The sequence below is a fragment of the Streptomyces sp. NPDC047971 genome (assembly GCF_040653355.1).
In the GTDB taxonomy this organism is placed as follows: Bacteria; Actinomycetota; Actinomycetes; order Streptomycetales; family Streptomycetaceae; genus Streptomyces.
Genome location: NZ_JBEZNW010000033.1, coordinates 1 through 85,705, shown reverse-complemented (window position 1 = coordinate 85,705; position 85,705 = coordinate 1). Strand labels below are relative to the sequence as shown.

At 71.6% G+C, this 85,705-nt stretch carries 81 protein-coding genes and 2 pseudogenes; 38 read left to right on the top strand and 45 right to left on the bottom strand.

Annotation, left to right across the window (positions count from 1 at the left end; all coding sequences use genetic code 11):
• Positions 1–249: pseudogene (locus tag AB0D99_RS26885) on the bottom strand (hypothetical protein); the annotation flags it as partial.
• Positions 250–287: 38 nt separating this feature from the next.
• On the opposite strand from AB0D99_RS26885, the gene AB0D99_RS26880 reads away from it, so the two are divergent.
• Entirely contained in the window at positions 288–767 is a 480-nt protein-coding gene (locus AB0D99_RS26880) for a diadenosine tetraphosphate hydrolase (protein WP_362367417.1), read from the top strand.
• Positions 768–779: 12 nt separating this feature from the next.
• Here AB0D99_RS26880 and AB0D99_RS26875 read toward each other — a convergent pair whose 3' ends face one another.
• The 3 genes from AB0D99_RS26875 to AB0D99_RS26865 all read right to left on the bottom strand — a co-directional run bounded on the left by AB0D99_RS26875 (position 780) and on the right by AB0D99_RS26865 (position 6,012).
• Positions 780–1,397: an adhesin gene (locus tag AB0D99_RS26875; RefSeq protein ID WP_362367403.1), complete on the bottom strand. Its 618-nt coding sequence runs from the start codon at positions 1,395–1,397 to the stop codon at positions 780–782.
• Positions 1,398–1,635: 238 nt separating this feature from the next.
• Positions 1,636–3,324 carry an MFS transporter gene (locus AB0D99_RS26870; protein WP_362367414.1) on the bottom strand — a complete coding sequence of 563 codons (1,689 nt, stop codon included), beginning with the start codon at positions 3,322–3,324 and terminating at the stop codon, positions 1,636–1,638.
• Between the two features lie 240 nt (positions 3,325–3,564).
• A complete protein-coding gene (locus AB0D99_RS26865) occupies positions 3,565–6,012 on the bottom strand; it encodes a D-alanyl-D-alanine carboxypeptidase (protein ID WP_362367400.1) in 2,448 nt (815 codons plus the stop codon).
• 162 nt (positions 6,013–6,174) lie between these two features.
• Here AB0D99_RS26865 and AB0D99_RS26860 point away from each other — a divergent pair, with 162 nt between their 5' ends.
• From AB0D99_RS26860 to AB0D99_RS26850, 3 genes are all read left to right on the top strand, one after another.
• Positions 6,175–6,879, top strand: a complete 705-nt coding sequence (locus AB0D99_RS26860; RefSeq protein ID WP_362367396.1) for a GPP34 family phosphoprotein — start codon at positions 6,175–6,177, stop codon at positions 6,877–6,879.
• A gap of 241 nt (positions 6,880–7,120) precedes the next feature.
• Positions 7,121–7,981, top strand: a complete 861-nt coding sequence (locus tag AB0D99_RS26855; RefSeq protein WP_362367391.1) for a helix-turn-helix transcriptional regulator — start codon at positions 7,121–7,123, stop codon at positions 7,979–7,981.
• A 253-nt stretch (positions 7,982–8,234) separates the two neighbouring features.
• Positions 8,235–8,435, top strand: a complete 201-nt coding sequence (locus AB0D99_RS26850) for a DUF397 domain-containing protein (RefSeq protein WP_362367412.1) — start codon at positions 8,235–8,237, stop codon at positions 8,433–8,435.
• Positions 8,436–8,522: 87 nt separating this feature from the next.
• On the opposite strand, the gene AB0D99_RS26845 is transcribed toward AB0D99_RS26850, so the two are convergent.
• Positions 8,523–9,344 carry a hypothetical protein gene (locus AB0D99_RS26845; RefSeq protein ID WP_362367388.1) on the bottom strand — a complete coding sequence of 274 codons (822 nt, stop codon included), beginning with the start codon at positions 9,342–9,344 and terminating at the stop codon, positions 8,523–8,525.
• A gap of 82 nt (positions 9,345–9,426) precedes the next feature.
• Here AB0D99_RS26845 and AB0D99_RS26840 point away from each other — a divergent pair, with 82 nt between their 5' ends.
• Complete coding sequence (locus tag AB0D99_RS26840; RefSeq protein WP_362367385.1) at positions 9,427–10,209, top strand: SDR family oxidoreductase; 783 nt, start codon at positions 9,427–9,429, stop codon at positions 10,207–10,209.
• A 211-nt stretch (positions 10,210–10,420) separates the two neighbouring features.
• Complete coding sequence (locus AB0D99_RS26835) at positions 10,421–11,968, top strand: sodium:solute symporter family protein (protein WP_362367382.1); 1,548 nt, start codon at positions 10,421–10,423, stop codon at positions 11,966–11,968.
• Here AB0D99_RS26835 and AB0D99_RS26830 read toward each other — a convergent pair.
• Positions 11,953–13,071 carry an ADP-ribosylglycohydrolase family protein gene (locus AB0D99_RS26830; RefSeq protein ID WP_362367379.1) on the bottom strand — a complete coding sequence of 373 codons (1,119 nt, stop codon included), beginning with the start codon at positions 13,069–13,071 and terminating at the stop codon, positions 11,953–11,955. The genes AB0D99_RS26835 and AB0D99_RS26830 overlap by 16 nt on opposite strands.
• Before the next feature lie 362 nt (positions 13,072–13,433).
• Here AB0D99_RS26830 and AB0D99_RS26825 point away from each other — a divergent pair, with 362 nt between their 5' ends.
• Positions 13,434–13,679: a hypothetical protein gene (locus tag AB0D99_RS26825; protein WP_362367376.1), complete on the top strand. Its 246-nt coding sequence runs from the start codon at positions 13,434–13,436 to the stop codon at positions 13,677–13,679.
• Positions 13,680–13,688: 9 nt separating this feature from the next.
• Here the strand turns inward: AB0D99_RS26825 and AB0D99_RS26820 are convergent, their stop codons facing one another.
• Complete coding sequence (locus AB0D99_RS26820) at positions 13,689–16,280, bottom strand: bifunctional FO biosynthesis protein CofGH (protein ID WP_362367373.1); 2,592 nt, start codon at positions 16,278–16,280, stop codon at positions 13,689–13,691.
• A gap of 201 nt (positions 16,281–16,481) precedes the next feature.
• Between AB0D99_RS26820 and AB0D99_RS26815 the strand changes: the two genes are divergently transcribed.
• Entirely contained in the window at positions 16,482–16,985 is a 504-nt protein-coding gene (locus AB0D99_RS26815) for a hypothetical protein (RefSeq protein WP_362367370.1), read from the top strand.
• Positions 16,986–17,067: 82 nt separating this feature from the next.
• Positions 17,068–17,691 (top strand): hypothetical protein, encoded by a 624-nt coding sequence (locus AB0D99_RS26810; protein ID WP_362367367.1) that lies wholly within the window; start codon positions 17,068–17,070, stop codon positions 17,689–17,691.
• Positions 17,692–17,839: 148 nt separating this feature from the next.
• Here AB0D99_RS26810 and AB0D99_RS26805 read toward each other — a convergent pair whose 3' ends face one another.
• A complete protein-coding gene (locus tag AB0D99_RS26805; RefSeq protein WP_362367364.1) occupies positions 17,840–18,673 on the bottom strand; it encodes an LLM class F420-dependent oxidoreductase in 834 nt (277 codons plus the stop codon).
• A gap of 101 nt (positions 18,674–18,774) precedes the next feature.
• Between AB0D99_RS26805 and AB0D99_RS26800 the strand changes: the two genes are divergently transcribed.
• Positions 18,775–20,247 carry a CehA/McbA family metallohydrolase gene (locus AB0D99_RS26800; protein ID WP_362367361.1) on the top strand — a complete coding sequence of 491 codons (1,473 nt, stop codon included), beginning with the start codon at positions 18,775–18,777 and terminating at the stop codon, positions 20,245–20,247.
• On the opposite strand, the gene AB0D99_RS26795 is transcribed toward AB0D99_RS26800, so the two are convergent.
• Positions 20,248–20,781, bottom strand: a complete 534-nt coding sequence (locus tag AB0D99_RS26795; RefSeq protein WP_362367358.1) for a GNAT family N-acetyltransferase — start codon at positions 20,779–20,781, stop codon at positions 20,248–20,250.
• Between the two features lie 79 nt (positions 20,782–20,860).
• Here AB0D99_RS26795 and AB0D99_RS26790 point away from each other — a divergent pair, with 79 nt between their 5' ends.
• The 4 genes from AB0D99_RS26790 (at position 20,861) to AB0D99_RS26775 (ending at position 22,925) form a co-directional block, all read left to right on the top strand.
• Positions 20,861–21,280: a nuclear transport factor 2 family protein gene (locus tag AB0D99_RS26790; protein ID WP_362367355.1), complete on the top strand. Its 420-nt coding sequence runs from the start codon at positions 20,861–20,863 to the stop codon at positions 21,278–21,280.
• Positions 21,281–21,293: 13 nt separating this feature from the next.
• A complete protein-coding gene (locus AB0D99_RS26785; RefSeq protein WP_362367352.1) occupies positions 21,294–22,049 on the top strand; it encodes a GNAT family N-acetyltransferase in 756 nt (251 codons plus the stop codon).
• A gap of 115 nt (positions 22,050–22,164) precedes the next feature.
• Positions 22,165–22,632, top strand: a complete 468-nt coding sequence (locus AB0D99_RS26780) for a carboxymuconolactone decarboxylase family protein (protein WP_362367349.1) — start codon at positions 22,165–22,167, stop codon at positions 22,630–22,632.
• A 74-nt stretch (positions 22,633–22,706) separates the two neighbouring features.
• Positions 22,707–22,925 carry a hypothetical protein gene (locus AB0D99_RS26775; RefSeq protein ID WP_362367346.1) on the top strand — a complete coding sequence of 73 codons (219 nt, stop codon included), beginning with the start codon at positions 22,707–22,709 and terminating at the stop codon, positions 22,923–22,925.
• Between the two features lie 86 nt (positions 22,926–23,011).
• Here AB0D99_RS26775 and AB0D99_RS26770 read toward each other — a convergent pair whose 3' ends face one another.
• The 7 genes from AB0D99_RS26770 to AB0D99_RS26740 all read right to left on the bottom strand — a co-directional run bounded on the left by AB0D99_RS26770 (position 23,012) and on the right by AB0D99_RS26740 (position 32,495).
• Complete coding sequence (locus AB0D99_RS26770) at positions 23,012–24,583, bottom strand: APC family permease (RefSeq protein ID WP_362367343.1); 1,572 nt, start codon at positions 24,581–24,583, stop codon at positions 23,012–23,014.
• Positions 24,584–24,831: 248 nt separating this feature from the next.
• Positions 24,832–26,283 carry an aldehyde dehydrogenase family protein gene (locus AB0D99_RS26765; protein WP_362367341.1) on the bottom strand — a complete coding sequence of 484 codons (1,452 nt, stop codon included), beginning with the start codon at positions 26,281–26,283 and terminating at the stop codon, positions 24,832–24,834.
• Positions 26,280–28,019 (bottom strand): D-aminoacylase, encoded by a 1,740-nt coding sequence (locus AB0D99_RS26760; protein WP_362367338.1) that lies wholly within the window; start codon positions 28,017–28,019, stop codon positions 26,280–26,282. The genes AB0D99_RS26765 and AB0D99_RS26760 overlap by 4 nt, the downstream gene beginning before the upstream one ends.
• A gap of 136 nt (positions 28,020–28,155) precedes the next feature.
• Positions 28,156–29,280 (bottom strand): LLM class flavin-dependent oxidoreductase, encoded by a 1,125-nt coding sequence (locus AB0D99_RS26755; RefSeq protein ID WP_362367335.1) that lies wholly within the window; start codon positions 29,278–29,280, stop codon positions 28,156–28,158.
• A gap of 106 nt (positions 29,281–29,386) precedes the next feature.
• Positions 29,387–30,148, bottom strand: a complete 762-nt coding sequence (locus tag AB0D99_RS26750; protein ID WP_362367332.1) for a glucose 1-dehydrogenase — start codon at positions 30,146–30,148, stop codon at positions 29,387–29,389.
• Positions 30,149–30,161: 13 nt separating this feature from the next.
• Positions 30,162–31,082 carry an LLM class F420-dependent oxidoreductase gene (locus AB0D99_RS26745; RefSeq protein ID WP_362367329.1) on the bottom strand — a complete coding sequence of 307 codons (921 nt, stop codon included), beginning with the start codon at positions 31,080–31,082 and terminating at the stop codon, positions 30,162–30,164.
• Between the two features lie 195 nt (positions 31,083–31,277).
• A complete protein-coding gene (locus AB0D99_RS26740; RefSeq protein ID WP_362367326.1) occupies positions 31,278–32,495 on the bottom strand; it encodes an amidohydrolase family protein in 1,218 nt (405 codons plus the stop codon).
• A gap of 198 nt (positions 32,496–32,693) precedes the next feature.
• Here AB0D99_RS26740 and AB0D99_RS26735 point away from each other — a divergent pair, with 198 nt between their 5' ends.
• Positions 32,694–35,654, top strand: coding sequence for a BTAD domain-containing putative transcriptional regulator (locus AB0D99_RS26735; protein WP_362367323.1), 2,961 nt, complete (start codon positions 32,694–32,696; stop codon positions 35,652–35,654).
• A 202-nt stretch (positions 35,655–35,856) separates the two neighbouring features.
• Positions 35,857–36,057 carry a hypothetical protein gene (locus AB0D99_RS26730; RefSeq protein WP_362367320.1) on the top strand — a complete coding sequence of 67 codons (201 nt, stop codon included), beginning with the start codon at positions 35,857–35,859 and terminating at the stop codon, positions 36,055–36,057.
• Between the two features lie 200 nt (positions 36,058–36,257).
• Here the strand turns inward: AB0D99_RS26730 and AB0D99_RS26725 are convergent, their stop codons facing one another.
• Both AB0D99_RS26725 and AB0D99_RS26720 read right to left on the bottom strand, forming a co-directional pair.
• Positions 36,258–37,784, bottom strand: a complete 1,527-nt coding sequence (locus AB0D99_RS26725; RefSeq protein ID WP_362367317.1) for a HAMP domain-containing sensor histidine kinase — start codon at positions 37,782–37,784, stop codon at positions 36,258–36,260.
• Positions 37,777–38,460, bottom strand: a complete 684-nt coding sequence (locus AB0D99_RS26720; RefSeq protein WP_362367314.1) for a response regulator transcription factor — start codon at positions 38,458–38,460, stop codon at positions 37,777–37,779. The genes AB0D99_RS26725 and AB0D99_RS26720 overlap by 8 nt, the downstream gene beginning before the upstream one ends.
• Here AB0D99_RS26720 and AB0D99_RS26715 point away from each other — a divergent pair.
• Positions 38,368–39,828 (top strand): annotated as a pseudogene (locus AB0D99_RS26715) (DUF2079 domain-containing protein); the annotation flags it as partial. The gene AB0D99_RS26720 and the pseudogene AB0D99_RS26715 sit on opposite strands and share 93 nt — an antisense overlap.
• Before the next feature lie 148 nt (positions 39,829–39,976).
• On the opposite strand, the gene AB0D99_RS26710 reads toward AB0D99_RS26715, so the two are convergent.
• Positions 39,977–41,527 (bottom strand): FadD3 family acyl-CoA ligase, encoded by a 1,551-nt coding sequence (locus AB0D99_RS26710; RefSeq protein WP_362367311.1) that lies wholly within the window; start codon positions 41,525–41,527, stop codon positions 39,977–39,979.
• 92 nt (positions 41,528–41,619) lie between these two features.
• On the opposite strand from AB0D99_RS26710, the gene AB0D99_RS26705 reads away from it, so the two are divergent.
• The 3 genes from AB0D99_RS26705 to AB0D99_RS26695 are packed head-to-tail and all read left to right on the top strand — an operon-like array spanning position 41,620 to position 43,969.
• Positions 41,620–42,762: a lipid-transfer protein gene (locus tag AB0D99_RS26705; protein WP_362367308.1), complete on the top strand. Its 1,143-nt coding sequence runs from the start codon at positions 41,620–41,622 to the stop codon at positions 42,760–42,762.
• A gap of 14 nt (positions 42,763–42,776) precedes the next feature.
• A complete protein-coding gene (locus tag AB0D99_RS26700) occupies positions 42,777–43,202 on the top strand; it encodes an OB-fold domain-containing protein (RefSeq protein WP_362367305.1) in 426 nt (141 codons plus the stop codon).
• Positions 43,199–43,969 carry an enoyl-CoA hydratase/isomerase family protein gene (locus AB0D99_RS26695; RefSeq protein WP_362367302.1) on the top strand — a complete coding sequence of 257 codons (771 nt, stop codon included), beginning with the start codon at positions 43,199–43,201 and terminating at the stop codon, positions 43,967–43,969. Before AB0D99_RS26700 ends, AB0D99_RS26695 begins: the two co-directional genes overlap by 4 nt.
• Positions 43,970–43,982: 13 nt before the next feature.
• On the opposite strand, the gene AB0D99_RS26690 is transcribed toward AB0D99_RS26695, so the two are convergent.
• Positions 43,983–44,504 (bottom strand): hypothetical protein, encoded by a 522-nt coding sequence (locus tag AB0D99_RS26690; protein ID WP_362367299.1) that lies wholly within the window; start codon positions 44,502–44,504, stop codon positions 43,983–43,985.
• A gap of 73 nt (positions 44,505–44,577) precedes the next feature.
• Positions 44,578–45,132, bottom strand: a complete 555-nt coding sequence (locus tag AB0D99_RS26685; protein ID WP_362367296.1) for a hypothetical protein — start codon at positions 45,130–45,132, stop codon at positions 44,578–44,580.
• Positions 45,133–45,238: 106 nt separating this feature from the next.
• Here AB0D99_RS26685 and AB0D99_RS26680 point away from each other — a divergent pair, with 106 nt between their 5' ends.
• Positions 45,239–45,847 carry a hypothetical protein gene (locus AB0D99_RS26680; RefSeq protein ID WP_362367293.1) on the top strand — a complete coding sequence of 203 codons (609 nt, stop codon included), beginning with the start codon at positions 45,239–45,241 and terminating at the stop codon, positions 45,845–45,847.
• Between the two features lie 35 nt (positions 45,848–45,882).
• Here AB0D99_RS26680 and AB0D99_RS26675 read toward each other — a convergent pair whose 3' ends face one another.
• Positions 45,883–48,264, bottom strand: coding sequence for a PQQ-binding-like beta-propeller repeat protein (locus tag AB0D99_RS26675; RefSeq protein ID WP_362367290.1), 2,382 nt, complete (start codon positions 48,262–48,264; stop codon positions 45,883–45,885).
• 103 nt (positions 48,265–48,367) lie between these two features.
• Positions 48,368–49,270, bottom strand: a complete 903-nt coding sequence (locus AB0D99_RS26670; RefSeq protein WP_362367287.1) for a VOC family protein — start codon at positions 49,268–49,270, stop codon at positions 48,368–48,370.
• 250 nt (positions 49,271–49,520) lie between these two features.
• Here AB0D99_RS26670 and AB0D99_RS26665 point away from each other — a divergent pair, with 250 nt between their 5' ends.
• On the top strand, positions 49,521–50,168 hold the full coding sequence (locus tag AB0D99_RS26665; RefSeq protein ID WP_362367284.1) for a TetR family transcriptional regulator: 648 nt from the start codon (positions 49,521–49,523) through the stop codon (positions 50,166–50,168).
• A 132-nt stretch (positions 50,169–50,300) separates the two neighbouring features.
• On the opposite strand, the gene AB0D99_RS26660 is transcribed toward AB0D99_RS26665, so the two are convergent.
• From AB0D99_RS26660 to AB0D99_RS26650, 3 genes are all read right to left on the bottom strand, one after another.
• Positions 50,301–50,783, bottom strand: coding sequence for a nitroreductase family deazaflavin-dependent oxidoreductase (locus AB0D99_RS26660; RefSeq protein WP_362367281.1), 483 nt, complete (start codon positions 50,781–50,783; stop codon positions 50,301–50,303).
• Positions 50,784–50,803: 20 nt separating this feature from the next.
• Positions 50,804–51,973 carry an acyl-CoA dehydrogenase family protein gene (locus tag AB0D99_RS26655; RefSeq protein ID WP_362367278.1) on the bottom strand — a complete coding sequence of 390 codons (1,170 nt, stop codon included), beginning with the start codon at positions 51,971–51,973 and terminating at the stop codon, positions 50,804–50,806.
• Positions 51,974–52,041: 68 nt separating this feature from the next.
• Positions 52,042–52,413 carry a DUF1801 domain-containing protein gene (locus AB0D99_RS26650; protein WP_362367275.1) on the bottom strand — a complete coding sequence of 124 codons (372 nt, stop codon included), beginning with the start codon at positions 52,411–52,413 and terminating at the stop codon, positions 52,042–52,044.
• Between the two features lie 53 nt (positions 52,414–52,466).
• Here AB0D99_RS26650 and AB0D99_RS26645 point away from each other — a divergent pair, with 53 nt between their 5' ends.
• From AB0D99_RS26645 to AB0D99_RS26630, 4 genes are all read left to right on the top strand, one after another.
• Positions 52,467–53,636 (top strand): acetyl-CoA acetyltransferase, encoded by a 1,170-nt coding sequence (locus AB0D99_RS26645; RefSeq protein ID WP_362367272.1) that lies wholly within the window; start codon positions 52,467–52,469, stop codon positions 53,634–53,636.
• Between the two features lie 172 nt (positions 53,637–53,808).
• Complete coding sequence (locus AB0D99_RS26640; RefSeq protein WP_362367269.1) at positions 53,809–55,092, top strand: FAD-dependent monooxygenase; 1,284 nt, start codon at positions 53,809–53,811, stop codon at positions 55,090–55,092.
• A 39-nt stretch (positions 55,093–55,131) separates the two neighbouring features.
• A complete protein-coding gene (locus AB0D99_RS26635) occupies positions 55,132–55,794 on the top strand; it encodes a pyridoxal 5'-phosphate synthase (RefSeq protein ID WP_362367266.1) in 663 nt (220 codons plus the stop codon).
• Between the two features lie 42 nt (positions 55,795–55,836).
• Complete coding sequence (locus tag AB0D99_RS26630) at positions 55,837–56,085, top strand: SCO4226 family nickel-binding protein (protein WP_362367263.1); 249 nt, start codon at positions 55,837–55,839, stop codon at positions 56,083–56,085.
• A 101-nt stretch (positions 56,086–56,186) separates the two neighbouring features.
• Here the strand turns inward: AB0D99_RS26630 and AB0D99_RS26625 are convergent, their stop codons facing one another.
• A complete protein-coding gene (locus AB0D99_RS26625) occupies positions 56,187–56,942 on the bottom strand; it encodes an ALF repeat-containing protein (protein ID WP_362367260.1) in 756 nt (251 codons plus the stop codon).
• A gap of 860 nt (positions 56,943–57,802) precedes the next feature.
• Positions 57,803–58,462 carry a TetR/AcrR family transcriptional regulator gene (locus AB0D99_RS26620; protein WP_362367257.1) on the bottom strand — a complete coding sequence of 220 codons (660 nt, stop codon included), beginning with the start codon at positions 58,460–58,462 and terminating at the stop codon, positions 57,803–57,805.
• Between the two features lie 266 nt (positions 58,463–58,728).
• On the opposite strand from AB0D99_RS26620, the gene AB0D99_RS26615 reads away from it, so the two are divergent.
• Positions 58,729–60,942, top strand: a complete 2,214-nt coding sequence (locus AB0D99_RS26615) for an exo-alpha-sialidase (RefSeq protein WP_362367254.1) — start codon at positions 58,729–58,731, stop codon at positions 60,940–60,942.
• An 82-nt stretch (positions 60,943–61,024) separates the two neighbouring features.
• On the opposite strand, the gene AB0D99_RS26610 is transcribed toward AB0D99_RS26615, so the two are convergent.
• The 5 genes from AB0D99_RS26610 to AB0D99_RS26590 all read right to left on the bottom strand — a co-directional run bounded on the left by AB0D99_RS26610 (position 61,025) and on the right by AB0D99_RS26590 (position 65,276).
• Positions 61,025–62,350: a dicarboxylate/amino acid:cation symporter gene (locus tag AB0D99_RS26610; RefSeq protein ID WP_362367251.1), complete on the bottom strand. Its 1,326-nt coding sequence runs from the start codon at positions 62,348–62,350 to the stop codon at positions 61,025–61,027.
• A 376-nt stretch (positions 62,351–62,726) separates the two neighbouring features.
• Positions 62,727–63,017 carry a DUF4229 domain-containing protein gene (locus AB0D99_RS26605; RefSeq protein ID WP_362367248.1) on the bottom strand — a complete coding sequence of 97 codons (291 nt, stop codon included), beginning with the start codon at positions 63,015–63,017 and terminating at the stop codon, positions 62,727–62,729.
• A gap of 61 nt (positions 63,018–63,078) precedes the next feature.
• Positions 63,079–63,603 (bottom strand): GNAT family N-acetyltransferase, encoded by a 525-nt coding sequence (locus AB0D99_RS26600; protein WP_362367245.1) that lies wholly within the window; start codon positions 63,601–63,603, stop codon positions 63,079–63,081.
• A 5-nt stretch (positions 63,604–63,608) separates the two neighbouring features.
• The gene (mqnE, locus tag AB0D99_RS26595) at positions 63,609–64,772 is read right to left on the bottom strand and encodes an aminofutalosine synthase MqnE (protein WP_362367242.1); all 1,164 of its coding nucleotides are present in this window, start codon (positions 64,770–64,772) and stop codon (positions 63,609–63,611) included.
• Between the two features lie 48 nt (positions 64,773–64,820).
• Positions 64,821–65,276: an Lrp/AsnC family transcriptional regulator gene (locus tag AB0D99_RS26590; RefSeq protein ID WP_318104107.1), complete on the bottom strand. Its 456-nt coding sequence runs from the start codon at positions 65,274–65,276 to the stop codon at positions 64,821–64,823.
• A 113-nt stretch (positions 65,277–65,389) separates the two neighbouring features.
• Here AB0D99_RS26590 and AB0D99_RS26585 point away from each other — a divergent pair, with 113 nt between their 5' ends.
• The gene (locus AB0D99_RS26585) at positions 65,390–65,527 is read left to right on the top strand and encodes a hypothetical protein (RefSeq protein WP_362367238.1); all 138 of its coding nucleotides are present in this window, start codon (positions 65,390–65,392) and stop codon (positions 65,525–65,527) included.
• Here the strand turns inward: AB0D99_RS26585 and AB0D99_RS26580 are convergent.
• A complete protein-coding gene (locus tag AB0D99_RS26580) occupies positions 65,524–66,201 on the bottom strand; it encodes a UbiX family flavin prenyltransferase (RefSeq protein WP_362367236.1) in 678 nt (225 codons plus the stop codon). The genes AB0D99_RS26585 and AB0D99_RS26580 overlap by 4 nt on opposite strands.
• A 95-nt stretch (positions 66,202–66,296) precedes the next feature.
• Here AB0D99_RS26580 and AB0D99_RS26575 point away from each other — a divergent pair, with 95 nt between their 5' ends.
• Positions 66,297–66,899, top strand: a complete 603-nt coding sequence (locus AB0D99_RS26575; RefSeq protein WP_362367233.1) for a rhomboid family intramembrane serine protease — start codon at positions 66,297–66,299, stop codon at positions 66,897–66,899.
• Positions 66,900–67,029: 130 nt separating this feature from the next.
• Here the strand turns inward: AB0D99_RS26575 and mqnP are convergent, their stop codons facing one another.
• Entirely contained in the window at positions 67,030–67,932 is a 903-nt protein-coding gene (gene mqnP / locus AB0D99_RS26570; RefSeq protein WP_362367230.1) for a menaquinone biosynthesis prenyltransferase MqnP, read from the bottom strand.
• Positions 67,929–69,380, bottom strand: a complete 1,452-nt coding sequence (locus AB0D99_RS26565; RefSeq protein WP_362367227.1) for a menaquinone biosynthesis decarboxylase — start codon at positions 69,378–69,380, stop codon at positions 67,929–67,931. Before AB0D99_RS26565 ends, mqnP begins: the two co-directional genes overlap by 4 nt.
• An 89-nt stretch (positions 69,381–69,469) precedes the next feature.
• On the opposite strand from AB0D99_RS26565, the gene AB0D99_RS26560 reads away from it, so the two are divergent.
• Complete coding sequence (locus tag AB0D99_RS26560; RefSeq protein ID WP_362367224.1) at positions 69,470–69,865, top strand: PLD nuclease N-terminal domain-containing protein; 396 nt, start codon at positions 69,470–69,472, stop codon at positions 69,863–69,865.
• Positions 69,866–69,930: 65 nt separating this feature from the next.
• A complete protein-coding gene (locus AB0D99_RS26555) occupies positions 69,931–70,566 on the top strand; it encodes an NAD(P)H-dependent oxidoreductase (protein ID WP_362367221.1) in 636 nt (211 codons plus the stop codon).
• A gap of 18 nt (positions 70,567–70,584) precedes the next feature.
• Here the strand turns inward: AB0D99_RS26555 and AB0D99_RS26550 are convergent, their stop codons facing one another.
• Both AB0D99_RS26550 and AB0D99_RS26545 read right to left on the bottom strand, forming a co-directional pair.
• Positions 70,585–70,917 (bottom strand): hypothetical protein, encoded by a 333-nt coding sequence (locus AB0D99_RS26550; RefSeq protein ID WP_362367218.1) that lies wholly within the window; start codon positions 70,915–70,917, stop codon positions 70,585–70,587.
• Complete coding sequence (locus tag AB0D99_RS26545) at positions 70,914–71,165, bottom strand: hypothetical protein (protein WP_362367215.1); 252 nt, start codon at positions 71,163–71,165, stop codon at positions 70,914–70,916. Before AB0D99_RS26545 ends, AB0D99_RS26550 begins: the two co-directional genes overlap by 4 nt.
• A gap of 149 nt (positions 71,166–71,314) precedes the next feature.
• On the opposite strand from AB0D99_RS26545, the gene AB0D99_RS26540 reads away from it, so the two are divergent.
• The 5 genes from AB0D99_RS26540 to AB0D99_RS26520 all read left to right on the top strand — a co-directional run bounded on the left by AB0D99_RS26540 (position 71,315) and on the right by AB0D99_RS26520 (position 76,678).
• On the top strand, positions 71,315–71,599 hold the full coding sequence (locus AB0D99_RS26540; RefSeq protein WP_362367212.1) for a winged helix-turn-helix domain-containing protein: 285 nt from the start codon (positions 71,315–71,317) through the stop codon (positions 71,597–71,599).
• Between the two features lie 31 nt (positions 71,600–71,630).
• Positions 71,631–72,083 carry a nucleoside deaminase gene (locus AB0D99_RS26535; RefSeq protein WP_362367209.1) on the top strand — a complete coding sequence of 151 codons (453 nt, stop codon included), beginning with the start codon at positions 71,631–71,633 and terminating at the stop codon, positions 72,081–72,083.
• Positions 72,076–72,984 (top strand): 2-oxoglutarate and iron-dependent oxygenase domain-containing protein, encoded by a 909-nt coding sequence (locus tag AB0D99_RS26530; protein WP_362367206.1) that lies wholly within the window; start codon positions 72,076–72,078, stop codon positions 72,982–72,984. Before AB0D99_RS26535 ends, AB0D99_RS26530 begins: the two co-directional genes overlap by 8 nt.
• Positions 72,985–73,073: 89 nt before the next feature.
• Positions 73,074–75,134, top strand: a complete 2,061-nt coding sequence (locus AB0D99_RS26525) for a hypothetical protein (RefSeq protein ID WP_362367203.1) — start codon at positions 73,074–73,076, stop codon at positions 75,132–75,134.
• A gap of 5 nt (positions 75,135–75,139) precedes the next feature.
• A complete protein-coding gene (locus AB0D99_RS26520) occupies positions 75,140–76,678 on the top strand; it encodes a hypothetical protein (protein WP_362367200.1) in 1,539 nt (512 codons plus the stop codon).
• Between the two features lie 64 nt (positions 76,679–76,742).
• Here AB0D99_RS26520 and AB0D99_RS26515 read toward each other — a convergent pair whose 3' ends face one another.
• Complete coding sequence (locus AB0D99_RS26515; protein ID WP_362367197.1) at positions 76,743–77,321, bottom strand: RICIN domain-containing protein; 579 nt, start codon at positions 77,319–77,321, stop codon at positions 76,743–76,745.
• A gap of 122 nt (positions 77,322–77,443) precedes the next feature.
• Here AB0D99_RS26515 and AB0D99_RS26510 point away from each other — a divergent pair, with 122 nt between their 5' ends.
• Complete coding sequence (locus AB0D99_RS26510; protein WP_362367194.1) at positions 77,444–78,553, top strand: ATP-binding protein; 1,110 nt, start codon at positions 77,444–77,446, stop codon at positions 78,551–78,553.
• Positions 78,550–79,266, top strand: coding sequence for a response regulator transcription factor (locus AB0D99_RS26505; protein WP_362367191.1), 717 nt, complete (start codon positions 78,550–78,552; stop codon positions 79,264–79,266). Before AB0D99_RS26510 ends, AB0D99_RS26505 begins: the two co-directional genes overlap by 4 nt.
• 12 nt (positions 79,267–79,278) lie before the next feature.
• On the opposite strand, the gene AB0D99_RS26500 is transcribed toward AB0D99_RS26505, so the two are convergent.
• The 6 genes from AB0D99_RS26500 to AB0D99_RS26475 all read right to left on the bottom strand — a co-directional run bounded on the left by AB0D99_RS26500 (position 79,279) and on the right by AB0D99_RS26475 (position 85,368).
• Positions 79,279–79,806 (bottom strand): SRPBCC domain-containing protein, encoded by a 528-nt coding sequence (locus tag AB0D99_RS26500; RefSeq protein ID WP_362367188.1) that lies wholly within the window; start codon positions 79,804–79,806, stop codon positions 79,279–79,281.
• A 37-nt stretch (positions 79,807–79,843) separates the two neighbouring features.
• Complete coding sequence (gene ccsB, locus AB0D99_RS26495) at positions 79,844–80,929, bottom strand: c-type cytochrome biogenesis protein CcsB (protein WP_362367409.1); 1,086 nt, start codon at positions 80,927–80,929, stop codon at positions 79,844–79,846.
• 11 nt (positions 80,930–80,940) lie between these two features.
• Positions 80,941–82,611 carry a cytochrome c biogenesis protein ResB gene (locus tag AB0D99_RS26490; RefSeq protein ID WP_362367185.1) on the bottom strand — a complete coding sequence of 557 codons (1,671 nt, stop codon included), beginning with the start codon at positions 82,609–82,611 and terminating at the stop codon, positions 80,941–80,943.
• An 8-nt stretch (positions 82,612–82,619) separates the two neighbouring features.
• Entirely contained in the window at positions 82,620–83,327 is a 708-nt protein-coding gene (locus AB0D99_RS26485; RefSeq protein ID WP_362367406.1) for a cytochrome c biogenesis protein CcdA, read from the bottom strand.
• Positions 83,328–83,398: 71 nt separating this feature from the next.
• Positions 83,399–84,004, bottom strand: a complete 606-nt coding sequence (locus AB0D99_RS26480; RefSeq protein WP_362367182.1) for a TlpA disulfide reductase family protein — start codon at positions 84,002–84,004, stop codon at positions 83,399–83,401.
• A gap of 113 nt (positions 84,005–84,117) precedes the next feature.
• On the bottom strand, positions 84,118–85,368 hold the full coding sequence (locus tag AB0D99_RS26475) for a hypothetical protein (RefSeq protein ID WP_362367179.1): 1,251 nt from the start codon (positions 85,366–85,368) through the stop codon (positions 84,118–84,120).
• Positions 85,369–85,705: the final 337 nt, after the last annotated feature.

Here is an 85,705-nt window from a genome sequence, read left to right as displayed (position 1 = left end):
GTCGTGGCCGGGATAGAGCGAGACCGAGAGCCACTCCTCCGCCGGGACATGGGCGAGGATCAGCTCACCGGAGCCCAGGAGCTCGACGGCGAAGAGCCCGAAGCCCTCCTCGTCCCACTCCTCCTCCCAGCGCTCGATGTCCTCGGCGGTCTCGTCGGCGTAGTGCCGCAGGAAGAGCTCCTCCAGCGTGGGCGGGGTGCTCGTCAGGGAACGCACCCCCGACTCGGCGGCGGACGGCGGCGCCGACACCGCGCGGGCCGTAGGCTCGGTGGCGGGAGGGATTCATGGTGAACGAGGACTGGCGGGCGGATCGGATCGGCAGTGCGGTGCGCGGGGAGAACCCGGCCGTCATGCGGCGTCTCGACGCCGGCTTCGCCGTGATCGGCGATGTGCAGTTCCTGCCCGGGTACTCGGTGCTGCTGGTGGACGAACCCGGTGTGCAGCGGCTGTCCGAGTTGCCGCGCCGCAAACGGCTGGACTTCCTGTCGGACATGGATCTGCTCGGAGAGGCGGTCGAGCGGGCCTGTCGGAAGAGGGACGACGGCTTCCGGCGGGTCAACCTGGAGATCCTGGGGAACACCGACGCCTTTCTGCACGCGCACGTCTGGCCGCGGTACGCGTGGGAGCCGGACGACGTGGTGCGGATGCCGGTGTGGCTCCACCCCCGCGACCGGTGGAGCGACGAGCGGTTCGCGCTCGGGCCCGCGCACGACGCGCTGCGCGCGGCGATCGGCGCGGAGCTGGACCTGCTGCGCGCGGCGGGCTGACCGCCGCTCCCGCTACGCCTCCCGGCACGTCAGGCGCATCTGGCCCGCCGCGTGGTGGGCGCCCTCGCGGGCGGAGCCGCCCCAGTCCTGGCCCCGGTCGAGGAGTCGGACCGTGAACGTGGGGGTGCGCAGGGGATGGCTGCCCGTGGGGACCAGGTCACCGCGGTGGTCGACCTGGTCGACGGTGAAGGTGGCGTACGGGGTGCCGTGCGCGAGGAGCTGGTACACCGACGGGTCCCCGGCCACGTCCTGCGGGCGCGGGGGGCTCGGGACATGGACCGCGAGGTCGCACGTGCGGTAGGCGGGACCCACGTCCCACGTCCATGTCGCCGAGTTGTCGTGGTCCTTCGTCGCGCTGCCGGACATCGGGAGCGCCGAGAAGCGGCCGTCGCAGCCCCCGCCCTTGAAGCCGCCCGCCAGGACCGTGTACCAGCCCTCGAAGCCGTCCGCGTACCGGCCCGACTCCGTGTAGCCGCCGCCGTCGCATCCCGGGCCCGCCCACTCCTCGTAGTGCGGGGGGACCGGATGCGTGGGAGGGGTGGAGGACGGGGGCGGCGCCGAGGTCGTCGGCGCCTGCGTGCCGGGGACCGGTGCGCCGGGGAACTCGGTCGGGCCGTTCCTCGTGGGCACCGTCCGTATCGGAGCGTCCCCCTCTGCCGCTGCCGGAGGCGGGTCCTCCGCCCCGGCCAGCGACACGACGACCGCCAGGCAGCCCGTCGCCGCGACGGCCGCGAGCGCCACCGCGCGGCCGGGCCCGCGCCGCCTGATCCCGGGGGACACGCACTGCCGGCAGCCCATCCCCGGCAAAGGGCCCCTGCCGACACCGCCGCACTTTTCGCATGCCATAGCGGCACACCTTAAGGCCGACTCAGCGGAGTTCCTCCGGGCATGCGGTGCCCCGTGGGAAGAACTTGTACGGCGCCGCCAGCCGGTACACGCCCGCCTTCGGCGCCACCAGCTCCGTCCACTCGTCGCCCTCGATGTCCGCCTCCGTCTTCAGCAGGCAGCCGGATGCGTTCAGGAAGACCTTCGGCAGCTCCGTCGTCGACGCCTCGCGCGCCGCCTTCGACGTCTCCGTCTCCTCCGGCGGCTCGATCTTGCCGCCGTTCTCGTCGAGGAGCGCCAGCCACGGCGAGTACGGCACGCGGATCAGCACCCGCCCCGGGCTGTCGACCTCGATGACGACCTCGTTCGCGCCCGCCTTCCGCACCTTGGCGGGAGGCTCCGCCAGCGGGGTCGGGTCGTCGACCTCGTACAGCCGCCAGTTCGCGTCGGACCAGACCTGCTTCAGATACGGCAGCCCGTCGCCGACCAGCTCCGCCTCCCGCTCCGCGCCCGAGTCCGGCGCGCCGGTCGGCAGGACCACGTAGTGCACGGCCCAGCGGTCGAGCCAGTCCTGGTAGTTCGTGGCGTTCAGGGTGTCGTCGTAGAAGAGCGGGTTGCGCTCCATGTCCGCCTGCCGGTTCCAGCCCCGCGCGAGGTTGATGTACGGGGTGAGGGCGGAGGACTCGCGGTGGCTGGAGGCCGGTACGACCTCCACCCGCGCCTTCTCCGCCCCGCGCACCTGCAACTGGTTGATCAGCGGCGCCACCTCGCGCGCCCAGGACGCGTCAGGGGCGGTACGGATGACGTCGTCGACGCCCTTGAAGCCGATCCAGACGTTCAGGCCGACGAAGGCCAGGACGACGGCGTACCAGCGGCGCGAGCGCGGCACGGTGTACGGCAGGGCCGCGAGGAGGACCACGCCGGCGAAGAGCATCACCAGGCGGGAGACGTTCGATCCGATCTGGGAGTCGATCATCCAGGTGAGGAGCGTGCCCGCCGCGTAGACCGCCGCGCCCGTGCGCACGGTGCGCCACTCGCGCGGTACGAGGAGGAGGACGAGGACTCCGAAGAGGAACGGCAGCGAGGTCGAGGCCAGCGACATCGGCTGCGTACCGGAGAAGGGGAACAGCCAGGAGGACAGCGCGACGACCAGCACCGGCGCGAGGCCGAGGGCGTACGCGCCGGGGCGCCGCTTGTTCAGGAAGAGCGCCGCCGCCGCGACTCCGAGGAAGAGTCCGGCGACCGGGCTGCACGCGGTGGCGAGTCCGGCGAGCGGGGCGGCGACCGCCGCCTTCGCCCAGCGCCGGTGACGCCAGCGGTGGGGCCAGCAGAACACGGCGGCGACCGCGCCGAGCGCGAACATCATGCCGAGCCCGAAGGTCACCCGGCCCGACAGCGCGTTGCACAGGAAGGCGAAGACCCCGGCCAGCGAGCACGCCAGCGGATTGCGGACCGCCCGGACCCGCACCAGGATCAGCGCCGTCAGGCCGGCCGAGACCGTTCCGGCGATCATCATCGTCGTACGGACGCCGAGCACGGACATCACGTACGGGGAGATCACGCTGTACGAGACCGGGTGCATCCCGCCGTACCAGGCGAGGTTGTACGCGGAGTCCGGGTGGCGGCCCACGAACTCGGCCCACGCGTCCTGGGCCGCGAGGTCGCCGCCGCTGTTCGCGAACAGGAAGAACCAGAGGACGTGGGCGAGCGCGGCCACGCCCGTCGCGATCATGACGGGGTAGCGCCGCTTGCGCCGCGCGGGCCGGGGACGGGGGGCCGACTCGACGGGCGGGCGGGGCGCCGGGAGGTCTATTCGGGGACGTGAGGTGACCCGCGGGTGCGTGTCCTCGTCCGCGCGTGTCGGCTCGGCGGTGGTCACTCGCGGCCCTCTCCCGTGCTGACTCTCGCGCATGTCTCGATATCCGGAACGCTAACAGCTGGGCACCCCGGCGGACCGGGGTGCCCGGCGGAGTCAGCCCAGACGGGTCAGCTTCTTGTCGAAGCCCGGTTCCACCAGGTCCCGCTGGAGGGAGACGGGAGCGCTGACCTTGCCGGCGCCGGTGCCGATGGACACCTGGCCGACGACGTCGCCCGCCTTGCCGGCGTGCGGGACGGCCTTGCCTCCGTCGGTGAGCTCCAGGTTCACCTTCAGGCCCGGCCAGCCGACGGCCTTGAGCTCCTTGTCGGCGACGACGGGGGTGCTGCCCCCGAGGCCGTCGTCGATGTAGCCGACGACCTGGCCCTTGCGGACCACGGAGGCGGAGGTGACGTTCTTCTGCGCGGCCTGGATCAGCTTGAGGCTGTAGTCGATCGACAGCTGGAGCTTCTCGTGCAGCACGGCCGCGTCCTTCGCGCCCATGACGACGCCGAGGATGCGGCGCTCCTTGCCGTCGACGACCGTCTTCGCGGACCAGAGCAGGTTGCCGCCGGCCGGCGTGGACGATCCGGTCTTGATCCCGGAGACACCGGGCTCCAGCAGGATGTTGTTGTTGTTCTCGATCCGGCCGGGGATGCCGTCGACGGTCAGGTTCGGCATGTCCACGATCTCGCGGAACACGTCGTACTGCATGACCGCCTTCGCCAGCTTCAGCTGGTCCTGCGGGGTGGAGACGCTGGTCGCCTTCAGACCCGACGGGTCGGTGTACGTCGACTGCGTCATCCCGAGGTCCTTGGCGGCGGCGTTCATCTTCTCGACGAACGCGGCCTCCGAACCGGCGTCCCAGCGGGCGAGCCGCCGGGCCACGTTGTTCGCGGACGGGATCATGAGGAGCTGGAGCAGCTCCTTCTCCGTGTACGTCTGCCCCTCCTTGACCGCCGCCGTCGACTCGAACTCCGCGCCGGCCTCGTCCGCGGCCTGCTTGTCGATCTCGATCTCGGGGCCGGTCTCGTTCCCCTTGATGGGGTGGTCGCGGAGGATCACGTACGCCGTCATCGTCTTCGCCACGCTCGCGAGCGGGGCGGGCTTCTGGGCCCCGTACGTGCCGAGCGAGCCGACGCCCTCGACCTCGGCCGCGCCCTGTCCCTCGGTGGGCCACGGCATGTTCAGTTCGCCGCCCTCGAAGGTGAAGGTGGGCGCGGCGGAGAGCTTCATCGTCGGGTTGGGGAGCGGTCGGACGAACTGTACGACTGCAAAGATGATCAGAAGAAGAACGACCAGCGGGGTCCAGATCCGCACGCGCCGCATGGTGTTGCGCAGGGGGGTCGGCGGCGGAGGCGGGGTGTTCGTGAGCTCGGCGAGCAGATCGAGCGGGGGCAGCGGCGGCATCGGCTGCTGCCGGGTGCGCTCGGCCTCGGCGAGCGACGCCGGGGGCGGGGACGCGGGCGTCCTCGCCTCGGGGGCCTTGGGCTCGGGGGCCTTGGGCGTGCCGAGGTCAGGGCGGAGCGGCACGAACGTGCTCGGGCGCTCGGCAGCGGGCTTGGGGGCCTCGGCCGGCTTGGGAGCCTCGGCCGGCTTGGGGGCGGCCTCGGCGGGCTTGGGGAGCGGCGGGAGCTTCAGCGCGGTCGTCGGCTGGTCCACGACGGGCGGCCGTACGGCCCTGAACATCATGGTGGACTGATCGGTGGGCTTGTCGGCCGCGGACGCGGCCTCGGGCTCGTCAGCGGCCTCGGCGACGCCTTCCGGCTCGTCGTCCCGCTCGGGCCGGTCGGTCGACTCGGGCTCGTCGTCCGCCGGGGCTCCCCGCTCGGCGCCGGGCTCATCGACGGACGCGGAGGCGTCATCGGAGACGGACTCGTCGGCAGGCTGATCGGCGGGCTCATCGGCGGCCTCGGAGACGGCCTCGGAGACGGCCTCGGCGGGCTTGCGCGCGGCGAACCAGGAATCCCGGGCCTTCTCGGCGGCGTCGGTGGTGGTGTCCGCGTCGGCGTCGTCCCGCGCGGCCTCCGCGGCCGGCTCGTCCGCCTCGTCCGCCTCGTCCGCCGTCCCGGCCTCGGCGGTCGCGTCGCCCCCCGCCTCGTCACCGGTGTCGTCGCCATCGGCGTCGTCATCGCCATCGGCGTCGCCGTCAGCGGCCTCGTCAGCGGCCTCGGCGCCGTCCTGGTCCTCCCCGTCGCCGGAGGCGACCCACGCCGCCACGGCCGCCCGCAGACGGTCGCCCTCCTCGGGCTCCTCGGACGGCGGGTCCTGACGCTCGGCCTGCTCGGGCACGCGGCCCTCGGCCACGGCATCCTCGGACGGCGCGTCGTCCTCGGGGGTACGCGGGACCAACGCCTTGAAGACGGCGGTCGGCTGGTCGACCTGGACCGGCGACCCGGTCGCGGCGCCCGTCGAACCCGTGGACGCCGTCGACGAGGACGCGGCATCGCGGAGCACGGACAGCCGCGGATCCCTGCCGCCACCCGCAGGAGCCTCCTGCGAAGACTCCTGCTGCTCCGCCTTGTCGGGGGACTCGCCCGCCACCGTGCCTCCTCCATGCGTCATGCGTACGTCCGAACCGTGTACCAGTGTCCTGTGTGAACCCGTTGGCCCCGGTGCTAGACGAGAACGACATACCTACTGGTTCCCGTACGAAGCACCCAGGCACTCTCGACAGATGAATGTGAGAGGGGTCACCCTGTGACTCATCCACGCGGGGAGGCATGGATGGGCAGGAGCCGCAGAACAATTCCGGAGGAGCTTCTGCTGCTCGCTCTGGACCCGGCCACGGGTACCACAGCGCAGCCGCAGTCGCTCGACCTCGGCCTCGCCGGAGCACAGCTAGTGGAGCTGGCTCTGGCAGGACGGATAGCCCCTGACGGGGATCGTATCGCCGTGGTGATGCCACGGCCGACCGGAGATCCGACTCTGGACTCCGCACTGGAACTGCTGCGCAGGCGCGGCAGTCCGGTTCGGGCGGTCCACTGGATCGGCGGGCCCCGACTGGGGCTGCGCCAGATCTACCTCGCTCACCTGGAGCGCTGCGGCATGGTCCATGCCGTGGAGGGCCAGATGTGCGGGGTGTTGCCGACGACTCGCTACCAGGCGACGGACACGGCGATCAGCCGGGACATCAGAGCCCGGCTGGACAGTGCGATCCGCACCGGCGTACCGCCGGACCCGCGGACCGCGGCGCTCGCCGCGCTGGCCCATGCGGTCGGTCTCGGCAAGCACCTGTACCCGGGGAACGAAGGACGGTCGTCGCGGTCCCGGCTGCGCGATCTGATCCGGCACGACCCCATGGGCGGCCTCGTGGCGCATGCCGTGATGGACGTCCAGAACGGTGTGGCCGCACAGCCGCGCCGCGGTACCCCGGGCGGCGTTCCACAGCAGCCGCGCCGAGGCAGCATGGCGCGCGCGGCCGTGCACTGAGGTCCACGTCCACGAGCGCGACCGGATCCGCGAGTTCCACCGGATCCGACCGATCGACCGGATCCGTCCGGGAGCCGCACAGACGTGTGCGGGGCGGCCGTCACGGCCGCCCCGCACACGTGCGTTTCCGCGTTCCGCCTGCGTTGTCGTCATTTCCCAGCGCACACCACACCTTTGGTGGCAGTCTGCCAAGCAGTAGATACTCACAGCTACGCAGCCGACAGCCGGAGGTGCAGTTTCCGTGGCGTCCAACGTCAACCCCACCGTCAGGCGACGCCGATTGGGTCAGGAGCTGCGCCGGCTCCGGGAAGCGAAGAACATGACGGCCGAGCAGGTCGCCGAGCGTCTCCTCGTCTCCCAGTCGAAGATCAGCCGCCTCGAGAACGGCCGTCGCTCCATCAGCCAGCGCGATGTCCGTGACCTCTGCGGGGTGTACGAGGTCGAGGACGAGCGGGTCGTCGAGTCGCTGATGCAGATGGCCAAGGACTCCCGCCAGCAGGGCTGGTGGCACGCGTTCGGCGACATCCCGTACAGCGTCTACATCGGCCTGGAGACGGACGCCGAGAGCCTGCGGGTGTACGAGCCGCAGATCATCCCCGGCCTGCTGCAGACCCATGGCTACGCGGAGGCCGTGATCAGCGGCGCGCTGCCGGAGTCGAACCCGACCGACATCGACAAGCGGGTCACCGTCCGCACCCGGCGCCAGGACCGGATCAAGGACGAGGAGCGGCCGCTGCGGCTGTGGGCGGTCATCGACGAGGGCGCGCTGCGCCGGGTCGTCGGCAACAAGCAGCTGATGATCCAGCAGTTGGAGCATCTCGTCGAGCAGTCGCAGCTGCCGCACGTGACCGTCCAGGTGCTGCCGTTCGACATGGGCGCGCATCCGGGCATCAGCGGGCATTACGCGATCCTGGAATTCCCGGACACTTCCGACTCCAGCGTCGTCTACATCGAGGGTGTGACGAGCGACCTCTATCTGGAGAAGGCGCAGGATGTCGCGAAGTACAGCGTGATGTACGAACACCTGCGGGCGCAGGCCCTGAATGTGGAACAGACCCGGGAGTTCATTTCGGACATCGCGAAGTCGTACGCCGCCGGCTGAGAGGCACCGATTGGGAGGGGAAAGAGGCGGCCCTTCCGAATTCTCCGATTCGGGCCTGAAAGCAGCCATTCGGCCGGGCCCCGAACGGAGGGGCACGCACGGTACACCCCGTACTCGCTCCCACGGAAGCGCAGTTGGAATATGCCATCCGGTCGGGTGAACGCCGCCCCCACGCGGCGGACCCGACGAGTAGCGTCGATCACGCCAGCATGAGTTGGCGCGACACGCTACTTGCAGAACCGGAGTGAAGAACATGGCGATTATTCAGGGCGCTACGGACACCTGGACCAAGTCCTCGTATTCCGGCGGTAACGGGGCCTGTGTCGAAGTCAAGTCCCCCGTCGTGGCCGCGATCTCGGTCCGTGACTCGAAGGCCCCCGAGGGTCCGTCCATCGCTTTCGGCTCGGCATCGTGGAACGCCTTCGTCGGTGAAGTGAGCAACGGGGCGCTCTGAGCCCGCGTGTTCCGAGCACCACGGTACGTACGGAAAGAGCCCTCTCGACCGGTCCGCCGTCCTGGCCGAGGGGGCTCGGCCATGTCCTCAGCGGAGTCGGTCGACGTACTGGTCCGTGCCCGGCACCGTCGGGATGAACGGCGCGACCAGTTCGACCCGCCCCCACTCGCCCCCGACGGTGTCCAGGTCCGCGAAGTGCTCCGCCCAGCAGTCGCGCGGGTCGCGTTCCAGGAACCACAGCAGGGTGAGCCGGGTGTCGACCCCCTCGACCTGCTTCACGTAGGTCATGCGGTCGCCCGGCAGGGGTGTCGGGCGGAAGACGGTGACCATCGCGGCCGGTGAGCCGGCGAGGCGCCTGGGCAGTTCGCTCGACCGCAGCCGTTCGAGCAGCTCGGCGCGCCGGTCCGGGCCCTCGGCGTCGACGACCTGGAGGACGAGCCCCTGGTAGGGGTGGTCCAGGGCGTGGAAGTCCCGCGGCCCGGCCGCCCCGTCGCGGTACACGGTGGCCTCGTGGTCCTGGAAGGCCGTGAAGACGTGCGTGCGGTCGCGGTAGACGCGGGCGTCGCGGTTGAGCCGCTTGTTGATGGCGACGGTCCACTTCATGTGCGCGTCGTAGCGGCCCTCGGTGACCCAGTAGGTGGAGAGGTAGCAGCCGGCGGTGACGGGCTGGGCGACGGCGGACTTCTCCGGGGTGCGCAGTTCCTGCAGGTCGCGGGTGGCGACCCAGCGGCGGCCCGCGAACATCCAGGGCATCGCCATGGCGCCCGCGTAGTAGTGGTCGTCCTCGTACCAGCGGTTGTAGGCGTACTCGTGGCCCGGGTGCGGCTCGACCATCGTGATCAGCGCGTGGCCGGGGTGGACGCCGTACGGCCCGACGGCCGCCAGCTCCGCGTACGTCTCGTCACTCATGCCCGTACCCCTTCCCTTGTCCTCCGGAGGCTCCTACTCTGACGGGTCGTCAGATCGATCGCCAGAGTCGGGAGGCACCCGGATGCTGCTCCAGGGAAAGACCGTGGTCGTGTCGGGCGTCGGCGCCGGACTCGGGCACCGGATCGCCGAGACGGTCGTACGGGACGGGGGCAACGCGGTCCTCGGCGCGCGCACCGAGGCCAACCTCGCCAAGTCGGCGGCCGAGATCGACCCGGGCGGGCGGAGGACGGCCCACCGGGCCACCGACATCACCGACGAGGGGCAGTGCGAGGCGCTCGCCGCGCTGGCGCTCGAACGGTTCGGCGCGATCGACGCGGTGGTCCATGTCGCCGCCTGGGACAGCTACTTCGGCGGGATCGAGGACGCGGACTTCGACACCTGGCAGGGGGTCCTCGACGTCAATCTGCTCGGCACGCTGCGCATGACCCGGGCTTGCCTGCCGGCCCTGAAGGAGCGGGGCGGCTCGGTGGTCCTGATCGGGACGCAGTCGGCCGTCGCCGCGCCCTCGCAGGTGCGGCAGGCGGCGTACGCGGCCTCGAAGGGGGCGCTGACCTCGGCGATGTACTCGATGGCCCGGGAGCTGGGGCCGCACCGGATCCGGGTCAACACCGTGCTGCCGGGCTGGATGTGGGGCCCGCCCGTCCAGGCGTACGTCCAGTTCACCGCGCACACCGAGGGGGTGGCGGAGGACGAGGTGCTGGCGCGACTCGCGGAGCGGATGGCGCTGCCCGAGCTGGCGACGGACGGGGACGTGGCGGAGGCGGCCGCCTTCCTGGCCTCGGACCGGGCGCGGGCCATCACCGGACAGTCCCTGCTCGTCAACGCGGGCGAGCTGATGCGGTAGCGCCCCCGCGGGCGGAGACCGGGCCGCACGGTACGCGACGGCGTGCCGTGCGGCCCTTTTTGACCCCATCTGGATTCAGAGATGTGAACGCAGGTCAACAAGGAGAACGATTTTACGTGCTCTTGACCATCCATCGCGTTGTCCTGGCCCGTCAACTCGCCACACCATGAACGGCGTTCACAAGGCGGACCGGACCCCTGGAGGGGGCTCAATGAACAGTCTCGACTGGGCCGTGCTCATCGGCTACTTCGGCGTGATGGTCGCGATCGGCGTCTGGTCCCACAAGCGCGTGGACAACGTCTCCGACTTCTTCACCGCCGGCGGGAAGATGCCCTGGTGGCTCTCCGGCATCTCCCACCACATGTCCGGCTACAGCGCGGTGATGTTCACCGGGTACGCCGGCATCGCCTACACGTACGGCGTCACGTCCTATGTCACGTGGTCCTTCCCGATCGCGATCGGCATCGCCATCGGCGCCCATCTCTTCGCGCCCCGCCTCAACCGGCTGCGCTCACGGCTCCACGTCGCCTCACCCCTGGAGTACCTGAAGAACCGCTACAACCTGCCCACCCAGCAGGCCCTCGCCTGGTCCGGAGTTCTCCTGAAGATCGTCGACGTGGGTGCGAAGTGGGCGGCGATCGCCACGCTGCTCTCCGTCTTCACCGGGATCTCCCTCAACCAGGGCATCCTCATCACCGGTGTCATCACCGGCATCTACTGCACCGTCGGCGGCCTGTGGGCCGACGCGCTCACCGAACTGGGCCAGTTCGTCATCCAGTTCTTCGCCGGCATCGCGATGCTCGTCGCCGTCCTCGCCGAGCTCGGCGGGATCAGCGCGCTGTGGGACGTGTGGGACCGGCCCGAGCTCCAGGGCCACACCGCGCCGACCGCCGGCCCGTACACGCTGACCTTCCTGCTCGCGTACCTCTTCATCAAGACCTTCGAGTACAGCGGCGGGATGTGGAACCAGGCGCAGCGCTACATGGCCACCCCCAACGCCCGCGAGGCCACCCGCTCCGGCCGGCTCTCGGCGGTGCTCTGGTTCGTCTGGCCGCTGGTCCTCTTCTTCCCCATGTGGGTCGCGCCGCTGCTCGTCGACCCGAAGAAGCCCGACGCCTCCGACAGCTACGCCCTGATGACCGAACAGCTGCTGCCGCACGGACTGCTCGGTCTGGTCATCGTCGGCTTCTTCTCGCACACCATGGCCATGTGCTCCTCCGACGCCAACGCCATCGCGGCCGTCTTCACCCGCGACATCGCCCCCGTCATGAGCAAGGCGGCCCGCAGGTGGACCCAGCAGGCCGGGCTGATCGCGGCGCGCTGGTCGACGATCGCGTTCCTCGCCCTGTCGATGGCGGTCGCCACCCAGGTCAACTCCCCCACCTTCAAGGACATCATCACGGTCGTCATCAAGTGGGTGGCCGGGCTGATGGGGCCGATCGCGATCCCGTTCATGCTGGGTCTGCTGAAGACGTTCCGGAAGTCCGGCCCGACGGCCGCCCTCGTCTCCTGGGCGGCGGGCCTGTTCGCCTTCTGGCTGACCAACTACGGCCTGGACGGCATCGAGCTCCAGATCCAGATCGTCTCGCCGCTCGCGACCTCGCTGATCCTGTACGTCCTCATCGGCCTCATCAAGCCCGAGGACACCCCCGAGCGCGACGAGATCCTGGCGAGGATCAACCAGGACCCCGACGAGGACGGCGACGCCGCCGTCCCGCCGCAGAGCTCGGGCACGCCCGCCGGTCAGCCCCTCGGATAGCGGGCCAGCCACCCGGGGTGCGACTCCGAGGGGCTGTGCAGGGCGGCGCCCTGCGTCATCTCCATCGCGAAGTCGTCCGCGAGCTCCAGGATCGTGGAACGGCCCTCCAGCTCGGCCAGCCAGGCCGGCGGGAGGGCCGTCTCGCCGTGCAGGGCGCCGAGCAGCGCGCCCGTGACGGCCCCCGTCACGGCGGACGGGCCGTCGTGGTTGACCGCGAGCCGCAGCCCGTGGCGGATGTCCTCGCCGACCAGGGCGCAGTAGACGGCGGCCGCGAGCTGGCACTCCGCCCGGTCCTCGTCCGCGCCGAGATCGGTGACCCGGCCCGCGTTCGGCATCCCCTGACGTACGGACCCCAGGGCCTGCTGCAGCGCGGCGGTGACGGGTTCGTGGCCGGGTCGCGGGGTGAGCTGGGCCAGCGCCCGCTGCACCGAGCCGTCCACGCTCTCACCGCGTGCGAGCCCGTGCACCACGACGGCGAGCGCGCCGGCCGACAGGTACGCGGCGGGGTCGCCGTGCGTCTGCGCCGCGCACTCCACGGCCAGCTGGCACACCAGCTGCGGCTCCCAGCCGACGAGGAGACCGAAGGGCGCCGAGCGGACCAGGGCACCGGAATCGGCCGCGTCCGGGTTCTTGGGCTTGTCGAGGGTGCCGAGGAGCTCGTCGCCCAGACCCGCCAGGCAGGCACGCGCGGGGTCGCGGCGGGCGTAGAGCCACTCCTCCCGGGCCAGCCAGCCCAGGTCCGTCCGCCGCTCGTCGGGACCCCAGTCGCGCTGGGTGGCCGCCCAGCGCAGATGGGCGCGGTGGACGTCGGTGGGCGGGTGCCAGGCGCCGGTGTCGCGGCGGACCTGGGCGCGTATCAGTCCGTCGACGGTGAAGAGGGTCATCTGGCTGGCGGCGGTGACCGCGCCCCGTCTGCCGTACGCGGGGACCGGCTCGGTGAGCCCCTCGGCCCCGTGAGCGGCCCTGATCGCCTCCAGGGGGAGCGCCGCGACACCCGCGCCGAAGGCGTCGCCCACGGCCCCGCCGAGGAGACAGCCGCGGACCCGGGCCCGGAAGTCCTGCTGTTCGGCGCGGCCCCACACGGCCGCAGCGCTCGTGGTCACGACGTACCCTCCCCCGGAAACCCTCGGCGCACAGATCTCGCAGCACTGTAATCGACCGCGTTCACGCGTTCGCGGGGCGGAACCATTTGCGATCGGACGCCTCTCCGTCCATCGTCGGCCGCCGTTCACCGGTCGTTCCCGCACGGCTTGAACGATCCGCCGCGTGACACGATTCACGACCTCCGCCACCGCCGCCGTCGCCGCCCTCGTGCTGTGCGCCACCGCCCGGCCGCCGCGGACCGTTCCGCGGGGAGCGCTCTCCCCCGCGCGGCGGAGGCGGACCGTCCCCGCGGCGGACGTCCGCGGAAGGGGAACCGGCGAGGCTCGGGGGGACGTACCGCCCCCTCGAACGGAGCATCACCGTGCTGAAGAACTCGCTGCGCGCCGCCGCCGTACTCGCGCTGATCGCCGCCGTCGCCGCGCCCGTGGCCGTCGCGGCACCCGCACCGGAGCCCCCGCCCCTCCGCGTGGCCACCGAGACCCTGCGCTCCTCGCTCAAGGGCGAGGCGCGCAGGGAGTACCCCGTGGCCGAGGAGGAGGTCCGGTTCAGCGTCGAGGGCGGCTACGCCCTGAAGGACCGACGCCAGGGCGACGCGGCGAGATTCTGAGGGACCGCTCTAGTCGCCCAGCACCGGCAGCAGCTCCGGCAGGTGGCCGTCCGAGGCCGTCGCCGCGCGCTGCCGCTCCTCCGGGACCTCGCCGTACAGCGTCGTGCGCGGCCGGGACGGCCTGCCCGCCGCCTCCGCGATCGCGACGAGGTCGCGGATCGAGCGGTACGAGCCGTAACTGGAGCCCGCCATACGGGAGATGGTCTCCTCCATCAGCGTGCCGCCCAGGTCGTTGGCGCCGGAGCGGAGCATCTCGGCGGCGCCGTCCGCGCCCAGCTTCACCCAGCTGGTCTGGATGTTCGGGATGTGCGGGTGCAGAAGCAGCCGGGCCATGGCCGTGACCGCGCGGTTGTCGCGGACGGTCGGGCCGGGGCGGGCGATGCCCGCGAGGTAGACCGGGGCGTTGGTGTGGATGAAGGGCAGCGTCACGAACTCCGTGAAGCCGCCGGTCTCCTGCTGGATCCGGGCCAGCGTGCGGAAGTGGCCGAGCCAGTGCCGGGGCTGGTCCACATGTCCGTACATCATCGTGGACGAGGAGCGGATCCCCAGCTCGTGGGCGGTCTTCACCACCTCGATCCAGGTGGCCGCCGGCAGCTTGCCCTTGGTGAGGACCCAGCGGACCTCGTCGTCGAGGATCTCGGCGGCCGTGCCGGGGATCGAGTCGAGGCCGGCCTCCTTCGCGGCCGTCAGCCATTCGCGGATCGAGAGCCCGGTACGGGTCGCCCCGTTGACGACCTCCATCGGCGAGAAGGCGTGGACGTGCATGCCGGGTACCCGTTCCTTCACCGCCCGCGCGATGTCGAAGTAGGCCGTGCCGGGCAGGTCCGGGTGGATGCCGCCCTGCATGCACACCTCGACCGCGCCGACGTCCCACGCCTGCTGGGCGCGGTCGGCGACCTGGTCCAGCGAGAGGGTGTACGCGTCGGCGTCCGTGCGGCGCTGGGCGAAGGCGCAGAACCGGCAGCCGGTGTAACAGACGTTGGTGAAGTTGATGTTCCGCGTGACGATGTAGGTGACCTCGTCGCCGACCACCGACGTCCGCACGTCGTCGGCGATCCGGGTGAGGGCGTCCAGCGCCGGACCGTCCGCGTGCAGCAGCGCGAGGGCCTGGTCGTCGGTGAGCCGCGTCGGGTCGTCCGCGGCGACCGCGAGGGCGGCCCGGACGTCCGTGTCGATGCGCTGCGGGACCATGCCGGGGACGGCGGCCTCGCGTAGCGCCTCCCAGTCCCCGTACACCTCGTCGAAGTCGTCGCGGCGGTCGTGGGTGCGGCCGGTGGTGTCGATGGTGCGGTGCAGGTCGGTGCGCCCGGCGGCCGTGAACGCCTCGTCCGGCTCCTGCCACGGCAGTCCGCGCACCTCCGCGTCCGGGTCGGCGAGACCGGTCTCCGGATCGGCGAGCGCACGGACGTGCGGCAGCAGCCGCGGGTCGAGCCAGGGCTCGCCGCGCCCCACGAACTCCGGGTAGACGCAGAGCCGTTCGCGCAGCTCGAAGCCGGCGGCACGGGACTTCTCGGCGAGGGTGTCGATCTGCGGCCAGGGGCGCTCGGGGTTCACGTGGTCGATGGTGAGCGGGGAGACCCCGCCCCAGTCGTCGATCCCGGCGCCGATCAGCCGCCCGTACTCCTCGTCGACGAGGTTCGGCGGTGCCTGGAGGCAGGCGGAGGGGCCCATGATGTGCCGGGCCACGGCGATCGTGGCGACGAGGTCGTCGAGTTCGGCGTCCGGCATCCCGCGCATCGCCGTGTCCGGCTTGGCGCGGAAGTTCTGGATGATCAGCTCCTGGATGGAGTGGTACGCGCGGGAGACGCGGCGGAGCGCGAAGAGGGACTCGGCCCGCTCCTCGTACGTCTCGCCGATCCCGATGAGCAGTCCGCTGGTGAACGGCACCGAGGACCGGCCCGCGTCCTCCAGGACCCGCAGCCGGACGGCCGGCTCCTTGTCGGGCGATCCGTGGTGCGGGCCGCCGGGCTCGGACCACAGGCGGGTCGCGGTCGTCTCCAGCATCATCCCCATGGACGGGGCGACGGGCTTGAGGCGCTGGAAGTCCGTCCAGGACATCACGCCGGGGTTGAGGTGCGGCAGGAGGCCGGTCTCCTCCAGGATGCGGATGGCCATGGCCCGTACGTAGGCGAGGGTGTCGTCGTAGCCGTGCGCGTCGAGCCACTCGCGCGCCTCCGGCCAGCGGTCCTCGGGCTTGTCGCCGAGCGTGATCAGGGCTTCCTTGCACCCCAGCTCGGCGCCGCGGCGCGCGATGTCGAGGACCTCGTCGGGTGACATGAACATCCCGTGCCCGGCCCGGCGCAGCTTGCCGGGCACGGTGACGAAGGTGCAGTAGTGGCACTTGTCCCGGCACAGCCGGGTGAGCGGAATGAACACGCTCTTCGAGTACGTGATGACGCCGGCCCGCCCGGCGGCCTCCAGGCCCGCGTCCCGCACCCGCCCGGCGGACGCGGCGAGATCCTCGAGATCGGCGCCCCGGGCCTGCAGCAGCACGGCGGCCTCGGACACGTCGAGCGCCACTCCGTCCCTGGCCCTGCGGAGGGCACGGCGCATGGCGTTCTCGGTGGGCCGTTCCGCCTGCCCGGGCTGCTGATCCGTCATGGAACGAGCATACGAGCGGCCCCCGCGGTTGAGTACGCGTACTCAACCACGGCTCATCCGAGGGCCCTACGATGAGCCCTCTTCCTTCCGTTCGGGATCTTCGGGGGACCGCTGGTGGCATGGAATGCCCCATGGGACGAACTGTTCGGGTCGGCCGATTCCACTGCCGGGTTCCCGCCGGCACGCACGACGAGGTGACCCGTGACCAGTCGACTCACATGGACCGTGTCCGCCCTGCTCGCATGCGCGCTTCTGGCGGGATGCTCGACCGTGGAGGGCAAGACCGCCGACGTTCGCGACGGCGCGCAGATGCTGGCGGGGGCGCAGCGTACGTCCAGTCAGGTCCTGGACATGATCGGCCTGAAGGGGAAGGTGACCGACGGGCCGCCCCTGCCGCTGCCGTGCGAGGGCTACGAGGCCGAGGTGGAGCGGGTGGACCACCCGTGGAGCATCTACGACCTTCCGTACGAGGAGCTGGAGCGGGCCTACGCCCGGATGCGCACCACCCTGCCCGCCAAGGGCTGGAAGATCACGCAGGACGGACCGGACGAGAGCGCGGCGAAGACGCCCACCCTGCGGGCCGACGCGCCCGACGGCGACTACGCGGTGGAGCTCCGGCTCATGGACAACCGCAAGCACCCGACGGCCAAGACGGAGGCGTTGATCTCCCTCACCGTCGTCTCCCGCTGCTTCCGGCCCTCCTGACGCCCGGGCTGAGTACCCGAACCCGGCCCTCTGAGCCCCCGTACGGATCCGGGCCGCACGGCCCGGCCGTAGCGTCCGTGGGGTGAACGATCACCTGCGAAAGCCCCTGCGCGTCGGTCTGTACGTCGTCCTCGGCTGCGTCGCCCTGCCCGTGCTGCTGATCCTCGGGCTGGTGCTGTGGTACGCCGTCGACGCCGCCACCGGGGAGGACTGGCCGACGGTGCGTCCGGCCGACATGGCACGGCGGGCGTCGGACCGGTCGCAGGAGCTGTACGACGCGGCGGGCATCGACCGCCGTCTGCCCGCCGCGCACAGCGACGACCTCGCCGAGGCCGGCAACCGTTTCGGGGCGGAGAGCTGTTACCCACAGGGCATCGAGAGCATCAGCGACACACCCGAGCCGGGCTCCTACCGGCTCTCTCACAAGTGGCGGCTCGACGGCGTCGACGAGAAGGACGCCACCGCCGCGCTGAGCGGGATGCACGCCCACCTGAAGGCGACCGGGTGGACGGTCACCTCCTACGGCCCCCTGGACCACATCCGGGAGCTGCGGGCGCGCAAGGGCGACGAGGAGCGGGTGGTCCTCACCTGGTGGTCGAACCGGCGGACGCTGGACGCGTTCGTCGGAATGCCGTGCGCCTACGACCCCGCGGGCGCGGAGGCCGAGACCGCCGTCGAGGAACTGACGCCCCCGACCCTCCGCTAGCCCGTCGAGGACCCAGCGCCCACCGCCCCCGCCAGCCCCCGGCGGACCCGAAGCCGACCGCCCTCCGCCAGCCCGTCGAGGACCCGGAGCCGACCGCCCCGCCAGCCCGCGGCGGGCCCGGAGCCCGTGGACCTTCACTGGCACGTGCTCACAGGTACCGCGCGTACTCGTCCAGCACCCCCAGCACCTCCGTCTCGTCCCCCGGCGGAAGCTGGAGCACCACCTCCTCGCAGCCCAGCTCCGCGTAGTGCGCCAGCTTTCCCGGGTTCGGCAGGACCGCGTAGGGGACGACCTGGAGGGTCTTCGGGTCGCGGCCGGCCTTCTCCCACGCCTCGCGCAGCACCGGCATCGACTGCGTCAGACCGCGGCCGCCGATCGGCATCCAGCCGTCCGCGTACTCGGCGATCTGCGCGAAGAGCTTGGGGCCGGCCGCGCCGCCGAGGAGGGTGCGCGGGGCGCCGCCCGCCGGCTTGGGGTGGGCGAAGGACGCGCGTACCGAGACCCCGAACTCACCCTCGTACGCCGTCGGTTCGTCCGCCCAGAGCGCCCGCATCAGCGCCATCCGCTCCCGGCCGAGCTCACGTCGCGTCGCCCATTCCACACCGTGGTCGGCGGCCTCCTCCTTGTTCCAGCCGAAGCCGATGCCGAGGGTGAAGCGGCCCCCGGAGAGGTGGTCCAGGGTGGCGATCTGCTTGGCCAGACCGATCGGGTCGTGCTCGGTGATGAGGGTGACCCCGGTGCCGAGTTCGAGTCGTTCGGTGACGGCGGACGCCTGGCCGAGGGCGACGAAGGGGTCGAGGGTGCGGCCGTACTCCCGGGGCAGTTCGGTGCCCGCCGCGGGGTAGGGGGTGGTCCGCTCGATCGGGATGTGGGTGTGTTCGGGCAGATAGAGCCCGGCGAAGCCCCGCTGCTCCAGCTCGCGCGCGAGGCGGACGGGGGCGATGGTCTCGTCGGTCAGGAAGATCGTGGTCGAGATCCGCATAGCGGCACGGTAGGGGCTGCGGCCGCGATTTCCGAGAGCTGCGGCGCTACGGGCCTCTTGCGTTGTCCGGGAGTTCACGGCCTACTACCAGGGTGCCGGACATGAGCGAACCGACCCGACGAACGCTCCTGACGACGAGCGTCGCCTCCGCCCTTACCTTGGGAACCGTGAGCTTCGCGCAAGCCGCCGGCACACCGGGCGGCGACCGTACGCAGACGGTCGGCGGCACGCTGCCGCCCGGCTCCCCGGACTTCGTGTACCTCCCGGTCGAGGTCCCGCGCGGGGTGCGCGAGATCCATGTCTCGTACGCGTACGAGCGGCCGTCCGTCCCCGCGGGGACGCAGGGCAACGCCCTGGACATCGGCCTCTTCGACCAGCGCGGCACCGAGCTCGGGGGCGAGGGCTTCCGGGGCTGGTCGGGCGGGGCGCGCCAGGAGTTCTTCGTCCGGTCGGACGCGGCGACCCCGGGGTACGTCGCGGGGCCGGTACGCGCGGGCACGTGGTTCGTGGTGCTCGCCCCCTACACCGTCGCGCCGCGGGGGCTGACGTACTCGGTGACGATCACGCTGCGCTTCGGCGCCTCGTTGCCGACCCCCAGGCCCGTGTACCCGCCGGAGCGGGTGGAGGGCCGGGGCAGGGCCTGGTACCGCGGCGACAGCCATCTGCACACCGTGTACTCGGACGGGCGGCGCACGCCCGCGGAGGTCGCCGCGCTCGCACGGGCCGCCGGGCTCGACTTCCTGGCCACCACCGAGCACAACACCCATGCGGGGCACGGGGCGTGGGCCGAGTGCGCCGGGGACGACCTGCTGATCCTGCTCGGCGAGGAGGTCACGACGCGCAACGGCCATGTGCTGGCGCTGGGCACGGACCCGGGCACGTTCGTGGACTGGCGCTACCGGGCGCGGGAGAACCGCTTCGGGCACTTCGCGCGGGAGATCCGCCGGGCGGGCGGGCTCGTCGTCCCGGCGCATCCGCATGCCACCTGCATCGGCTGCAACTGGAAGTTCGGCTTCGGGGAGGCGGACGCGGTCGAGGTGTGGAACGGCCCCTACACCCCCGACGACGAGGTGTCGCTCGCGGGCTGGGACGCGGCGCTCGCCAAGGGCCGCTGGACCCCCGCCATGGGCAACAGCGACGCCCACCGCGACCCGGACCGCGTCGGCACCCCGCAGACCGTGGTCCTCGCCGACGGCCTGAGCCGGGAGGCGATCCTGGCGGGCCTGCGCGCCGGCCGCTCGTACGTGGCGGAGTCCTCCTCCGTCTCGGTGGACTTCACGGTGACGGACGGGCGGGGCCGGTCGGCGGGGATCGGCGAGCGGCTGCGGGTGCCGGCGGAGGAGCCGGTGACGGTGCGGGCGACGGTGGCCGGTGCCCCGGAGGGCGGCACGGTCCGCTTCGTCACGGACCAGGGCGTGCTGCACACGGCGGGGGCCACGGGTCCGGTGGAGTGGGTGACGACGGCCGCGTACGCCTCGTACGTACGGGCCGAGGTCCGTCACCCGGCGACGCTGCCGCCGCTGCCGGGCGCGCTCGTGGCGTTCACCAACCCGGTGTTCCTGGAGCTCCGCTGATCAGCCCTGATACTCGCTGAGGTCGATCGCGTACACCCGCAGCGGGACACCGAAGTCGGGGTGCTCGGTCTCGCGCTCCGGGGTCATCCCGAGCTTGCGCATGACGTTCTCGGAGGCCCGGTTGGAGATGTGGGTGATGCTGACGACGCGGTCGAGACCGCGGTCCTGGAGCGCGAACTCCAGGGCCGCGTGGGCGGCCTCGGAGGCGTACCCCTGCCCCCAGAAGGGCCGCCCGAGGCGCCAGCCGACCTCCACCTCGTGCCGCAGGTCGGGCAGGAAGCCGGGCACGGAGAGTCCGGCGAAACCGATCAGCTCACCGGAGCCCAGGAGCTCGACGGCGAAGAGCCCGAAGCCCTCCTCGTCCCACTCCTCCTCCCAGCGCTCGATGTCCTCGGCGGTCTGCTCCAGATCGCGGACCGATCCGTCGCCGATCCAGCGCATCACCTCGGGGTCGGCGTTGATCTCGGCCATGGGGACGAGGTCGTCGTCGGTCCAGCGGCGCAGGAGGAGGCGGGGGGTACGGATCTCGGTCATGCCCTCATCGTCTCGCACCCCGCCCGAGGCCGTGCGAGCCCCTTGACCTCAACCTTGCTTGATATACGAGTCTCGTCGCATGGACACGGACACCGCTGACATCACCCGTCTCTTCGACCGCTACCTCCGCTCCCTCGACGACCGGGGCGCCTTCGACGACGCCTGGGCCGCCGCCTTCTTCACCGAGGACGCGACCACCTCGACGCCCGCCGGGGACGTGCGGGGGCGCGCGGCGGTCGCCGCCAACGTGCGCATGGCCATGGGGCTCTTCGACCGGACCGTGCACTTCGGCTCCGGCTACCTCGTCGAGGTGGACGGCGACCGCGCCACCCTTCTCGGGAACCAGCTCTCCACCCACGTACTCGCCGACGGCAGCGGGTTGTTCCTGTCCGGCGGGCGGACGGAGAACGAGCTCGTGCGCACGCCCGACGGCTGGCGCCTGTCCCGGTCCGATCTGCGCATCGCCTGGACGCAGGGAAATCCGCCTGTGCTTCCGTAGCCCGGCTGCTTGGATGACCGGCATGCTGAACCGACTCGAGGCGTACTACGACGCCGTCCCCCGATCCGCCGCCCGTGCCGAGGAGTTCGGGCCGCTCACCCTCTTCGTACGGGAGGGGGCGGGGTGGCCCTTCTACGCGCGGCCCGCGCTGGGGTACGGCGGGGAGGTGAGCGTCGCCGAGGTGGAGCGCGTGCGGGCACGGCAGCGGGAGCTGGGGGCGCCCGAGGCGTTCGAGTGGGTGGCGGAGACGTCTCCGGGGCTGCGGGCTGCCGTCGAGGGCAGCGGGCTCGTCGTGCACGAGCATCCGCTGATGGTCCTCGAAGGCGGTGGCGCGGCCCCCGCGCCGCCCGAGGGCGTCACGGTACGGATGGTCGGCGCCGACGACGCCGCCCTGCCGGGCGCGGCCGCCGTGCCGTACGCGGCCTTCGGCGTCCCGCCGTCGGCGGACGCCGCCGCGCAGCTCGGCGTCCGGATCGCCGCGGGCCTCACGCGTCTCGCCGCCGCCCTGGACGAGGACGGCACCGCGCTCTCGTCCGGCCAGCACCAGCCCGTGGGCCCGGTCTCCGAGGTCGTCGGCGTCGGTACCGTGCCGGCCGCCCGCCGCCGCGGCCTCGGTCTCGCGGTCACCGCGGCCCTGGTCGCGGATGCCCGCGCGCAGGGCGTGGAGACGGTCTTCCTGACGGCCACGGACGGGACCGTGGCGCGTCTCTACGCCCGGCTCGGCTTCCGTACGATCGCGACCGCGCTGATCGCGGAACCGGCCTCCTGAGCGTCTCCCGGAAGAAATCCTCGCGGACGTGTCACATCCGCGTCGCGCGATCCGTCAGTGCGGTGGAGCCACAGGAACGGCCCACAGGAGCACGGACCGCTGAGGAGCGAACACCATGTCGTACGAGATCACCCCGCGGATGTCCAACCCGGCCTACGTTCTCGCCAACGCCGCGCCGGCCATCCAGAACCTGGTCAAGGCCGCCCGCGAGGGCGGTGTCCCGGAGTCGACGCTGGAGCTCGTGCATCTGCGGGCCAGCCAGATCAACGGCTGCGGTTTCTGCGTCGACTTCGGCGTCAAGAGCGCCAGGAAGAGCGGGATGGCCGACGAGAAGCTCTTCGCCGTCTCCGCCTGGCGCGAGTCGCCGCACTTCTCCGAGGAGGAGCGGGCCGCGCTGGCGCTGGCCGAGCACGTGACCCGGCTCGCCGACGCCTCGGACGCCGTGCCGGACGCGGTGTGGGACGCGGCGGCCGACCACTACGACGAGAAGCAGCTCGCCTCGATCGTCCTGTGGGTCAGCGTCACCAACATGTTCAACCGGATCAACGTCACGGTGCGCCAGCCGGCCGGCGTCGGCATCTGACGGGCTCCTCGGGCACGGTCCGGCGCCGGTTCCACGGGCGCGACCTGGTGGGGGTTCCGCTCGTTGGAGCGGGCATGAAGAAGATCCTCACTCTTGCCCTGACCGGACTCGCCGTGGCCGGGAGCATCGGCGCCGCCGGTTCCGCCGCCGCCGACACCGCCGACATCGGCAACGCCCACCTCCCCTCGGTCGTCCCGCTGAGCGGCCTCCTGAACCCGCAGGAGAAGCCGGCCGCCGCGGCGGCGATGCCGGCCGCCAACGCGGCCGTCGAGGGGCTCCTGCCCGGGCGCTGACGGCGGCGGAACGGACGAGGTGGCGGGACCCGTGAGGGTCCCGCCACCTCGTCCGTTCACGACTCAGGGGCGCGCGGGGCGCGGTGTCAGTCCGCCACCACCAGGGACGGCGTCTCCTTCGTCAGCACCTCGCCCCGGAAGAACGCGGGGCTCCTGCGCTGCATCACCAGCATGATGACCACGCCGACCAGGAGCAGTCCGACACCGATCACGAAGACGGAGCCGACGCCGAGGACCGAGGAGCCGCTGCCGTAGGCCGGGTCCCACATGTCGTACAGCGTCTTGCCGAAGACCGCGGTCAGCAGGACGCCGCCGAGGATCGGGCAGAGGCCCTTGTAGACGAAGTCCCGGCCGGAGCGGAGGAGCTCCTTGCGGAAGTACCAGGCGCAGGCGAACGCGGTCAGCGAGTAGTAGAAGCAGATCATGAGGCCGAGCGCGTAGATCGTGTCGACCAGGACGTTCTCGCTGACCAGGGTCATCACCGTGTAGAAGACGCCGGTGGCGACGCCCGCGATGATCGTGGCCTTGCCGGGCACCTTGAAGCGCGGGTGGACCGTGGCGAAGGAGGCGGGGAGCGCCTCGTACGTCGACATCGCCAGCACTGTGCGGGCCACTGGGATGAACGTCGTCTGGAGGCTGGCCGCCGCGGAGGCGAGGACGGCGATGAAGAGCAGGATGCCGAGGGCGGGGCCCATGACCGGGCCGGCGAGGGCGGCGAAGACGTTGTCGGAGGTCTCCGGGTTGGCGAGGCCGAGGCCGCTGTCGCCGGAGCCGACCGCCATCTGCGCGGCGACGCCGGTGGCGAGGTAGGAGCCGACCAGGACGACCATCGCGATGAGCGCGGCGCGGCCGGGGGTCTTGGTGCTGCCGGTGGTCTCCTCGTTGGTCGCCATGCAGGCGTCCCAGCCCCAGTACATGAAGATCGAGAGGGACAGACCGGCGGTGAAGGCGGCGAAGGACTGGACGGCGAACGGGTTCATCCACTCCCAGGAGAAGGAGAGCCCGGTGTCGAAGGTGCCGCTGCCGGCCTTCTGGAAGGCCATCGCGACGAAGAGCGCGAGGACGACGAGCTGGAGGCCGACGAGGGCGTACTGCACGCCCTTGGTGGCGGTCATGCCGCGGTAGCTGATCGCGGTGGCGACGGCGATGAGCGCGAGGCAGGTGAGGATGTGGACGGCCTTGTTGTCGTCCAGGGCGGCGACGGACTCGCTGCCGGTGATCTCGCCGGCGAGCAGCCAGAAGTAGGAGGTCGCGACGCCGGCCAGGTTGGAGAGCACGATGATCGTCGCGATGACGAGGCCCCAGCCGCACATCCAGCCGATCTTGGGGCCGAACGCCTTCACGGTCCAGGTGAAGGAGGTGCCGCAGTCGGGCATGACCCGGTTCAGCTCGCGGTACGCGAAGGCGACGAGGAGCATCGGGAGGAAGCCGGCGAGGAAGATCGCGGGCATCTGGAGTCCGACCTCGCCGGCCGTGGAGCCGAGCGTGGAGGTCAGACAGTAGACGGGGGCGACGGTCGAGATGCCGATGACGGCACTGCCCATCAGTCCGACGGAGTTGCCGCCGAGTCCCTTGGTGCGTACGCCCTGGCTGTCACCCGAGGCGGTGACGCCCCTTACCGTGTCTCCGGCCTGGGGCCGTGCATCCACCTGAGTCATGAACAGGACGTTAAGTGCTGCGGTTTCCACATCCGGAGGATCCGACTCCAGGACATTGAGCGATCTTCGCCTTGCATTGAGAGGGCAACAGGACCCTCTCGGCATTGATTGAAAGATCGACCACCGGTCCACACCGACCGATTGGTAGGCGTCTCGGAAACCGTCCGATATGCGGGAACCGCAGCACTGTCCTGAATGTCCGTTTCGAAATTTTCCCGAAGTATTTTCCGGGCCGTGGGAGGAGCGGGTCAGCCGGGCCAGACCACCGCCTGCGTCTCGCTGTACGCGTGCAAGGCGTAGGACCCCACGTCCCTCCCCACACCGCTCTTCTTGAACCCGCCGAACGGCGCCTCCATGTTCCGTCCGATGGTGTTCACCCCGACGCCGCCGGCCCGCAGCCGGGCCGCGACACGGAACGCGCGGGCCACGTCCCCGGACCACACGTAGTCGATCAGCCCGTAGTCGCTGTCGTTCGCCAGCGCGACGCCCTCCTCCTCGTCGTCGAAGGGGACGACCACGACCACCGGACCGAAGATCTCCTCCCGGACCACCCGCATGTCGTTGGTGCACTCCGCGAGCAGGGTCGGGGCGACGTAGAAGCCCCTGGCGAGGTCCGGCCGCCCACCGCCCACGACGACCCGGGCCCCCTCCTTCCGGCCCAGCGCGACGTACGACTCCACCCGGTCGCGGTGGGCCGCCGAGATCACCGGTCCGACCACCGTCCCCTGCGCCCTCGGGTCCCCGACCTTCATGAAGGCCAGATAGCCGGTGAGCTTCTCGATCAGCTGCTCATGGATTCCGCGCTGGGCGAGGACCCGCGTCGGGGCCGTACAGATCTGTCCGCTGTAGAAGGAGAAGGTGGTGCCGATCCCCATCACGGCGGAGTCCAGGTCGGCGTCGTCGAAGACCAGCGCCGCGCCCTTGCCGCCCAGCTCCATCAGCTGCCGCTTCAGCTCGCGCCCGCAGACCTCGCCGATGCGCTGCCCGACGGCCGTGGAGCCGGTGAAGGAGACCATGTCGACGTCCGGGGAGTCGACGGCCGCCTCGCCGACGGCGGCGCTCGCGCCGGTGACCACGTTGACCACGCCCGCGGGGACGCCGGCCTCCTCCAGGGCCCGGGTCATCGCGTACACGGAGAGCGGATCCTGCGGGGCGGGCTTCACCACCACCGTGTTGCCCATGGCGAGCGCCGGGGCGATCTTGCCCGCCGGGTTGGCCCAGGGGTTGTTGTACGAGGTGATGCAGGTGACCACGCCCACCGGCCGCCGCACCGCCACCGCGCCGAAGACCCCGGCCCTGCCCATCGGCCCGGCCTCGTTGATCTGCGGGGGCAGCGCCTGCTCGACCGGTTCCAGGGCACCGCGGGCGTACCGGCGGAAGCGGGCGGATCCCACGGCGACCTGCATCCCGCGCGCGGTGCCGGTCGTCGCCCCCGTCTCGGCCTGCGCGAGTGCCGTGTTCGCCTCGGCGTCGCGGGCCATCAGGTCCGCGGCCCGGTCGAGGATCGCGGCCCGCTCCTCCGGTTTCGTACGGGACCAGGAACCGAAGGCCGCGCGGGCGGCCGCGGCCGCCTCGTACACCTGGGCGCGGGACGCCTCGGGCGCGAGGCCGACGACCTCCTCGGTGGCCGGATCGACCACCTCGTAGTGCCCGTCGTCGGGCTCGACCCACTCGCCGCCGATGAAGAGTCGCTGAGTCACCGGGTGGACACCGTCCTCGTGTCACGGCCGGAGCGCAGCACCTTGCCGGGTATCGCGCCGGTCACCTCGTCGTCGCGGATGGTCTCCACGCCGTTGACGCGGACGGAGACGACGCCGATCGCCCGCGAGTCGAGCCGGGGGCTGTCGCCCGGCAGGTCGTGCACCAGGGTCGCCGGGCCCGCGTCGATCCGCTCCGGGTCGAACAGGACCAGGTCGGCGTGGAAGCCCTCGGCGATCCGGCCGCGCTCGCGCAGCCCGAACAGCCGGGCCGGATCGTCGGTGAGCATCTTCACCGCCTGCTCCAACGGGAGCAGCTTCCGGCCGCGCAGACAGTCGCCGAGGAAGCGGGTGGTGTACGGCGCTCCGCACATGCGGTCCAGGTGCGCGCCAGCGTCGGAGCCGCCCAGCATCACGTCCTCGTGGTCCCAGGTCTCCCTGCGCAGCGCCCAGGAGGCGGGGTCGTTGTCGGTGGGCATCGGCCACAGCACGGTCCGCAGGTCGTCGTTGGCGCAGATCTCGACGAGGCACTGGAAGGGGTCCTGGCCGCGCTCGGCGGCGATGTCGCCGACGACCCGTCCGGTGAGCCCCCGGTTCTCCTCGGAGTAGGTGTCCCCGATGACGTACCGGGCGAAGTGCGCCAGGCGGCGGAAGACACCGGCCTCCTTGGAGTCGGCCCGGCGCAGCATCTCGGCCCGGACCTCCGGGTCGCGGAGCCTCGCGATCCGCTCGGGGACGGGAAGGGCCAGGATCTCGCCCCAGCCCGGGATGAGGTTGAGGGCGCAGAACGTGCCGAGCGACATGTTCATGGGGGTGAGGATCGGCATGGTGAGGGCGACGATCCGGCCGCCGGACTTGCGGGCGCGTTCGGAGGCGACGAGCTGGCGCGGGACGCGCTCGGGGACGCCGGCGTCGATGGTGAGGACGTTCCAGTTCAGGGGCCGGCCGGCGGCCGCCGTCATGTCGACGAAGAGGTCGATCTCCTCGTCGGAGAACTGGTCGAGGCAGCCGGCGAGGATCGCTTCGAGCTGGGTGCCCTCGTGCTCGCCGACCGCCCGGGAGAGCGCGATCAGCTCGGCGGGCGCGGCATGCCGGGAGGCCACCGGGGCGCCGTCGCCGTCGGAGTGGGTGGAGGACTGGGTGGTGGACAGACCCCAGGCACCGGCGTCCATGGCCCCCTTGAGGAGGCCGACCATCGCGTCCAGCTGCTCGGGGGTGGGCTGCCCGCCGACGGCCTCGGCGCCCATCACGTACCGGCGCAGGGCGCAGTGCCCGACCATGAAACCGGCGTTGACGGCGATCCGTCCTTCGAGGGCGTCGAGGTACTCGGCGAAGGACGACCAGGTCCAGTCGACGCCCTCCTCCAGGGCCTTGAGCGCCATGCCCTCCACCTTGGACATCATCCGGCGGGTGTAGTCGGCGTCCTCGGGCCGCTCCGGGTGGAGGGGTGCGAGGGTGAAGCCGCAGTTGCCCCCGGCGACGGTGGTGACGCCGTGGTTCATGGAGGGCGTGGCGAAGGGGTCCCAGAAGAGCTGGGCGTCGTAGTGGGTGTGGGGGTCGACGAAGCCGGGGGTGAGGACGAGGCCGGTGGCGTCCTCGGTGGTGCGGGCGCTCTCGGTCGTCGTACCGGGCGCGGCGATCAGGGCGACGCGCCCGTCGCGTATGCCGACGTCGGCGACCCGGGCGGGGGCGCCGGTGCCGTCGACGACGGTGGCGCCCTTGATCAGGTGATCGAGCATGACGTTCCCTTCAGCACGGTCCTCTGCGCGTGGACGCGCCCCGGTCGGGGACGCGGTAGCCGGCCGCGGCTACGACGTCCCCGACCGGGGCCTGTCGGGACGGTGGTCCGGGAAGACACCGCCCCGGTACGGGGCCCTACTCCCCGGCCTGCTGCCGGAAGCGGGTGGTGCGGTGGACCGGGTCCGTGTCGATCTTCGGGATCACGTGCTCGCCGATCAGCCGGATCGAGTTCATCGTGTCCTCGTACGAGACCCCGATCGGCAGCCCGAACGACAGCTGGTCCGCGCCCGCCTGCTCCCAGCGCTTGCACTGCGCGAGGACCTCCGACGGGTCGCCGCAGATCATCAGCTCCTCCTGGATGAGGAGTTCGATGATCTCGGCGCTGTACTCGGGCAGCAGCTCCGGCCACTCCGGGATGCCCTCGGGGCGCGGGAAGGTGTCGTGGTAGCGGAAGAGCAGCGACTGCAGGTAGTTGAGCCCGCCGCCCACCGCGATCTCGACGGCCTTGTCGTGCGTCTCGGCGCAGATGGCGGTCGAGGTGACCATCACGTTGTCGTTGACGAAGGCGCCGACGGCCTTGGCCTCCTTGATCGCCGACTTGTAGGAGTCGAGGACCCACTCCATGTCGGAGACCTTCTGCACGCTGAAGCCGAGGACGCCGAGCCCCTTCTTGCCCGCCATGGCGTACGAGGAGGGGGAGCCGGCCGCGTACCACATGGCCGGGTGGGACGTCCCGTACGGCTTGGGCAGGACCTTGCGCGGCGGCAGGGACCAGTGCTTGCCCTGGAAGCCGACGTACTCGTCCTGGAGCCACATCTTGGGGAACTCGGCGATCGTCTCCTCCCAGATCTCCTTCGTGTGGTTCATGTCGGTGATGCCCGGCATGAACCCGAGGATCTCGTGGGAGCCCGCCCCGCGCCCCGAGCCGAACTCGAAGCGGCCCTGGGAGAGATGGTCGAGCATGGCGACCTTCTCGGCGACCTTGACCGGGTGGTTCACCGGAGCGAGGGGGTTGAAGATGCCGGAGCCGAGGTGGATCCGGTCGGTGGCGTGGGCGAGGTAGCCCAGGTAGACGTCGTTCGCCGAGAGGTGCGAGTACTCCTCCAGGAAGTGGTGCTCGGACGCCCAGGCGTACTTGAACCCGGACCTGTCCGCCTGGATGACGTACTCGGTCTCCTCCATCAGCGCCTTGTGCTCGGCCTCGGGATCGGTCTCGGCCCGCTTGCCGACGTATCCCTGTACGAAGATCCCGAATTCCAAGGGGGTTCACCGTCCTCATTGTTTCTGACGTACCGTCAGATTTCCTGTGCCCGACTTTCGCACCGCGTGACGGGTGCGTCAATACCTGATGGATCGTCAGAACGCCTCAGAAGAGGCTCACCCCGGCCAGCCAGCCGCCGTCGATGACGAAGGGCTGGCCGGTGATGTAGGCGGAGTCCTCCGAGGTCAGGAAGAGCGCGAGCGCCGCGACCTCCTCGGGCCGCCCGATCCGCCCCAGCGGCACCAGCTTCCGGTAGAGCTCGGCGGTCGCCGCCGGGTCGACACCCTCCGGATTGCTCATGGGGGTGTCGATCGCGCCCGGGCAGACCGCGTTGACCCGGATCCCCCTGGCCGCCAGCTCCAGCGCGGCCACGCGAGTGAGCCCGAGCACGGCGTGCTTCGTGGCGGCGTAGGCACCGACGCCGGCCATACCGGTCACGCCCGTGTACGAGGCGGTGTTGACGATCGTCCCGCCGCCGGCCGCCCCTATCTCGGGCGCGACCGTGCGGATCCCCAGGAAACAGCCGACCTGGTTGACCTGCACGATCGCCTGGAACTCGTCGAGCGGGGTCGCCACCAGCTCGTTGAAGCGGAGGATGCCGGCGTTGTTGACGAGCCCGTCGATCCGGCCGAAGCGCTCCGTGGCGACGGCGACCGCGCCCGCCCAGTCCTCCTCCCGCGTCACGTCGAGGTGGACGTACGCGGCGCGCTCCTCCCCCAGCTCCTTGGCGAGCGCCTCGCCCCGGTCGTCGAGCACGTCGGCGAGGACGACCCGCGCCCCTTCGGCGGCGAAGAGCCGCGCCTCCTGCTCGCCCTGCCCGCGCGCCGCACCCGTCACCACGACGACGCGCCCGTCCAGCTTGCCCATGTCCGTCCACTCCTCAGCTCAGGTGGGGGGCGACCTCGGCGGCGAACGCCGCCATCTGATCGGTGAGTTCGGCACGGCTCCGGGAGCGGAACCGGACCTGGATCTGATCCACGCCCATCGCGCCGTACGCGCGCAGCGACTCGGCGAGGGCCTGCGGTTTCCCGGTCAGCGTCCGCCGGCCGACCTCCCAGCCGGCCTCGCCGACGTACAGCGGCTCGACGATCGCCCCGACGGTGATCGGGTCGGCGATCCCAGCCTCGGCGCGCAGCCGGTGCAGCCGCGCGATCTGCGCGGGAAGCCGCTCCCTCGGGTCACCCTGCGGGAGCCAGCCGTCACCCCGCAGCGCGGCCCTGCGCACGGCGGCCGGCGAGGAGCCGCCGACCCAGACCGGCACCCGCTCCTGGGCGGGCCGCGGCAGCTGACCGAGGTCCTTGAAGGCGAACCTCTCCCCCGCGTGCTCCGGGTACTCCTCCGGGCCCAGCGCCGCCTTGAGCGCGTCGATGGTCTCGTCGAGGACGCCGCCGCGGCCGTCGAAGTCGGCTCCGACGGCCTCGAACTCCTCCCGCACGTGCCCCGCCCCGACCCCGAGGACCAGCCGGCCGCCGGAGAGGTGGTCGAGGGTCGCGTACGCCTTGGCGCTCACCAGGGGGTGGCGCAGGCCGACGACGGCGACATGGGAGAGCAGCCGTACGCGCTCGGTGGCGGCGGCGAGGAAGGAGAGCGTGGCGACCGGGTCGTACCAGACGGTGCTCATCGGCCCGGCGAGACGGCGCGGGATGGCGACGTGGTCGCAGCTCGCGATGTAGTCGAAGCCGCTCCGGTCGGCGGTGCGGGCGATCTCGACGAGGTCGGCGGGGCCGGCGGCGGCCTCCCAGGGCTCGGCGTAGATCGTGCTCTGCGACTGGACCGGGAGCTGCATCCCGTAGACCACCATGGCGATCCCTCCGGATCTGACGAGTCGTCATATCGATCGGCGGCTCTCATGCTTGCGTCTGACGACCCATCAGACAAGGGGTGTGCGGCGACGGCCGCGGAGGGTGCCGCCGGCGCGGGGGCGCACGCACGAGCGGCCGCACCCCGCGACGGGGTGCGGCCGTTCGCCGTACGCCTCGGGACCGCTACGGCACCGCTACGGCACCCAGAGTCCGTCCGCCGTGAGACCCAGCAGCTCGATCGCGTTGCCCCGCACGATCCGCTCCACCACGTCCGGCGCCAGGTGGCCCATCTGCGCCTCGCCGACCTCCCGGGACTTGGGCCAGGTGGAGTCGGAGTGCGGGTAGTCGGTCTCGTAGAGGACGTTGCCGACGCCGATCGAGTCGAGGTTCCTCAGCCCGAAGGCGTCGTCGAAGAAGCAGCCGTAGACGTGCTCGGCGAAGAGTTCCGACGGCGGGCGCAGCACCTTCTCGGCGACGCCGCCCCAGCCGCGGTTCTCCTCCCAGACCACGTCGGCACGCTCCAGGATGTACGGGATCCAGCCGATCTGCCCCTCCGCGTACATGATCTTCACGCGGGGGAAGCGCTCGAACTTCCCGCTCATCAGCCAGTCCACCATCGAGAAGCAGCAGTTGGCGAAGGTGATGGTGGAGCCGACGGCGGGCGGGGCGTCGGCGGAGGTCGACGGCATCCGGCTGGAGGAGCCGATGTGCATGGCGACGACGGTGCCGGTCTCGTCGCACGCCCGCAGGAACGGGTCCCAGTAGTCGGTGTGGATGGACGGCAGCCCGAGGTGGGGCGGGATCTCCGAGAAGGCGACGGCGCGGACTCCGCGGGCGGCGTTGCGCCGCACCTCCTCCGCGGCGAGCTCGGCGTCCCAGAGGGGTATGAGGGTGAGCGGGATGAGCCGCCCCCCGGCCTCCGGACCGCACCATTCCTCCACCATCCAGTCGTTGTACGCGCGGATGCCGAGGAGGCCGAGTTCGCGGTCGCTCGCCTCGGTGAAGGTCTGTCCGCAGAACCGCGGGAAGGTGGGGAAGCAGAGGGCGGACTGGACGTGGTTGACGTCCATGTCCGCGAGCCGGTCGGGGACGCTGTAGGAGCCGGGACGCATCTGCTCGTAGGTGATGACCTCCAGCCTGATCTCGTCCCTGTCGTAGCCGACGGCGGTGTCGAGGCGGGTGAGCGGCCGGTGCAGGTCCTCGTACACCCACCAGTCGCCGACGGGCCCGTCGTCACCCTTGGCCCCCATGACGGGCGCGAACTTACCGCCGAGGAAGGTCATTTCCTTCAGGGGCGCCCGCACGATCCGGGGGCCGGTGTCGCGGTACCTGGACGGGAGCCGGTCCCGCCAGACGTGAGGCGGCTCCACGGTGTGGTCGTCCACCGAGATGATCTTCGGGAAGGTCTCCATGCGTTTCACGGTAGCGTCGATCTGACGACCCGTCAGCTAGTAGGACGGTCCGAGGCGGCCGAATCGTGCCGGATCGGCCCGGAGATCCGGTCGGATCCTGTGGCAGGACTTGTGCAGACAGTCACCCGATGCTGACGTTCCCCCTCCGGACAAGGCAGACTGTCTTGGGCGAAACCAGCGGTGCGGGCAGGGGGAGCTATGGACCGTGAGAACGGGCCGCGAGTACCGGAGCAGCGGGCTCCGGAGGCGGGTCTCCACAGCGGCGGAGACCTGCGCTTCGGCGTGCTCGGACCCGTACGCGCCTGGCGGGACGGCGAAGCCCTCCCCTCCGGTTCCCCGCAGCAGCGGGCCCTGCTCGCCGCGCTCCTGATGCGCGAGGGCCGCACGGCCACGGCCGCCGAACTCATCGACGCCATCTGGGGCGACGAGTCGCCCTCCCAGGCGCTGGCGGCGGTACGGACCTACGCCTCACGGCTTCGCAAGATCCTCGCCCCCGGCGTCCTCGTCAGCGACGCCGGCGGCTACGCGATCCGCGTCCCGGGCGGCGCGGTCGACCTGAACGTCGCCCAGGAGCTGGCGGCCGAGGCAGAGAAGCTGCGGGCGGCCGGGGACCGCGGCGCGGCGCGGAGCAGGCTGACGAAGGCGCTCGGTCTCTGGGACGGCGAGGCGCTGGCCTCCGTGCCGGGGCCGTACGCCGAGACCCAGCGGGTGCGCCTGGAGGAATGGCGGCTGCAGCTCCTGGAGTCCCGGCTCGACATGGATCTGGAGGCCGGGGCGCACGCGGAGGCCGTCTCCGAGCTGACCGCGCTGACGGCCGCGCACCCGCTGCGGGAGCGCCTGCGCGAACTGCTCATGCTGGCCCTCTACCGCAGCGGCCGTCAGGCCGAGGCGCTGGCCGTCTACGCCGACACCCGCCGGCTCCTCGCCGACGAGCTCGGCGTCGACCCGTGCCCGGAACTCTCCCGGCTCCAGCAGCGGATCCTCCAGGCGGACGCCGAACTGGCCCGCCCGGTCGAGGAATCGGCCCCGGCACCGGCCGTGGCCCGTCCCGCGCAGCTGCCGGCCACGGTCCCCGACTTCACGGGCCGCAACTCCTTCGTACGGGACCTGGGCACGCGACTGGCCACGGCGGAGGGTTCCGTGATGGCCGTGTCGGCGCTCGCGGGCATCGGCGGCGTCGGCAAGACGACGCTCGCCGTCCACGTGGCGCACGAGGCGCGTCCCCACTTCCCCGACGGGCAGCTGTACGTCGACCTGCAGGGCGCGGGCGCCCGCTCGGCGGCTCCCGAGACCGTCCTCGGCGCCTTCCTCCGCGCCCTCGGCACCCCCGACTCCGCGATCCCCGACTCGCTGGACGAGCGGGCCGCGCTGTACCGCTCGACGCTGGACGGGCGCCGCGTGCTCGTCCTGCTCGACAACGCCCGGGACGCGGCCCAGATCCGCCCCCTCCTGCCGGGCACGGCGGGGTGCGCGGCGCTGGTGACGAGCCGGATCCGGATGGTGGACCTGGCGGGGGCGCACCTGGTGGACCTGGACGTCATGTCGCCGGAGGAGGCGCTCCAGCTCTTCACCCGGATCGTGGGCGCGGAGCGGGTCTCCGCGGAGCGGGAGGCCGCCCTCGACGTCGTCGCGGCCTGCGGCTTCCTCCCCCTCGCGATCCGTATCGCCGCCTCGCGGCTGGCGGCGCGCCGCACCTGGACGGTGGCGGTCCTGGCGGCGAAACTGGCCGACGAGCGCCGACGCCTGGACGAGCTCCAGGCGGGCGACCTGGCGGTCAAGGCCACCTTCGAACTCGGCTACGGCCAGCTGGAGCCGGCACAGGCGCGCGCCTTCCGCCTCCTGGGTCTGGCGGACGGCCCGGACATCTCCCTCACAGCCGCCGCGGCCGTCCTCGACCTGGAACTCCACACCACCGAGGACCTCCTGGAGGCCCTGGTGGACACGTCCCTCCTGGAATCCGCGGCCCCGGGCCGCTACCGCTACCACGACCTGGTCCGCCTCTACGCGCGCGCCTGCGCCGAGCGGGACGAACAGCCGCCGGTGGAAAGGGAACTGGCCCTGTCGCGACTCCTCGACTTCTACCTGTCGACGGCGGCCCGCGTCTACGCGATCGAACGGCCGGGGGACCGGACCGTCGCGCATCTGGAAGCCACGCACCACGCCGGGCTGGAGTTCTCGGACCATGCCCAGGCCCTCGACTGGCTGCACGCCGAAGCCGACTGTGTGCTGGCGTGCGCGCAGCAGTCCCTGGCCCGTCCGTCCCTGCGCCGGGCGGTCGACCTCCTGATGGCGACGAAGGACCTCGCCGAGTCCGGCGTCAACTCCCTGCGGTACGAGATGGCGGCCGTGGCCGCGCGGGACGCGGCGCAGGCCGCCCGCGACGCCCGCTCCGAGGGCCGGGCCCGCACGACGCTCGGCCAGGTGTACAGCACGGCGGGCAGGTTCGACGAGGCCGACGAGCAGGCCCGGCTCGCGATGGACCTCGGCCGCTCGTCGGGCGATCCGTGGACGCGGGGCAACGCTCCGAACGAGCGCGGGATCCTCGCCCTGTACGAGAACCGTCACCTGGACGCGGAGACCCACCTCTCCGAGGCGCGGGACGCCTTCCGCGCCGACGCGAACAAGCCCGGGGAGGCGAGCGCGCTGTGCAACCTGTCGCGCGTGCACCTCGCCACGGGCAGGGTCGCCAGCGCCGTCGAACTCGCCAAGCAGGGCATCGCCATCTACGCGGAGGCGGACACGGGACTCGCCCTGCGCCTCGCCAACGGCAAGTACGCGCTCGGGCTCGCCCTCACGGCAGGGGGCCAGACCGCCGAGGCACGGGCCGTGCTGACCGAGGCGCTCGGTGTCTTCCAGGAGAGCCGGCAGCACCTGTGGCACGGGATGACGCTGTTCCGGCTCGCCGAGGTCCACCTCGCCGACCGCCGGTACGCCGCGGCCGCCGCCCACGCCGAACAGGCCCTCTCCGTGCTCCACGGCATCGGCGGGGAGTGGCGCCGCGCCAACGTCCTCACGGTCCTCGGCCGCGGACTGGCGGCCCTGGGCCAGACGGACCGGGCGCGGGTGTGCTGGACCGAGGCGCTGACCGTCTTCGAGGGCCTCCGTTCGCCCGAGGCCGCCCTCGTGAACGAACTGCTCCATCCGGCCGCGGTCGCCTGACCCGGACTGGGCGTTCATCATTCGTTTATCGCCGCACGGCACTCTCGTGCTTGTCGATCCGTCGCGTCGGGGGGCAGACGGATCGCCACGAGGCCCCACCGTTAAGGTGTTCGGCCCTGGACGTCCGCCCGGCGGTCCACGGGGGAATTGCCGGGCGGACGTTTCAGTCCCACCAAGCACGACGACTTCAGGAGCTGACTCCATGGCCGACAACCTCAAGCCCACGGATTCGCACGCGACGGGCGAGGACATCACCACCCTGGACTCGCACGCGACGGGCGAGCCGATCAAGCCGCTCGACTCCCACGCCACGGGCGGGGACGTCACCACGATGGACTCGCACGCGACGGGCGAGCCCATCAAGCCGCTCGACTCCCACGCCACGAGCGAGCCGCTCAAGTAACGACCGGAGCCGGCCCAGCGGGGGCACGGGTCGGCTCACCACGGGGCGGTCGCGGCGGCACCATCGGGGGAGTCGCCGGGACCGCAACTGTCCAGGACGCAAGCGCAGTCGGCCGCTCGGGGGAGCGCCATGGGTCTGGGGGGACCCTGCGCGCGCGGCGCGGCGCCGGGCAGAACGGACAGCAGCCGGAGGGCCGGGTATCAACCCGGCCCTCCGGCGCGTGTGCGGGAGGCGTGCGGGAGCCACCCGTCGCCCCCCGCCAGCCGCGCCACCAGCCGCGCGCCCCGCTCCGCGGGCTCCGCCGTCAGTGTTCCGCCGTGCCGGGTCGCGATCTCGCGGGCGATCGGGAGGCCGAGGCCGGCGCCTCCCGCCGTGCGGGCGCGGGACTCGTCGAGGCGGGTGAAGCGGTCGAAGACGCGGTGACGGTCGGCCGGCGGGATGCCGGGGCCGTCGTCCAGGACTTCGAGGACCGCCGCGTCGCCGTCGGGGCCGATCGTGACGGTCACCGCGGAGTCGGCGTGGCGGCACGCGTTGTCGAGGAGGTTGCGCAGCAGGCGTTCCAACTGGCGGGCTTCGCCCGTGACATGGGCGGTTCCGTCCGTCCGGCACGTCAGCCTCAGGCCCGCAGCCCCCGGCAGGTGCTGGTGCTCCCGTACGAGATCCTCGGCGAGCGCCGCCAGGTCGACGACCTCCGACGCGCGCTCGCCGGGACGTGTTCCGTCCATGCTCGCCAGCAGCAACAGGTCGTCCGCCAGGGTCTGGAGGCGTACGACGTCGGCCGCCGCGTCCCGCACCACCGTCGCCCAGGCGACGCCCTCGGGGTGCCGGAGCGCCGATTCGAGCTGGGCGCGCAGGGCGGCGAGCGGGCTGCGCAGCTCGTGGGCCGCGTCGGCGACGAACTGCCGCTGCCGCACCGACGCCCGCTCCAGTCGGTCGAGCGTCGCGTTGGTCGTCCGGGCCAGCCGGCCGATCACGTCGTCCGTCGGCGGGACCGGGACCCTGCGGTCCAGGGAGTGGCCGGCGATGTCCTCCAACTCCTGGCGGACCGCCTCCACCGGCCGCAGCGCGCGGCCCGCCGCCAGGTGCACGAGGATCCCGGTGCACAGGGCGACGAGGGGCACTCCCGTGGTCACTCCGATCCACAGGACCTCGTCGATGTTCTGGCTCGGGCCCTCGACGTGTGCCTGCCGGAGCAGCTGCACCCCGGTCAGTGACAGCGCGGCCGTCGTGCCCGCCGCCGTCAGGACGAGCCGTCCGGCGAAGGAGATCCGGCCGCCGCCCCTCCCCAGGGCGGCCCACACCGCGGCCGCCGTCAGCACACCCGCCGAGGGACCGATGAACATCAGGCCCCAGCGGAGTGCCTCCTCCGCCACGAGCCACGGCCTGACCGGGTTCTCCTGCACGAGCCAGGACGCGTACGCGCCGTACAGCAGCCCGGACGTCGTGGCGGCGGCGAGCGTGGCCCGGAACCGCGCGGACCTGGTGCGGCCCCGCGTGGCGAGCCAGCACACCGCCGCGACGCCCACCGCCCCGATCAGGAATCCGGGCCAGGCCAACAGCTCGACCTGGGGCCCCACCCGGTCCGTGCCGTAGCGCTCAGGACCCTCCGGCGGCATCGGGCCGAAGCGACGGTCCGCATCGGCCAGCCATGCCACCGCCGCGGCCACGACCAGCCAGGCGGCCGCGCCCGTGGCCCACACCGCATGCGTCGTCCGGTGCTCACCCACCGGCGTACCCCGACACCCGGTACCCGCCGCCCCGCACCGTCTCGATCGTCTCCGTCCCGAAGGGGAGGTCGACCTTCCGGCGCACCGCGCTGATGTAGACCTGGACGATGTTCGGGTCGCCGGTGAAGTCCGCCGACCACACCTCGTCGAGGATGTCGAGCTTGGGCACGACCTCGTCCGTCCGCTGCATCAGCGTCTGCAGGACGGCGAACTCCTTCGGCGTCAGCGCGATCGCGCGCTCCCCCCTGCCACAGGCCCGGCGGGCGGGGTCGAGCCAGAGGTCGCCGCAGCGCAGAACGGCGGACCGGGTACGCGATCCGCCCCGGCGCAGCAGCGCCCGCAGGCGGGCCTCCAGGACGACGTACGAGAAGGGCTTGACCAGGTAGTCGTCGGCCCCGGTGTCGAGGCCCTCGGCCTCGTCGTACTCGCCGTTCTTCGCCGTCAGCATCATCACCGGCACCTCGATGCTCTCGGCGCGCAGCCGGGAACAGACCTGGTAGCCGTTGAGTCCGGGCAGCATCAGGTCCAGCAGGACCGCGGCGTAGCGGTGTTCCCGTGCCAGGTGCAGTCCGGTCACGCCGTCATGGGCGACGTCGACGGTGTAGCCGACGGCCGACAGGCCGCGGCGCAGCGACGCGGCGAGCCGCTCCTCGTCCTCGATCACCAGCAGCCTCATGCGGCGAGTATCGCCTCCGCGCGGAGGGGGCGGCTGAGGAAATCCTCAGCCTTCTTCACCCGGTCCTCAGGGGCCGGCCGTGAAGGTCGCCGGATGCGTCCGCTCCTCGCTCCCGTCACGGCTCCGCCCACCGCCGGCACTCCCCGCGCGAAGGTCTCCCACCGGTCCCGCACCGGGCCCGCGCTCGTCGCCTCCGTCGTGCTCGTCCTTCACGCCGCCTACTCCCTGCGCGAGCACCGGCGCTTCGGTACCACCGGCTACGACCTGGGGATCTTCGGCCAGGCCGTCCGCTCGTACGCCGACCTCTCGCTTCCCGTGTCCGAGATCCGTACGGCGACGGCGCCGCCGGGATTCGCCGGCGAGGCGTATCCGCTGCTCGCCGACCACTTCCACCCCGTCCTGGCCGTGCTCGCTCCGCTCTACCGCCTCTTCCCGCACGTGGAGGTGGTGCTGCTCGTCCAGTCGGCGCTCGTCGCGCTCTCGGTGTACGTCGTCTCGCGCACCGCCGTGCGTCATCTCCGGCGGGCGGGCGCGGGCGTGGCGATCGGACTCGCGTACGGCCTGTCCTGGGGTCTCCAGCAGCTCACCGGCTTCGACTTCCACGAAGTCGCCTTCGCCGTGCCGCTGCTGGCCCTCGCCTGTCGCGCCCATCTCGACGGCCGCTGGGTTCCGGCCGCCTGCTGGGCGGGCTGCCTCGTCCTCGTCAAGGAGGATCTGGGCGCCACCGCCGCGGTGTTCGGGCTGCTGCTGACGCGGCACCACCGCCGCGCCGGTCTCGCGCTGTGTGCCTTCGCCGCCGTGTCCACGGCGCTCGTCGTCGGCGTCGCGCTGCCGGCGTGGGCCCCGGACGGCCGCTACGGATACCTCGACCAGCCGTACGCCCACGGGATGTCCGACGGATGGGGGGTGAAGTCGCTCACCCTTCTGATGCTGCTGGCCGTGACGGCCGGTCTCGCGGCGCGCAGCCCGCTCGGTCTGCTCCTGCTGCCGACCCTGGCGTGGCGTCTCACCTCGCCCAACCCCGCTTACTGGGGGCAGGAGTTCCACTATTCCGCGGTGCTCATGCCGATCGCCTTCGCCGCTCTGATCGACGTCCTCCGCCGGGGTGTCCGGCTCCCTCCGCTCGTCCCGCTGGCCGTGGCGCTCCTGCTGCTGCCCGGTCAGCCGCTGCGGGATCTCGCGCGGCCCGGTTTCTGGCTGGACGGGCCGCGCCAGACCGCGGCCCGGGCCGCGCTCCGGCTGGTTCCCGACGGCGCCCGTGTCGCGGCGAGCAACAGCCTCGCCCCTCATCTCACCGACCGCGCGCGGGTGAGTCTGGTGGCCGTGGGTGTGCTGGACCGGGCCCCGGCGGTGGACTGGATCGTGGCGGACACCCGCGACACCTTCCCGCCCGGCGCGGTCCCTGCCGTGCTGCGCCGGGCCGAGGGCGCGGGGTGGCGGCGGGTCCACGCGGAGCACGGCATCGTCGTGCTCCGGCTCGGCGCGCGTACGCCCCCGGGCCCACCGGTTCCGCCGGTCAGCGACGACGCTGTGACCTCAGTACGCCCTTCACCACCTTGCCGCTCGCGTTCCTCGGCAGCTCCGCGACGAACTCCACCTCCCGCGGGACCTTGTAGTTCGCCATCTCCCGCCGCGCCCACGCGACCAGGTCGTCCTCCGTCACCCTCGCCCGCGGGCGCCGCACGGCGAACGCCTTCCCGACCTCGCCCAGGCGGGCGTCGGGGACGCCGATGACCGCGACGTCGGCGATGTCCGGGTGCAGGCCGAGGAGTTGCTCGATCTCGGCCGGGTAGGCGTTGAAGCCGCCGACGATGAACATGTCCTTGATGCGGTCGGTGATCCGCAGGTTGCCGGCCTCGTCCAGGACGCCGACGTCGCCCGTGTGGAGCCAGCCGTCCGCGTCGACGGCCTCCGCGGTGGCCGTCTCGTCCTCGAAGTAGCCGCCCATGACGTTGTGGCCGCGCACCAGGACCTCGCCCGCCGCCGAGAGCCGGACCTCCGTGCCGGGGATCGGGCGTCCTGAGGTGGTCGCGATGACGTCCGCCGCGTCGCCCCGGCGGCACATGGTGACGATGCCGCTCGCCTCGGAGAGGCCGTACGCCGTGAGGACCGTGCCGATGCCCAGTTCTCCGCGCAGCCGCTCCACCAGCCGCAGCGGTACGACGGCCGCGCCCGTGACCACGAGCCGCAGGGCGGACAGGTCGTACGAGGACCGGGCGGGATGGTCGAGCAGCGACTGGTGCAGGGTCGGCGGTCCCGGCAGGACCGAGATGCGTTCGGCGGCGATGTTCGCGAGCGCGGTGTCCACGTTGAAGACGGGCTGCGGGACCATCACCGCGCCCCGCATCAGGCAGGCGATGATCCCGGCCTTGTAGCCGAAGGTGTGGAAGAACGGGTTCACGATCAGGTAGCGGTCCCCCTCCCGCAGGCCGGCGAGCTCGGACCAGATTCCGTAGCAGCGCAGCGTCTGCGCGTGGGTGATCACCGCGCCCTTGGGGGCGCCGGTCGTCCCCGAGGTGTAGATGATGTCCGAGGGCTCGGCGGAGTCGATGGCGTCGGCCCTGGCGCGTACCTCCGCCGAGGAGACGGACTCCCCCGCGGCGAGGAAGTCCTTCCAGGTCGTGTAGTCCTCGGGCGCGGCGTCCGCGAGCACCACGACCCTTTCCAGGGAGGGGAGTTCGACTCCGGCGCGGCGCAGGGACGCGACGTACGAGGTGCCCAGGAACGTTCCCGTGATGAAGAGCAGCTTCGCCCGGGAGCGCGCCAGCACGTAGGCCGCCTCCGTGCCCTTGAAGCGGGTGTTCAACGGGACGAGCACCGCGCCCGCCGTCACCGCGCCGAGGGCCGAGACGATCCAGTCCAGGGTGTTCGGCGCCCAGATCCCGACCCGGTCGCCCGGCTCCACGCCCGCCGCCATGCAGGCCGCCGCCGCGCGTTCGACGCGTTCGCCCAGCTCCTCGTACGAGACGCGGGTACGGCCGTCGACGACCGCCTCGGCCGTGCCGTACCGTTCGGCCGCCGAGCGCACCAGCCCCGCTATGGAGCCCCATTCCAGGTCACCGCGCATTGCAGTCCCTTCCGCCGCACCCGTAGCTGACTATCCGTCAGATTAGCTGTACCCTGACGCGCTGTCAGCAGCTCGCGATCGGGGAGGTTGCAGTGCTCAAGGACGCCACGGCCATCGTCGGGATCGGACAGACACCGTTCGCCAAACGGCTCCCCGAATCCGAGAAGACGCTCGCCTGCCGGGCGATCCTCGCGGCCCTCGACGACGCCGGCATCGCCCCCTCGGAGGTCGACGCCTTCGCCTCGTACACGATGGAGGAGACCGACGAGGTCGAGGTCGCCAAGGCCATCGGCGCCGGAGACGTCACCTTCTTCTCCAAGATCGGCTACGGCGGCGGCGGCTCCTGCGCCACCGTCGGCCACCTCGCCGCCGCCGTCGCCACCGGCCAGGCGAGCGTCGGCGTGGCCTGGCGGTCCCGCAAACGCGGCAGCGGCCCCCGGCCGTGGAAGAACACCGCCGTGCAGCTGCCCACCCCCGGCCAGTGGACCCGGCCCTTCGGGCTGCTGCGCCCCACCGACGAGATCGGGATGCTCGCCCGCCGCTACATGCACGAGTACGGCGCCACCCGCGACCACCTCTTCAACGTCGCCCTCGCCTGCCGCAACCGGGCCAACCAGAACCCGGCCGCGATCATGTACGAGCGGCCGCTGACCCGCGAGATGTACATGACCGCCCGCTGGATCAGCGAGCCCCTCTGCCTCTTCGACAACTGCCTGGAGACCGACGGGGCGCTGGCCTGCGTCATCGTCAGCGCCGAACGGGCCCGCGACTGCCGGCAGAAGCCCGTGTACGTCCACTCCGTCGCCCAGGGACTGCCCGCCCAGCACCACGGGATGGTCAACTACTGGAACGACGACCCGCTCTCCGGCCCCGCCTGGACCGCCGCCCGACACCTGTGGAAGCAGGCCGACTTCGGACCGCAGGACGTCGACGTGGCCCAGATCTACGACGCGTTCACCCCGCTCATCCCGCTCTCCCTTGAGGGGTACGGATTCTGCGACCGCGGCGAGGGCGCCGCGTTCACCGAGGGCGGCGCGCTGGAGATCGGCGGCCGCCTGCCGATCAACACCGGCGGCGGGGGGCTCAGCGAGGCGTACGTCCACGGCTTCAACCTCATCAACGAGGGCGTGAAGCAGCTCCGCGGCAGCTCCACCGCCCAGGTCCCGGACGCCGCCACCTGCCTGGTCACCGCCGGTGAGGGCGTCCCCACGTCGGCGATCCTGCTTCGAGCCTGAGGAGTTGAGACACGATGCTGACCCCTGTCGTCGACGAGGACGGCGCCCCCTTCTGGGAGTACACCGCCCGGGGCGAGCTGAGGATCCAGGGCTGCGCCGACTGCGGGGAGCTGCGCTTCCCGCCCCGGCCCTGCTGCCCGCACTGCCAGTCCTTCGCCGCCGAGTGGCGCCTGATGTCGGGGCGCGGCCGGATCTGGTCGTACGTCCTGCCCCACCCGCCGCTCCTGCCCGACTACGCCGCCCAGGCCCCGTACAACGCCGTCGTCGTCGAGCTCGCCGACGCGCCCCGGATCAGGCTCGTCGGCAATGTCGTCGCCACCCCCGACGCGGCGCTCGACTCGGTCGATCCGGCGCGGCTGCGGATCGGGGCCGGTGTGCGGGTGGCCTTCACCGAGATCGACGGCGTCACCGTGCCGCGCTGGCTCCTGGAGCGGGGATGACCGTCACCGTCGTACGCGACAAGGAGACCGGTGTCGCGGTCGTCACCCTCGACAGGGCCGAGAAGCACAACGCGATCACCCTGGAGATGGCCCGCCGACTCGCCGACACCTGGCGGGAGTTCCGCTACGCGGACGAGGTGCGGGCGGTCGTGCTCACCGGCGCGGGCACCCGGGCCTTCTGCACCGGCATCGACCGCTCCGCCGACGTCCCCCAGCCCTCCTCCCCGTACACGATCGACGATCCGCTGATCGCCATCGGACCCAAGGCGAACGACCTGTGGAAACCGGTCGTGGCCGCGGTGGAGGGGATGGCCTGCGGAGGGGCGTTCTACCTGCTCGGGGAGGCCGAGTTCCTCGTCGCGGGCGAGGAGGCGTCCTTCTTCGACCCGCACACCGCCTACGGGATGGTCAGCGCCTTCGAGACGATCCACATGGCGCAGAGGATGCCGTTCGGGGAGGTGGCGCGGATGGCGCTGATGGGGACGGCCGAGCGGATCTCGGCCCGCCGGGCGTTCGAGACGGGGCTCGTCTCCGAGCTGACGGAGCCCGGCGGGGCGCTGGACGCCGCGCGCCGGGCCGCCGCCGTCATCGCCTCGTACCCGACCGCGGCGGTCCAGGGCACGGTCCGCGCCCTCTGGTCGGCCAAGGAGGCCGCCCGCGCGCAGGCCCTCGCCCACGCCCCGCACCTGGTGACGCTCGGGAACCTGCCGCCGGAGCGGCAGGCCGAGCTCTTCACCCGGAGAGGGGACGGCTACCGGCTGCGGTAGGTCCGGGCGCGAATCAGCCGATGGTGCGGTCGGCGTCGACGACGACGCACCGGGTGTACTCGGAGCCGTCGCCGGTGCCGGTGTACGGGGTGGTCGCCTCGGCTGCCGTGGAGGCGCCCGCCTCGACGCGGACGTCGGTGGCCTTCGCGATCGCGACATTGGCGTTCGCGTCACCCTTGAACTGCAGGGAGACGTCGTAGAGGTACGCCGAGGAGTCGCTGTTGGTGATCGTCACCTTGGCGACCAGGTTCTTGCGGTCGTCGCTGAGCTTGCACTCGTCGATGCGGACGTCGCGCTGGGCCTTGTCCTTCGACGAGCCGCCGACGCCACCGGTGGTCAGACCGCCGCTGGAGCTGCTGGAGCTGTCGGAGCCCCCGCTGCTGCTGGAGCTGTCGGAGCCGCCGCTGCTGGAGCTGCTGGATCCGCCGCCGGAGCTGGAACCGCCGCAGCTGCCGCCGTTGGAGCCGCGGGCGCCGGTGAGCGCGACCAGGGCGATGCCGAAGACGGCGATGGCACGGACATGACGAAGCTTCACGCTTCAACCCCCGTTGAGTGTGTGCAGATGACGAATGAGCGGAGAACGCCCGTCTTGACGAGCGCACGTCACCCTACTGGACGGTGACGCCCGCGATCGCACACGCCTTGACCCGGTCGACCGCCTTCGGCGACTCCATCGCGATGTCGAAGGTCTTCGTCTCACCCGGCTCCACCGTCACGAGCTTCCGGGCGTCGTCGACGTCCACACCTCCGGAGCCCTCGAAGTCCACCCTGACCTCGAAGGTCTCCGTGAAGGTCTCACGCGAGGTGATCCGCAGGGTCGCCGTCGTGTCCGCCTTGCGGGCCGGCTTGCCCTTCCGCTTCTTCTGCGCGGGCTTCACACAATCCACGACCACCACCTCCACCGTCGAGGACGACGTGGCGCTCGGCGAGGCGGGAGCGGTGGTGGAGTCGCCGCCGCCCGAGCCGTCGTAGCCGCTGTTGTCGTAGTCGTCGTTCTTCTTCTTGGAGCTGGAGCAGCCGCCACCGCTGGAGCTGCTGCTCTTGCTCCTGCCGCTCTTGCCCTTGCCGTAGCTCGTCGTCTGGAACCCCGTCAGCGCGAGCACCACCATCGTGAGCGTCGCCGTGAGCCTGATGCCCCGACGTCGCGCCGTCCCCGTTGCCATCCCCGGCCCTTCCTGTCGTGTCCGCGCCACCCTAGCGCCGCGTGGCGGCGCCCCCGCACCCGGCGTAGCGTCGACAGCGAGAGCCGGACCGCGAGGAGGCCGATCGATGATCCGCAACGTCATCGGCTCGGTTCTGGCCCTCGCCGGAGCGACGGCCGCCGTCTGGAGCCCCTTCCGTGCCTGGTACGACGGCCGTCACGGCAGCGACTACCGCATCGAGGACCTGTTCGGGGGCATCACCGACGCCAAGGCGGAGGTGATCGGCTCGATCCTGCTGCCGTTCGCCTTCGCGGCCGTCGTCGCCTTCGCCGGCGTGGTGTTCCGCTCCCGCCTGCTCGTCGCCCTCGCCGGGGTGATCGTGCTCGGCTTCACCGTCCTGTGGATGGTCCGGGTCGGCCAGGCCGAGGGCAGCCTCACGATCGCCGGCGACGGTACGGGGCTCGGCGACGGCGTCGCGAACGCCTTCGGCGGCGGAGTCCTGCTCCTCATCGCGTCGGCGGTCATGTCGGGCCGCTCACGCCAGCGCCAGGTCCCCCTCGAACCGGAGGCGGCCCGACCTCCCGGGCCCACCGAGCCCACCCAGCCGGGCTACCCCTCGCCGCCCGGGTACCCCACGCCGGACGACCCCTACGGGACACCCACGCGGACCATGGACGTCCCGTCCTGGCACACGGACGCACCACCCGAGCCGCCGGACCCGAACCGCCGCGCCTGACCCGGCGCGCACGGGCGCGCCCGGCCCGGCGGGGTTCACGCCCTGGGCGCGGCCGCCCCCCGGCCCGTCGCCGTGCCCTTCACCGCGTCCAGCGCGTACACACAGCGGTCCTTGCTGCACGCGTACACGACCCCGGCCCGCGCCACCGGCGAGCCGGTGATCTCGCCGCCGGTCGCGAGCTTCCAGCGGAGCTGGCCGCCCATCGCGTCCAGCGTGTACAGGACGTGGTCGGCCGAGCCGAAGTGCACCCGGCCGTCGGCGACGACCGGCGTGCCGATCAGCTCGCCGCCCGCGGCGAACCGCCACTTCGGGGTACCGGTCACCGCGTCGAGCGTGTACAGCGCGCTGCCGCTGCCCACATGGACGTTGCCGTCGACGACCAGGACCGGCTCGATCGACTGCCGGGACTCGGTGGCGATCCGCCAGCGGTCCTGGCCGGTGGTCGCGTCGAGCGCGTACACCGTTCCGAGGTAGTCGGCGAGATAGACCCCGCCGCCCGTGACCGCGGGCCCCGGGGCGAAGGCCGGCGGGGACAGGAAGACGGCCGGCGCCTCGAAGTGCCAGCGGACCCGCCCGCTCACGATGTCGATCGACAGCACGCGGGTGCCGGCCGAGACATAGACACAGCCGTCCTCGGCCGGCGTCACCCGCACGGGGACGTTGCCGCAGGAGACGGCGTCACCGACCGGGTACGACCAGCGCTCCGCACCCGTACGGGCGTCGAGCGCCTGGAGCCGGGCGTCGCGCCACACGTACACCGTGTCGCCGTGGACGGCGGGCCCGGCCTCCGGCGTCTCGAAGTCCGTCTGCGCGCCGGTGACCTCCCACAGCTTGGCGCCGTTGGACGCCTCCCAGCCCTGGACCCCGCCACCCCTGGTGCCGGTGACGACCGTGCCCCGGTCGACCTTGAGGGAGTACACCCAGGCGTCCGTCTGGAGCCGCCACCGCTCGCTGCCGTCGGTGGCGTCGAGCGCGTACAGCGTGGGCCCGTCGGAGGCGTGGACACGCCCCTGGGCCACGGCCATGGACCAGGCCACGTCCCGCGTCTTGAACTGACGGCGGCCACTGGCCACGTCCAGGGCGTGCACCTCGAAGGAGGTGACGTAGAGCAGGTCGCCGGCGACCACCGGGGTGCCCCAGACGTCGTTCGACATCCGGAAGCGCCAGGGCCGCCAGTGCGGCGGGTCCTGCGGGGCCTCCGGAGCGGGCGCGGGCAGCGGGCGGGAACCGGGGGGCGGGCCGGGCTCGGCACCGTTCGGGCCGCCGCCGGGCGGCCGGACCCAGCCGGTGGTCGGGCCCGCGTCGACGACCGGGCCGAGGGCCGCGCGGGTGTCGGCGACCCGCAGGCCGGGACCGATCGGGACGGCGGCACCGGCGAGCCGTACGGGACCGGCGGCCTCCGCGGGCGCGGCATGACGGCCGGGGCCGGCCTGACCGGAGTGGGCGTCGCCGCCCCACTCGGGCGTGGGGCGGGGCGGACGCGGAGGCGTCGGCGGGGCCGTCGGCGGCGGCGGGGGGCTCGGACGGCCACCGCGGCGCGTCTCGATCATGGCCGTGGCGCGCTGCGGCAGCCAGGCCGAGGCCGTACCGCTGTCGTCGCTGCCGGATCCGAAGAGATGCGGTGCGAGCTGCGCCTGGAGGTCGGCCGGGGTGGGCCGGCGCGAGACGTCCATCTGCATGCAGGATTCGATGAGCGGGCGCAGCTCGTCCGGCAGGCCCTCCAGGTCCGGCCCCTCCCGGAGCAGCATGAAGACCGTCTCCACGGGGTTCGCGCCGTGGAAGGGCGCGTGCCCGGTGGCGGCGAAGACCAGCATCGAGCCGAGCGAGAAGACGTCGCTGGCCCCGGTGACGCTGCGCGAGTCGCGGGCCTGCTCGGGCGACATGTACGCGGGCGTGCCGACGGCGACGTTGGTCATGGTCAGGCGGGTGTTCGAGACCCCGGAGGCGATGCCGAAGTCGATCACCCGGGGGCCGTCCTCGACGACGAGGACGTTGGACGGCTTGAGGTCGCGGTGGACCAGGCCCGCGCCGTGGATGGACTGCAGGGCCTCGGCGACACCGGCGGCCAGCCACCGCACGGCCTGGGCCGGCAGCGGCCCGCACTCGTTCACTATCTCTTCGAGGGAGGGCGCGGGCACGTACGCGGTGGCGAGCCAGGGCACGGCGGCCCGGGGATCGGCGTCGACGACGGCGGCCGTGTAGAAGCCGGAGACGGCACGTGCCGCCTCGACCTCACGGGTGAAGCGGACGCGGAACAGCTGGTCCTCGGCGAGCTCGGTCCGCACGGTCTTGATCGCCACGCGCCGCCCGGACGCCGAGCGCGCGAGATAGACCAGCCCCATGCCACCTGCGCCGAGCCGGCCCAGCACCTCGAAGGGCCCGATCCGTCTCGGGTCGTGCTGCGTCAGCTGCTCCACTTGCCTGCCACCTCCCCGTACGGGCCATGAGAATACGGCCCCGTGGCCCTGATTCTTCCTGTCCGAGGCGACGGTTGCGAACCCGGGGGCGGATCGGGGTGTCCTATCTCATTTCGCCGGGCGGGGCGGAGGGCTTTTCGGAGGGTTCAGCCGATTTGTCCGACGACCCGTCCGAAGGGGCGTCCGAGGGATCCCGTTCCGGTTCGCGCACGGACTCGGCGACGGCCTCCTCGGCCGGTTCCGCGAGGACGGCGAAGCGGGCGCCCTGGTTGTCGCGGAGGACGGCGATGCGGCCGTGCGGGGTGTCGAAGGGCGGGTTCGTGACGCGGCCGCCGAGGGCGGTGGCCGTCGCGCAGGTCTCGTCGCAGTCGTCGACGGCGAAGTAGACCAGGATGTGCCCCGGCAGCTCGGCCGGGAACGCCTCGGTGAGGACGGCACGGCCGCCGAAGGACGTGTCGTCGCCCGGACGGGAGCCCGGCGGGGACCAGACGCGGTAGTCGAAGTCCCTCTCCCTGCCCTCCGCGTCCGGCTCCACCTGGCTGCCGAGGTAACCGAAGACGGAGGCGTAGAAGGTGTCGACCGCGTCCCGTTCCCTCGTGTAGACCTCCATCCAGCAGAAGGATCCCGGGAGCATCGTCCGCTCGAAGCCCTCGTCGTCACCGGCCTGGCGCAGGCCGAAGACCGCGCCCCCGGGGTCGGCGGCGAGCGCCAGCACCCCGAAGGGTCCGACGGGGTACGGCTCCATGATCATCTGGCCGCCCGCGGCCTTGATCCGGGCGGCGAGGGTGCCGGCGTCCCGGGTGGCGAGGAAGACGGTCCAGGTGGTGGGCATCCGGCCGTCCCGCTTCGGGATGAGGCCGGCCACGCGTTTGCCGTTCTTGCGGGCCTCGTCGCGGTCGGGGTCGAAAGTCCAGCCGAAGAGTTCGCCGTAGAACCGCTTGCCCGCCTCGAGGTCGGGGAGCTGCGCCTCCACCCAGCAGGGGGTGCCCTCTGTGAATACGGCCATGCCTCCACGCTAGGTCCGGGTGACCCGCCCCGCACGCCCCGTAATCGAACATACCGCCATATAGGGACCCGCCGGGCGTGGGATTCCGTGAGTTGTCCACCGAAGTTTTCCACAGGCTGTTAATAAGCTTATTCATGATGCGGCCCGGCTCCGCGATCCCGGGGCGCCCCCCTCGACCGCCCGGGAGGGGGTGCACCCCATTTGCAGTCGGCCGAATCGCGCGCCGATCACCCCTCGGTAAGCTGACGGCATGACAGGACAAGTACGCACCGTCGACGGCCGCGTGGCCGGACGACGCGGCCAGGCGACGCGGCAGAAGCTGCTCGACTGCCTCAGCGAGATGCTCAGCTCCTCGCCGTACCGGGACGTCAAGGTCATCGACGTGGCCCGGAAGGCGGGCACTTCACCCGCGACGTTCTACCAGTACTTCCCCGACGTCGAGGGCGCCGTTCTCGAGATCGCGGAGGAAATGGCCAAGGAGGGCGCGGGGTTGACCGACCTGGTCTCCGGGCGCTCCTGGGTCGGCAAGGCCGGCTGGCAGACCTCCGAGGAACTCGTCGAGGGCTTCCTGGACTTCTGGCGGCGGCACGACGCGATCCTGCGGGTCGTGGACCTCGGGGCCGCGGAGGGCGACAAGCGGTTCTACAAGATCCGCATGAAGATCCTGAACTCCGTCACCAACTCCCTTACGGACGCGGTGAAGGAACTCCAGTCCAAGGGGAAGGTCGACAAGGATGTCAGCCCCGCGGCGATGGCGGGGTCCCTGGTGGCGATGCTGGCCTCGGTGGCCGGCCACCAGAAGGGCTTCCAGACCTGGGGTGTGAAGCAGGCCGAACTGAAGCCGAACCTCGCACTGTTGGTGCACCTGGGGATCACGGGCAAGAAGCCCACGAAGTAGGAGCGGTCGCCGAAGAGTCCTCACCCCGCCCCCCTGCCTCGTTCGTCCTGTCGCGCCGACGACGGTCCGCACCACAGACCGTCGTCGGCGTTCCCATGCGAGCCCCGGGCCGGGCACCCGCGGCTCCGGGCGTCAGGCGGCCCCGGCCCCCGTTCGACCCGGTCGCTGTCGACGCGTCAGCCGGAAGAGCCTGATCTCCCGCTCCACCCTGGCCTGGTACGTCGCGTACGGCGGCCAGAACCCGAGCGCCGTCTGCCACGCGGCCGCCCGCTCGTCCCCGCGCAGCAGCTCGGCCCGCACGAGGATCGCCTCGCCACGCCAACTCACCTCCGCGTCAGGGGAGTTCAGAAGGTTCCCGGTCCACGCCGGATGCCCTTCCCGCCCGAAGTTGGAGCCGATCAGCAGCCAGGTGCCCCCCGGTTCGGGGACGCAGGCCAGCGGCGTCACCCGCGGCAGCCCCGACTTCGCGCCCCGCACCGTGAGGACGAGGCCCGGCAGCATCTGGGCGCTCAGCATCACCTTTCCCCGCGTCAGCCGGTGCACCGCCCGGTCCATCGCCGGTATGAAGTGCGGCGCGACCTTCGCGAACGTCCGCGTGGACGACACCTTCTGCATCAGACGCACTCCGACGGCCACTACGCCGCCACCTCCCCGAAGAGTCCGGTCTCCTGCGCCATCCGGGCCCGCAGCCGCCGCACCGGCCCGAGGAGCAGCTCGTCGGCCGTCGCCCGTTCGACGTACGGGCGGGCCTCGCGCTCCCAGGTGGAGCCGGTGCCGCCGCCGTGCGGATGGATCGCCTCCTCCGCCACCGCCCGCAGCACCTCCAGGGCGGACGCGAGCGCGAGCGCACCGGCGGCGGGTTCGCGGGCCGCGCCGTAGGTCAGCGAGCGCGCCGCCTCCACCTGCGCGTACAGGTCGGCGAGGCGGTGCTGGACGGCCCGGCACCCGGCGGTCCTGCCGGACCGTTCACGGGACCCCGCGTACGCGACCGTGCGGTCCAGGGCCTCCTGGGCCGCGCCGACCGCCTCGGCCGCGAGGGCCACCGCCGCCGTCCGTCCGGTCGCGGCGAGCGCCCCGAGCGCGTCGACCGGCTCCTCGCCGAGCAACTCCGCTTCCACGTCGCGCAGTTGCACGATCGCCTGGGGGCGGGTGGCGTCCAGGACGGGCTGCCGCGCCCGGAGAAGTCCGGCGGCGTCGCCCCGTACGAGAAAGAGCAGGGTCCGGCTCCGCGCGAAGCCGCCTGCGTGCGCGGCGACGACGAGCAGCCCGGCGCTGTGGCCGTCGAGGACCTGGGGCGCCTCCCCGTAGAGCCGCCACCCTCCCTCCTCGGAGCGCGCCTGGATGCCGCCGGCCCGCCCGCCCCCGGCCCAGGAGCCGTCGGCGTTGTCGCCGGTCAGCCCGAGCGCGAGGGCGAGTGACGTGCCGGCCACCGCGAGGGCGCAGGTCAGGGAGGAGTCGGCGACGCCCGGCAGGAGGTCGGCGCGCTGCCGTTCGCTGCCGAGGGCGAGGATCAGCGGGGCGGCGAGGACGGCGGTGGACAGGAGCGGGGAGGGGGCGAGGGCCCGGCCGGTCTCCTCGCAGGCGAGGGCGAGTGCGGCCGGGCCGCGACCGCCGCCGCCGTACTCCTCGGGAAGGGCGAGTCCGGGGAGCCCGAGGGTGTCGGACATCCGGTGCCACAGATCGGTGTCGTACCCCTCGGGGGTCTCGACGGCGGCGCGGACCTCGGCGGGTCCGGAGCGTTTGGCGAGCAGTTCGCGCAGGGTGCGGCGGATCTCGTCCTGCTCCGCGGTGAAGGCGGCGTCCATGGAGCTCCCCTCCGTATCTGACGGCCCGTCATGTTAGGGCCGGGAGGGGCAGAAGCACAGAGCGCGGATCAGCAGATCTCGCCGGGGCCGCGCGCGGTCGCCCGCAGAAGGTCCCGCACGAGGTCGAAGTCGACGTTCTCGGTGCGCCGGAAGCGCAGGCAGCCCTTGCCCATGTCCTGGCCGGCCAGCCGCTCCTCGAAGCCCTCCCGGACGTCCGGGCGCATCAGATAGAAGGAGATGTACTGCTTCTGCGCGGCGAAGGCGATCTCCGGCTCGGCGCCGGGGCGGCGGTAGGCCGGCATTCCGTAGGCCATGACCTCCTCGAAGCCGTGGAGCTCCGTGCGGCACAGCTCGCGCAGCCGGACCAGGACCGTGAGCCGGTCCGCCTCCGCGATCTCCTCGAGGTAGCCGTCCACGTCCCCGGCCTCGCTTCTCGCCATCCGTGCCTCCCGATCCGAGCTCATCCACGCATATCTGATGTACCGTCAGATTCATGCCCACCACTTCACGGAACCGCGCCGGGCGCCGCGTCGCCGTCGTCGGCATATCCCTCTCCGACTGCGGCCGCGTCGACGAGGCCACTCCCTACACTCTGCACGCCCAGGCCGCTCGCCGCGCCCTCGCGGACAGCGGCCTCGACCGTTCGGTGATCGACGGCCTCGCCTCGGCGGGCCTCGGCACGCTCGCGCCCGTCGAGGTCGCCGAGTACCTGGGGCTGCGCCCCCGCTGGGTGGACTCGACCTCCGTCGGCGGCGCCACCTGGGAGGTCATGGCCGCGCACGCGGCCGACGCCATCGCCGCGGGCCACGCCGACGCCGTCCTGCTGGTCTACGGATCGACCGCGCGCGCCGACATCAAGGCCCGGCGGCGCACCGCGAACCTCTCCTTCGGCGCGCGCGGCCCGCTGCAGTTCGAGGCCCCCCACGGGCACACCCTGATCGCGAAGTACGCGATGGCCGCCCGCCGCCACATGCACGAGTACGGCACCACCCTGGAGCAGCTCGCCGAGGTGGCCGTCCAGGCGCGGGCGAACGCCGCGCTCAACCCGGAGGCGATGTTCCGCGAACCGATCACCGTCGACGAGGTGCTGGACGGGCCGATGATCGCCGACCCCTTCACCAAGCTGCACTGCTGCATCCGCAGCGACGGGGGCTGCGCGGTGCTGCTCGCCGCCGAGGAGTACGTGCCGGACACGGCGAAGGCGCCCGTCTGGATCCTCGGCACGGGCGCGCACGTCTCGCACACCACGATGTCGCAGTGGGAGGACTTCACGGTCTCCCCTGCGGCGGTCAGCGGTCGGCTCGCCTTCGAGCGGGCGGGGGTGCGGCCGGAGGAGATCGATCTCGCGGAGATCTACGACGCCTTCACCTACATGACGCTGGTGACGCTGGAGGACCTGGGCTTCTGCGCCAAGGGGGAGGGCGGTCCGTTCGTCGAGGAGAAGGGCCGGCTGCCGGTGAACACCGACGGCGGCGGGCTCTCGGCCTGCCATCCGGGGATGCGGGGACTGTTCCTGCTGGTGGAGGCCGTGCGACAACTGCGCGGAGAGGCGCCGGGGCTCCAGGTGCGGCGGGCGGACGGGAGCCTGCCGGAGCTCGCCGTGGCCTCGGGGACGGGCGGCTGGTTCTGCTCCTCGGGGACGGTGGTGCTCGGCCGCGGGTGACGGGAGGATCCGCCGCACCCGGTGGCCCGGGCCCGCGACGGGGTCCTCGCGAGCACCAGGATCCATACAGGCGTCAGAATCTATACACACGTCATAGACAAGCGTTTAGGACATCCGTATATTCGGGTGCGCGGCGCCGCTCCGGCGCCGCGCACCCGACGAGGAGTCCGCCATGACGCCCACGAACCCCCTCGTGAACAAGACCGTCCTGATCTCCGGCGCCTCCGTCGCCGGCCCCGCCCTCGCCCTCTGGCTCCACCGCTACGGCTTCACCGCCACCGTCGTCGAGCGCGCCCCCGAACTCCGCACCGGCGGCTACAAGGTCGACATCCGCGGCACCGCCGTCGAGGTCTGCCGCCGGATGGGCGTCCTCGACGAGATCCGCGCCGACTCCACCGCCATGGAAGGCGGTTCCTACGTCGACGCGCAGGGCCGCACGGTCGGCCGGATGCCCGCGGAGATCTTCGGCGGCCGGGTCGAGCAGGACGACGAGATCATGCGCGGCGATCTCGCCCGGATCCTGTACGAGCGGACCCGGGACGACGTCGAGTACCTCTTCGGCGACTCCGTCGCCGCCCTGCACGACGACGGCGACGGCGTCGACGTCACCTTCGAGAGCGGCGCCCGCCGCCGCTTCGACCTGGTCGTCGGCGCCGACGGACTGCACTCCCACACCCGCCGGCTCGTCTTCGGCGACGAGCGGCGCTACAAGCGGCACCTCGGCGCGTACATCTCGATCTTCACCGCCCCCAACCGGCTGGGCCTCACCCGCTGGGAGACCTACCACGCCCGCCCGGACAAGCTGATCTCCGTCTACAGCGCCGCGGGCGAGGCGGAGCAGACCGCGAAGAACTGCTTCGTCTTCGCCTCCCCCGACGAGCTGTCGTACGACCACCACGACACCGAGCGGCAGAAGCGCCTGCTCGCCGACGCCTTCGCCGGCGACGACTGGGAGATCCCCCGGCTCATCGCGGACTCGGCCGACGCCGACGACTTCTCCTTCGACTCCATCGCCCTCATCGAGATGGACCGCTGGTCGAGCGGCCGCGTCGTCCTCCTCGGCGACGCCGCCCACTGCTCGTCCCCCGCCTCAGGACAGGGCACGGGCCTCGCCCTGACCGGCGCGTACGTCCTGGCGGGCGAACTGGCGGCGGCACGCGGCGACCACCGGGTCGCCTTCGAGGCGTACGAACGCGAGATGCGGCCCGGCGTGGAGCTGAACCAGAGGTTCGCCGCCGGGTTCGTCAGGGAGATGACGGTCTCCTCGCGCTGGAAGATCGCCCTGCGCATGGCCATGGTCCGCACCCTCCCCCGCACACCGTGGAAGAACCTCGTCGCGAAGAAGATCCGCGACGACGTCCAGCGCGCCGCCAACGCCGTGCCGGTGAAGGAGTACGGGTGGACGCACGGGCCCCGGGAGTGTCCGCGAGCCATCGCCGTCCGCCCGCGGTCGTGAGCCGGGCGGGACCTTCCGGACACGACCTAGGGTGGCCGCATGACCGACTTCGACAGCACGCTCCGCTCCCTCCGGGTCTGGGACACCGACCTCCCGGGCTTCGCCCCCGAGACCGCCCCCGCCGAGCCGCTGGCGCTCTTCCACGACTGGTTCGTGGCGGCGGCCCGGGCCGGGCAGACCGAGCCGCACACGATGTCACTCGCGACCGTCGACGAGGACGGACGCCCCGACGTCCGTACGGTCATGCTCCACGGCGCCGACGAACGCGGCTGGCACTTCGCCTCCCACGCGACCAGCGCGAAGGGCCGCCAGCTCGCCGCCCGCCCCGAGGCCGCGCTCGGCTTCTACTGGCCGGTCCAGGGCCGCCAGGTCCGACTGCGCGGCCGGGTCGTCACGGGCACACAGGGCGAGGCGTACGAGGACCTGCACGCGCGCTCCACGGGCGCCGTCGCCTCGGCGCTGGTCGGCCGCCAGAGCGAGGTGCTCGACTCGGTCGAGGAGCTGAACGCCGCCGGCCGGGCCGCCTGGGACCGGGCGCGGGCGGAGCCGGGCGCCCACGCGCCGACCTGGACGCTGTACATCCTCCAGCCGTCCGAGGTCGAGTTCTTCCAGGGCGACGAGCAGCGCCGCCACCTGCGGCTGCGGTACCGCCTCGACGCGACCTCGGCCTCGGGCTGGGCACGGGAGCTGCTCTGGCCGTGACCGAGGGGCGGGGCGCACCATGGGAGGAGGAGGTGGAACGAGATGGGTACGTACATGGACGTCCACCACGGGATGGTGGGGATCACGGGCGACCAGCTCCGGGAGGCACACGCCGCCGATCTCGCCATCGAGAAGGACGAGGGTGTGCACTTCAAGCAGGCCTGGGCGGACCCCGAGTCCGGCACGGTCTACTGCCTCTCCACCGGCCCCTCGGCCGACGCGGTCCAGAGGATCCACGAACGCACGGGCCACAAGGCCGACGAGATCCACGAGGTGCCCCTCAGCGTCTGAACGAACCGGCGCCCCGGTGGACGCCGGGGCGCCGAGCGGCCTCGGCCGTCGCTGCCGGCGTCCTGGAGCGGGGTCGTCGTGCGCTCCGGGCGAGACACGTCCTAGCGGCCGACCTCGTACCGTCCGACCTCCAGGAAGTGCCGCAGCTCTTCCGGCGTGCCGTCGATGACGTCCTCGGCCGCCGCGCGAAGAGCGGGGCTGATGGTCGGGTCGGCGAGGATGGTGAAGACCGCGACGCGGTCGTCCTCCGCCTGAGCGAGGCGGTAACCGGTCTCCACGAACTTGCGCAGGGCCTCAGGGGTACCGAGCTCCAGCGCCTTGACGGCCTCCCGGACAACCGCCCTGTCGCCGTTCTTCTGCGCCGAGTGAAGGATGGTGAAGACGGCGACGCGGTCGTCCTCCGCCTGAGCGATGCGGTAACCGGTCTCCAGGAACGCGCGCCATGCCTCAGGGGTACCGAGCTCCAGCGCCTTGACGGCCTCCCGGACAACCGCCTTGTCCCCGCGCTTCTGCGCCGCCGCGAGGATGGTGAAGACGGCGACGTGATCGTCCTCCGCCTGAGCGAGACGGTAACCGGTCTTCAGGAAGGCGCGCATGTCCTGCACGGTGCCGTCGAGCGCCTCGTTCGCTTCCCTGACGACCCCCCGGCCACTGTCCTCGTCCGCGAGGATGCGCAGGATCGCGATGCGGAGGTCCGCTTCCGACATCTCGTCCACCGGTGTCTCCGGCGTCACGATCGCCGATGCCGCCGGCGTACTGACAGGCGCCGACGCGGCGGCGACCGCCGGGGTGGCGAGGAGCAGCGCGGGCGTCAGAGCGGTGGCCGCCATCACCAGAGCAGCGCGAGTGGTTTTCACGGGAACGTACCTCCATCGTCGAGCCGTTGTCGTGACGATCCTCATCGGCGTGGACCGCGGAGATCAGAGCGGCGAGTCGGCAATGTTCAGCGGCTTTCGTTGCCGACCTCCTGACAGACGAGGCCCGTCGATGCCGGGCGCGGCCGGCCACCCCGCCCGGCCGTGCCGGGAGGTTCGTATCGTGGGGTGCGAATGCCGATCGGACGTACGGGGGTTGGATGCGGATCGCAGATCGCACCAGATGGGACCGGGACTTCCCGGTGACGTACCTCCTGGTCCAGGAGGACGAGGACGGGGTGGAACAGCTCTGGGGAAGGTGCGCGGGAGTCGACGGGCTGTTCGTCGACGACGTCCCGCCGCCCCGGGAGATCCTGACGCTCCGCGGCTGCACCCCTGACGGCCCCCTGAAGGACGCCCTGACCGGCCCCGGCACCTCGTTCCGAGGTCTGGGCGAGGTGGGTGTCGAGGTCCGGGACGGCGACGAGCCCGTGCAGTGGTGGACCCTGGTCGACGCGGAGCTGCTGTCCCACCGGCCCCATCCGGGCGACCCGGCGCGGTACGACGTCGTTCTCGGCGCCGGCGTCAGACGGGAGGAGGTCTTCGGCACGCCCGAGGCTCCGCGGTTCGAACTCTTCGCCGGAACGACCGTGTCCGCGAAGAGCATGGGCAGCGCCTCCACGGTCGACGGCCTCTTCGATCCACGAGCCGACCCGGCCCCTCCGAGGTGGCGCGCCGCGCGCTGGCGGACGTCGTGGAGAGTACGGACGGAATCCCCTACGTCGAGGAGACCGTGCGACTCCTCGAACGAGCGGGCGTCACGGTCGTACTCCGCTGAGCCTCGGGCCGCGTCCGGCACGGTGTCATCGGGGCGACCAGCGCTCGCTGTTCATGAGGTTGCCGAGTCCCGCCCAGGCGAAGTTCATCAGCGTCGCCGCCGCCTCCCAGGCCGTCATCCCCGGCGTCTCGTTGGCCCAGCCGGCCAGCGACTCCGCCGCCCCGACCAGCGCCTGGGCGAGCCCGGCGACATCCCGTTCGGCCAGCTCCGGATCCCGCTCGGTCTGCCGGTGGGTCTCCTCGGCGGCGGCACCGATCAGCGTCCCCACGTAGGCCACGATCTCGTCGCGCATCGACGCCGCCTCGCTGGCGAACGGCTCCCCGTGCGTCCGCGCCTGACGGTTCAGCACCGCCCAGCCGTCGGGGTGCTCGGCGGTGTGCGTGAAGAAGGCCAGCAGACCGGCCCACAGCTGTTCGTCGGCCGGCAGCCGCGGATCGACCGCGGCGGCCACGGCGCCGAGCAGCGCCTTCGCCTCGCGTCGGATGCAGGCGGTGAAGAGGTCTTCCTTGGAGTTCAGATACAGGTAGACCAGGGGCTTGGACACGCCCGCGAGCTCGGCGATCTCGTCCATGGAGGCGGCCTGGTACCCCAACTGCCCGAAGGTCTGCACGGCGGCGTCCATCATCTGCTGCTCCCGCACGGCCCGCGGCAGCCGCCGGACCTTCGCGCCTCCGACCTCGGTCATCCCACTACCCCCAACTCGCCTGCACTGGGGGGAGAGCCTACGTGCCCGTGACCCGGATGATCAGCGATGTCTGGCCAATGCCAGACTCATCGTGACCGGGTGGGGGGGCCGCCAATGGTTGTGGGGGTACCCGGTCGCATGCGCAGCGGCCCACCCGTGCCTGCCCCCTGGTCACGGAGGAACAGCACATGACAGCTGCCGCAGCGAGAGAGACGAGACGCGGACGGGGGGCGACAGGGCGCACGGGAGCCGCGCGGTGGACGACCGTGGGCCTGATACTCACCCTCTTCTGGTCGGTGCTGTCGGTACTGGTCCTGCCCGCGGATGCCGCCGAGGGTGCGGACATCACCGGTGAGCACACGAAGGTCTTCCTGAAGGGGGAGAAGGAGAACGCCACGGCGGAGCCGTACGCCTGCTTCCGCAGCCCTGCCGTGGTGAAGAGCAAGGGGGGTGCGCTGCTGACCTTCGCCGAGGGGCGCATCGGTGACTGCGGCGACAGTGGTCGGATCGACATCGTCGCGAAGCGATCCGTCGACGGCGGGGTGACCTGGAGCAGCCTGAAGGTGGTGGCCAGGCACAGCAGCGCGAGCGGCTTCCCGCACAACCCGGTGCCCATCGTGGACACCACGAACAGCAACGCCGACCGGGTCGTGCTGCTGTACTCGTGGAGTTACGACCACGTCTACCGCCTCGTCAGCGCGGACGGCGGGCTCACCTGGGACGCCGCCAAGGACATCAGCACCACCGTGTGGCCTTCCGACAAGCCGGACTGGGGGACCTGGCCGAACGGGCAGATGAGCGTCGGCCCCGGCCACGGCATCCAGCTCACCAAGGGCGCGAAGGCCGGACGCATGGTGGCGGGCCTCTGGATCCGCAAGGCCCCCGGCACCAAGGGCACCCCCATGGGCGTGGGGCTGATCTACAGCGACAACAGCGGCGCGGACTGGAAGCTCGGGGCGCACTCCCTCGGAGCCGAGCCGCTGATCGGCGCGCAGGAGCCGAGCCTCTTCGAGCGCGCCGACGGCAGCATCGTCGTCGTGGCACGCAACGAGGAGGGGACCGCGGCCACGAACCGGACGGCCTACGCCATCTCCTCCGACCAGGGCCAGAGTTTCGGGGAGGAGCTCAGGCTGCTGCCGGAGCTTGGTCTGCCCGCCATCGGCGTGCAGACGTCCACGCTGGCGATCCCGCAGGAGGGGCGCGAGGGGTACGGCCGCGTGCTGCTCGCCGCCCCGGCCGATCCGACGACACGGAAGAACCTGACGATCCGTTCCTCCTTCGACGGGGGCCTCACGTGGCAGAGCCCCGCTCAGGGATCGGTCGTCCGGGAGGGTCTCTCCGCCTACTCCGACATGGTCGCCATGGACGCAGGGCGGTACGGCATCGTCTATGAGGGCGGGGAGGAAGCCTCCTACCAGTTCGTCTCGTTCGCCACCTTCACGGAGGCGGACCTGGACGGCCAGCCCGCGAACGCCGACGCTCTGACGGGCAGCCAGCACACGGGTGCGCTGGCCACCGGGGACCCCGCCCAGTTGCATCTGTTCGCCCCCACGACGACCGGCGGGCTCGGCAACTGGTACGAGAGCTCCGACGGCACCGTCAAGCAGAGCATCTGGGGTACCGGGGCCACGGGCGAGACGGTGTCCTTCGGCTACGGCAGTCAGCAGCACGTCCTGGTCCGCGCCACCGACGGAAACCTCCTTCACCGGTTCTGGGACGCCGGCAGCGGGACACTGCACCAGCAGACCTGGGCCGAGCCGGGTGCCGTGGCCGGAGCGCCGACGGCGATCGTCACCCCCGGCCAGCAGCATGCCTTCGTCCGCGCGACGAACGGCGGACTGCTGCACATCTGGTGGGACGCCGGAAGCGGAGAGCTGAACCGGCAGAGCTGGGCAGCGGACGGCACCCTGGCCGGGGATCCGGTGGCCGTCGTCTACGGCGATCAGCAGCACGTCTGGGCCGCCGGCAGCGATGGCAGGCTTCACCACTGGTGGTGGACGAAGGGGATCGGCGTACGTCACGAGATCTGGACCGGATCGGCGAAGGGCACGCCGACGGCCTTCGTGTACCGCGGGCAGCAGCACGTCTACGCCAGTGACGGCCAAGGCGTCCTGACCCACTGGTGGTGGGACCACGGAACCCGAGCGGTCAAGAAGGAGACGCTGCCCGTACCGGCACCGTCGGCCGAGCGGCTGGCCGGGCGGCCGGTCGCCTTCGTCCACGGCACCCAGCAGCACATCTTCGCGCGCACCACGGACGACAGGCTCGCCCACTGGTGGTGGGATCCGACCGCGAAGAACAAGTTCGCGGTGTGGCCGGGATCCGTGCACTCGGATCCGGTGGCGCACAGCGTCGACGGCACCCAGCACGTGTACGGGGCGTCCGTCGACGGGACGCTCACCCATTGGTGGTGGAACACGACGGACGGCGTCAGGCAGGAGGACTGGGGCGGACAGATCCCCAAGACCGGACGCTGGTGAGCGGAAGGCCCCGACGACGTGATGCCCATGCCCCCCGTTCGCGGGGGGCATGGGCATCACGGGGCGGCTGGGCGCCCGACGGTCAGGCGGCGACGGCGACTTCCCGTCGCTCGTCGACCGGGGACGAGGAGGCGGCGTTGTACGCGTCGACGTCCAGGATCTTCTCTCGGGCCGCGACGACGACCGGAACCAGCGCCTGGCCCGCCACGTTCGTCGCCGTCCTCATCATGTCGAGGATCGGGTCGATCGCCATCAGCAGGCCCACGCCCTCCAGCGGGAGGCCCAGCGTGGAGAGGGTCAGGGTCAGCATGACCGTCGCGCCGGTGAGGCCAGCGGTGGCCGCGGAGCCGACGACCGAGACGAAGGCGATCAGCAGGTAGTCCTGGATGCCGAGCTGCACGTCGAAGATCTGCGCGATGAAGATCGCGGCGAGCGCCGGGTAGATCGCGGCGCAGCCGTCCATCTTGGTCGTGGCGCCGAACGGGACGGCGAAGGAGGCGTACTCCTTCGGGACGCCGAGGCGCTCGGTGACCTTCTGGGTGACCGGCATGGTGCCGACCGAGGAGCGGGAGACGAAGGCCAGCTGGATGGCCGGCCAGGCGCCCTTGAAGAACTGGATCGGGTTGACCTTGGCGACCGTCGCGAGCAGCAGCGGGTAGACGCCGAACATGACCAGCGCGGAGCCGATGTAGACGTCGGCGGTGAAGGTCGCGTACTTGCCGATCAGCTCCCAGCCGTAGTCGGCGATGGCGAAGCCGATGAGGCCGACGGTGCCGATGGGGGCGAGGCGGATGACCCACCACAGGGCCTTCTGCAGCAGCTCAAGGACGGACTCGGAGAGCGTGAGGATCGGCTTGGCGCGGTCGCCGAGCTTCAGTGCGGCGACACCGGCGACGGCGGCCATGAAGACGATCTGAAGGACGTTCAGCTCGGTGAAGGGCGTGATGACGTCCGACGGGATGATCCCGGTCAGGAAGTCGATCCAGGTGCCCTCGCGCTTCGGCAGCTTGCCGTCCTGCGGGGTGAGGCCGGTGCCGGCGCCCGGGTTGGTGATCAGGCCGATCGCGAGGCCGATGGCGACCGCGATCAGCGACGTGATCATGAACCAGACCAGGGTCTGGGCGGCCAGGCGGGCCGCGTTGTTGACCTTGCGGAGGTTGGTGATCGACACCAGGATCGCGAAGAAGACGAGCGGGGCGACGGCCAGCTTCAGGAGCTGGACGAAGATGTCGCCGACCTGGCCGAGGGTCTCCTTGAGCCAGCTGACGTCCTGGCTGCGGGCGAGCCAGCCGAGCAGGACACCGAGCACGAGGCCGGCGACTATCTGGGCCCAGAAGGGGATCTTCGGTATGCGCGAGGAAGTCGGGGACTTCGTCTCGGGCGTGGACGCGGACGCGGACACAGACACACTCCACAGGTGCGTATCGGGGAATACGGGACGGGGGTGCGGTACACCGCGCTCGCGCGGTACCGCTGCATGATGCCGGGGTCAGAGCTCGCGGCAACAGACCGCGGACATACAGCGGCACAGATCGACATGCAGGCGCGCCACGAGCGGGGTGCTCATGGCATCGGGGAGGCGCACAGCTGTCTTCATGGCGGACACGTTAACACTTGAACTTTGAGAACCTCAAAGCCCTTCTTTGAGGTAGTCGAAGTCGGAATCCGCCTCCGAAACGCAGAACACCCCGGTCGGGAGCCTTCGAAGCTCCCGTTCCGGGGTGTACGTCCGTGTACGTCTGTGATGAACCTTACGCAGCCCTTACAGGCCGGTCACTCGTCCCTCACACGTCCTCGCGGGTCCGGTTGTCGGCGAGGCGGCCCTTCGCGCGGTCGACCTTGGCCACGATCTGCTCGGACATCGCGTCCCGCTGGCCGCGCAGCAGGACGAAGCTGAGCGGCGCGGAGATCACGATGGCGAGCAGCAGCACCCAGAGCAGGTTGGAGTCGCCGAGGCCGCGCGGGAGCACGCCGACGTAGACGAGGCCCCAGAGGACGAAGAAGCAGCCGGCGAAGACGCCGAGGCGCATGAGGGTGTAGCGAAGGGTCGCGGCACCCGTTCCGTTCTCGGCCACGTCGGCCCCTTTCTCTGTCTGTGCGGTTTCGCCCCACCAGTGAAGCACGGGACGAATTGGATCAATTCAGGGGGAGCAGCATCATGATGTCGTCGCGGTCGTCGCCCTCGGCCACCCGGATCGCGCCGGGCACCCGCCCGACCTCCTTGTAGCCGCAGGAGCCGTAGAAGCGGTCGACGCCGGTGCCTCCCCGGCAGGTGAGGCGTATCGCCTCGATCCCGTCGAAGCCTCGGACCGCGTCCTCGACGGCGGCCATGAGGTCGCGGCCGTACCCCTTGCCCTGGTGGGAGGGGTGGACCATCACCGTGTACAGCCACACCCAGTGCTTCATGAGCCGGTGCGTGTTGTACGCGACGAAGGTGGTGGCGGCGACGGTGCCGTCCTCCTCACAGCCGACGACGAGTCGCATCCGGCCCTCGGTCATCGCGACGAGGTGCCTGACCAGTTCGGGCCGCACCTCGTCGGCGGTCACCGGCGGCACGAAGCCGACGGCGCCGTCGGCGTTGGTGACGTCCGTCCACAGCCGCAGGATCCCGTCCCGCAGGGCGGGGGTGATCGGGGGGTCCAGCGCGAAGGTGAGGCTCATCGGCCTCAGACCCGCATGGGCTGGGGCGACTCGCGGCGGTCCGCGTCCGGTCCCGGGTACTCGCGGATGATCTCGTAGCGGGTGTTGCGCTCCACCGGGCGGAAGCCGGCGTCGCGGATCAGCTCCAGCAGGTCGTCACGGCCCAGCTTGTTCGGCGTGCCGTAGTTGTCGGCGTCGTGCGTGATCTTGTACTCGACGACCGAGCCGTCCATGTCGTCGGCTCCGTGCTGGAGGGCGAGCTGAGCGGTCTGGACGCCGTGCATGACCCAGAAGACCTTGACGTGCGGCACGTTGTCGAAGAGGAGCCGGGAGACGGCGAAGGTCTTCAGGGCCTCGGCGCCGGTGGCCATGGTGGTGCGCGCCTGGAGCTTGTTGCGGACCTTGCCGTCCTGCATGTCGACGAAGTCGTGCTGGTAGCGCAGCGGGATGAAGACCTGGAAGCCGCCGGTCTCGTCCTGGAGCTCGCGCAGCCGCAGTACGTGGTCGACGCGGTGCCGGGGCTCCTCGATGTGCCCGTAGAGCATCGTCGAGGGGGTCTTGAGGCCCTTGGAGTGCGCCAGGCGGTGGATCCGGGACCAGTCCTCCCAGTGGGTGCGGTGGTCCACGATGTGCTGGCGCACCTCCCAGTCGAAGATCTCCGCGCCGCCGCCGGTGAGGGACTCCAGGCCGGCCTCGATGAGCTCGTCGAGGATGTCCGAGGCGGACATGCCCGAGATGGTCTCGAAGTGGTGGATCTCGGTGGCGGTGAACGCCTTCAGGGAGACGTTCGGCAGGGCCTTCTTGAGCTCGGAGAGCGAGCGCGGGTAGTAGCGCCAGGGCAGGTTGGGGTGGAGCCCGTTGACGATGTGCAGCTCGGTGAGGTTCTCGTTCTCCATCGCCTTGGCGAGGCGGACGGCCTCCTCGATCCGCATCGTGTACGCGTCCTTCTCGCCCGGCTTGCGCTGGAACGAGCAGTACGCGCAGGACGCGGTGCACACGTTCGTCATGTTGAGGTGACGGTTGACGTTGAAGTGGACGACGTCACCGTTCTTGCGGGTCCGGACCTCGTGGGCCAGGCCGCCGAGCCAGGCCAGGTCGTCGGACTCGTACAGAGCGATGCCGTCCTCGCGGCTCAGCCGCTCTCCGGAACGGACCTTCTGCTCCAGCTCGCGCTTGAGTCCCGCGTCCATGCGGCCGCCTCCCATGTCTGATGATTTCAGGCTCCACCCACCGTACTCTCAGCCTTCCTCGGGGAGATCTCCGACCCGGTTCTCCCACTTGGTGGAGAGCACGATGGTGGTACGGGTGCGGGAGACGCCCTTGGTGCCGGACAGCCGGCGGATCGTCTTCTCCAGGCCGTCGACGTCGTCCACCCGCACCTTGAGCATGTACGAGTCGTCGCCGGCGATGAACCAGCAGTCCTCGATCTCGGCGAGGTCCTTCAGTCGGCGCGCCACGTCCTCGTGGTCGGCGGCGTCGGAGAGGGAGATGCCGATGAGTGCGGTGACACCCAGTCCGAGCGAGGCGGCGTCGACGGTCGCGCGGTAGCCGGTGATGACTCCGGCGGCCTCCAGTCGGTTGATGCGGTCGGTGACGGAGGGGCCGGAGAGCCCGACGAGCCGGCCGAGTTCGGCGTAGGAAGCCCTGCCGTTCTCGCGCAGAGCCTGGATGAGCTGCCTGTCCACGGCGTCCATAGGTACGAAGCCTTCCATTGTCCAGCGATACCGCGAGTATAGGTATAGAATCTAAGGCACACAGGGGCGACACCCTGTGAATCTTTCAGTCGATCAAAGACGATCTTTCAGGAGTGGTGTTCACCGTGTACACGATCGAGATGGCCTACGCCCGTATGCGCGAGCTGCAGGACCTGGCCAACCGCTCGCGTGCCCACCAGCCGTCCGCCTCGAAGCGCGCCCGGAAGAACCGCGCCGCCAAGAAGCGCTAATCACCGCGGGAGGCGCCCCCGAGCTCTCCCTCCCAACGGCGGTACAGCCGGTGCGGCACCCCTGCCGCGTCGAGCACCCGCCCGGCGACGAAGTCCACCAGATCCTGGATGTGCGTCGCCCCCGCGTAGAACGCCGGAGAGGCGGGCAGCACCACGGCGCCCGCCTCGTCCAGCGCCACCAGATGCTTCAGCGTCTGCCCGCTCAGCGGGGTCTCCCGCACCGCGACCACCAGCGGCCGCCGCTCCTTGAGCATCACGCTCGCCGCCCGCTGCAGCAGGTCCTTCGAAAGCCCCAGCGCCACACCCGCCACCGAGGCGGTCGACGCGGGCACGATCAGCATCCCCTTCACCGGGTACGAGCCACTGCTCGGCCCCGCCGCCAGGTCCCCCGCGTTCCAGTAGCGCACGTCCTCGATGTCGGGAACGAACGTCCCCGGCTTCCCGTCCGCCCCCCGCGCCAGCCACTCCGTCAGGTCCTCGCGCCAGTGCGCGTCCCTGAAGGCGATCCCCGTCTCGTCGAGCAGCGTCAGCCGCGACGCGCGCGAGACCACCAGATCGACGCTCTCCCCCGCCGCGAGCAGCCCCCTCAGGACGGCGGCCGCGTACGGAGTCCCCGACGCCCCGGACACCCCGACGACCCAGGGACGACGCTGCTGATTCTCTACCGGCTCCACGCCGACGAGCCTATCCGGCGACCCGGAACGAGAACTGTCCTAGGGGTCCCGTACGTTCACCCGAGGCAGGGGAAGAAACGCTTCAGGGGGTTGTCATGACGGATCTCGACACCAGGCAGTGGGGTACGGCCGACCGGGCGAAGGCGGCGCTGTGGCTGATGGCCGGCTGGGTCGCCCTGCTCTGGGCCCTCGAAGCGGTCGACTACGCCACCGGCCACGCCCTCGACGCGTACGGCATCGTCCCGCGCGACCCCGCCGAGCTGGCCCACGTCGTGCCGGCCTCCTTCCTCCACTTCGGCTTCGACCACGTCGCCTCCAACAGCGTCCCGCTGCTGGTCCTCGGCTTCCTGGCGGCCATCGGCGGCATCCGCCGCTTCCTCGGGGTCGTGGCGCTGATCATCGTGGCCGACGGCCTCGGCGTCTGGCTGGTCTCCCCGTCGTACACCAACACGGCAGGCGCCTCCGGCCTCGTCTTCGGGCTCTTCGGCTATCTGCTGGCCCGGGGCTTCGTCGACCGCAGGGTGCTCGACATCGTCGTGGGGTTGCTGGTCGCGGCGGTCTGGGGCAGCTCGATCCTGCTCGGCATATCCCCCACCAACACGACGGTGAGCTGGCAGGGCCACCTGGTGGGCCTGCTCGCGGGTGTGGCGGCGGCCTTCCTCTTCCGCCGCCGCGGGACCGCCGTCGCGGCGGCGTGAGCCCGGGCCGGGCATGAGCCGGGGCGCCCCCGTCCGGCCGGCGCCGGGCCGTCGGCCCCGGGGCGTCGGGGCCGCCGACTCCACGAGCCGGACCCGGTCCCCCGCGTCCGGCTCGTGAACCGGGTGGGGCTCAGACGGTCAGACCGCGCACCAGCAGATCGAGCAGCGTGCACACGAACAGGGCCATCCCGATGAAGCCGTTGACGGTGAAGAACGCCCGGTTCAGCCGGGACAGGTCGTGCGGCCGCACGATCGAGTGCTCGTAGCAGAACGCCGCGATCACGATCACCAGGCCGATCCAGAAGAACAGCCCCGCGTCCGTCGCCAGCGCGTACGCGACCAGCAGACCCGTCGTCACGACGGCCGAGCCGCGCGCGCCCCAGAGCGCCGCGGGGACGCCGAAGCGGGCCGGGACCGACATCACGCCGTGGGCCCGGTCCGCCTGGACGTCCTGGCAGGCGAAGATCAGGTCGAAGCCGCCGATCCAGACGCCGACCGCGAGCCCGAGGATCACCGCGTCCCAGGACCACGCCCCCGTGACCGCGATCCAGGCCCCGATGGGCCCTATGGCCTGGGCGAGACCGAGGATCGCGTGCGGGTAGTTCGTGAACCTCTTGCCGTACGGGTAGACCACCATCGGCACCACCGCGAGCGGCGCGAGCGCCAGACACAGCGGGTTCAGCAGGGCCGCGGCCCCGAGGAAGACGACGACCGCGATCCCGGCGCCCGTCCACGCGGAGCGCACCGACACGGCACCCGTCACCAGCTCGCGCTGGGCGGTGCGCGGGTTACGGGCGTCGATCTCGCGGTCGATGATCCGGTTGCAGGCCATCGCGAAGGTCCGCAGCCCCACCATGCACACGGTGACGAGGAGCAGCTTCCCCCAGTGGATGTTCCGGTCCAGCTGGAACATCGCGGTCAGCGAGGCGATGTACGCGAACGGCAGCGCGAAGACCGAGTGCTCGATCATCACCAGGCGCAGGAAGGCCTTCGTACGGCCCGGCTGTGCGCCGGGTACGGCCGCGGTGGTCACAGGCCGTACTCCTTCCAGCGGCGGTCCACCAGGGCGGCCGTCGCCGGGTCCGACTCCACCATGTCCGGCCAGCCGCCGTCCCGGGTGTACCCCTCTTCGGGCAGCTTCTTGGTGGCGTCGATGCCCGCCTTGCCGCCCCAGAACTGCTGGTAGGAGGCGTGGTCGAGGTGGTCGACCGGGCCCTCGACGACCGTGAGGTCGCGGGCGTAGTCGGTGTTGCCGAGCGCGCGCCAGGACACCTCGTGCAGGTCGTGCACGTCGCAGTCCTTGTCCACGATGACGATGAGCTTGGTCAGCGACATCATGTGGGCGCCCCAGATGGCGTGCATGACCTTCTGCGCGTGCTTGGGGTACTTCTTGTCGATCGAGATGATCGCGCAGTTGTGGAAGCCGCCCGACTCGGGCAGGTGGTAGTCCACGATGTCCGGCACGATGATCTTGAGCAGCGGCAGGAAGAAGCGCTCCGTGGCGCGCCCCAGCGGCCCGTCCTCCGTCGGCGGCCGGCCGACCACGATCGACTGGAGCAGCGGACGCTTGCGCATCGTCACGCAGTCGATCTTCAGCGCGGGGAACGGTTCCTGCGGCGTGTAGAAGCCGGTGTGGTCGCCGAAGGGGCCCTCGGGGAGCATCTCGCCCGGCTCCAGCCAGCCCTCGATCACGACCTCCGCGTTGGCGGGGACCTGGAGCGGCACGGTCTTGCAGTCGACCATCTCGATCCGCTTGCCCTGCACGAAGCCGGCGAACAGGTACTCGTCGATGTCGCCGGGCAGCGGCGCCGTCGAGGCGTAGGTCACCGCGGGCGGGCAGCCGAACGCGATCGCGACCGGCAGTCGCTCGCCGCGCGCCGCGGCCACCGCGTAGTGGTTGCGGCTGTCCTTGTGGATCTGCCAGTGCATGCCGATGGTGCGCTTGTCGTGGCGCTGCAGCCGGTAGAGCCCGAGGTTCCGGACGCCCGTCTCCGGGTGCTTGGTGTGCGTGAGCCCCAGGTTGAAGAAGGACCCGCCGTCCTTGGGCCAGGTGAAGAGCGCGGGCAGCCTGTCCAGGTCGACGTCGTCGCCGGTGAGGACGACCTCCTGGACGGGAGCGTCCTTCACCTTCTTCGGCGGCACGTGGACCATCGAGCCGAGCTTGCCGAACGCCTCGCGGACGCCGACGAAGCCGTGCGGCAGCTCGGGCTTGAGCAGTCCGCCGATCTTCTCGCTGATCTCGCCGTACGACTTCAGGCCGAGGGCCTTGAGCAGCCGGCGGTCCGTGCCGAAGACGTTCATCGCGAGCGGCATGGCGGAGCCCTTGACGTTCTCGAAGAGGAGCGCCGGACCTCCCGCCTTGTTCACCCGGTCGACGATCTCTCCGACCTCCAGGTACGGATCGACTTCGGCCTTGATGCGCTTGAGGTCGCCTTCGCGCTCCAGAGCCCTGAGCAGCGAGCGGAGATCGTCGTAAGCCATAGGGGTCAGTATCCGCCACGGGCTACGCTTGGCCTGTCACCGGGGCCGTCGAAACGAGCCCTGCCATTGCTTCCAGGGGGCTGTCCCACATGCTCAGGGCGCTGATGTACATCCTGCCGCTGGCGCTGACGATCTACGCCTTCATCGACTGTCTCAACACCCCCGAGGACGAGGCGAAGCATCTGCCCAAGGTCGTCTGGGTCATCATCATCCTGCTCTTCTGGATCGTCGGCCCGATCGTCTGGTTCGCCGCGGGCAAGATGCGCAAGGCCCCCGCCGGCGGTCGCACGCCCTCGGAATGGCACCGCAACCACCGCCACGAGTGGGTCGCCCCCGACGACAACCCCGAGTTCCTGAAGTCCCTCAAGGACGAGAACGAGAAGGACGAGGCCGTCCTCAAGGACTGGGAGGCGGACCTGCGCCGCCGCGAGGAGGAGCTGAAGAAGCGCGAGCAGGGCGACGACGCCAAGGACAGCGACGCCTGAGGGAGCCGGAATAGCCCCGCGGGGGAGACGGGTTGGCACCAGCGACCCCTCACGACGGAGCAGACATGACACTGGCCTCCCCGGGCACCCCGCACGGCCCGGACTTCTCGGACCGCTCGTTCCTCTTCGTCCTCGGCAGCTCCCGCCCCGACGGCAACTCCGAGCTCCTGGCCCGCGCGGCCGCCGCCCGTCTCCCGGCCGACGTCCCGCGGCGATGGGTGGACCTGAACCGGCTGGACCTGCCCGACTTCCAGGACGGGCGGCACGAGGTCTCCGGACCGCCGACCCACGCGACGGAGCGGGCGCTGCTGGAGGCCACCGTGGAGGCCACCGACGTCGTCATCGTCTCCCCGCTGTACTGGTACAGCTTCTCCGCCCAGACCAAGCGCTACCTGGACTACTGGTCGGGCTGGCTGAACGTGCCCGGCTCGGACTTCAAGGAACGCATGGCCGGCGGGACGCTGTGGGGCGTGACGGCCCTGGCCCACAGCGAACACGTCGTCGCGGACGGCCTGGTGACCTCCCTGAGCAACTCGGCGGCCTACCTGCGGATGCGCTTCGGCGGTGTCCTGACGGGCACGGGCTCCCGGCCCGGCCGGGTGCGGGCGGACGAGGGGGCGATGACCCGCGCCGAGACGTTCTTCCACCGCGAGGCGCCGCTCGCCCTGTTCCCCTACGAAGCGGTGGAGACCGCCGCGTAGACCCCCTGGCGCCGGGGATCACCGCACCGGATGGCAGGGGCAGCCGCACACGAGGTGGCGGACGCCCTGGACACCGGGGTCGCGGGGCTCGTGGTCCCGGCAGCGGTCGTGACGGCCGACGATGCAGCGCGGGGAGCGGAACTCGGGCTCGGGTTCGGCCGCGAGGGCGCGGGTGAACAGGGACACGCTCACCGCGTCGGCGATCTCAGGCGTGACCCACCAGGCGTCCCCCGCGCGGTCGCGGTGCGGACCGTCGTGCGCCACGGCGAGCACACAGACCGAGCCGCCCCACACCGGCCGCACCACCTCCGCGACGTCGAAGACGGACCGCCGCGCCCCGCAGCGGCTCATCGGGCGCCGCCCGCGTGGATGTCCCGCTGGTCCACGTCCAGGCCGACGGTGGCCAGCCACAGCGCCCGTCGGCGCCTGCGCTGGACCGCCCCGGACCGGCAGGGACGAGCGAGCGAGCGGGCCGCGTGAGCCGGGCGGGGGCGGGGGCGGCGCCGGCGCGTTCCGGTGGGCGGCAGCGTGAGCGTCAGCAGCCAGAGAAGGGCGGGGATCAGCACCCAGCCCAGTGCGTGCGCGATAGGGTTCCGCACGTCATCAACTCCCTTGAAGTTGGTGGCCATGCCCCGGGAGGTCTAGCCACCTCGCCGGGGTCTTCGTGTCCCACGAGCCTACGAGACATGTATAGCTCTGCATAGCTCACCAGTGGTTCGCACAGGTCTTCGACGCTTACGTTGGTCGGGTGACCGACCGCAGCCAGATCCCCGAGTTCGACCCCCAGGGCCCCCAGCTGGTGTATGTCGCGGTGGCCGACCACATCGCCGCCCGTATCGCGGCCGGTGAGCTGACCCCGGGAGCCCGTCTGCCCGCCGAGCGAGACCTCGCCGAGGAGTACGGCGTCGCCTATCTGACAGTTCGGCGCGCGGCCCGAGTCCTGCGGGAGCGAGGCCTGATCCTGACCGTTCACGGCAAGGGCACGTTCGTCGTCGATCCTCTGCCGACGGACGAGGACCGGCAGCAGGTGTGACAGCCCGTGTCCACCGGGGAAGAGTCCCCCCGTGGACACGGAACAGGCCCGCCGGTGGCTCACCACCGCCGTCGCCGAGGCGCGGGCCGGACGGGACGAGGGTGGCATCCCCATCGGCGCCGCGCTCTACGGCGCGGACGGGACGCTGCTCGGGCGCGGGCGCAATCGGCGCGTACAGGACGGGGACCCCTCGACGCACGCGGAGACCGCCGCCTTCCGGGCCGCCGGCCGGCAGCGCTCGTACCGGGGCACGACGATGGTGACCACCCTGTCGCCCTGCTGGTACTGCTCCGGCCTGGTGCGGCAGTTCGGGATCTCGCGGGTCGTCGTCGGGGAGGCGGAGACCTTCCACGGCGGGCACGACTGGCTGGCGGAGCACGGCGTCGAGGTCGTGGTGCTCGACGACGCCGAATGCACCGCTCTCATGCGGGAGTTCGTCGAGAAGCATCCGGCTCTGTGGAACGAGGACATCGGCGATGAGTGAAGCACGCCTTCCGACGATCGATCTGACCCGCGATCCGGCCGGGCAGCTGCCCGCCGTCGACCGGGCCCTGCGCGAGGCCGGTTTCCTGCTCGTCACCGGGCACGGTGTCGACCCCGGTCTGCGGGCGGAGATCCGGGCGGTCGCCCGGCGCTTCTTCCACCTGCCGCCCGCCGTCAAGGAGCCGTACGCGGTGCGGGTCGGCGGGCGGGGCTGGCTCGGGCCCGGAGCGGAGGCCAACGCGTACGCGGAGGGGACCGCGACCCCGCCGGACCTGAAGGAGTCGCTCTCCTTCGCGGCGGACGAGCCGACCGGTGATCCCGCCGTGGACGCCGAGTGGTTCCTGCCGAACACCTGGCCCGCGGAGGTGCCCGAGCTGAAGCCGCTCGTCCAGACCTACCTCACCCGGATGCGAGCCCTGTCCGACCACGTCCTCGACCTGCTCGGCGAGGCGCTCGGCGAGGAGCGGGACTTCTTCACCCGGCACACCGGGCACCCGACGTTCGGCTTCAACATCAACTGGTACCCCGGGCGGGAGCGGACGGGCACCCCGGAGCCGGGTCAGTTCCGGATCGGCCCGCACACCGACTTCGGCACGGTCACCGTCCTGGACCGGGAGGCGGGCAAGGGCGGCCTTCAGGTGTTCACCGACGCCGGGGGCTGGCAGGACGCCCCGTACGATCCCGCCGCGTTCACCGTCAACATCGGCGACGTGATGGCGGGTTGGACCGGCGGACGGTGGCGTTCGGGACGCCACCGGGTGCTGCCGCCACCGGCCGACGCGCCCGCCGAGGAGCTGATGTCGCTCGTGTACTTCTACGAGTGCGACCCGGGCACCACGATCCACGGCATCGAGTCACACAGCTACCTGAGGGCCCAGCTCGACGCCATCGCCACGGACTAGCAACAGCTCCACAACAGAGTCGAAAAGGCTGCCGCTTTCCCAACTCTCTGTCGATATCCTGTAGTTGTCTGTGACGGGGGTGGCAGAGCGTGGACAGAGAGCTGTACGGCCGCGAGGCGGTCTTCCAGGATTCCGGACTCGCCGCGCGGCTCGTGGGGCTGACCCCGTACCGCTTCGCCCGCACCGCGTACGAGCACGGCGACGACCCGCCGGTCACGGTCTTCACCGGTGGCCGCGGCATGGGCAAGACGGCCCTGCTCAAGCAGGTGCGCAACGCCTACAAGGGGGCCACCCCGCTCGCCCTCCTCGACTGCGCGCACATCGAGCCGCCCGCCGACCACGGGCCCGGCTGGAACGAGCTCACCGGCGCGCTCGCCGAGCTGGCCGGGCAGCTCGCCCCGCGCGGGTTCGCCAGCGCGGCCGTGGAGTTCCCGCGGCTGTCGCTCGGTCTGGTCGCCGTCGCCTCCATCAGCTGGTCGAGGGAGGACGAGGAGCGCGCGCGGCGCGATCTGCAGCGGCTCGGCCCGGTCCTGGCGACCGTCGACGCGGCGAAGGGCGCCGGGGCCGCCTGGGTCACCAAGGTCCTCAGCAAGCTCGCCGCCAAGTTCGCCGAGGCCACCGCGCCGATGGCCGGACTTCTCGCCGAGGCGACCGTGGAGACCGTCCTGGAGGAGGTCTTCGGCCGCAGCCAGCGCCGGTCGGAGAACTGGTACGGGAACTACCGCAACGCCGGCGGCCGCGGCAAGATCGGCCTCCAGTACCTGGCCAACGACTTCGAGCAGGGCGGGCGGCGCCGCCAGGAGGCGGAGAGCTTCCTCGTCGGCGCGCTCGTCGAGGACCTGAACCGCGCCTTCACCGGCCTCCTGCGGGCCGGTGCCCGCAGCGGCCGGCCCGTCCTGCTCCTCGACAACGCCCACGAGCCGCTCGGCCGTCGTCTGATCGAACCGATCCTGCGGGACCGCGCCGCCGGGCGCCGCGACCGGACCGTCGTCCTCGCCTCGTCCCGGGTCGGCGACCACGAGGGACTGCGCCGCGCGACCCGGCTGAGGCTGCCCGAGACGGCCCGCATGGCGCCCTGCCCGCGCGGCACGGACGTCACCTCCGGCATCCTCGCCGTCGTGCTCACCCCGCTCTCCCCGGCGCACGCCCAGTCGGCGTTCGACCGGCACGATCCGGCCGGCCGGACCCCCGCCGACCTGGCCCGGGGCGTCCACCGCCTCGCCGGCGGCCGCCCGCTCGGAGTGACCCTGCTCGGCCGCACCGCGGGTGAGGCGCCGCCGGAGCTCCGCCCCCTCCTCACCCCGGGCGCGCTGCTCGACCTGAGCGTGGAGCTGCGGGAGGACGCCCCGCCCGTGCCGGTCGCGCCGACCCTCCTCGCCGAGCTGCTGCCGGGGGAGCACCACGGCCGGCTCGCCGTGCTGGCCGCAGCCCACGACGAGACGTCCGCCCGGCTGCTCGCCCACACCCGGCTGCCCGGGGAGTCCCCCGACGGGGACATGGCCCTGGAGGTCCGCGACCGGTTGCGCGCCGAGGGCTGGCCCGAGAGCCCGGAGCACTTCGTCGCCGACCCGCTGCTGCGCGCCCTGCTGCTGCACCGGCTGAGGTTCGAGGACGGCGAGGGGTACGCGACCTGGCGGGCCGTGCACGAGACCCTGCACCGCCACTACGACCTGGAGGCCGGGCTCGCGTACCGGCTGCACCACGAACTCGCCCTCGGCCGGACCCAGCAGGCCGTGACCCATCTGCGCGTCACGTTCCCCCGCCCCGACGTCGAGCACTGGCTAGCGCGGCTGCGGTTCATCGCCTCCGCCCCCTTCCCGCGCTCCCGTGACCGGACCGGCCCCGATCCGCGCCGGGCCATCGCACTCGGGCAGCGGCCGCCCGACCTGATGCCGGCCGGACTCGACGCCGACACCACCGAACTCCATCTGCGGCTGAGGCGGTTGCTGCACGCGGTCTGGCTGCTGACCGACCCGCTCGCCCTCCCCGACGGCGAGGTGACCGAGAAGCTGGCGTTCGAGCTGCGGCAGCTCTCCGGTCGCCATCTGACGGGCAACAGACCGCTGTGGGACGCGGCCACCCACTGGCCGACCGACATCCGCGCCTGGCGGGAGCTCTCGCTGCCCCCGGCGCGCGAGGACGGAGTCTGAGGACCATGCTCTCCTGGCTGCGCTTCCACCTCCTGCACACCACGCGCCAGAGGATCACCACGGCCGTGGTGGTCCTGGCCGTGCTCGGCGGGCTGACCGGCTATGCGGTCAACCGCGCGACCACCCCGGAGGACCGTTCCTGCGCCGACGGCGTGGAGCGGCCCGAGGGCAGTACGGAATGCGTCGGCGTCAACGGCGACGGATACGACTTCGGTGTCTCGTCCCTGACCGAGGTGGCCGGGCTGATCCGCGAGGAGAACCGCGCCCTGAAGCCGGGCGAGTACGCGACGGTCGCCCTGCTGCTGCCGCTGACCTCCCCGGACGCCGGGATGCAGGTCAAGGTCCTGCACGAGGTGCAGGGCGCCTACGCCCGGCAGTACCGCGCCAACCACGAGTCCAACAACGAGACCCCGAGGATCCGTCTCGTGCTCGCCAACACCGGCAAGGGCAACGCCCATTGGCGTACGACGGTGGAGCGGCTGAAGACGATGACGGGCGGAGAGGACCGGCTGCGGGCGGTCTCCGGGGTGGCCACCTCCTCGACCGAGATACGGCAGGCGGTGGCGGCGCTGACCGGTGCGGGTGTCGCCGTCGTCGGCACCACCATCACCGCCGACGACATCGCCAACGGCCCCGGCGCCGGAAACAACCGCTTCCCGGGTCTCGCACGCGTCTCCCCCACCAACGGCGACGAGGCGAAGGCCCTGGCGCACTTCGGCGAGGTCGACGCGGCGAAGGCGCTGCTGGTGCAGGACACCCGGACGGGCGACCACTACACGGACACGCTCAAGTCGGCCTTCGCGGCCTCCCTCAAGGGCGCGCCGTACGAGCCGCAGCTGTTCACCTCGCCCGCCGACCCGACGGAGGAGGGCACGACGGCGAACACCTTCCGCCAGATCACCCATCTGATCTGCGACACCAACGCGGAGACGGTCTTCTTCGCCGGCCGGCACACCCAGCTGAGGCAGTTCATCAACGCGCTCGGGTCGCGCGGCTGCGCGGAGCGGGCGTTCACGATCCTGACCGGGGACGAGGGCTCGTACCTGGGCGCGGACCGCAAGCTCAACCGGGGCGCGCTGAAGGCGAAGCTGACCGTCCGCTACGCCTCGCTGGCACACCCCGACGCCTGGAAGCCGGCGCCCGGTCGGCCGGTGCCCGGGACGGGCGGTTCGACGGCCGCGTACGACATGTTCCTGACCGACATCGCCCGGGCCTCGAAGAAGCCGGTCGCGCTCGCCGACGGGCAGGCGATCGTCGCGTACGACGCGATGGCGACGGCGGTGCACGCGATCCGCCAGGCGACCCCGCAGGGGGCGCAGTACCCCGAACTGGCGGACGTGGTCACGCAGTGGCCCCAGGTGAAGGGCTCGCTCCGGGTCGACGGCGCGAGCGGCTGGATCTGCCTGGACAACTTCGGAAACCCCTTCAACAAGGCGGTCCCGATCGTGGAACTGGCCCAGGACGGCTCGCAGAGGTTCGTCCAGATCGCCTGGCCGGAGGGCAAGGCGCCGACGAAGAACTGCCTTCCCCCGCAAGGCGGTTGATCGCCCCGGACGCAATGCCGAGCGGCCGCCGGGTGCCACGGGGGCGCCCGGCGGCCGCTTCGGGCTAGAAGCCGCCCGGGTAGTTGAAGTAGCGGTCGAACCTCGGGGTCCACAGGGACGGCCACGGCTCGCCCACGCCGCCGCAGGCGCCGAGCACGACCTGGCTGCGCCGTCCGGTGTCGAGCAGGCACTGGCCGGTGCCCACCTCGACCATCTCCCAGTGGTTGGAGCCGCGGTCCTGCCAGCGCAGGGTCAGACAGTTGCCGCCGGTGGCCTGGATGACGCCGGTCCCCGGGGCCTTGCTCGCGTTCGGGGTGCCCAGGCACATGGCGCCGCCGTAGGTGCCGACGGCGAAGTTCTCCCCGCCCATCGGGTAGAAGACGAAGCGCTGGTGGTGCTGCCCCTTGCAGTCGTACCGCTGGATGACCGCGCCGACCTTGGTCGACTCACCACGGATGTCCAGGCACTGCCAGCTGTAGGAGGCCCGGATCTCGTGGATGGCCGCGTTGTACGGCGAGCTCGTGTAACGCACGTTCGGGTTGTAGTCGGCGTGCGCCGCGGTCGGGATCAGCAGGGTGAAGAGCGCGACCAGCGAGGCCACGAATCCATGCCTGCCGAGCCGTCGGAACGTTCTTCGAGCCACGTTTTCCTCCTGGCTGGGGATTGCCTTGACGCCAAGGAAGCTAGCGAGATCCACTGAGCCCCCGGTACCCGTCTTTTCAGGGGGGTTTGGTGGGGTCAGGGCTGCAACGGGCGCAGCGGTTCATGCTTCTCGCGACGGGTCTGTACCGGGCCAGTCATCTGACAGCCGGCATCACCGCGCTCGTCCACGCCCCCGCCGCCGGGGTCGCCGTCCAGGCGCTCCTCGGCGTGGCGCTGGGCACCAGCCTGTCGCTGTACGGCAGGGGGTACGCGCGGGGCGGCTTCGGTCCCCGTGCGGTGTGGGCCGATGTGCTGCTGACGGGGTGTCTGCTGCCGCACGCGGTGCTGTGGGTGAGCGGCGGGCGGGTGCCCGACCCGGGGTTCTGGGCGCTGCTGCTCGGCGGGTCGGCCGCCGCCGCGGCGGCGGCCGGGCTGGGGGCACGACAGGCGGGCTGCGCGGTGGCGCTGATCCTCGCCGCCCATGTGGCCGCGCAGGTGCAGGCGGACACGGCACGGCCGTTCGGGCACCTCATGTCGGTGCTCTCCTCGGCCGTGATGGCCCGCGTCTTCTGGTGGTACCTGCACCGCCAGGGCACCCTGCTCGACGAGGCGCGCGAACAGGCGGTGCGGGCCGAGGCCGAGCGGGCCCGGCAGGCCGAGCGGATGGCCCACCACCGGGCCCTGCACGACACGGTCCTGGCGACGCTGACCACGATCGCCTCGGGCCGGGTGGACGCGAACGCCTCCGGGGTACGGGAGCGGTGCGCCCGGGAGGCGGCCTACCTCCGCCGGCTGGTCCAGCGGTCGGAGGAGGCGGAGGCGGGAGACGGCAGGGAAGGGGCCGAGGTGCCGGCGGGCGAGGCGCTGGAGGACGTGGTGGCGGGCGCGGAGTGCCTCGGCCTCACGGTCACCGCCCAGTACCACGAACTGCCGCCGCTTCCGGGCCCGGTGGCGGCCGCGGTGACCGCGGCGGCGACGGAGGCGCTGAACAACGTACGACGCCATGCCGGGACCTCGGCCGCGTGCCTCACCGCGGTCGGGCGGGGCGGTGGCATCACGGTCACCGTCGTGGACCGCGGTCGCGGCTTCGACGCGGAGGCGGCCCCGGTGGACGGCGGAGGGACCGGGCTGCGGTCGTCGGTGCGCGCGCGGATGCGGGACGTCGGGGGCGCCGCCGACGTGGACAGCGCCCCGGGCGAGGGCACCCGGGTCGAGCTGCGGTGGCCGGCGTGACGGGCCCCGCGGGCGACCCGAGCCCGCCCTCGACGGACGGACCCGGCACGGCGGGTGGGCCGGTCGTGGCGGGCCGGCCCGTGACCCGTGTGGCGGCGGTCGACGACGACCGGATGCTCCTGGAGGGTCTGCGTTCCTGGCTGGAGCGGGAGCCGCGGCTGCGGATGCTCGGCTGCGCGGCCACCGTGGACGAACTGCTCGCCGGCCCGGGCCGCCGGGCGGACGTGGTCCTGCTGGACCTGGTGCTCAAGGACGGTTCCGCGGCCGAGGAGAACATCCGGAGGCTGCGGGCGGCGGGGCCGCGGGTCCTCGTCATCAGCACGGTCGCCGACCGGTCCCGTATCGTCGCCGCGGTCACCGCCGGGGCGGACGGCTACCTGACCAAGGACCACGCCCTGGACTCCCTGGTGACCGCGATCGGGGAGGTCGCCTCGGAGGGCCGTGTCCACTCCCCCGAGCTGGCCTTCGCGCTGGCCCACGACTCGCGACCCGAGCGACCCCGCCTGGCCCCGCGGGAGCTTCAGGTGCTGCTCGACTACGCCTCCGGTCTCACGCTCAAGGCGACGGCCCGCCGGGCCCGGATCAGCCCCAACACCGCCAAGTACTACCTCGACCAGGTCAAGGAGAAGTACCAGCGCGCGGGCCGCCCCGCCCACACCAAGATCGACCTGGCGGTACGGGTCCGCGAGGACGGCCTGGACGCACCGCGGTGACCCGGGGGCCGCTCACGGCTCCCACTTCGGCCACGGCGCCTCGTCCCGCTCGTACAGGTCCCGCAGGTGCTGCCACCGTTCCGGAGTCCAGGACCGCCAGTCCGTCGGACGGCCGTCCAGGGCGGAGGCCAACCGCTCGAAGTGGTCGTGCCACCCCGCCAGCACGTCCAGCTTCTCCTGCTGCGTCCCCCGCATCTCGTTGGTGAAACGCAGCACGGTCGACCCGCCGCCTTCGGCCGGTTCCAGATGGAAGCGGATCCGGCCGTGCGGAGGGTCGACCGTGTACTCGGCCACGAGCTCGGGGTCCCAGGCGGTCACCCGCCCCGAGACCACCGTTTCGCCGTTCAGCCAGCGCAGCGTCACCGCACCGCCGAGCCTCGGCTCCAGCGGATCCGCCGCGCACAGCCACTGCGGCAGACCCTCGGGTGTCGCGACGGCCGCCCAGACCCGCACTCCCTCGTGCGGGAGCTCCACCACGAACCGCAGCAGATGAGCGTCGCCGTCATGGGTCTCGTACCTGCCCCGAGGTATCTCGCTCATACCTCCAGCGTCACGCCGGGAGCGGGGAAGCGCTAGCTCACACGCCCGCGTAGGAGTGCTTGCTGCTCACGAAGATGTTGACGCCGTAGTAGTTGAAGAGGAAGCAACCGAAGGCGATGAGCGCGATGTACGCGGCCTTGCGGCCCTTCCAGCCGGCCGTCGCCCGGGCGTGCAGATACGCCGCGTACCCGACCCACGTGATGAAGGACCAGACCTCCTTGGCGTCCCAGCCCCAGTAGCGGCCCCACGCGTCGCCCGCCCAGATCGCGCCGGCGATGATCGTGAAGGTCCACAGCGGGAAGATCGCCGCGTTGACCCGGTAGGAGAACTTGTCCAGGGAGGCCGCCGACGGCAGCCGCTCCAGGACGGAGCGGGCGAAGGCACCCGGGTTGCCGCCGGTCGCGAGCTTGTTCTCGTACGAGTCGCGGAAGAGGTACAGCACGGTGGCGACCGCACCGAGGTAGAACACCGCGCCGCAGAAGATCGCGGTGGAGACGTGGATCCACAGCCAGTACGAGTCGAGCGCCGGCACCAGCTGGTCGCTCGGGGTCTTCAGCCAGGTGGTGGCCACACCGAGGTCGAGCAGGACCGTGGTGACCAGCGGGAGACCGATCCAGCGGACGTTCTTCCCGGCGAAGAGGAAGCCGAGGTAGGCGCCGACCGCCACCGTGGAGAAGGTGGTGGAGAACTCGTACATGTTGCCCCAGGGGGCCCGCTGCACGGAGAGCGCGCGGGTGACGACGCCCGCCGCCTCGACGAGGAAGGCGAGCACGGTCAGCGAGACGGCGATACGGCCGTACAGATCGCCCTTGACCGTGCCGCCGGCCGCGCCGGGGCCGTCCGGCACGTCCCGGACACCGGCGCCCGACCGGGTGACCACCTGCGGCTTGTCGAGCACGGCGGTGGAGCCGCCGGCCTTCTTGACCTGGACGGTGACGGCGGGGGCGGCCGTGTCCTGCCGCGCGGTCAGCGCGGCGGCCGTGCGGCCGACCTTGCTGCGGCTGCCGAGCACCCACTCGGCGATATGGGCGAAGAAGGCCAGGGTGTAGACGGCCATCGACGAGTAGATGAGCACGTCGCTCATCCGCGCCAGGCTCTCGTTGGTCTCGGCGGCGAGACTCACGGCGGCGAGATTCACTTCTCAGCCCCTTCGGCTTCTGCGGTGGCAGGTTCGGGCGCGGTCGGCGCCTGTGCGTTGAGCGTGACCGCGAGTTCGGCCAGCTCCTCCGGGACCTTGGCGGACTCGCTCCGGCCAAGACCCGCCATCTCGACGACGGTGACGCCGTCCTCCCCCCGTACGGCCCGGACCCAGACCCGGCGCCGCTGGATGAACAGCGACCCGGTCAGGCCGGCGATCGCGGCGATCGCACCCGTGAGGGCGAGACCGTTGCCCGGCTGCTGGGAGACCTGGAAGCTCGCCCACTCCTTGATGTCCTTCTCGAAGGTGATCGAGCCGGCACCGTCGGGCAGCGTCATCGTCTCGCCGGGCAGCAGCCGGTTGGCCGTACCCGTGCCGCCCTCGACCTTGAACTGGGTCATCTTCGACTTGTCCAGCTGGTACACGTTCTGCGGCAGACCGGAGTCCACGCGCAGATCGCCGTGGAAGCCGGTGAGCGCCATGACGGGGAAGTCCAGCGCGGGGAACTGCGAGAACATGTCGCCCTTGCCGGCGCCCGCGAAGGTCGGCACGAAGAACGCCTGGAAGCCCAGCTGCTCCTTCTTGCCGTTCTTGTCGCGGTAGCCGTCCATCACCTTGATCGCGCCGGTGGAGGTGATGTTGTTGTCGAACGGCAGCAGCGGGACCGCGCCGTGGAAGACGACCTTGCCCCGGCCGTCCTTCACGGTGACCACGGGCGCGTACCCGTGGGAGATCAGGTAGACCTTGGAGCCGCCGACCTGCAGCGGCTCGTTGACGCGGATGACCGCCTTCTTGTCGGCGCCGCCCGCCTCGGAGTACGTGACGGCGGCCTCGAAGGTGCGCGGGGTCCCGCGCTGCGGGCCGCTCTTCTCGTAGGTGCCGGTGAAGCTGTCCAGCTGGAAGCAGAACGGCGCGAGGTCCTCGGTGCTGTAGAGCGAGCCGGACCGGAAGTCGTCGTACTGGGTGAGGGTGTTGGAGAAGCCGTCGCCCTCGACGATCAGCTTGCCGCCCTCGGACTTGAACAGCTGCCCCCAGGCGAAGGCGAGCAGCATCACGATCAGGGCGATGTGGAAGACCAGGTTCCCGGCCTCGCGCAGATAGCCCTTCTCGGCGGCGACGGCGTCCTTGACGGTGTGCGCGCGGAACCGGCGGCCCTTGAGCAGCGCGAGCGCCGCCTCCCGGACCTGCTCGGGCTCGGCCTCGGTGCGCCAGGTGGTGTACGCGGGCAGCCGGGTGAGGCGGCCGGGGGCGCCGGGCGGCAGGCCGCGGAGCTGGCCGACGAACTGCCAGCTGCGCGGGACGATGCAGCCGATGAGGGAGACGAACAGCAGGATGTAGATCGCGGAGAACCACACCGAGCTGTAGACGTCGAAGAGCTGGAGCTTCTCGTAGAGCGGCGTGAGCGTCTCGTGGGCTTCCTTGAAGGTCTGCACCTTCAGCTCGTCCGCGCTGGTCTGCGGGATGAGCGAGCCGGGGATCGCGCCGAGGGAGAGCAGGAAGAGCAGGATCAGCGCCACCCGCATCGAGGTCAGCTGCCGCCAGAACCAGCGGATCCAGCCGACGACGCCGAGGGTGGGGCCGCCGACGGCGGACTCCTCCTTGGGCGCGGTCGACAGCTGTGCCCCGGCCTCGCCGAGATCGTGTGTGTCGGTTTCGGTCTTGCTCATCGGAACTCTCAGATCCCCACCGTGAAGCCGCTGGACCATCCCTGCATTGCGGACACCATGCTGTCCCACGCTCCTGTCAGCAGCAGCAGACCGGTCAGGATCATCATGCCGCCGCCGATCCGCATGACCCACGCATAGTGCTTCTTGACCCAGCCGAACGCGCCGAGGGCCTTGCGGAAGGCGATCGCGGCGAGGATGAACGGCAGGCCGAGGCCGAGGCAGTAGGCGACGGTCAGTATCGCGCCGCGGCCGGCGCTCGCCTGGTCGAAGGCGAGCATGTTCACCGAGGTCAGCGTCGGCCCGAAGCAGGGCGTCCAGCCGATGCCGAAGAGCGCGCCGAGCACGGGTGCGCCGACGAGCCCGGTGGCGGGCTTCTTGTGGAACCGGAACTCTCGCTGGCTGAGCCAGGGCATCATCCCCATGAAGAAGATCCCCATGAGGATCATCAGCACGCCGAGGATCTTGGAGAAGGTGCTCTGGTAGCTCTGGAGCGTGGATCCGAAGAAGCCGAAGAGCGCGCCGCCGGAGACGAACACGGCGGTGAAGCCGCTGACGAACAGGGCGGCGCCCGCGATCATGCGGCCCCGCCGCGCCTCGGCGAGGTCGGTGCCGCTGACTCCGGTGACGTACGAGAGGTAGCCGGGGACGAGCGGCAGGACACAGGGCGAGAAGAACGAGACGAGGCCACCGAGTACGGCGATGGGCAGCGCGAGCATGAGGGCTCCGCTGTACACCGTCTCGTTGCGGCCGATCTCGGCGGCGAGTGCGATCACGGGTGTGTCTCCGCCTACTTCTCGGCCACGAGCGGCTCGATCATCGAGCGGAGCTTCTTCTCGTCGAGGGCCATGAGGGAGCGGGCGGCGATCTTCCCCTCCTTGTCGAGGACGACGGTGGAGGGGATGGCCTGCGGGTTGAGCGTGCCCTTGGGGAAGCCGTTGACGATCAGCTTGCCGGCCGGGTCGTAGAGGCTCGGGTACGGGACCGCGTAGTCCTCTTCGAAGGCGAGCGCGGGCTGCTTGTTGAAGTCGCGGGTGTTGATCCCGACGAATTCCACGCCCTTGGCCTTGAGGTCGTTCGCGACCTTGGTGAAGTGCGGGGCCTCGGCGCGGCAGGGCGGGCACCAGGAGCCCCAGACGTTCAGGACGACGACCTTGCCCTTGAGGTCGGCGAGGTCGAGCTTCCCGCCCTCCAGCGTCTCGCCCGCGATCGTGTTGGTCGCCTTGCGCTCGCCCTTGGCGACCGTGGAGACACCCCCCGTGTTGGTCACGAAGTTGGTTCCGCCGCCGCCGCCGGACTTGCCGTTGTTGTCCGATGTGCAGGCGGAGAGCACCAGGGCGGCCGACAGCGTTCCAACGGCGAGCAGGGTGCGTCGAGGGGCACGGCTAAGGCTCATGTGAAAAGTTTCGCATGGGCGTTTGGGGGATCTTGGGCACCCCCCTGCGTGCCCGTAAAGCCCCTTGTCAAGAGGATCTAAGCGACCGAAGCGGGAGGAACGCCCCATGCCCGCTAGGCGGCCTTCAGGAAGGTGTTCCAGCCGCCCGCCGGCGCCTGTCCGACCTCCAGCGTGCGGAGCTTGGCGAGGATCGCGGGGTCCTGCACGTCCAGCCAGTCCACGAACTGCCGGAACGAGACCAGCCTGACGTCCTTCTTGCCCGCCATGCCCTTGAGGGCCGCCTCGACGGCGTCCATGTAGATGCCGCCGTTCCACTGCTCGAAGTGGTTGCCGATGAAGAAGGGGGCGCGGTTGGACCCGTAGGCGCGTTCGAACCCGTTGAGGTACGCCTCGGTGGCCTGCTTGCGCCAGCCCGGGTAGCGCGAGGGCATCCCCTTGGTCGTGTTCTTCGACTGGTTGGCGAGGATGTTGTAGTCCATGGAGAGGACCTCGAAGGAGTGCCCGGGGAACGGCACGGCCTGCAGCGGGAGGTCCCAGATCCCCTGGCGCTTGTCCGGCCACGTCTGCCGGCCGCCGGGGGAGCTGGCGTCGTAGCGCCAGCCGAGCCGCTTCGCGGTGGGCAGCAGGTTGTCCTGACCGAGGAGGCAGGGGGTCCGGCCGCCGACGAGCTCCTTGCGGTAGTCGAAGGGCAGCGGGTCGAGGTCGGTCCAGCCGCTGTTGGTCTTCCACTCGGTGACGAACTTCGTCGCCTGGTCGATCTCGCTCTGCCACTGCGCGGGCGTCCAGTTGCCGACGGAGCCCGAGCCGGCGCAGAAGTGGCCGTTGAAGTGGGTGCCGATCTCGTGCCCGTCGAGCCAGGCCCGGCGGACGTTCTTCAGGGTGTCCTTGATGTGGTCGTCGGTGAGGTAGCCGATGTCGGAGGCGCCGACGCGGTTGTTCGGCGGGCGGTAGAGGTCCTTCTTCGACTCCGGCAGGAGGTAGATCCCGGAGAGGAAGAAGGTCATCGCGGCGTCGTGGTTCCTGGCGAGTTCCAGGAAGCGCGGGAAGAGACCGTTGCCGACCTCTCCGGCGCCGTCCCAGGAGAAGACCACGAACTGCGGCGGGGTCTGGCCCGGCTCCAGCGGCACGGGGGCGTCGGGCTGGTTCGGCTGCTTTCCGGTGTCGGCGGTGGAACCGTCACCGATGGGCTTGACCTCTTTCTCGGTGGGCGCGGGCCCGCTGGGCGAGCCCGAGGCGTCACCGCCCTTGCCGGGTATCGAATTGCCCGGCTTGTCCCTGTTGTCACTACTGCATCCGGCCACTCCGAAAGCCGCCGCGGCCCCAACGCCCGCCCCCAGTAGTCCCCTTCGACTGATCCCGCGCATGACGTCCCCATTCGCACTCACGTCTGACCGAATGGTCATCCAAACCGACAATGAGCGAGATGCAGGGAAATACAAGGAGGTTCCGGGAATTAGCACAAAAATTTCAGGGCGACCAGATGACTTCACGTCATCCGATCGCCCTGATGGGTGTACCCGGCGGCCCACGCCTCGAACGCACGGGCGCAGAACCTCCACACACCGGACCGGGTGTGCCGAGGGCCTGCCGCCCTCGCCGCGCAGCGCTAGTCTTCTGAGTCAGGAATTCTGTTCAGATATGAGGTGAGGCGTTCGAGGATCTCGTCTGCGGTCTTGGTCCAGACGTAGGGCTTGGGGTCGG

Coding starts and splice junctions, on each gene's coding strand:
- AB0D99_RS26555 (WP_362367221.1), top strand. CDS start 69,931: ATGACACTGGCCTCCCCGGGCACCCCGCACGGCCCGGACTTCTCGGAC.
- AB0D99_RS26775 (WP_362367346.1), top strand. CDS start 22,707: ATGAAGAAGATCCTCACTCTTGCCCTGACCGGACTCGCCGTGGCCGGG.
- AB0D99_RS26560 (WP_362367224.1), top strand. CDS start 69,470: ATGCTCAGGGCGCTGATGTACATCCTGCCGCTGGCGCTGACGATCTAC.
- mqnE (WP_362367242.1), bottom strand. CDS start 64,772: ATGGACGCGGGACTCAAGCGCGAGCTGGAGCAGAAGGTCCGTTCCGGA.
- AB0D99_RS26695 (WP_362367302.1), top strand. CDS start 43,199: ATGACCGTCACCGTCGTACGCGACAAGGAGACCGGTGTCGCGGTCGTC.
- AB0D99_RS26700 (WP_362367305.1), top strand. CDS start 42,777: ATGCTGACCCCTGTCGTCGACGAGGACGGCGCCCCCTTCTGGGAGTAC.
- AB0D99_RS26630 (WP_362367263.1), top strand. CDS start 55,837: ATGGGTACGTACATGGACGTCCACCACGGGATGGTGGGGATCACGGGC.
- AB0D99_RS26870 (WP_362367414.1), bottom strand. CDS start 3,324: ATGATCGCGACGGGCGTGGCCGCGCTCGCCCACGTCCTCTGGTTCTTC.
- AB0D99_RS26475 (WP_362367179.1), bottom strand. CDS start 85,368: ATGCGCGGGATCAGTCGAAGGGGACTACTGGGGGCGGGCGTTGGGGCC.
- AB0D99_RS26680 (WP_362367293.1), top strand. CDS start 45,239: ATGATCCGCAACGTCATCGGCTCGGTTCTGGCCCTCGCCGGAGCGACG.
- AB0D99_RS26865 (WP_362367400.1), bottom strand. CDS start 6,012: ATGACGCATGGAGGAGGCACGGTGGCGGGCGAGTCCCCCGACAAGGCG.
- AB0D99_RS26735 (WP_362367323.1), top strand. CDS start 32,694: ATGGACCGTGAGAACGGGCCGCGAGTACCGGAGCAGCGGGCTCCGGAG.
- AB0D99_RS26640 (WP_362367269.1), top strand. CDS start 53,809: ATGACGCCCACGAACCCCCTCGTGAACAAGACCGTCCTGATCTCCGGC.
- AB0D99_RS26650 (WP_362367275.1), bottom strand. CDS start 52,413: ATGGCGAGAAGCGAGGCCGGGGACGTGGACGGCTACCTCGAGGAGATC.
- AB0D99_RS26485 (WP_362367406.1), bottom strand. CDS start 83,327: ATGCTCGCGCTGCCCATCGCCGTACTCGGTGGCCTCGTCTCGTTCTTC.
- AB0D99_RS26850 (WP_362367412.1), top strand. CDS start 8,235: ATGGCGATTATTCAGGGCGCTACGGACACCTGGACCAAGTCCTCGTAT.
- AB0D99_RS26490 (WP_362367185.1), bottom strand. CDS start 82,611: ATGAGCAAGACCGAAACCGACACACACGATCTCGGCGAGGCCGGGGCA.
- AB0D99_RS26575 (WP_362367233.1), top strand. CDS start 66,297: ATGACGGATCTCGACACCAGGCAGTGGGGTACGGCCGACCGGGCGAAG.
- AB0D99_RS26785 (WP_362367352.1), top strand. CDS start 21,294: ATGACCGGCATGCTGAACCGACTCGAGGCGTACTACGACGCCGTCCCC.
- AB0D99_RS26780 (WP_362367349.1), top strand. CDS start 22,165: ATGTCGTACGAGATCACCCCGCGGATGTCCAACCCGGCCTACGTTCTC.
- AB0D99_RS26770 (WP_362367343.1), bottom strand. CDS start 24,583: ATGACTCAGGTGGATGCACGGCCCCAGGCCGGAGACACGGTAAGGGGC.
- AB0D99_RS26760 (WP_362367338.1), bottom strand. CDS start 28,019: ATGCTCGATCACCTGATCAAGGGCGCCACCGTCGTCGACGGCACCGGC.
- AB0D99_RS26795 (WP_362367358.1), bottom strand. CDS start 20,781: ATGACCGAGATCCGTACCCCCCGCCTCCTCCTGCGCCGCTGGACCGAC.
- AB0D99_RS26660 (WP_362367281.1), bottom strand. CDS start 50,783: ATGCAGAAGGTGTCGTCCACGCGGACGTTCGCGAAGGTCGCGCCGCAC.
- AB0D99_RS26620 (WP_362367257.1), bottom strand. CDS start 58,462: ATGACCGAGGTCGGAGGCGCGAAGGTCCGGCGGCTGCCGCGGGCCGTG.
- AB0D99_RS26520 (WP_362367200.1), top strand. CDS start 75,140: ATGCTCTCCTGGCTGCGCTTCCACCTCCTGCACACCACGCGCCAGAGG.
- AB0D99_RS26480 (WP_362367182.1), bottom strand. CDS start 84,004: ATGAGCCTTAGCCGTGCCCCTCGACGCACCCTGCTCGCCGTTGGAACG.
- AB0D99_RS26800 (WP_362367361.1), top strand. CDS start 18,775: ATGAGCGAACCGACCCGACGAACGCTCCTGACGACGAGCGTCGCCTCC.
- AB0D99_RS26665 (WP_362367284.1), top strand. CDS start 49,521: ATGACAGGACAAGTACGCACCGTCGACGGCCGCGTGGCCGGACGACGC.
- AB0D99_RS26550 (WP_362367218.1), bottom strand. CDS start 70,917: ATGAGCCGCTGCGGGGCGCGGCGGTCCGTCTTCGACGTCGCGGAGGTG.
- AB0D99_RS26565 (WP_362367227.1), bottom strand. CDS start 69,380: ATGGCTTACGACGATCTCCGCTCGCTGCTCAGGGCTCTGGAGCGCGAA.
- AB0D99_RS26500 (WP_362367188.1), bottom strand. CDS start 79,806: ATGAGCGAGATACCTCGGGGCAGGTACGAGACCCATGACGGCGACGCT.
- AB0D99_RS26740 (WP_362367326.1), bottom strand. CDS start 32,495: ATGGAGACCTTCCCGAAGATCATCTCGGTGGACGACCACACCGTGGAG.
- AB0D99_RS26860 (WP_362367396.1), top strand. CDS start 6,175: ATGGGCAGGAGCCGCAGAACAATTCCGGAGGAGCTTCTGCTGCTCGCT.
- AB0D99_RS26600 (WP_362367245.1), bottom strand. CDS start 63,603: ATGAGCCTCACCTTCGCGCTGGACCCCCCGATCACCCCCGCCCTGCGG.
- AB0D99_RS26655 (WP_362367278.1), bottom strand. CDS start 51,973: ATGGACGCCGCCTTCACCGCGGAGCAGGACGAGATCCGCCGCACCCTG.
- AB0D99_RS26730 (WP_362367320.1), top strand. CDS start 35,857: ATGGCCGACAACCTCAAGCCCACGGATTCGCACGCGACGGGCGAGGAC.
- AB0D99_RS26820 (WP_362367373.1), bottom strand. CDS start 16,280: ATGACGGATCAGCAGCCCGGGCAGGCGGAACGGCCCACCGAGAACGCC.
- AB0D99_RS26720 (WP_362367314.1), bottom strand. CDS start 38,460: ATGAGGCTGCTGGTGATCGAGGACGAGGAGCGGCTCGCCGCGTCGCTG.
- AB0D99_RS26805 (WP_362367364.1), bottom strand. CDS start 18,673: ATGCGGATCTCGACCACGATCTTCCTGACCGACGAGACCATCGCCCCC.
- AB0D99_RS26530 (WP_362367206.1), top strand. CDS start 72,076: ATGAGTGAAGCACGCCTTCCGACGATCGATCTGACCCGCGATCCGGCC.
- AB0D99_RS26835 (WP_362367382.1), top strand. CDS start 10,421: ATGAACAGTCTCGACTGGGCCGTGCTCATCGGCTACTTCGGCGTGATG.
- AB0D99_RS26710 (WP_362367311.1), bottom strand. CDS start 41,527: ATGCGCGGTGACCTGGAATGGGGCTCCATAGCGGGGCTGGTGCGCTCG.
- AB0D99_RS26845 (WP_362367388.1), bottom strand. CDS start 9,344: ATGAGTGACGAGACGTACGCGGAGCTGGCGGCCGTCGGGCCGTACGGC.
- AB0D99_RS26685 (WP_362367296.1), bottom strand. CDS start 45,132: ATGGCAACGGGGACGGCGCGACGTCGGGGCATCAGGCTCACGGCGACG.
- AB0D99_RS26635 (WP_362367266.1), top strand. CDS start 55,132: ATGACCGACTTCGACAGCACGCTCCGCTCCCTCCGGGTCTGGGACACC.
- AB0D99_RS26670 (WP_362367287.1), bottom strand. CDS start 49,270: ATGGCCGTATTCACAGAGGGCACCCCCTGCTGGGTGGAGGCGCAGCTC.
- AB0D99_RS26645 (WP_362367272.1), top strand. CDS start 52,467: ATGCCCACCACTTCACGGAACCGCGCCGGGCGCCGCGTCGCCGTCGTC.
- AB0D99_RS26790 (WP_362367355.1), top strand. CDS start 20,861: ATGGACACGGACACCGCTGACATCACCCGTCTCTTCGACCGCTACCTC.
- AB0D99_RS26840 (WP_362367385.1), top strand. CDS start 9,427: ATGCTGCTCCAGGGAAAGACCGTGGTCGTGTCGGGCGTCGGCGCCGGA.
- AB0D99_RS26510 (WP_362367194.1), top strand. CDS start 77,444: ATGCTTCTCGCGACGGGTCTGTACCGGGCCAGTCATCTGACAGCCGGC.
- AB0D99_RS26590 (WP_318104107.1), bottom strand. CDS start 65,276: ATGGACGCCGTGGACAGGCAGCTCATCCAGGCTCTGCGCGAGAACGGC.
- AB0D99_RS26745 (WP_362367329.1), bottom strand. CDS start 31,082: ATGGTGGTCTACGGGATGCAGCTCCCGGTCCAGTCGCAGAGCACGATC.
- AB0D99_RS26750 (WP_362367332.1), bottom strand. CDS start 30,148: ATGGGCAAGCTGGACGGGCGCGTCGTCGTGGTGACGGGTGCGGCGCGC.